Annotated in this window: 121 protein-coding genes, 4 tRNA genes, 1 other RNA gene and 1 pseudogene (2 of these 127 running past the window's edge); 80 read left to right on the forward strand and 47 right to left on the reverse strand. The window is 29.3% G+C overall.

The window, feature by feature from the left end:
• The 3 genes from aspA to ACKGJI_RS04140 form a co-directional block, all read left to right on the forward strand.
• A protein-coding gene (gene aspA / locus ACKGJI_RS04130) for an aspartate ammonia-lyase (RefSeq protein ID WP_458701305.1) crosses the window boundary here: on the forward strand, positions 1 to 6 show its final stretch. The gene continues 1395 nt to the left of window position 1, outside the view; only the last 6 of its 1401 coding nucleotides appear in the window; the start codon falls outside the window, past its left edge; the stop codon is at positions 4 to 6.
• Positions 7 to 91: 85 nt separating this feature from the next.
• A complete protein-coding gene (locus tag ACKGJI_RS04135; RefSeq protein WP_458701306.1) occupies positions 92 to 2302 on the forward strand; it encodes a sensor histidine kinase in 2211 nt (736 codons plus the stop codon).
• Entirely contained in the window at positions 2283 to 2945 is a 663-nt protein-coding gene (locus tag ACKGJI_RS04140) for a response regulator transcription factor (RefSeq protein ID WP_458701307.1), read from the forward strand. The genes ACKGJI_RS04135 and ACKGJI_RS04140 overlap by 20 nt, the downstream gene beginning before the upstream one ends.
• A 36-nt stretch (positions 2946 to 2981) precedes the next feature.
• Here ACKGJI_RS04140 and ACKGJI_RS04145 read toward each other — a convergent pair whose 3' ends face one another.
• The gene (locus ACKGJI_RS04145) at positions 2982 to 4856 is read right to left on the reverse strand and encodes an aldehyde ferredoxin oxidoreductase C-terminal domain-containing protein (RefSeq protein ID WP_458701308.1); all 1875 of its coding nucleotides are present in this window, start codon (positions 4854 to 4856) and stop codon (positions 2982 to 2984) included.
• A 256-nt stretch (positions 4857 to 5112) separates the two neighbouring features.
• Here ACKGJI_RS04145 and ACKGJI_RS04150 point away from each other — a divergent pair, with 256 nt between their 5' ends.
• The 4 genes from ACKGJI_RS04150 to ACKGJI_RS04165 all read left to right on the forward strand — a co-directional run bounded on the left by ACKGJI_RS04150 (position 5113) and on the right by ACKGJI_RS04165 (position 8339).
• On the forward strand, positions 5113 to 5832 hold the full coding sequence (locus ACKGJI_RS04150) for a GntR family transcriptional regulator (protein ID WP_458701309.1): 720 nt from the start codon (positions 5113 to 5115) through the stop codon (positions 5830 to 5832).
• Positions 5833 to 5911: 79 nt separating this feature from the next.
• On the forward strand, positions 5912 to 6745 hold the full coding sequence (gene purU / locus ACKGJI_RS04155) for a formyltetrahydrofolate deformylase (protein WP_458701310.1): 834 nt from the start codon (positions 5912 to 5914) through the stop codon (positions 6743 to 6745).
• Entirely contained in the window at positions 6745 to 7209 is a 465-nt protein-coding gene (locus tag ACKGJI_RS04160; protein ID WP_458701311.1) for a tRNA (cytidine(34)-2'-O)-methyltransferase, read from the forward strand. The genes purU and ACKGJI_RS04160 overlap by 1 nt, the downstream gene beginning before the upstream one ends.
• Positions 7206 to 8339, forward strand: a complete 1134-nt coding sequence (locus ACKGJI_RS04165; RefSeq protein WP_458701312.1) for a BaiN/RdsA family NAD(P)/FAD-dependent oxidoreductase — start codon at positions 7206 to 7208, stop codon at positions 8337 to 8339. The genes ACKGJI_RS04160 and ACKGJI_RS04165 overlap by 4 nt, the downstream gene beginning before the upstream one ends.
• Here ACKGJI_RS04165 and ACKGJI_RS04170 read toward each other — a convergent pair.
• Complete coding sequence (locus tag ACKGJI_RS04170; protein WP_458701314.1) at positions 8326 to 9930, reverse strand: sensor domain-containing diguanylate cyclase; 1605 nt, start codon at positions 9928 to 9930, stop codon at positions 8326 to 8328. The genes ACKGJI_RS04165 and ACKGJI_RS04170 overlap by 14 nt on opposite strands.
• Positions 9931 to 10022: 92 nt before the next feature.
• Here ACKGJI_RS04170 and ACKGJI_RS04175 point away from each other — a divergent pair, with 92 nt between their 5' ends.
• The 7 genes from ACKGJI_RS04175 (at position 10023) to ACKGJI_RS04205 (ending at position 18922) form a co-directional block, all read left to right on the forward strand.
• Entirely contained in the window at positions 10023 to 10655 is a 633-nt protein-coding gene (locus ACKGJI_RS04175) for a carbonic anhydrase (protein ID WP_458701315.1), read from the forward strand.
• Positions 10652 to 11791: an endonuclease/exonuclease/phosphatase family protein gene (locus ACKGJI_RS04180; RefSeq protein ID WP_458701316.1), complete on the forward strand. Its 1140-nt coding sequence runs from the start codon at positions 10652 to 10654 to the stop codon at positions 11789 to 11791. The genes ACKGJI_RS04175 and ACKGJI_RS04180 overlap by 4 nt, the downstream gene beginning before the upstream one ends.
• 47 nt (positions 11792 to 11838) lie before the next feature.
• Positions 11839 to 13887, forward strand: a complete 2049-nt coding sequence (gene glyS / locus ACKGJI_RS04185) for a glycine--tRNA ligase subunit beta (protein ID WP_458701317.1) — start codon at positions 11839 to 11841, stop codon at positions 13885 to 13887.
• Between the two features lie 159 nt (positions 13888 to 14046).
• Complete coding sequence (locus ACKGJI_RS04190) at positions 14047 to 15525, forward strand: HD-GYP domain-containing protein (protein ID WP_458701318.1); 1479 nt, start codon at positions 14047 to 14049, stop codon at positions 15523 to 15525.
• A 210-nt stretch (positions 15526 to 15735) separates the two neighbouring features.
• The gene (locus ACKGJI_RS04195) at positions 15736 to 16536 is read left to right on the forward strand and encodes an efflux RND transporter periplasmic adaptor subunit (protein ID WP_458701319.1); all 801 of its coding nucleotides are present in this window, start codon (positions 15736 to 15738) and stop codon (positions 16534 to 16536) included.
• Positions 16536 to 18260: a molybdopterin-dependent oxidoreductase gene (locus tag ACKGJI_RS04200; RefSeq protein WP_458701320.1), complete on the forward strand. Its 1725-nt coding sequence runs from the start codon at positions 16536 to 16538 to the stop codon at positions 18258 to 18260. The genes ACKGJI_RS04195 and ACKGJI_RS04200 overlap by 1 nt, the downstream gene beginning before the upstream one ends.
• A complete protein-coding gene (locus ACKGJI_RS04205; RefSeq protein WP_458701321.1) occupies positions 18239 to 18922 on the forward strand; it encodes a hypothetical protein in 684 nt (227 codons plus the stop codon). The genes ACKGJI_RS04200 and ACKGJI_RS04205 overlap by 22 nt, the downstream gene beginning before the upstream one ends.
• Here ACKGJI_RS04205 and ACKGJI_RS04210 read toward each other — a convergent pair.
• The gene (locus ACKGJI_RS04210; RefSeq protein WP_458701322.1) at positions 18919 to 19386 is read right to left on the reverse strand and encodes a hypothetical protein; all 468 of its coding nucleotides are present in this window, start codon (positions 19384 to 19386) and stop codon (positions 18919 to 18921) included. The two genes, ACKGJI_RS04205 and ACKGJI_RS04210, sit on opposite strands and share 4 nt — an antisense overlap.
• An 81-nt stretch (positions 19387 to 19467) precedes the next feature.
• Between ACKGJI_RS04210 and ACKGJI_RS04215 the strand changes: the two genes are divergently transcribed.
• Positions 19468 to 19878, forward strand: a complete 411-nt coding sequence (locus ACKGJI_RS04215; RefSeq protein ID WP_458701323.1) for a hypothetical protein — start codon at positions 19468 to 19470, stop codon at positions 19876 to 19878.
• On the opposite strand, the gene ACKGJI_RS04220 is transcribed toward ACKGJI_RS04215, so the two are convergent.
• Positions 19776 to 21071 carry an ammonium transporter gene (locus ACKGJI_RS04220; RefSeq protein WP_458701324.1) on the reverse strand — a complete coding sequence of 432 codons (1296 nt, stop codon included), beginning with the start codon at positions 21069 to 21071 and terminating at the stop codon, positions 19776 to 19778. The genes ACKGJI_RS04215 and ACKGJI_RS04220 overlap by 103 nt on opposite strands.
• Before the next feature lie 153 nt (positions 21072 to 21224).
• Here ACKGJI_RS04220 and ACKGJI_RS04225 point away from each other — a divergent pair, with 153 nt between their 5' ends.
• The 15 genes from ACKGJI_RS04225 to ACKGJI_RS04295 all read left to right on the forward strand — a co-directional run bounded on the left by ACKGJI_RS04225 (position 21225) and on the right by ACKGJI_RS04295 (position 37084).
• Positions 21225 to 21413: a YgaP family membrane protein gene (locus ACKGJI_RS04225; RefSeq protein WP_458701325.1), complete on the forward strand. Its 189-nt coding sequence runs from the start codon at positions 21225 to 21227 to the stop codon at positions 21411 to 21413.
• A gap of 51 nt (positions 21414 to 21464) precedes the next feature.
• Positions 21465 to 22274, forward strand: coding sequence for a DUF4197 domain-containing protein (locus tag ACKGJI_RS04230; protein ID WP_458701326.1), 810 nt, complete (start codon positions 21465 to 21467; stop codon positions 22272 to 22274).
• 90 nt (positions 22275 to 22364) lie between these two features.
• A complete protein-coding gene (gene metH / locus ACKGJI_RS04235; protein ID WP_458701327.1) occupies positions 22365 to 25835 on the forward strand; it encodes a methionine synthase in 3471 nt (1156 codons plus the stop codon).
• A gap of 65 nt (positions 25836 to 25900) precedes the next feature.
• A complete protein-coding gene (locus ACKGJI_RS04240) occupies positions 25901 to 27919 on the forward strand; it encodes a TonB-dependent receptor plug domain-containing protein (RefSeq protein ID WP_458701328.1) in 2019 nt (672 codons plus the stop codon).
• A 1-nt stretch (position 27920) separates the two neighbouring features.
• Positions 27921 to 28484, forward strand: a complete 564-nt coding sequence (locus ACKGJI_RS04245; protein ID WP_458701329.1) for a hypothetical protein — start codon at positions 27921 to 27923, stop codon at positions 28482 to 28484.
• Positions 28474 to 28893 carry a hypothetical protein gene (locus tag ACKGJI_RS04250; protein WP_458701330.1) on the forward strand — a complete coding sequence of 140 codons (420 nt, stop codon included), beginning with the start codon at positions 28474 to 28476 and terminating at the stop codon, positions 28891 to 28893. Before ACKGJI_RS04245 ends, ACKGJI_RS04250 begins: the two co-directional genes overlap by 11 nt.
• Positions 28886 to 29686 carry a peptidoglycan metallopeptidase Pgp3 gene (gene pgp3, locus ACKGJI_RS04255; protein ID WP_458701331.1) on the forward strand — a complete coding sequence of 267 codons (801 nt, stop codon included), beginning with the start codon at positions 28886 to 28888 and terminating at the stop codon, positions 29684 to 29686. The genes ACKGJI_RS04250 and pgp3 overlap by 8 nt, the downstream gene beginning before the upstream one ends.
• A gap of 33 nt (positions 29687 to 29719) precedes the next feature.
• Positions 29720 to 30328, forward strand: coding sequence for a trimeric intracellular cation channel family protein (locus ACKGJI_RS04260; RefSeq protein WP_458701332.1), 609 nt, complete (start codon positions 29720 to 29722; stop codon positions 30326 to 30328).
• Between the two features lie 81 nt (positions 30329 to 30409).
• Entirely contained in the window at positions 30410 to 31594 is a 1185-nt protein-coding gene (locus ACKGJI_RS04265) for an acetylornithine transaminase (RefSeq protein ID WP_458701333.1), read from the forward strand.
• Positions 31572 to 32765 carry a TolC family protein gene (locus ACKGJI_RS04270; protein ID WP_458701334.1) on the forward strand — a complete coding sequence of 398 codons (1194 nt, stop codon included), beginning with the start codon at positions 31572 to 31574 and terminating at the stop codon, positions 32763 to 32765. Before ACKGJI_RS04265 ends, ACKGJI_RS04270 begins: the two co-directional genes overlap by 23 nt.
• Positions 32752 to 33774, forward strand: coding sequence for an SAM-dependent methyltransferase (locus ACKGJI_RS04275; protein WP_458701335.1), 1023 nt, complete (start codon positions 32752 to 32754; stop codon positions 33772 to 33774). Before ACKGJI_RS04270 ends, ACKGJI_RS04275 begins: the two co-directional genes overlap by 14 nt.
• 276 nt (positions 33775 to 34050) lie before the next feature.
• Positions 34051 to 34248 carry a sulfur carrier protein ThiS gene (gene thiS / locus ACKGJI_RS04280; protein ID WP_458701336.1) on the forward strand — a complete coding sequence of 66 codons (198 nt, stop codon included), beginning with the start codon at positions 34051 to 34053 and terminating at the stop codon, positions 34246 to 34248.
• 162 nt (positions 34249 to 34410) lie between these two features.
• The gene (locus tag ACKGJI_RS04285; RefSeq protein ID WP_458701337.1) at positions 34411 to 35370 is read left to right on the forward strand and encodes an ABC transporter substrate-binding protein; all 960 of its coding nucleotides are present in this window, start codon (positions 34411 to 34413) and stop codon (positions 35368 to 35370) included.
• A gap of 11 nt (positions 35371 to 35381) precedes the next feature.
• Positions 35382 to 36284, forward strand: a complete 903-nt coding sequence (locus ACKGJI_RS04290; RefSeq protein WP_458701338.1) for an ABC transporter permease — start codon at positions 35382 to 35384, stop codon at positions 36282 to 36284.
• Entirely contained in the window at positions 36281 to 37084 is an 804-nt protein-coding gene (locus ACKGJI_RS04295; protein WP_458701339.1) for an ABC transporter ATP-binding protein, read from the forward strand. Before ACKGJI_RS04290 ends, ACKGJI_RS04295 begins: the two co-directional genes overlap by 4 nt.
• A gap of 441 nt (positions 37085 to 37525) precedes the next feature.
• On the opposite strand, the gene ACKGJI_RS04300 is transcribed toward ACKGJI_RS04295, so the two are convergent.
• The 3 genes from ACKGJI_RS04300 to ACKGJI_RS04310 all read right to left on the reverse strand — a co-directional run bounded on the left by ACKGJI_RS04300 (position 37526) and on the right by ACKGJI_RS04310 (position 40754).
• Positions 37526 to 38602 (reverse strand): tyrosine-type recombinase/integrase, encoded by a 1077-nt coding sequence (locus ACKGJI_RS04300; protein WP_458701340.1) that lies wholly within the window; start codon positions 38600 to 38602, stop codon positions 37526 to 37528.
• Entirely contained in the window at positions 38592 to 38846 is a 255-nt protein-coding gene (locus tag ACKGJI_RS04305) for a hypothetical protein (RefSeq protein WP_458701341.1), read from the reverse strand. Before ACKGJI_RS04305 ends, ACKGJI_RS04300 begins: the two co-directional genes overlap by 11 nt.
• A 108-nt stretch (positions 38847 to 38954) precedes the next feature.
• A complete protein-coding gene (locus ACKGJI_RS04310; protein ID WP_458701343.1) occupies positions 38955 to 40754 on the reverse strand; it encodes a DUF262 domain-containing protein in 1800 nt (599 codons plus the stop codon).
• An 85-nt stretch (positions 40755 to 40839) separates the two neighbouring features.
• On the opposite strand from ACKGJI_RS04310, the gene ACKGJI_RS04315 reads away from it, so the two are divergent.
• Positions 40840 to 41094 carry a hypothetical protein gene (locus tag ACKGJI_RS04315; protein ID WP_458701344.1) on the forward strand — a complete coding sequence of 85 codons (255 nt, stop codon included), beginning with the start codon at positions 40840 to 40842 and terminating at the stop codon, positions 41092 to 41094.
• An 85-nt stretch (positions 41095 to 41179) separates the two neighbouring features.
• Here the strand turns inward: ACKGJI_RS04315 and ACKGJI_RS04320 are convergent, their stop codons facing one another.
• The gene (locus ACKGJI_RS04320; RefSeq protein WP_458701345.1) at positions 41180 to 41776 is read right to left on the reverse strand and encodes a pilus assembly FimT family protein; all 597 of its coding nucleotides are present in this window, start codon (positions 41774 to 41776) and stop codon (positions 41180 to 41182) included.
• A gap of 55 nt (positions 41777 to 41831) precedes the next feature.
• Here ACKGJI_RS04320 and ACKGJI_RS04325 point away from each other — a divergent pair, with 55 nt between their 5' ends.
• Positions 41832 to 42152: a hypothetical protein gene (locus ACKGJI_RS04325; protein WP_458701346.1), complete on the forward strand. Its 321-nt coding sequence runs from the start codon at positions 41832 to 41834 to the stop codon at positions 42150 to 42152.
• 17 nt (positions 42153 to 42169) lie between these two features.
• On the opposite strand, the pseudogene ACKGJI_RS04330 reads toward ACKGJI_RS04325, so the two are convergent.
• Positions 42170 to 42664: pseudogene (locus ACKGJI_RS04330) on the reverse strand (DNA/RNA non-specific endonuclease); the annotation flags it as partial.
• 88 nt (positions 42665 to 42752) lie between these two features.
• Between ACKGJI_RS04330 and ACKGJI_RS04335 the strand changes: the two are divergent.
• The 3 genes from ACKGJI_RS04335 to ACKGJI_RS04345 all read left to right on the forward strand — a co-directional run bounded on the left by ACKGJI_RS04335 (position 42753) and on the right by ACKGJI_RS04345 (position 48149).
• Complete coding sequence (locus tag ACKGJI_RS04335) at positions 42753 to 43067, forward strand: transposase (RefSeq protein WP_458701347.1); 315 nt, start codon at positions 42753 to 42755, stop codon at positions 43065 to 43067.
• Between the two features lie 11 nt (positions 43068 to 43078).
• Positions 43079 to 43942, forward strand: a complete 864-nt coding sequence (locus ACKGJI_RS04340) for an IS3 family transposase (RefSeq protein WP_458701694.1) — start codon at positions 43079 to 43081, stop codon at positions 43940 to 43942.
• A gap of 169 nt (positions 43943 to 44111) precedes the next feature.
• On the forward strand, positions 44112 to 48149 hold the full coding sequence (locus ACKGJI_RS04345; RefSeq protein ID WP_458701348.1) for a PKD domain-containing protein: 4038 nt from the start codon (positions 44112 to 44114) through the stop codon (positions 48147 to 48149).
• Between the two features lie 303 nt (positions 48150 to 48452).
• Here the strand turns inward: ACKGJI_RS04345 and ACKGJI_RS04350 are convergent.
• Both ACKGJI_RS04350 and ACKGJI_RS04355 read right to left on the reverse strand, forming a co-directional pair.
• Positions 48453 to 48529: transfer RNA gene (locus ACKGJI_RS04350), tRNA-Met, on the reverse strand.
• 48 nt (positions 48530 to 48577) lie between these two features.
• A complete protein-coding gene (locus ACKGJI_RS04355; protein ID WP_458701349.1) occupies positions 48578 to 50563 on the reverse strand; it encodes a hypothetical protein in 1986 nt (661 codons plus the stop codon).
• Positions 50564 to 50716: 153 nt separating this feature from the next.
• Here ACKGJI_RS04355 and groES point away from each other — a divergent pair, with 153 nt between their 5' ends.
• Both groES and groL read left to right on the forward strand, forming a co-directional pair.
• Entirely contained in the window at positions 50717 to 50986 is a 270-nt protein-coding gene (gene groES / locus ACKGJI_RS04360) for a co-chaperone GroES (RefSeq protein ID WP_458701350.1), read from the forward strand.
• Positions 50987 to 50998: 12 nt separating this feature from the next.
• On the forward strand, positions 50999 to 52633 hold the full coding sequence (groL, locus tag ACKGJI_RS04365) for a chaperonin GroEL (protein ID WP_458701351.1): 1635 nt from the start codon (positions 50999 to 51001) through the stop codon (positions 52631 to 52633).
• A 92-nt stretch (positions 52634 to 52725) separates the two neighbouring features.
• Here groL and acpS read toward each other — a convergent pair whose 3' ends face one another.
• From acpS to ACKGJI_RS04390, 5 genes are all read right to left on the reverse strand, one after another.
• The gene (acpS, locus tag ACKGJI_RS04370; protein WP_458701352.1) at positions 52726 to 53103 is read right to left on the reverse strand and encodes a holo-ACP synthase; all 378 of its coding nucleotides are present in this window, start codon (positions 53101 to 53103) and stop codon (positions 52726 to 52728) included.
• Positions 53103 to 53630, reverse strand: coding sequence for a flagellar basal body-associated protein FliL (gene fliL, locus ACKGJI_RS04375; protein WP_458701353.1), 528 nt, complete (start codon positions 53628 to 53630; stop codon positions 53103 to 53105). The genes acpS and fliL overlap by 1 nt, the downstream gene beginning before the upstream one ends.
• 72 nt (positions 53631 to 53702) lie before the next feature.
• A complete protein-coding gene (radA, locus tag ACKGJI_RS04380; protein ID WP_458701354.1) occupies positions 53703 to 55058 on the reverse strand; it encodes a DNA repair protein RadA in 1356 nt (451 codons plus the stop codon).
• Entirely contained in the window at positions 55058 to 55939 is an 882-nt protein-coding gene (gene ftsY, locus ACKGJI_RS04385; protein ID WP_458701355.1) for a signal recognition particle-docking protein FtsY, read from the reverse strand. The genes radA and ftsY overlap by 1 nt, the downstream gene beginning before the upstream one ends.
• Positions 55940 to 55949: 10 nt before the next feature.
• Positions 55950 to 56522, reverse strand: coding sequence for a TlpA family protein disulfide reductase (locus tag ACKGJI_RS04390; protein ID WP_458701356.1), 573 nt, complete (start codon positions 56520 to 56522; stop codon positions 55950 to 55952).
• A gap of 57 nt (positions 56523 to 56579) precedes the next feature.
• Between ACKGJI_RS04390 and ACKGJI_RS04395 the strand changes: the two genes are divergently transcribed.
• The 5 genes from ACKGJI_RS04395 to ACKGJI_RS04415 all read left to right on the forward strand — a co-directional run bounded on the left by ACKGJI_RS04395 (position 56580) and on the right by ACKGJI_RS04415 (position 61779).
• A complete protein-coding gene (locus ACKGJI_RS04395; RefSeq protein ID WP_458701358.1) occupies positions 56580 to 57230 on the forward strand; it encodes a 5-formyltetrahydrofolate cyclo-ligase in 651 nt (216 codons plus the stop codon).
• The gene (gene rny, locus ACKGJI_RS04400; RefSeq protein WP_458701359.1) at positions 57139 to 58692 is read left to right on the forward strand and encodes a ribonuclease Y; all 1554 of its coding nucleotides are present in this window, start codon (positions 57139 to 57141) and stop codon (positions 58690 to 58692) included. Before ACKGJI_RS04395 ends, rny begins: the two co-directional genes overlap by 92 nt.
• 61 nt (positions 58693 to 58753) lie before the next feature.
• Positions 58754 to 60526: an ABC transporter ATP-binding protein gene (locus ACKGJI_RS04405; protein ID WP_458701360.1), complete on the forward strand. Its 1773-nt coding sequence runs from the start codon at positions 58754 to 58756 to the stop codon at positions 60524 to 60526.
• A 15-nt stretch (positions 60527 to 60541) separates the two neighbouring features.
• Positions 60542 to 61207 carry a lipid-binding SYLF domain-containing protein gene (locus tag ACKGJI_RS04410; RefSeq protein WP_458701361.1) on the forward strand — a complete coding sequence of 222 codons (666 nt, stop codon included), beginning with the start codon at positions 60542 to 60544 and terminating at the stop codon, positions 61205 to 61207.
• Between the two features lie 5 nt (positions 61208 to 61212).
• Positions 61213 to 61779 carry a DedA family protein gene (locus tag ACKGJI_RS04415; RefSeq protein WP_458701362.1) on the forward strand — a complete coding sequence of 189 codons (567 nt, stop codon included), beginning with the start codon at positions 61213 to 61215 and terminating at the stop codon, positions 61777 to 61779.
• Here the strand turns inward: ACKGJI_RS04415 and ACKGJI_RS04420 are convergent.
• Complete coding sequence (locus ACKGJI_RS04420) at positions 61776 to 63035, reverse strand: Y-family DNA polymerase (RefSeq protein WP_458701363.1); 1260 nt, start codon at positions 63033 to 63035, stop codon at positions 61776 to 61778. The two genes, ACKGJI_RS04415 and ACKGJI_RS04420, sit on opposite strands and share 4 nt — an antisense overlap.
• A gap of 178 nt (positions 63036 to 63213) precedes the next feature.
• Between ACKGJI_RS04420 and ACKGJI_RS04425 the strand changes: the two genes are divergently transcribed.
• Positions 63214 to 63873: a LexA family transcriptional regulator gene (locus ACKGJI_RS04425; RefSeq protein ID WP_458701364.1), complete on the forward strand. Its 660-nt coding sequence runs from the start codon at positions 63214 to 63216 to the stop codon at positions 63871 to 63873.
• A gap of 26 nt (positions 63874 to 63899) precedes the next feature.
• On the opposite strand, the gene ACKGJI_RS04430 is transcribed toward ACKGJI_RS04425, so the two are convergent.
• Both ACKGJI_RS04430 and ACKGJI_RS04435 read right to left on the reverse strand, forming a co-directional pair.
• The gene (locus tag ACKGJI_RS04430; protein ID WP_458701365.1) at positions 63900 to 64391 is read right to left on the reverse strand and encodes a peptidylprolyl isomerase; all 492 of its coding nucleotides are present in this window, start codon (positions 64389 to 64391) and stop codon (positions 63900 to 63902) included.
• 44 nt (positions 64392 to 64435) lie between these two features.
• Positions 64436 to 65308 (reverse strand): bacteriohemerythrin, encoded by an 873-nt coding sequence (locus ACKGJI_RS04435; protein ID WP_458701695.1) that lies wholly within the window; start codon positions 65306 to 65308, stop codon positions 64436 to 64438.
• A 61-nt stretch (positions 65309 to 65369) separates the two neighbouring features.
• Between ACKGJI_RS04435 and ACKGJI_RS04440 the strand changes: the two genes are divergently transcribed.
• Both ACKGJI_RS04440 and ACKGJI_RS04445 read left to right on the forward strand, forming a co-directional pair.
• Positions 65370 to 66116, forward strand: coding sequence for an SDR family oxidoreductase (locus ACKGJI_RS04440; RefSeq protein ID WP_458701366.1), 747 nt, complete (start codon positions 65370 to 65372; stop codon positions 66114 to 66116).
• Positions 66117 to 66125: 9 nt separating this feature from the next.
• A complete protein-coding gene (locus tag ACKGJI_RS04445; RefSeq protein ID WP_458701367.1) occupies positions 66126 to 66767 on the forward strand; it encodes a DsbA family protein in 642 nt (213 codons plus the stop codon).
• On the opposite strand, the gene ACKGJI_RS04450 is transcribed toward ACKGJI_RS04445, so the two are convergent.
• The gene (locus ACKGJI_RS04450; RefSeq protein ID WP_458701368.1) at positions 66746 to 67573 is read right to left on the reverse strand and encodes a thiamine-phosphate kinase; all 828 of its coding nucleotides are present in this window, start codon (positions 67571 to 67573) and stop codon (positions 66746 to 66748) included. The genes ACKGJI_RS04445 and ACKGJI_RS04450 overlap by 22 nt on opposite strands.
• A gap of 97 nt (positions 67574 to 67670) precedes the next feature.
• On the opposite strand from ACKGJI_RS04450, the gene ACKGJI_RS04455 reads away from it, so the two are divergent.
• The 5 genes from ACKGJI_RS04455 to ACKGJI_RS04475 all read left to right on the forward strand — a co-directional run bounded on the left by ACKGJI_RS04455 (position 67671) and on the right by ACKGJI_RS04475 (position 71551).
• Positions 67671 to 68345, forward strand: a complete 675-nt coding sequence (locus ACKGJI_RS04455; RefSeq protein ID WP_458701369.1) for a DUF5644 domain-containing protein — start codon at positions 67671 to 67673, stop codon at positions 68343 to 68345.
• An 11-nt stretch (positions 68346 to 68356) separates the two neighbouring features.
• On the forward strand, positions 68357 to 69172 hold the full coding sequence (locus ACKGJI_RS04460; RefSeq protein WP_458701370.1) for an HdrB C-terminal domain-containing protein: 816 nt from the start codon (positions 68357 to 68359) through the stop codon (positions 69170 to 69172).
• 62 nt (positions 69173 to 69234) lie between these two features.
• Positions 69235 to 69624 carry a class II SORL domain-containing protein gene (locus ACKGJI_RS04465; protein ID WP_458701371.1) on the forward strand — a complete coding sequence of 130 codons (390 nt, stop codon included), beginning with the start codon at positions 69235 to 69237 and terminating at the stop codon, positions 69622 to 69624.
• A 95-nt stretch (positions 69625 to 69719) separates the two neighbouring features.
• Complete coding sequence (locus ACKGJI_RS04470) at positions 69720 to 70364, forward strand: uracil-DNA glycosylase (RefSeq protein WP_458701372.1); 645 nt, start codon at positions 69720 to 69722, stop codon at positions 70362 to 70364.
• Complete coding sequence (locus tag ACKGJI_RS04475) at positions 70361 to 71551, forward strand: hypothetical protein (protein WP_458701373.1); 1191 nt, start codon at positions 70361 to 70363, stop codon at positions 71549 to 71551. The genes ACKGJI_RS04470 and ACKGJI_RS04475 overlap by 4 nt, the downstream gene beginning before the upstream one ends.
• On the opposite strand, the gene ACKGJI_RS04480 is transcribed toward ACKGJI_RS04475, so the two are convergent.
• Positions 71541 to 71918 (reverse strand): YbgC/FadM family acyl-CoA thioesterase, encoded by a 378-nt coding sequence (locus ACKGJI_RS04480; RefSeq protein ID WP_458701374.1) that lies wholly within the window; start codon positions 71916 to 71918, stop codon positions 71541 to 71543. The genes ACKGJI_RS04475 and ACKGJI_RS04480 overlap by 11 nt on opposite strands.
• Before the next feature lie 96 nt (positions 71919 to 72014).
• Between ACKGJI_RS04480 and ACKGJI_RS04485 the strand changes: the two genes are divergently transcribed.
• From ACKGJI_RS04485 to ACKGJI_RS04540, 12 genes are all read left to right on the forward strand, one after another.
• Positions 72015 to 72959 (forward strand): YbgA family protein, encoded by a 945-nt coding sequence (locus ACKGJI_RS04485; RefSeq protein ID WP_458701375.1) that lies wholly within the window; start codon positions 72015 to 72017, stop codon positions 72957 to 72959.
• Positions 72956 to 74302, forward strand: coding sequence for a cryptochrome/photolyase family protein (locus tag ACKGJI_RS04490; protein ID WP_458701376.1), 1347 nt, complete (start codon positions 72956 to 72958; stop codon positions 74300 to 74302). Before ACKGJI_RS04485 ends, ACKGJI_RS04490 begins: the two co-directional genes overlap by 4 nt.
• Positions 74280 to 74447 (forward strand): hypothetical protein, encoded by a 168-nt coding sequence (locus ACKGJI_RS04495; protein ID WP_458701377.1) that lies wholly within the window; start codon positions 74280 to 74282, stop codon positions 74445 to 74447. Before ACKGJI_RS04490 ends, ACKGJI_RS04495 begins: the two co-directional genes overlap by 23 nt.
• A 59-nt stretch (positions 74448 to 74506) precedes the next feature.
• Positions 74507 to 74980, forward strand: coding sequence for a glutathione peroxidase (locus ACKGJI_RS04500; protein WP_458701696.1), 474 nt, complete (start codon positions 74507 to 74509; stop codon positions 74978 to 74980).
• Between the two features lie 17 nt (positions 74981 to 74997).
• On the forward strand, positions 74998 to 75816 hold the full coding sequence (locus ACKGJI_RS04505) for a TIGR01777 family oxidoreductase (protein ID WP_458701378.1): 819 nt from the start codon (positions 74998 to 75000) through the stop codon (positions 75814 to 75816).
• A gap of 67 nt (positions 75817 to 75883) precedes the next feature.
• Positions 75884 to 76825, forward strand: coding sequence for a ferrochelatase (hemH, locus tag ACKGJI_RS04510; protein WP_458701379.1), 942 nt, complete (start codon positions 75884 to 75886; stop codon positions 76823 to 76825).
• Complete coding sequence (locus tag ACKGJI_RS04515; protein ID WP_458701380.1) at positions 76825 to 78246, forward strand: phytoene desaturase family protein; 1422 nt, start codon at positions 76825 to 76827, stop codon at positions 78244 to 78246. The genes hemH and ACKGJI_RS04515 overlap by 1 nt, the downstream gene beginning before the upstream one ends.
• On the forward strand, positions 78239 to 79249 hold the full coding sequence (locus ACKGJI_RS04520; protein ID WP_458701381.1) for a sensor histidine kinase: 1011 nt from the start codon (positions 78239 to 78241) through the stop codon (positions 79247 to 79249). Before ACKGJI_RS04515 ends, ACKGJI_RS04520 begins: the two co-directional genes overlap by 8 nt.
• On the forward strand, positions 79230 to 79934 hold the full coding sequence (locus ACKGJI_RS04525; RefSeq protein WP_458701382.1) for a LytR/AlgR family response regulator transcription factor: 705 nt from the start codon (positions 79230 to 79232) through the stop codon (positions 79932 to 79934). The genes ACKGJI_RS04520 and ACKGJI_RS04525 overlap by 20 nt, the downstream gene beginning before the upstream one ends.
• Before the next feature lie 143 nt (positions 79935 to 80077).
• Complete coding sequence (locus ACKGJI_RS04530) at positions 80078 to 81787, forward strand: protein adenylyltransferase SelO (protein ID WP_458701383.1); 1710 nt, start codon at positions 80078 to 80080, stop codon at positions 81785 to 81787.
• A gap of 23 nt (positions 81788 to 81810) precedes the next feature.
• On the forward strand, positions 81811 to 82269 hold the full coding sequence (locus ACKGJI_RS04535; RefSeq protein WP_458701384.1) for a methylated-DNA--[protein]-cysteine S-methyltransferase: 459 nt from the start codon (positions 81811 to 81813) through the stop codon (positions 82267 to 82269).
• Positions 82266 to 82697 (forward strand): hypothetical protein, encoded by a 432-nt coding sequence (locus tag ACKGJI_RS04540; RefSeq protein ID WP_458701385.1) that lies wholly within the window; start codon positions 82266 to 82268, stop codon positions 82695 to 82697. The genes ACKGJI_RS04535 and ACKGJI_RS04540 overlap by 4 nt, the downstream gene beginning before the upstream one ends.
• A 20-nt stretch (positions 82698 to 82717) precedes the next feature.
• Here ACKGJI_RS04540 and ACKGJI_RS04545 read toward each other — a convergent pair whose 3' ends face one another.
• Entirely contained in the window at positions 82718 to 83737 is a 1020-nt protein-coding gene (locus tag ACKGJI_RS04545) for a bifunctional 3,4-dihydroxy-2-butanone 4-phosphate synthase/GTP cyclohydrolase II (RefSeq protein ID WP_458701386.1), read from the reverse strand.
• A 110-nt stretch (positions 83738 to 83847) separates the two neighbouring features.
• Here ACKGJI_RS04545 and ACKGJI_RS04550 point away from each other — a divergent pair.
• Together ACKGJI_RS04550 and ACKGJI_RS04555 are read left to right on the forward strand one after the other, a co-directional pair.
• Positions 83848 to 83924 (forward strand) — tRNA-Met (locus tag ACKGJI_RS04550).
• A gap of 26 nt (positions 83925 to 83950) precedes the next feature.
• Positions 83951 to 84025: transfer RNA gene (locus tag ACKGJI_RS04555), tRNA-Gln, on the forward strand.
• A gap of 7 nt (positions 84026 to 84032) precedes the next feature.
• On the opposite strand, the gene ACKGJI_RS04560 is transcribed toward ACKGJI_RS04555, so the two are convergent.
• From ACKGJI_RS04560 to ACKGJI_RS04615, 12 genes are all read right to left on the reverse strand, one after another.
• A complete protein-coding gene (locus ACKGJI_RS04560; RefSeq protein WP_458701387.1) occupies positions 84033 to 84947 on the reverse strand; it encodes a tyrosine-type recombinase/integrase in 915 nt (304 codons plus the stop codon).
• A gap of 9 nt (positions 84948 to 84956) precedes the next feature.
• Positions 84957 to 85736 (reverse strand): hypothetical protein, encoded by a 780-nt coding sequence (locus tag ACKGJI_RS04565; protein WP_458701388.1) that lies wholly within the window; start codon positions 85734 to 85736, stop codon positions 84957 to 84959.
• Between the two features lie 9 nt (positions 85737 to 85745).
• Complete coding sequence (locus tag ACKGJI_RS04570; protein WP_458701389.1) at positions 85746 to 87143, reverse strand: replication endonuclease; 1398 nt, start codon at positions 87141 to 87143, stop codon at positions 85746 to 85748.
• A 291-nt stretch (positions 87144 to 87434) separates the two neighbouring features.
• On the reverse strand, positions 87435 to 88640 hold the full coding sequence (locus ACKGJI_RS04575) for a type II secretion system protein GspD (protein WP_458701390.1): 1206 nt from the start codon (positions 88638 to 88640) through the stop codon (positions 87435 to 87437).
• Positions 88582 to 89727 carry a zonular occludens toxin domain-containing protein gene (locus ACKGJI_RS04580; RefSeq protein WP_458701391.1) on the reverse strand — a complete coding sequence of 382 codons (1146 nt, stop codon included), beginning with the start codon at positions 89725 to 89727 and terminating at the stop codon, positions 88582 to 88584. Before ACKGJI_RS04580 ends, ACKGJI_RS04575 begins: the two co-directional genes overlap by 59 nt.
• A 116-nt stretch (positions 89728 to 89843) precedes the next feature.
• Positions 89844 to 90287, reverse strand: a complete 444-nt coding sequence (locus ACKGJI_RS04585; protein ID WP_458701392.1) for a hypothetical protein — start codon at positions 90285 to 90287, stop codon at positions 89844 to 89846.
• The gene (locus ACKGJI_RS04590) at positions 90284 to 92179 is read right to left on the reverse strand and encodes a hypothetical protein (protein ID WP_458701393.1); all 1896 of its coding nucleotides are present in this window, start codon (positions 92177 to 92179) and stop codon (positions 90284 to 90286) included. The genes ACKGJI_RS04585 and ACKGJI_RS04590 overlap by 4 nt, the downstream gene beginning before the upstream one ends.
• Positions 92180 to 92183: 4 nt before the next feature.
• Entirely contained in the window at positions 92184 to 92393 is a 210-nt protein-coding gene (locus ACKGJI_RS04595; protein ID WP_458701394.1) for a hypothetical protein, read from the reverse strand.
• A complete protein-coding gene (locus ACKGJI_RS04600; RefSeq protein WP_458701395.1) occupies positions 92390 to 92989 on the reverse strand; it encodes a TraX family protein in 600 nt (199 codons plus the stop codon). Before ACKGJI_RS04600 ends, ACKGJI_RS04595 begins: the two co-directional genes overlap by 4 nt.
• A 109-nt stretch (positions 92990 to 93098) precedes the next feature.
• Entirely contained in the window at positions 93099 to 93470 is a 372-nt protein-coding gene (locus tag ACKGJI_RS04605; RefSeq protein ID WP_458701396.1) for a hypothetical protein, read from the reverse strand.
• A gap of 57 nt (positions 93471 to 93527) precedes the next feature.
• Positions 93528 to 93710, reverse strand: coding sequence for a hypothetical protein (locus tag ACKGJI_RS04610; protein ID WP_458701397.1), 183 nt, complete (start codon positions 93708 to 93710; stop codon positions 93528 to 93530).
• A 131-nt stretch (positions 93711 to 93841) separates the two neighbouring features.
• Complete coding sequence (locus tag ACKGJI_RS04615; protein WP_458701398.1) at positions 93842 to 94330, reverse strand: hypothetical protein; 489 nt, start codon at positions 94328 to 94330, stop codon at positions 93842 to 93844.
• Positions 94331 to 94608: 278 nt separating this feature from the next.
• On the opposite strand from ACKGJI_RS04615, the gene ACKGJI_RS04620 reads away from it, so the two are divergent.
• The 4 genes from ACKGJI_RS04620 to ACKGJI_RS04635 all read left to right on the forward strand — a co-directional run bounded on the left by ACKGJI_RS04620 (position 94609) and on the right by ACKGJI_RS04635 (position 96577).
• Positions 94609 to 94848 carry a helix-turn-helix domain-containing protein gene (locus ACKGJI_RS04620; protein ID WP_458701399.1) on the forward strand — a complete coding sequence of 80 codons (240 nt, stop codon included), beginning with the start codon at positions 94609 to 94611 and terminating at the stop codon, positions 94846 to 94848.
• 8 nt (positions 94849 to 94856) lie between these two features.
• The gene (locus ACKGJI_RS04625; RefSeq protein WP_458701400.1) at positions 94857 to 95279 is read left to right on the forward strand and encodes a hypothetical protein; all 423 of its coding nucleotides are present in this window, start codon (positions 94857 to 94859) and stop codon (positions 95277 to 95279) included.
• Positions 95280 to 95623: 344 nt separating this feature from the next.
• Positions 95624 to 95698: transfer RNA gene (locus ACKGJI_RS04630), tRNA-Gln, on the forward strand.
• A 201-nt stretch (positions 95699 to 95899) separates the two neighbouring features.
• The gene (locus tag ACKGJI_RS04635) at positions 95900 to 96577 is read left to right on the forward strand and encodes an alpha/beta fold hydrolase (RefSeq protein WP_458701402.1); all 678 of its coding nucleotides are present in this window, start codon (positions 95900 to 95902) and stop codon (positions 96575 to 96577) included.
• A 7-nt stretch (positions 96578 to 96584) separates the two neighbouring features.
• Here the strand turns inward: ACKGJI_RS04635 and ACKGJI_RS04640 are convergent, their stop codons facing one another.
• Positions 96585 to 96839, reverse strand: coding sequence for a hypothetical protein (locus tag ACKGJI_RS04640; protein WP_458701403.1), 255 nt, complete (start codon positions 96837 to 96839; stop codon positions 96585 to 96587).
• Positions 96840 to 96920: 81 nt separating this feature from the next.
• On the opposite strand from ACKGJI_RS04640, the gene truD reads away from it, so the two are divergent.
• Together truD and rnpB are read left to right on the forward strand one after the other, a co-directional pair.
• Positions 96921 to 98015, forward strand: coding sequence for a tRNA pseudouridine(13) synthase TruD (gene truD, locus ACKGJI_RS04645; protein ID WP_458701404.1), 1095 nt, complete (start codon positions 96921 to 96923; stop codon positions 98013 to 98015).
• Positions 98016 to 98026: 11 nt separating this feature from the next.
• Positions 98027 to 98351: RNase P RNA component class A (rnpB, locus tag ACKGJI_RS04650), an RNA gene on the forward strand.
• On the opposite strand, the gene ACKGJI_RS04655 is transcribed toward rnpB, so the two are convergent.
• Positions 98352 to 99077 (reverse strand): class I SAM-dependent methyltransferase, encoded by a 726-nt coding sequence (locus ACKGJI_RS04655; protein WP_458701405.1) that lies wholly within the window; start codon positions 99075 to 99077, stop codon positions 98352 to 98354. It lies immediately after the preceding RNA gene.
• A gap of 51 nt (positions 99078 to 99128) precedes the next feature.
• Here ACKGJI_RS04655 and ACKGJI_RS04660 point away from each other — a divergent pair, with 51 nt between their 5' ends.
• Positions 99129 to 99473 carry a hypothetical protein gene (locus tag ACKGJI_RS04660; protein ID WP_458701406.1) on the forward strand — a complete coding sequence of 115 codons (345 nt, stop codon included), beginning with the start codon at positions 99129 to 99131 and terminating at the stop codon, positions 99471 to 99473.
• Here ACKGJI_RS04660 and ACKGJI_RS04665 read toward each other — a convergent pair.
• The 7 genes from ACKGJI_RS04665 to ACKGJI_RS04695 are packed head-to-tail and all read right to left on the reverse strand — an operon-like array spanning position 99470 to position 106287.
• Complete coding sequence (locus ACKGJI_RS04665; protein WP_458701407.1) at positions 99470 to 99850, reverse strand: YchJ family protein; 381 nt, start codon at positions 99848 to 99850, stop codon at positions 99470 to 99472. The two genes, ACKGJI_RS04660 and ACKGJI_RS04665, sit on opposite strands and share 4 nt — an antisense overlap.
• A gap of 1 nt (position 99851) precedes the next feature.
• Positions 99852 to 100871: an aldo/keto reductase gene (locus ACKGJI_RS04670; protein WP_458701408.1), complete on the reverse strand. Its 1020-nt coding sequence runs from the start codon at positions 100869 to 100871 to the stop codon at positions 99852 to 99854.
• Positions 100872 to 100897: 26 nt separating this feature from the next.
• A complete protein-coding gene (locus ACKGJI_RS04675; protein WP_458701409.1) occupies positions 100898 to 102193 on the reverse strand; it encodes a phenylacetate--CoA ligase family protein in 1296 nt (431 codons plus the stop codon).
• A gap of 6 nt (positions 102194 to 102199) precedes the next feature.
• A complete protein-coding gene (locus ACKGJI_RS04680; protein ID WP_458701410.1) occupies positions 102200 to 102631 on the reverse strand; it encodes an ACT domain-containing protein in 432 nt (143 codons plus the stop codon).
• A 13-nt stretch (positions 102632 to 102644) separates the two neighbouring features.
• The gene (locus tag ACKGJI_RS04685; RefSeq protein WP_458701411.1) at positions 102645 to 103940 is read right to left on the reverse strand and encodes a phenylacetate--CoA ligase family protein; all 1296 of its coding nucleotides are present in this window, start codon (positions 103938 to 103940) and stop codon (positions 102645 to 102647) included.
• On the reverse strand, positions 103937 to 104476 hold the full coding sequence (locus ACKGJI_RS04690) for a 2-oxoacid:acceptor oxidoreductase family protein (RefSeq protein WP_458701412.1): 540 nt from the start codon (positions 104474 to 104476) through the stop codon (positions 103937 to 103939). The genes ACKGJI_RS04685 and ACKGJI_RS04690 overlap by 4 nt, the downstream gene beginning before the upstream one ends.
• Positions 104473 to 106287: a thiamine pyrophosphate-dependent enzyme gene (locus ACKGJI_RS04695; RefSeq protein WP_458701413.1), complete on the reverse strand. Its 1815-nt coding sequence runs from the start codon at positions 106285 to 106287 to the stop codon at positions 104473 to 104475. Before ACKGJI_RS04695 ends, ACKGJI_RS04690 begins: the two co-directional genes overlap by 4 nt.
• Before the next feature lie 256 nt (positions 106288 to 106543).
• Here ACKGJI_RS04695 and ACKGJI_RS04700 point away from each other — a divergent pair, with 256 nt between their 5' ends.
• Positions 106544 to 106714 carry a symporter small accessory protein gene (locus ACKGJI_RS04700; RefSeq protein ID WP_458701414.1) on the forward strand — a complete coding sequence of 57 codons (171 nt, stop codon included), beginning with the start codon at positions 106544 to 106546 and terminating at the stop codon, positions 106712 to 106714.
• A complete protein-coding gene (locus tag ACKGJI_RS04705; RefSeq protein ID WP_458701415.1) occupies positions 106715 to 108358 on the forward strand; it encodes a sodium:solute symporter family protein in 1644 nt (547 codons plus the stop codon). It abuts the gene before it with no gap.
• On the opposite strand, the gene ACKGJI_RS04710 is transcribed toward ACKGJI_RS04705, so the two are convergent.
• Genes ACKGJI_RS04710 through ACKGJI_RS04725 form a run of 4 tightly spaced genes read right to left on the reverse strand, consistent with a single transcriptional unit; the run spans position 108355 to position 110998 of the window.
• Positions 108355 to 108579 carry a hypothetical protein gene (locus ACKGJI_RS04710; RefSeq protein ID WP_458701417.1) on the reverse strand — a complete coding sequence of 75 codons (225 nt, stop codon included), beginning with the start codon at positions 108577 to 108579 and terminating at the stop codon, positions 108355 to 108357. The genes ACKGJI_RS04705 and ACKGJI_RS04710 overlap by 4 nt on opposite strands.
• Complete coding sequence (gene fliS, locus ACKGJI_RS04715; protein WP_458701418.1) at positions 108563 to 108943, reverse strand: flagellar export chaperone FliS; 381 nt, start codon at positions 108941 to 108943, stop codon at positions 108563 to 108565. The genes ACKGJI_RS04710 and fliS overlap by 17 nt, the downstream gene beginning before the upstream one ends.
• A gap of 15 nt (positions 108944 to 108958) precedes the next feature.
• Entirely contained in the window at positions 108959 to 110623 is a 1665-nt protein-coding gene (gene fliD / locus ACKGJI_RS04720; protein WP_458701419.1) for a flagellar filament capping protein FliD, read from the reverse strand.
• A gap of 3 nt (positions 110624 to 110626) precedes the next feature.
• Complete coding sequence (locus tag ACKGJI_RS04725) at positions 110627 to 110998, reverse strand: FlaG family protein (protein ID WP_458701420.1); 372 nt, start codon at positions 110996 to 110998, stop codon at positions 110627 to 110629.
• A gap of 127 nt (positions 110999 to 111125) precedes the next feature.
• On the opposite strand from ACKGJI_RS04725, the gene ACKGJI_RS04730 reads away from it, so the two are divergent.
• From ACKGJI_RS04730 to flgK, 7 genes are all read left to right on the forward strand, one after another.
• Positions 111126 to 111479 carry a hypothetical protein gene (locus ACKGJI_RS04730; protein WP_458701421.1) on the forward strand — a complete coding sequence of 118 codons (354 nt, stop codon included), beginning with the start codon at positions 111126 to 111128 and terminating at the stop codon, positions 111477 to 111479.
• Positions 111472 to 112041, forward strand: coding sequence for a 16S rRNA (guanine(966)-N(2))-methyltransferase RsmD (gene rsmD, locus ACKGJI_RS04735; protein ID WP_458701422.1), 570 nt, complete (start codon positions 111472 to 111474; stop codon positions 112039 to 112041). Before ACKGJI_RS04730 ends, rsmD begins: the two co-directional genes overlap by 8 nt.
• A gap of 53 nt (positions 112042 to 112094) precedes the next feature.
• The gene (locus ACKGJI_RS04740; RefSeq protein WP_458701423.1) at positions 112095 to 113156 is read left to right on the forward strand and encodes a flagellar basal body P-ring protein FlgI; all 1062 of its coding nucleotides are present in this window, start codon (positions 112095 to 112097) and stop codon (positions 113154 to 113156) included.
• A complete protein-coding gene (locus ACKGJI_RS04745; protein ID WP_458701424.1) occupies positions 113156 to 113440 on the forward strand; it encodes a rod-binding protein in 285 nt (94 codons plus the stop codon). The genes ACKGJI_RS04740 and ACKGJI_RS04745 overlap by 1 nt, the downstream gene beginning before the upstream one ends.
• Positions 113441 to 113504: 64 nt before the next feature.
• Positions 113505 to 113699 carry a flagellar biosynthesis anti-sigma factor FlgM gene (locus tag ACKGJI_RS04750; protein WP_458701425.1) on the forward strand — a complete coding sequence of 65 codons (195 nt, stop codon included), beginning with the start codon at positions 113505 to 113507 and terminating at the stop codon, positions 113697 to 113699.
• Between the two features lie 22 nt (positions 113700 to 113721).
• Positions 113722 to 114150 (forward strand): hypothetical protein, encoded by a 429-nt coding sequence (locus ACKGJI_RS04755; protein ID WP_458701426.1) that lies wholly within the window; start codon positions 113722 to 113724, stop codon positions 114148 to 114150.
• Between the two features lie 2 nt (positions 114151 to 114152).
• Positions 114153 to 115343, forward strand: the 5' portion of a protein-coding gene (gene flgK / locus ACKGJI_RS04760; protein WP_458701427.1) for a flagellar hook-associated protein FlgK. It continues 693 nt past the right edge of the window; 1191 of the gene's 1884 nt are visible here — the first part of the coding sequence; the start codon lies at positions 114153 to 114155; its stop codon lies beyond the right edge, outside the window.

The following is a 115343-nucleotide window of genomic DNA, read 5'->3' on the forward strand; positions in this document are numbered from 1 at the left end:
AAATAATATTAACTATTGTCTTAAATATTCAATTATCTTTTAATTTGCTAGAATTATACGCTTATAAATAATTTTAGCAACGAGGATTAAAATGACAAAAAGAGGTATTGTATCTGCTTTTTTTATGTTTATTGCATTTACAATTCCTCTTTTTGCAAATAAAAATGTATTGATTATAAACTCTTATCATAAAGGCTTTGATTGGAGTGATAGAGTTATAGAAGGAATTGAAAAAGTTTTTTATAATACAAAAATAGATACGAATTTTTTATATATGGATTCAAAACGTATCTCATCAAAAGAGTATTATGATAAATTAAGAGACTTATATAAAATTCAATTGCTAAATAGAAAATACGATTTAGTTTTAGCTATTGATAAATTTTCTTACGAATTTGTACTTCAAAACTATCATGAATTATTTAAAAATGAACCTATATACTTTACTGGAATTGAGCAATTTTCAAAAGAGTTAGTAAAAAAATATAATCTTGAAAATAAAGTATCTGGATTACTTGAAAGAAGGGCAATAGAAGAAAATATCAAACTTATCTTTAAAGTGATGCCCGATGTTAAAAAATTGTATATTATTAATGATAAAAGTGCCAACGGTGATGATTCTGAGCCTTTTATTCAAAAAGCAATAAATAAATACAGTAAAAATGTAAAGATTAAGTATATAAGAAAATCAACACTTTTAGAATTAAAAGAGAAATTTAGTAAAAAGAAAAATAATGAAGCAGTATTTTTTATACGCTTTTACAATGATAAATATGGAAAATTTTATAAAAATAGTGAAATTGCTTCAATGATAGATTCATCAAAATTACCAGTATTTGTAACGGATACTCTTTTTATTGGTAAAGGTGCAATTGGTGGTAAACTGGTTTTGATTAAAAAATTAGGAGAAAAGACAGGACAAAGGGTTTTTAGCATTCTTAAAAATGAAATCAAAACTCCTATTGTAGAGGTTGCAAATGATTATGATTACATCTTTGACTTTAAAAAAATACAAGAATTTTCTTTACATGTAAATATCTTAGATAAGAAAATTAGAATCATAAATAAACCAAAAACATTTTTTGATAAACATAGGAATTTTATCAATTTTGTATTTGTGATTTCTCCTTTTTTACTTATTTTGATTGTTGGTTTAATTTACAATTTGTATTTGAGAATTAAAAATGAAAAATTATTAAAAGAGAGGATGGAATTTGATAAAGTTTTGTTAAATTCTATTCAAAGTCCAATAGTATGGCAAGATAAAAATGGACAGATAGTTGACTCAAATCTTAAATTTTCTAATTTGATGGGAATGTATCATCCCAATAAAAAGGGACAAAAATTAAAAAATTATATTTCTTTGGATAAAGGTAACCCGATATTAAAAATTTTAAACGATTTTGTAGATGAATCAAATAGCAATAAGGAATTGATTTTAAAAGATTATGATAATAAAGAACATATTTATTTGGTAAATCAAACAGAATATACTGAAAATGTATATAAAAGTAGTGGAACTGTAACTATTTTTACTGATATAACAAAGGAAAAGTTAGCTCAAATTGAAAAGAAAAAAAATCAAGAATTTATCATACAACAATCAAAATTAGCGGAGCTTGGAGAAATATTATCTTCTATTGCTCATCAATGGAAAGCACCATTGTTAGAAATTTCAACTATAGCTCAAGAACAATATTATGCAAATGCTAACAGTCAAAATAATTTAAATTTCGCAGAAGAAATAATGGTTCAAGTAAGATATATGACAGAAACTATCAACGACTTTCAACGCTTTATTATGCCCTCTTATGAAAAAACAGTATTTGACATAAACGAAGCAGTTGTTAAAATGATGAACATCATAAATCACAATATAAAATATAACTACATAAATGTTAACATCCATAAAAATGATGAAAAAAAACTTTTTGTTTTTGGTTATAAAAATGAGTTAATGCAAACTTTATTAAATATAGTAAATAATGCAAAAGATACAATTATCAAGAGTAGAAAAATTGATAAAACATTAAAAGGTAACATAGATATATATATAAAAGATAATAAAAACATAGTTACAATAGAAATTGAAGATAATGCAGGTGGGATAGAAGAAAAAAATAAAGAAAAGATTTTTGAGCCATATTTTACAACTAAAGAGGATGGACATGGAATTGGCCTGTATATGGCAAAACTTATTATAGAAGATAAAATGCAAGGAAGCTTGAGTGTAAAAAATGGTAAAAAAGGCGCTATATTTTGTATAAAATTGGAGTTAAGTAGTGAAAATATTAGTTCTTGAAGATAATGAGAGATTATCAAATCTTATTGCTCTTGCTTTAACCAAAGAGGGATATAAAGTTGATTGTTTTATAGATGGTGAAGATGCTTTAGATGCTATATCTAAAGGATATCAATGTTTTGTATTAGATATAAATGTTCCTAGTATTGACGGTATTAGTATTTTGGAGACAATTAGAATGTATCACAAAAAAATACCTGTCATTATTATTAGTGCAAATCATGAATTAGAAAAAATTCAACAATCTTATGAGATAGGTTGTGATGATTATCTTAGGAAACCATTTTTTATGTATGAGCTTATACATAAAATAAAAAGATTGTGCAGTAGTGATTTAAAGATATTAGAATTAAGTGACGGATATAGTTATGATTGTACTAATCATTATTTGAAAAAACAAACTGAAGAGATAAAATTAACAAAAAAAGAAAAGTTATTTTTAGAGCTTTTATCTCAAGATATTTTTCATGTTTTTAGTTTTGAAGAGATTGAAGAGTATGTTTGGGAAGGGGAAGAAACAACACTCATAAATATCAGAGCATTGGTTAAGAGATTGAGAAAAAAGTTGCCTCTTGATACTATTGAGATAGTAAAAGGAGTTGGATATTCTTTAAATTCTAAAAATTGTCAGCTTAAATCTTAGTATGTATCAAGCAATAGATGCTTGATACATACAATATTAGATTTCAATAAGAAATTCTTGGATACCTTTGTGCATATCATACCAAAAGCTAAGTGCAGCTTCTTTTTTGTCTTTTTCAAAAAGTTCAACCCATTTTTTAAGCTCAGGATCATCTACTTTAAAAACTTCTAATTTTCTTTTTAAGAAGTGATAGATTATATCAATGTCTCTTTGAGATTCCCAAAATATTGAAGCATTTTTTGTATTGATTTGACTTGCTGTCATTTTATTGTTATATAAAAATTCATCTTTTAGGCCATATAATGAACCCATTATTTCTGGAACCATCTCTTCTGCCCAATTTCTATGAAAGCGACAAATTGCAAGGTTATCCATAATCAATTCGCCCTTTAATCTTTCAGCCCCAATTCTTCCAAGGCTTCTTGGAGGGTAAAAATCTTGCCCATAATACATGTAGTATTTCCCCATAATAGCCATAGGTGAAAATGCTCCTGGTGTCCAGTATTGGTTTGGAACCATCCAACCTTTTGTTCCATTTGCAGTATAAACAAAAGAATCCAGTACTTTTTTACCTTTTTGCCTTGCTAAGTTATGAGCAAATTTCCTTGTGCCTTTGCTAATATCTAGTATACCTCTTTTTTGTATTATAGAATCTAGTATATCTACTCCAACATTTGCATTGTGTATTGAAGATTCTACTACATCAAAATTTTCTACACTAAAGATTGGTTTATATTTGATGCCAAGTTCTTCAGGAGTTACATACCCTTCATCCAAACACTCCATAAGCCATGCTATTAATCCACCTACGCTAATAGCATCAAATCCGTACATATCTGCATGATGATTTATCTTTTCAGCTGCTCTTTGATCAAAAATACCTGATAATGGACCCATCGTTTGATAAGGTTCGTAATCTTTTTTATATTCGCCATGCATCTTTTTGCAAACTGCAGCACAAGGTTCACCACAATTTTTTTGACTTTTTGTTTCAATAGTTTCTTCATTAAATTGTTTTAGATAATGATTTATGATAAATTTTTCATGAATTTTAAGCCTGTCTTCTTCACTCATATAAATGCTCTTATAATTAAAAGAAAACAAACTACCTGCCATAGTGGCATAATTTGCACCAAGTGTTCCACCAGTTTGTAGTTTTGGATCAAATCTATATTTTGTGGTAACTTCGATGTCCTTTGCTCCTAGTTTCATGTTGTATTTATCTAAGAACCATTGATCAGCTACTTTTCTATCTCTAAAGTCATCATCGATAAAAGTTCCACCAAATATAATAGCAGCAATTCCATGTTCTTGGAACATCTTAGTACCAAAACCACCTCTACCAGCCCATGTATCTACAAATGTAACTTTTCCATTTTTGATTGGGGCAGAACATATCGCTCCAAAGTCAGTTGATTTTGCTGAAGGCCCTGTTGCTAAAACTCTTGGGTCATTTGTATATCTATCTTTATACATTTCATTTACATAATCCATCAAAGAGTAAACTCCACCTCTACCTTCATACCATATTTTTTCTACATCTATTGGGTGGATTTCTACTTGGATCTCTTCATTGTTTTTTCTATTTAGATATAAAACAGAGGGAGTTGCTGCTTTTCCTATGATGGAGAGCATATTTAATCCTAAATTATCAAATGTAAGACCAGCACTTCCCATAGCAGAGACATAAAAACCATCCCAACAAGGAGAATTACCAGTAAACATAAGGCGATTTGAACCTGAAAATATAGAACCAGCAAGAAGCCCAGTTCCCATATTTAAACTATTGTATTTATTAGTTAAGTGCAATCCTAGATCAATTGGTCCAAAATATTTTCCAACTTTATAATTGTCTATTCTTTGAAACGATGTTCCAACATCAACAATAAGCACTTTTTGATTATTTTTCATAATCTCCCCCTAAAAATTATAACATTATAATGTTTAATATACATAATAACATTATAATGTTTGTAGCTTAAATTATACTTACATTTGTGTTTATTAAACATAAACCATATAAAACTTGAAAGAAAGTAACAAGTTTCTATAATAATCAAAACTAAATTAAGTGATTATTTAAGGATTCTATAAATTTAAATTATGTAGTATGTAAGACAAATAAAAATCTATGTAAATGATTACTTAGAACATAAGGATATAGTTTTTGTTTGAGAAAAATGGGATTCCTTTATATATACAACTTAAAAATGAGCTTCTAAAAGATATAAATAAAAACTACAAAGTAAATGATACTATTCCATCAGAAGGGCAAATAGAAAAGCAGTATGGTGTAAGTAGAATTACTGTAAGAAAAGCAATAGAAGAGCTTGAAAGAGAAAACATAGTTGTAAAAAAGCAGGGTAAAGGAACTTTTGTAAAAGAGCCAAAAATTTTATATGAGGCAAATTTTATTGGGTCTCTTACTCAAAGATTGGCAAAGCAAAATCATATGCTTACAACAAAATCTATAGAATTTGAAATTATAAATGATGAGCATTATGTAAATGAGTTACTAAAGTGCAAAAAACTTTTATGTATTAAAAGATTTCGCCTTTTAGATGGAGAACCGTTTGCATTGATGTTAAATTATTTGGATGCTAGTAAAGTGCCAGATTTTATAGAAAATTTCCATACAGAATCACTATATAGCTTTTTAAAAGAGAAGTATGATATAGAATTTTATAATGCTGAAGAAACAGTGAGTGCAAAAGGCGCTAATGAAGAAGAGGCAAAAAAACTTGGTTTAGAAAAAAACTATCCACTTATATCTCTACAAAGACTTTCATTTGATAAATTCAATAATCCCATCGAGTTTTCAGATATAGTTATAAAGTCAGATATCTATAAACACAAAATCAAACTCTCAAGAGAAAGAACTAAATAATAATATATAGTTAATAATATACTTTCAAAATACTTAAGTACTTTTTTGGTATAATCACGCTTTTTTAGGAGAATGGCTTATGAATAAATATATATTAAAAATAGATTGTTCAGATGAAAAAGGTTTGATTTATAAGATTTCAGATGTAATTTTTAAAAATGATTTAAATATAGAAAAAAATGATGAGTATGTTGATAATGAAAATGGCAAATTCTTTTTTAGAGCAATTATAAGTGGTGATATAAAAAATACAGACATAATTACCAAGCTAAAAGAGGTTATGCCAAATGATTCAAATATTGTTTTAAAACCTAGAGAGAGAAAAAAAATAATCATAATGGCAACAAAAGAGTCTCATTGTTTGGGTGATTTACTTTTAAAATACTATAGCGGAGAGCTAAACGCTGAAGTAGTAGCTGTTGTTTCAAACTATGATTACTTAAGAGAATTAGTGGAAAAATTTAAAATACCTTATCACCATGTTCCTTGTGAAAGTTTAAATAGAATTGAACATGAAAAAGAGGTTTTAGAAGTTCTAAAATCTTATAAATTTGATTTTATTGTATTGGCTAAATATATGAGAATTCTCTCAAGTGAATTTGTTAAAAACTTTGAACAATCAATCATAAATATTCACCACTCCTTTTTACCAGCTTTTATTGGAGCAAATCCATACAAACAAGCTTACACAAGAGGGGTTAAAATCATAGGAGCAACTGCACACTTTGTAAATGACAACTTAGATGAAGGTCCAATAATAGCTCAAGATGTTATACATGTAGACCATGAATATAGCTGGAGAGATATGCAAAGGGCTGGAAAAAATGTTGAAAAAGTAGTTTTATCCAATGCTCTTGATTTAGTTTTGGATGAGAGAGTTTTTGTATATAACAATAAGACGGTTATTTTTTAATGTTTAATATAGTTTTAGTCCACCCTCAAATACCTCAAAATACCGGAACAATTGGAAGATTGTGTGTAAATAGTGATGCAACACTACACATAATCAAACCAACCTGTTTTGATATTAGTGATAAGAGTGTAAAAAGAGCAGGGCTTGATTATTGGGATTTGCTTGATTTGAAAGTTTGGGATTGTTTGGATGATTTTTTAAGTTCAAATGCCGATAAAAAAGATAGATTTTTCTTTGCTACAACAAAAAGTGATAAGCCATATTTTGAAGCCAAATTTAAAAAAGGAGATTTTATTTTTTTTGGAGGAGAATCAACAGGGCTTCCAATGGAGCTTATGAAGATAAAATGGGAAAATGCCATTACGATTCCTATGGGGAAAAATGGAAGAAGTTTAAACCAAGCAGTTAGTGTTGGTATAATCTTATATGATGCAATTCGTCAAAACTTTGCAGATTTTAAATGAAAACTCATGAAATACTTATCATTGGAGCTGGAGCTAGTGGTCTTTTTTTAGGTTCAAAGTTACAAGATAGAGATATTGCTTTTGTTGAAGCAAATTCAAAGATTGGGCTTAAAATACTAGCAAGCGGTGGTGGAAAATGTAATGTCACTAACAAAAATGTATCTGCTTCAAACTATCTTGGTGATAAAGATTTCATAAAACCTATTTTAAATGAATTTAGTCAATTTGAAACTTTAGAGTTTTTAAAAAAGTACAATATAGAGTTAGAATTAAGAAAATTTGGTCAATATTTTTGTAAAAACTCAGCTAGAGACTTGGTTGAACTTTTTAAAAACCTCAATAAAAAATCAAAATTTTATCTTGATACAAAAGTCTTACATGTAGAGCATGATGAAGTATTTAAAGTAGATACTTCAAAAGGACTAATTCTTACTAAAAAACTAGTAGTTGCAAGTGGAGGGATAAGTTATAAACAACTAGGAGCTAGTGATATAGGTTACGAAATAGCAAAGAGTTTTTCTCACTCAATAGTACCTTTAAATCCAGCACTTGTTGGTTTGACTGTTCAAAAAGAACAATTTTGGATGAAAGAGCTTAGTGGAATATCTTTTGATGTTATGATAAAAGTCAAAGACAAAACTTTAGAAGGTGATTTGCTTTTTACTCACAAAGGCATAAGTGGTCCAGTGGTTTTAAGTAGCTCATTGTATTGGGATAAAGGGAAAATAATTATAGATTTTCTTCCACATGTAAAACTAGATGAGATATTAAACTCAAAAAGTAAAAAACTTATAAGCTCAAGCTTGCCACTTCCAAAGAGATTTATGAAATCATTTTTAAGCAGTATATTAGTAAGTGATAAGCCGATAATAGATTTAAATATAGATGAAAAAGAAAAGCTGTATAGATTAAAAAATTACGAATTAGCTCCAGCTGGTAATTTTGGATATACAAAAGCTGAAGTAACAAAAGGTGGCGTAAGTACTAAAGAATTAACACTTTTTTTAGAGAGTAAACTACAAAAAAACCTCTATTTTATCGGAGAGGTTTTAAATGTAACTGGTGAGCTTGGTGGCTACAATTTTCAATGGGCATTTGCAAGTGCAAATAGATTGGCTAATCACATATGATTTTATCTCTTCCACTATCTTTAGCTTCATATAAAAGTTCATCAACTCTTTTGATAATAGTGTCTAAATCATCTCCTTCTTTATAACTTGTTATACCAAAACTACAAGTTACTTTTTCTTTTAAACCAAAATCATGATTTATAATTAGTTGACGTAGCTTATTTACTGTTTTTATAGCATCTTCTTTTGATGACTTTGGTAGAATTAGCATAAATTCTTCTCCACCCCATCTTGCAAAAATATCGCATTTTCTTATGTTTTCTTTTACTAGTTTCGATATACCTTTTAATATTTCATCCCCGATTAAATGTCCGTAGGTATCATTGATTTTTTTGAAAAAGTCTATGTCAAAAAGTACTAATGTAGCATCATCATGATATCTTTTGAATATATTTAAACTCTTTTCAAGTTCTTCATTGAATTTTTTTCTATTGTAAATTTGAGTTAATTCATCTTTTTGTGAATTTTCTTGAAGAGTATCAAAGTTTTCTTTTAGAGTTTCTTTTTGTTGTTTGATTTTTTTTAGAGCAATTTGTAGTTCTTTTGTTCTTTCTTTAACTGCTTCTTCTAGTTTATTCTTAGCATAATTAAGTTGTAAATAGTAGTAAGCAAGAAGTAAAATAAGAACCAATGAAGCAAAACTAAAAATCATATTTTTATAAAAATCATGCTTGATTTTTTTTATAAAATCTGCTTTTTTTAATCCCATTATATAGCCACTAAGATTCTTGTTGATATCTTTTATAGGGTAAAAAACTAATAAAAAATCATTTTTTTGTATTTTTATTGGAAATGAAAAAATATCTTCGCTATCAAGTTTTTTACATACTTTATTTTTAATGTCATCGCTAAATTTATATGAGTTATTAAACATATTTTTACTCTCTTTTAAAACAATAAATTCTTTATCAAATACACAATTTTTAAACTCAATGTTATTATTTTTGATGTATTCGTTTGAGATTTTATTTGCTTTGAGTAAAAATCTTTGTTTAGCTACTAATACTTTCTCAGCCATTTTAAGATAGTTTTTGATAGGCAGAGTAATACTAACACTTCCTACAAATTGATTTTTGTAAAAAATAGGATATACATATCTGTATCCATTGAAAAATTCATCACTCTCAAAGCCTTCGATTTTCTTTTTGTTTTTATGTACAAATTTTATTGACTCTTTTTTTTCAAGAACATTGCCTCCAAATTTATTAGGATTGGAAAATCTAAGAAAACTTTCGCCATCTTTTAATACAAAGTGTAATTCTTCAAAACCCTCTTTTTTTAGGCTATCTTTGAAAGTTGTTTTAAATTCTGAGTACAACTCTTCTCTTAATAAGTCCTTGTATTCATCATCTCTTACCTCTTTGGCATTATTTAAAATTGAAGCTATGTAATTGTTGTTTATTCTTCCATTGTAAATTATGTTTGGTACTGACTCAAAAGTTGAAAAAATTGTATTGTATGTATTTACAAAAGTATTTTGTACATTTATAGCACTCTCACTAATGAGTTTATTTTTTGCTTCATAAAAATAATAAGATAAAGACAATTGTATGGCTAAAAAAAGTACCACAATCCCATAAAACTTTTTCATTAATATCCTTGCATTTTAAAACCTTACAATTTATTATAACGTTATTTTTATAAAATCAATAATATAATAGACGAAAAAATATAAGGTTTGAAATGCATATAAGAGAATTAATAGAAGGTTATGAAAATTTCAAAGATAAAAAATTTAAAAAATATGAAAATAAGTTTTTAGATTTAGTTGAGAATGGACAAAAACCAAAAGTGCTTTTCATAGCTTGTAGTGATTCTAGGGTTGATCCAAACCTTATAACAAATGCAGACCCAGGTGCGCTTTTTATATTAAGAAATATAGGAAACTTTGTGCCACCTTTTTCTCCAGATGAAGACTACCATGCCACTGCAGCTGGAATTGAATATGCTGTTAGTGTTTTAAAAGTTACTGATATAATTATTTGTGGACATTCAAATTGTGGAGCAATAGAGAGTTTATATAAAGATATTAATAGCATCAAACTTGTACATGTAAAGAAGTGGTTAGAACTTGGACTTAGTGCAAAGAATTATGTCTTAAATCATCTTCCAAAAAATACTTTAAAAGAAGAAAAATTAGAACTTACTGAGAAAATTTCTATACTTTTTCAAATGCAAAACCTTTTAACTTATCCAGAAGTTAAAAATCTTGTTGATGAAGGATTGCTTAATATTAGAGGGTGGTATTATAGGCTAAAAGATGGCAAATTAGAGTACTATTGCGATAGTCAAGAAGAATTTATTCCAATGATATGAAAAAAATATTTTTATTAATCCTACCTATTTTTGTATTTGCTATAGAGTTTAAAGTAGCAACTTACAATGTTGAAAATCTTTTTGATACTAAAAAAAATGGTCATGAGTATAAAGAGTACATTCCAAATACTAAAAGTCAATGGAACGAAAGAGTACTAAGCATAAAAATAAAAAATATTTCAAAAGTAATTAAAGATATAAATGCAGATATAATTAATCTTTGCGAGGTTGAAAACAAAGATGTTTTAAAAATACTTAATTTAGCATTGGGTTCAAAAAAATATGAGTACATGTACTTTAAAAACAGTTCAAATCCAACTGATTGTGGATTGCTCTCAAGATTTCCTATAAAACATACAAAATCTTATATAGTTGATAAAAAGTTTAGGCCAATTCATAAAGTTTTGGTTGAGATAAAAGGGTATAGTTTAACTCTTTTTTTAAATCATTGGCCATCTTTTAAACATGGAATTAAAAAGAGAATAGAGTTTGCAAAAAAGTTAAAAGAACTCTACGAAAAAGAAAAACAATTTATATTGCTTGGAGATTTCAACTCTCCCTATGAGATAAAAGATGATGGTTGGGGAAAGTCAGTAAATTATTTGTTTGATACAACTCAAAGCCTTTGGTTTGATATACCTAAAAAAGATAGATACTCATATGCTTTTTTTAGTCAAAAAAGCGCAATTGATCATATAATAATTTCAAATGACATTAACTATAAAGAAGGCTCATTTAGGGTTTTCAAAGCAGATTATTTGCTAACAAAGTATAAAACTCCAAAAAGATGGATGATAAGTGATAAGGGGAAAGGCAAACATTTAGGAGTAGGATATAGCGATCATTTTGCTATATATGCTACTTTTTCAACAAAACAATATACAAAAAAATTTCCTAAAATAGTAAGCATAAAAGAACTTTTAAAAGCAAAAGAAGCTAGAGTTGATTTTATACTAAAAGATGTTATGGTAGTAGATAAAAACAGATACGGGGTTTTTATAGAGGACAAAAATAGAGATAAAATTTTTATTTACAAACCAGATATTAATTTAGAAATTGGAAATATTTATACTTTACATGTAAAAGAATTATCTACTTATAAAGGCAATAAAGAAATCGTTTTAATTCGATTTTAACTACTATTTGGATAAAATATCGGATTATTTACATAGAGGATAGATTTATGGTTAAGCCACTGTTAGTAGAAATTGGTGTAGAAGAACTTCCTGCGATTCCATTTTTGAAAGAGTTACCAAATATAGAGAAAAAATGGTTAAATTTGCTTGAGAAGTATGCACTAACTTGTGAATTTGAATTTTATTATACTCCTAGACGATTAGTTTTATGGCATAGGGAGTTCCCTACCTCACAAAATGATAAAGAAGAAGAATTTTTTGGTGCTCCTTTGAGTATTGCCTATAAAGATGGAGAACCAACACCTGCAGCTAATGGTTTTGCTAAAAAATGTGGTGTTAGTTTAGATGAGATAAAAACGGCACAAAAAAATGGTAAAGAGGTTTTATACTATAAAAAAAGTATAAAAGGCAAGAGTTCAGTAAATCTTATAGGAAATATGGTAGAAGAATTTTTAAGCTCTCTTAATTTTGGAAAATCTATGAGATGGGGAAGTTTAGAGAAAAGTTTTATAAGACCTATTAGGTGGATTACAGCAATGCTTGGTGATGAGGTTTTGTCTTTTGAAGCATATGGTGTAAAATCAAGCAACCTTTCATACCCTCATCGTGCAATCTCATATGAGCCAATTTCATATAACTTTGCTGGGGATTATTTTTCAAAAATAAAAGAAAACGGAGTTGTTTTATACCCACAAGAAAGAAAAGAGATTATTTTAAAAGATTTTGAAAATATTGAAAATCAAAATACTGTAACAATTGAAATAGATGAAGATTTACTTGCTGAAGTTATTGCAATCACAGAGTACCCAAAAGCATTAATTGGTAGTTTTGACGAAGAGTTTTTAAGGCTTCCAAGTGAAGTTATCATAACTTCTATGAAAGAGCATCAAAGATATTTTCCTGTTTTTAAAGATGGAAAAATAACAAATAAGTTTGTAGTCGTTTCAAATGCTATTTGTGATGATTATTCACTGATTGTAAAAGGTAATGAAAAAGTACTTCGTGCAAGATTGAGTGATGCACTTTTCTTTTATGATAATGATTTAAAAAATGGACTTAGCATAGAAGGCTTAAAAGATATCGTTTATCTTGATGGTTTAGGCTCAGTTTTTGAAAAAGTTTTAAGAGAAAGAAAAGTTGCTCTATATCTTGAAGAAAAGTATAAACAAGAGTTATTAAATCGCACAAAGAAAAATGAAGAAGATTTAAGTGAAACTTTGCATCGTGCAATTATGTTAAGTAAAGCAGACTTACTTACTGAAATGGTTTATGAGTTTACAGAACTTCAAGGCCTTATGGGGTATTACTATGCAAAGGCTGCTGGTGAAGATGAGTATGTTTGCTTGGCATTAAAAGAGCAGTATCTTCCAAATAGTGAAGATAGTGAACTTCCATCAAATCTATTTAGCTCAGTCATAGCTCTAGCAAATAAGCTAGATTCACTAATAGCACTTTTTAGTATAGGAAAAATTCCAACAGGAACAAAAGATCCATTTGGTCTTAGAAGAGCGGTAAATGGGATCATAAAAATCGTACTTGAGCAAAATATAAAATTTGATATAAAAGATGATTTATTCAAACTAAGTCAAAGTTATGCCCCTTTTGAGTTAAAAGAGCTTGAAAACTTTTTTATAGAAAGAATTTATCAATTTTTTGATGCAAATCCATCTGTCATAAAAGCAGTATTGAGTAGTGGAGAGAGAGATTTAATTCAAATTTCTAAAAAAATAAATGCTTTAAAAACAATCGTAAATAGTAGCGATTTTAAAGAAGTATTTTCTACATTTAAAAGAGTTGCAAACATTATCAAAGATTTAGATGTTGATAGTGAGTTGTTAGTTGATGAAAGTTTATTTGAAACAAGTGAAGAAAAAGAGCTTTTTAAAGAATACAAAAACAAAACCAGCCTTCAGTATAACTCATATGAAGAAAAGTTAGATTCTCTTTTCGGATTGAAATCAAGTATAGATAACTTTTTTGATAATGTTATGGTAAATACAGATAATAAAAAAGTAAAAGAAAATAGACAAAATCTAATAGCATTAATCTATAAAGAGTTTAAATCTATTGCTGATATTAAAGAGATAAGTGTATAAAAGTAAGGAAATTTTCCTTACTTTTATAAAGTTAAATAAAATTACAAAATAGTTTAAGTAATTATACGATACAATCATTTTGTTAAAAAAAATTAACTAAAGTGATTGTGAATGCCTTCGATTAAAAAAATAATATTTTTCAGACGTGTAGCAGTCTTGTTGTCTATCGTTTGGACATTGATGACTTATTCATTTTTTACTTACCAGATGAACAATGAAAAATCGCATATAGAACAAAATATACTTCAAAAAGCAAAAACTACTACAAATGAAGCAAAAGATCTAATAATTTGGGAATTCAATAGAAAAATAGAAGCTAGAAAATCAGATTATAACTTTGATTTTAATACTGGTTTTTCTCTTCGTGATTTGATTTATGAAATAGCAAAAAAACAAAATATTAAAATTAAGATAGAAGGTAACTATTTAGAAGATGATTTTGATGGTTTAGATAAAAAGGTAAAAACTGTAATTCAAAATTCTCAAAAAACTAAAAAAGACATATATACTATATATAGCAAAAACAATGATGAATATATCTTTTATTTTAAGCCTTTAGAAGCTAGTGAAAGTTGTTTAAAATGTCATGTTCATGATGATAGTGAGGTTGGAGATGTATTAGGAAATATCAACATTAGTATGGAAATTCCAACTCCAAAAGAATTTAATCCATCAAATTACTATTTTCTAATAGTTACTTATCTTTCAACCTGGCTTGCTGGATTAGCTGTTATTTGGTTTATAAGATATAAAAGTAGAGAGTTTTTTGATGAAAAAATGAAACATTATGAAGAAAGTATTTATTATTTTGTAGATATGATTGAAAAAAGAGATAGCTATACTGCAGGGCATAGTAAAAGAGTTGCAGTATATGCTAAAGAGATAGCAAAAGAATTAAAATTAAAGCAAAACGATATAGAATTGATTTATAGAGCTGGCATGCTTCATGATATAGGAAAAATTGAAGTTCCTGATGCACTTTTATTAAAACCAGATTATCTTACAAAAAATGAATATGAAATTATAAAAACACATTCTAAAGTTGGCTATGAACTTTTAAGTCGTGAACCTTTTTTGGACTTAGCTTCTATTGTTTTATATCATCATGAAAATTATGATGGAAGTGGCTATCCTTATGGTTTAAGTGGCGATGAAATTCCATTTTTATCTCAAATCATATCAGTTGCAGATGTATATGATGCACTTACAACCAATAGGTCATATAGAGAAGCTTTAAGTAAAGAAGATGCTTTAAAAATAATCAAAGAAGAAAGTGGTAAAAAATTTAATCCATCTATTGTTAAAGCAGCAATTATAATTTTTGAAAAAATGGTACTAGAAGACAGTTTTCCTATAAAAAATTCAGATTTTGTTAAAGATATAAGATTTTCATATTACTATCGAGATCAATTAACTGGGTATTACAATATCAATTATTTAAAATTTTTACTTTCTCATACGCAAAAATATACAATACAAAGTGCATGTCATATCAACTTTATAAACTTTGCTAAGTACAATACAAAATATGGCTGGAAAAAAGGAGATAAAGTATTACAAGATTTTAGTGATGTTTTAAGTAATGAGTGTAAACCTTGTTTACTCATTAGACTATTTTCAGACAATTTTTACTTTTAAATTTAGAGTCAAAGATAAATTTAGATTTAGATGTGATTGATAAATTTACCAAAGAATATGAAGTAAAGATTGAATATAAATTTATCAATATTAGTAGTAAAAACATAGATACATTTGACAAATTAGAAGACTTAATTCTATCTGGTTAATCATCATTTACAAAAACTTCTGTATAATTACAAATAAAAATAAAATATAGGAAGTAATTAAATGAAGTATTTGTTGAGTCTAGTTTTAATGGCAATTAGTTTAAATGCAGAAGTTTATTATGCTAAGGTTGAGCCTTTTGATTTATATACTATAAAATCTAGTGCTAGTGGTAGTGTAGTAAATGTTTACAAAGATGCTGAAGGTAAAATTTCAAAAGGTGGAGTTTTAATACAGATTGATGATTATTTAAATCAAAAAGAGTTAAAAAGTTCACAAAAAAAACTAGAAGCTCTAAAAAAGAGTTATGCTCTAATTGAAAAAAATCTAGAAAATTCAAAAAAAATAGAACAAATTAAAAAAGATAATTACGACAGAGTAAAAAATCTAAAAACGAAGTCAAAAGTTAGTAAAGATGCTGAACTTATAAACTACATAAATGCTTCAAATCAAGTAGTTACTTTAGAAAACTCTCTTCAAAATCTACAAGTTAGTATTAGTGATTTGGAGTATAAAATAGCTTATTTAAAAGACACTATTTCTAAAAAAATGGTTAAGATAAAAAAAGATTTTTTAATTTATAAGATATATGTAAATGAAGGTGATTTTGTAAATATGGGAACACTTTTAGCAGATGTTTATGATGTTACAAAAGCAAAAGCTACAATTTATCTCTCTAGAGATGATGTAAAAGATGTAAATAATTCAATCATATATATCAATGACAAGCCTACTGATTATAAAATAAACAAGATATGGAAAGTAGCTGATAGTCAAAATATCTCATCTTATAGAGCTGAAATTGTGCTTGATAAACCAAAAATATTTTCAGAGCTTTTAAAAATTGAGCTAAAGAAAAAATAATGAAAACAACCTGCCCACTAGATTGTTTTGATGGATGTAGCATTGAAGTTGATGATGGATTAAATTTAAAAGGTGATAAAAACCATCCTATAACAAAAGGATTTTTATGTCATCATATGAATAATTTTCATAAGTTTAAAAGAATTACAAATCCTACATTATATGGTAATGAAATTAGTATTGATGAAGCTGTAAGAATCGTAAAAGAAAAAGTAAAAGAAAAAAGCTTATATTTTAAAGGTAGTGGAAACTTAGGTATTATGCAAAGTCTTCCAAGAGTTTTCTTTGCAAAAGAGGGAGCTGATATTGCTAAAGGTTCACTGTGTGATGGTGCTGGAGATTTTGGCATAGTTGAAGGAAGAGGAGCAAATTTAACTCTTAGTCCTAATGAAGTTGAAAAAAGTGAAGTAGTTGTTCTTTGGGGAAGAGATCCAAGCACTACAAATTCTCATATCTTACCAGCCCTTAAAGGAAAAACTCTCATAGTCATTGATCCATACAAAACAAATCTAGTAAAAAGTGCAGATTTGCATCTACAAGTAACTCCAAGAGGAGATATCTACTTAGCAATGCTTATGGCTAGAATGGCATATATGGAAGAGATGGAAGATAGTGATTTTATAGAAAATAGGTGTGATAATTTTGATTATTATATAGACTTTGTAAACTCCAAACCAGTAGTTACACTTGAAAATAGAAGTGGTATAAGTATGCTTGAAATTGATAAGTTTTTATCTCTTATCAAAGGTAAAAAAGTATCTTTTTTGGTTGGTGTTGGTGTTCAAAAGTACGTTTTTGGACATAGTGTTTTAAGAGCTATTGATTCATTTGCTGCAATGCTTGGATTGTTTGGTAAAGAAGGTTGTGGAGTTGGGTACTTGGGTGATAGTATGCATGGTTTTGAATCTTCTTTTAGAGTCAAATCAAAAAAAGTATCAATGCCATTAGTAGATTTTTCAAAATATGATTTTGTATTTATCCAAGGTGCTAATCCAGTTGTTCAAATGCCATGTAGTCAAAAGATAAGATCAGATTTAAAGAAGGCTGGTTTTGTTGTGTATTTTGGATTGTATGAAAATGAAACTTCAAAATTAGCTGACCTCATAATACCAGCTAAAACTTTTTTGGAAAAAGAGGATTTAAAACTAAGTTATGGTCATGAATATATCGGATTTATGCCAAAGATTGTAGATAGTAACATCGGTATAAGTGAGTATGAACTAACAAAAATGCTAGGTTTAGAAGATTTAAAAAGTGAAAAAGAGTATATTGAGAAAATAGTATCTCAAAATAGTATTGAAAAAGATGGGTATTTGATTTCAAAGAGTTATGAAAAACGACTTTATGAAGATAGCTTTTATACTAGCAATAAAAAATTTGAATTTTTTGATGATTTTTATGATGATTGGGATGAAAGTGATGTAAAAGAAGGCTTTTACCTTATCAATAAAAAATATAACAAATCCTTAAATTCGCAGTTTCAAACGGAACAATTTTTACATGTACCACCAACTTTAGGTTATAATGATGGAGATTCGATAAAATTATCAAGTGGTGAGTATGAATGTGAATATATTGTAAAAAATGATGAGAATTTAAGAGATGATTGTTTTATGATTTATTCAGGACATAAAGATGCAAATGCTCTTACTCCACATATGAAAAGTGAAGAAGGAGAGTGTGCAGTTTATCAGGAATTAAAATGCACGATAGTATCCTCCTAGAAGATGCTTTACTGTTAGTAGAACAAAATTTTTATTTTCTACATGTAGGTGAATTTTTTGGAACTTTATCAAAAACAAATGATTATTCTGAATCACAAATGTATATAAAAAGAGATTTTGATAAAGCTCATACTTACAATTTTAATCCACTTATCATCAAAGAAGTTTTAAAAGACTCTTTTGATAGCGAAGATATTACTCTTTTTGAATACTTTGTTGAGTTTAATTCGTTTAGAGGTATTTGTATGGCTATGGTTGAAGCTTTGAGACTTGATAGCCCATTTAAAGATTTTATGAAAAGTAGACTTCAAGATAGATATGAAGATTTTTTTGATATTACTTCATTTGTAAGAAATGTACTCTCTCATAACATACATGCTCAAATAAAGTTAAATGAAAAAGATTATGCAGGAACCCTTAAAAGAATTAGAAGAATGAAAAGAGATACAGATATTTTCTTTGATTTTAAATATGTAAGAGATTTACCTGAAATTTCATCTCCAGACATAAATTACGGTTTTACATGTAGAATAGATTTTAAAAGCTTAGAAGAGGGTATGCCCTTTTTAGAAATCATCTCTCACTGGGAGCTTATGATGCTTAGTGAGCTATGTTTTAATCTTGTAATGGCATATAAAATTTTTAAAAATCAATCTGTTTAATATCCTCTTAACATTACCCCTAGAAAAATTGCAACAAGTCCTAATATGATATTTAGTGGTAAAAGTCTATTTGGTAGTAATCTTACTAATTCTTTCGCTCTTGGAAGATTTCCTTTTTTTACAGCTCTTGAAGCTCTAAATCTTTGTATATACATGTAAATATAATTTAAAAGCATAACAGTCCAAATTGCTTCTTTTGTATGAACTTTCCAGCCTGTAAAACCACCTCCAATTACAAGCACAATTCCACAAAAAACAATTAATGCAATAAAAGGTAAAACTAAGTGAAAAAGTTTTCTCATTGCTAGCAATGTTTTTTCAAGCCTCAATTTGTCATCTTCAATGCTTCCAATAGTAGGATGAACTGCTAAACGAATAGCTATCATCCCTCCAATCCAAATAACAGCAGAGATGATATGCAAAAATATAATGATTGCAGTGTAGTTTTCGTAAATATCTTTCATAAATATCCTTTTTAGAAAATTATACCAAAAAGGTATATATTTTGCTTAAAATTTAGTGATAAATAAAAAATGGAGTTTTACATGTACACAAATCTTTTTGCAATCGACCCAATGGCAGGAATTAGTTATGGGATATATAACTCCATAAAAGGTGAAAAAGGAAGTTTTTTGGATTTTTTATTTCACTATGATTCTTATAAAGCAAATAATAACGAAAATGATTGGTTAAATGATTTAATGAGTGAAGATGTACTTAGTTATGTTAAAAATCCAAAAGTTTTAAGTAGTTTGAATTATGTGGGATTGAGTACGATTGATTTCTTTTCAACGAAAAGTTATTTTGATACAAAAGTTGAAGTTTTAAAACTTCAACTTTTGCAAAAAATGAGTTATAAATTAAATGAATTTTCTCCATGTAATGACTCATCTAAACCAATTGTTTCACTTTCTTCATCAACTCTAGAACCACCAGTTAAAGCTGAAGAGATATAATACACAATCACAGTTCCTACTAGTGTTATAAGGCCAACAACTACGACAGATTCAAGTTGAACCATAAACTGTCCCATTCTATCACCACTCTCTTTTAAAGGACCATCCCATAACAAATCTTTATCATCAAGAGCAAATAAACCAGTTGCAAGTGCACCCCAAAGTCCTGCTAAAAAGTGAATTCCAAATGCATCTAAACTATCATCATATCCTAGTTTACTTTTAAGTATAGCAACACCAAAGAAACCTATAACTGAACCAACTATACCGATAATCAAAGCACCACTTACATCAACAAATCCTGCTGCTGGAGTGATAGCAACAAGTCCAGCAACAACACCAGAAGCTGCACCTAAAAGAGTTGTCTTTTTATAAACCAAATACTCAATCAAAATCCAAGTTAGACCAGCAGCTGCAGGAGCTAAAGCTGTTGTTAAAAAAGCTAAACCAGCGATTTGGCTTGCACCAAACGCACTACCAGCGTTAAATCCAAACCAACCAAACCATAAAAGAGCTGCTCCAAGTGCAGTTAACATAACACTAACTGGCTTCATTGCTATTTTTAAATAACCTTGTCTTTTACCAACTAAGTATGCAAGAACTAAACCAGCAAGACCACCATTCATATGAACAACTGTACCACCAGCAAAATCAAGCGCACCAGCATCAAACAAGAATCCTCCACCCCATACCATATGAGTTATTGGAGCATAAACAGCAACTATCCAAAGTGCTGCAAAAACTAACCAAGTTGAAAATTTCATTCTCTCTATCACTGAACCACTTGCGATTGCTACAGTGATTGCTGCAAATGTTCCTTGAAACACTACAAATACATAAGTAGGATAAGTTCCACTTAAATCTTTCCAGCTAATACCACTTAAAAATATGTTTGAAAAACCTCCTATGACCTTATTTAGGCTACCATCAGCTGTTCCAAATGCGATAGAATAACCAAATGCTATCCAAACTACCATTCCTATAAGAAATGCACCAAAAACCATGAAGTATGTATTAAGTAAGTTTTTAACTCTACTCATTCCTCCATAAAATAGAGCCAAACCAGCTGGTGTCATAAGAAGCACAAAAGCTGCACTTACCATCATCCAAGCAGTATCTCCAGTATCCAACTTATCTTCAGCAAAAACTATACTTGGTAAAAGTGTTAGTGCTAAAATCAACAATTTCCTCATTTTTTTTCCTTTCTTAATTAATCTGATAAAATTATAGCAATAAAAAGTATTTAAATTATTCAATAAATTGATTAAAAATTAATCAATAAGTTTTAATTTTGCTTTAAAATTAATTTTTATACACTTTTGTCAAATTTTTTAGGAGGTATTTAAATGAAATGTAATGTTGGTAAAAAAGATAAAATAAGAAGATTGATTTTAGGAACAATAGGGCTTGTTTTAAGTGCTGTATATCAAGAGTGGTATTTTTATCTTTTTACATGGACTGCAATGTTGACTTTAGCTTTTAGTTATTGCCCATTGTATCCATTTTTTAATGTTGATACTACTAAGGATGATTAAAATATAGTAATTTTATGCTATGCTTTTAGTATATAATATAAAGGGTCTAAAATGAAATATTTAATAGTTTTATTTTTTATTGTTTCTTCATTGTTTGGAAGTTGGAATAATGTTTTGGATATTTTTTCAAATTCAAAAGAAACAAAATCAATTGCTTCCATTGGCAAGAATGAACAAGTTACAGCATTAAAAGATGCTTTACTTCAAGGAAGTAATTATGCAGTTAAAAATCTTTCAACAAAAGGAGGGTTTTTAAATAACCCAAAAGTGAAAATTCCTCTTCCTTCATCGATTCAAAAGGCAACTTCATTAGTAAAAAAGTATGGCGGTGCAAAATATGTTGATGATTTTGAGGTTTCATTAAACGCAGCTGCAGAAAAGGCAGTACCTCAAACTTATGAAGTATTTAAAAAATCTATTCAAAATATGAGTATAGAAGATGCTAGAAAAATCCTTATGGGAAGTAAAGACAGTGCTACTAAGTTTTTAAAAGAGAAAAATACAAATGAGTTATATGAAAAAATATATCCTATTGTAAAAGATAGTATAAATCAAATAAATGTTATGCAATACTACACAACTCTAAAATCATACTTTAAAAAATATATGCCAAAATCATTGAGTACAACTGATGATAATTCGCTGTTTGGAACAGTTTTAAACATAGCCAAAAACAGTGGAGCAAAACAATATATGATTGATTTGAGTGAAAAAGAGCTTGATGATTATGTTACTAAAAAAACAATTGATGGTATATTTTATATGGTAGCCAAAGAAGAAGCTAAGATTAGAGAAAATCCTCTTGAAGCAACAAGCTCTATAGCAAAAAAAGTTTTTTCTGCATATACTAAGTCTAACTAAAATACTTAGTTGTTGCCATCATATCTACCTTTATCAACATTTTAAACAAATTTTGATAATATAAATCAATTATATATTTAGGAATTAATTTTGAGAGAGTTAAAAGAGCTTATAAAAGAAAGAGTACTTATAATTGATGGTGCTATGGGTACGCAAATACAAAGTGCAAATGTGCCAAAAGATGTATGGGAAGGCTTAGAAGGGTGTAATGAACTTTTAAACTCAACAGCTAAAGAAATCATACAAAATATTCATAAAGGCTACCTAGAAGCTGGTGCAGATATCATTAAAACAAATACATTTGGTGCTCTTCCTTGGGTGCTTGATGATTATGGTATAGGAAGTAGGGCTTATGAATTAGCAAAAAATGGAGCAAAGATTGTAAAAGAACTTTGTTTAGAGTATGAAAGCCAAGATAAACCAAGATTTTGTGCCGGAGCTCTTGGGCCTGGTACTAAGCTTCCTTCATTAGGACATATTAGTTATGATGAAATGTATGAGGGGTATTGTGAAGCTGTAAAAGGCTTGATTGATGGTGGAGTTGATTTGTTTTTAATCGAAACTGCACAAGATCCTTTACAGATAAAAGCTGCACTTCATGCGATGCAAGATATCTCAAAAGAAAAAAACAAAAAAATTCCTATAATGGTTTCAGTGACTATTGAGCTTAGTGGAACAATGCTAATAGGAACTGATGCTGTAACGATTTCAACTATTTTAGAGCCATTTGATATCTTGAGCTTAGGGTTTAACTGTGGAACTGGACCAGAACAAGTTAAAAAGCATGTAAAGACACTTAGTGAAGTTTGTAAATTCCCAATCTCAGTTCATGCAAATGCAGGGCTTCCTCAAAACAGAGGAGGTGTAACTTACTATCCAATGCAAGCAAAAGAGTTTGCAACACTTCAAAAAAGCTTTTTAGAGTTTGATGGAGTTTGTATATTGGGAGGTTGTTGTGGTACCACTCCTGCTCATATAAAAGAGTTATCAAGTAAAGTATCAAACATCAAGCCAAAACCTCCTGTTGGACAATCACCAGTTTCAATTGCATCTTTATTTGAAACAAGAGCTCTAAAGCAAGACCCAGCTCCTTTTTTAGTAGGAGAAAGAAGTAATGCAACTGGCTCTAAAGCTTTTAGAGAGTTGCTTTTAGATAGTAATTATGATGGCACTTTATCAGTAGCACAACAACAAGTAAGAAGTGGTGCACATGGGATTGATGTTAGTGTTGGTTTTGCAGGTCGTGATGAAACAAAAGATACTATTGAAGTGTTTTCAAGATATACTCAAAAGGTCACTCTTCCTTTGATGGTCGATACTACGCAAGTAAAAGCACTTGAGAGGGCACTTAAACTAATAGGTGGAAAACCAATCATAAATTCAGTAAATCTTGAAGATGGTGAAGAAAAATTTGATAAAGTATGCTCTTTAGCTAAAAGATTTGGATGCTCTTTGGTTTGTTTAACCATAGATGAAAAAGGTATGGCTAAAACTAAAGAAGAAAAAATTAAAATTGCCCAAAGGATTTATGAATTAGCTACAAAAAGACATGGAATTAATCCTGAAGATTTAGTTTTTGACTTGCTTACTTTTACAGTTGGAAGCGGCGATGAAGAGTACTACAGAGCAGCAATTGAAGTGATTGAAGCTATACGAGAGTTTAGTAAAATGCACCCAGAAGTTGGGTTTGTTTTGGGAATTTCTAATATATCTTTTGGATTAGCAAAACATGCAAGAGAGTATTTAAACTCAGTATTTTTACATCACTGCGTTGAAGCTGGTCTTAGTATGGCAATAGTAAATGTGAAAAATACTCTTCCAATGCACAAAATTAGTGATGAGCAAAGAAAAGTTTGTGAAGATTTACTTTTTAATAGAAGAGAAGAGGGTGATCCTCTTTTCAAATTTATTGAGTTTTTTAGTGATGTAGAGGCAAACCAAGAAGAAGTTGATGAAGCATTTGAAAAATTAAGCGATGAAGAAAAGATTGCTCAATTGCTAATTGATGGAGATAAAGAAAGAATGATACCTCTTTTAGAAAGGGCTAAAGACAAAATTGCTCCTGAAAAAATAGTAAATGAAATTTTGATTGATGCTATGAAAGTAGTGGGAGATCTTTTTGGAAGTGGACAAATGCAACTTCCTTTTGTACTTCAAAGTGCAGAGGTTATGAAAGCTAGTGTTGATTATCTAAATCCATTTTTGCCAAAGAGTGATAAAACAAGTCAAACAACGCTGGTAATTGGAACAGTAAAAGGTGATGTTCATGATGTTGGTAAGAATTTGGTTGATATTATTTTATCCAATAATGGATTTAAAGTTATAAACATTGGGATAAAAGCTGATTTACAAGATTTTATAAGTGCGCTAAGAGAGCATAATGCTGATGCAATTGGGATGAGTGGGCTTTTAGTTAAATCAACTGGAGTTATGAAAGAAAACTTAGAAACATTAAAATCAATGGGATTAAAGGTGCCAATTTTACTAGGTGGAGCTGCACTAAATGATAAATTTGTAGAAGAGTTTTGTAGGCCGATTTATGATGGACCAATATTTTATTGTAAAGATGCTTTTGAAGGCATAGAAGCTATGAGTAGAATTGAAGCTGGAAACTTTGATACAACATTTGTTCGAGGTAAAGAAGATAGTGATATAGTAGAAATCAAAGAGAAAAAAAGAGAGCCAATTCCTCCTTATGAACAAATCTCAATGCCAAGTAGAGAGATACAAATTCCAACACCACCTTTTTGGGGAAGAAGAGTTTTACAAACTGATGTTAAAGAAATTGCATTTGACTGGATTAATCACAAGCTACTATTCTCAAGAGCGTGGGGATATAGTGGTAAAGGTATGAGCAAAGAGGAAAAGCAAAAACAGCTAGATGAAGTTTTATGGCCTAAATATGAGAAAATAAAAGCCGAGATATTAAAAAAAGGTTTGTTTGAACCAACACTGATATATGGTTATTATCCATGTAGAAGTGAGGAAAATAAACTACATATTTTAGATACAAAAAGAGGCTATTTTAGTGAATCTGAAATAAACAAAGAAGCTTTACATGTAGAAGATATTACTCATACTTTAGATTTTCCAAGACAGCAAAGAAAGCCTCATAGATGTTTGAGTGATTACTTTAGAAGTGATAGAGATGATGTTGTTGCTTTTACCTGTGTGAGTGCTGGAGCAAAATTTAGCGAGTATGAAAAAGAGTTATATGATAAAGGTGAATTTAGTAAATATCACCTAATTCACGGAGTAAGCATAGAATTAGCTGAAGCACTAGCTGAAGTTATTCATAAGCAAATTAGACTAGATTTAGGCATTGCAGACAATGAAAAACACTCACTTAGAGATGTTCAAATGAGAGCATATAAAGGGTGTAGATACTCATTTGGGTATCCAGCTTGTCCAGAGCTTAGTGATAGTAAAGTTATATTTGATTTATTAAAACCAGAAGAATTTGGTATAGAACTTAGTGACACTTTTCAAATACACCCAGAACAAAGTACCACTGCAATCGTAGTTCACCATCCAGAAGCTATGTATTTTAATGTTGATTAAAATTATTTATTTTAGTAAAATAAATCCCCTTTTTTAAAGGGGAAACAAAATCAAGGAGAATGTAAATGAAAAATCCAAGAGGATTTAAAAAGAGGTATTTTTCTCTTGCTGCAATTTTAGCTTTTAGTGCTACAACTACTTTAGCAAATGAGACTAAAAGTTTTGTAGATAAACAAGAATCTACTGTAGCACAAGAAGAATACAGCGAAAGTGAAGAGTTGACTCCTCCTAGTGAAGAGTTAGATGTTGTTGTAATCTCAAAAAAGATTAAAGTTAAAGAAGTTGATGCTCCTTTTGCATCTGAAATATATACAAAAAAACAGATTGAAAAATCTCACTCCAAAGATATTTATGAATTTTTAAATACACAAACTTCAGTCACTACCGTATCAAATAATGGTAATAATTTTACTCAAAAGATAGATTTAAGAGGATATGGCATAGGTGATGGCTACCAAAATGTTGTTGTAAGTGTAAATGGAAAAAGATTAAATAATATAGATATGGTGCCTCAATTATTATCATCAATTCCAATAGATAGTGTAGAAAAAATAGAAATTATAAAGGGTTCAGGTTCTGTTGAATATGGAGATGGAGCAAATGCAGGTGTAATCAATATAGTAACTAAAGGATACGAAGGAGCTTCTTTTAAAACTTATTTTGGAGATAATGGTCTTTTGTATGGTTCAGTTGGATTAGGAATTAAAAGAGATAAATTTTCTATTAGTGGATATATAAATGATTATAGACATGATGGATACAAAGAAATAGGAACAGATGGAACAAAAGACGAAAGTTCAAGTCAAAACAAAGGGGTAAACCTAACTTTTACACCTATTGATAAATTGACTTTTAACTTGAGTAAAGCATATTCTAAAATGAATATCAACTATGCAAATGCTCTAACACTTCAAGAATATAATCAAAATCCAAAAACAATTCCACAGCCATCTTGGGGAGTTCCATATCTTGAACAATTTTTTTCTTCAGATGTATGGGATTATGGATTTAATTATAAAGCTACAGATAAGGTTTTGTTTGATTTTCAAATAAGAGATGAAAAAAAAGTATCTGATTTTATAACTTATAATTCTAAAAATAATTATAGATATAAATCTTATGATGCAAAAATAGATTATTCAGAAGAGAATATTAAAACAGTTATAGGTTTGCAAAAATTTGACGGAGAAAGAAGAAGTTCAACTAATACTACAACAAAAGACAACTTAGGATATTTTGTTAAATTGAATTATGATTTTTTAAATAGTAAATTATCATTCGGTGCAAGAGGTGAAAACATAAAATACACATATAATAAATCTGCTGTTAATTTAAACGACAAAAAATTTTTAAGAGCTTATGACTTAGGATATAATTACAAACTTGACAAAATATCTTCAATATTTATAAACTTTAATCAATCTTTTCAATCACCTGATATTGATAGATTTTTTAATGCCTTTACAGATACTTTTAATGGATTTATAAAACCAATGAAAGTAAAAACTGTAAATTTAGGTTACAATAAGATTGGATATCCAAATAAATTAAAAGTTTCAGCTTTTTATTCTGATATTGAAGATGAGATTTATTATAATGCTTCTACTTGGACAAACACAAACTTAGATAAAACAAGAAAATATGGTTTTGAATTATACGATAAATATAATATTTTATATAACCTTTATACAACTCTAAATTATTCTTATGTTGATACAAAAATAATAAAAGATAGTGTAAATCCAAGTATAGTAGGCAACGAAATTCCTGGAGTTTCAAAGCATAATGTAAAATTGGGAGTAGGGTACAACCCAACTCATAGAATTAATTTGCTTTTAACCCATACTTATAAATCAAAAGCGTACGCTATGAGCGATTTTGACCATAGTTTTGGCAAAATGGAAGCGTATAATTCAACGGATTTTTCAGCAACATATAAATATAAAAAATATAAATTTTTTGCAAAAATAAATAATTTATTTGATAAATCAAATGCACTTTTTGCTGATGATGGGACAAATTTAGGTGTTTACCCAGTAAACTATGAAAGAAATTTTATAGTTGGAATGAGTGCAAAGTTCTAATATGAAATTAAACCTCAGAGCGTATATATGGTACAAGTTTTTAAACTCAATGTTTTTTGGAGTTAGTGTAGGAAGTATTTTTGTGCTTTACACTCCGCTTGAACCCTCTATATACTCTCTTGGGGGTATTTTTTTAGCACTTGGGATGCTTTTTTTGGCTAAGTGGTATGATGTGATGATGAATCTAAAAGTTTTTTTTAAAATCACTTTTTTAGTGGAGTTCATAGTCTTTTGTTTTATTGGTTTTTTTCTCATTTTTAATTACTCTTATATGAGTGCTTTAGTTGTTTATATTGGTTATCAAGTAACTTTTATGTTTGGGAACTATTTGGTTCGTATGGAAACTATTGCTCTTAAAAAAACTTCTGTTTTGTCTATCGCTGATGTTGTTAAACAAAAAGGCTATCTTTTTGGTATGATTATCTCTTATATTTTTTATAAAGTTTTAGAAGTTCTACATGTAGAGGATAAACAAACTCAAGTTTATGATTTACATGTAGGACTTTTGGCTTTGCAAATTTGTATATTGTTTTTAGTATTAAAGGCTTTTAAAAATGACTTATAGCCAGTGGGTTAAGGAGCATGCTAAAAAGCATCAAAAGATTTTGAAAAAACTAAAAGATAAAAGTGATGATGAGGTAGTTGAGTATTTTTTTTATGAAAATATGCAAAAAAATGAAAAAGATTTTTGTTTGTTATACAGTGAACATAAAAAGTGTCATGATATGAAAAATCTAAATTGCTATTTATGTGCTTGTCCTTACTTTAGGTTTAGAGATGGTGGTTTTGATAAAATTGGGGGTAAAACTATTTATAGCTTTTGTTCAATCAACTCAAAACATGGAAAAACTTTTGAAACAGATGATGCAATTCATCAAGATTGCTCAGAGTGTATAATCCCTCATAAAAAAAATTTTATAAAAAAAGTATTTGGTAGAAATTGGAGTGAAATTATGAAGGATAGTGATGCGTAAGATATATTTGATTTTGGTTTTGGTTAGTTCACTTTTTTCTTATGAAGTTATAAATGGAGAAGCTTTTGTTTTAGAAGTTCCAAAAAATGCAAAGATTTTAAAAGATAAAAAAGAGTTACAAAAGATTTGCACTCCCATAAAATGCGTAGTGATAGTACCAGTTGGCTATAGAGATAAAATACAAGATATAAAATTAACTAAAATCATAGATAAAAAAGCGCAAGATATAGTTTTACATGTAAAAAAAGGAAAATACAAAAAAGAGATATTAAAAGTAGCGAAAAACAAGGTAAAACCTCCTAAAAAAGAGCTTGATAGGATATACAAGGAGTATATGGAAGTTAAAAAAATATACGCTAATGGTAGTGATAAAATTTATTTTAATACTCCTTTTGATTTGCCTCTTGATAGCAAAATAACAAGTGATTTTGGAAATGCTAGGATTTTTAATGGTACTTTAAAAAGCTACCATTCAGGAAGTGATTTTAGAGCAAAGGTTGGAACTCCTATAAAAGTTGTAAATGATGGCAGGGTTGTTTTAGCAAAAGATATGTATTATACTGGCAATAGTGTCATAGTAGATCATGGTGGAGGTATCTTTAGCTCATATTCTCATTTAAGTAGGGTTGATGTAAAAGTGGGAGATAAACTTAAAAAAGGAGATGTCATTGGACTTAGTGGTAAAACAGGAAGAGTTACAGGTCCTCATCTTCATTTTACAATCACAATAAATTCAAAAAAGATTAATCCAATAGATTTTATAGAAAAAATCAACAGATATTACAAATATTAAAGTATAATACGAAAAAAAATTAGGTTATGTTGTATGATAGGTTTAGAAATAGCAGATTTTGTTGGTACTATTGCATTTGCTTTAAGTGGTTTTTTGGTTGCTACAAGAGATAGATTAGATTTACTTGGTATTTTTATTTCATCTTTTTTAACTGCTCTAGGAGGAGGAATCTTAAGAGATACGGTAGCAGGTAGAGTTCCATATACTTTTTCGCATCATCTTCCAACTATTTTAGTGATTTTAGTCATAATTTTTTCAATCCTCTTTAAGTTGCACAAAAAAAGCGAACTAGAAAATAAAACTTATTTTGTTATTAGTGACTCAATTGGCTTGATTTCTTTTTCTATAACTGGGGCATTAGTAGGATTGATGGTTGATTTTAATATTTTTGGAGTTGTAATGCTAGCTCTTGCTACTGCTGTTGGTGGTGGTGTCATGAGAGATACGCTTTTAAATAGAGTTCCTGTTATTTTAGTTAGTCAGCTATATGGAACTGTGGCAATTTTAGTAGGAGTTATTGTTTTTTTACTAGATAGGTTTGAGCAAATTAATAATACAAATTTACTTTTAGTATTTGCATTTTTTCTTTGTTTAAGGATAGTTGCTTACTACAAAAAATGGCATCTTCCTACAATAGATTAATAACTGATGTTATGCACTATATATGGTTCATAACATCAGTTAACAATTATAAGATATAATTAGATTTTTAAAGGATGAAAAATGTTAGAAAAATTAGATAAAGATTATGTACTTCAAACATATACAAGAAATTATGTAAATTTTAAACAGGGGCAAAATGCTACTTTATTTGATGAAAATGGAAAAGATTATATAGACTTTACTAGTGGTATAGGAGTTGTAAGTGTTGGTCATGGCAATCATCGTTTAGCAAATGCTATAAGTGAACAAGCACACAACATTATACATATATCAAACCTTTATTTGATAGAACCACAAGCAAAATTAGCTGAAAAAATCAGTAAGCTATATGGAAAAGATGTAGCAACTTTTTTTGCAAATAGTGGTGCTGAAGCAAATGAAGGAGCGATAAAACTAGCAAGAAAATATGGTCAAAAAAAGTTTGAGAATAAAAAATATAAAATTATAACTTTAGAGCATTCATTTCATGGAAGAACTATTACTACTGTTAAAGCGACAGGACAAGAGAGTTTTCATAAACCAGATTTTTCACCATATCCTGATGGTTTTTTACATGTAAAAGATTTAGGAGAAGTTTATAAAAACATTGACGATTCTACAGTAGGCGTTATGATAGAACTCGTCCAGGGTGAGGGTGGAGTTGAGCCATTTGATAAAGAAGAGATTCAAAAGCTAGCTAATTTTTTAAAAGAAAAAGAGATTCTTCTAATAGTAGATGAAGTCCAAACTGGTGTTTTTAGAACAAGTGAATTTTTAGCGAGTAATCTTTATGAGATAGAACCAGATATCATTACTCTTGCAAAAGGATTAGCAGGAGGTGTTCCAATAGGAGCTATTGTTACAAAACATAAAGATATATTTGAAGCTGGAGATCATGGTAGTACTTTTGGTGGTAATTTTTTATCAACAAGAGCTGGGCTTGAAGTTTTAGATATACTTGAGAGTTATAAAGACAGTGGAATTTTAGATGAAAATTTTATATATTTTGAAGAGAGTTTAAAAGAGTTAAAAAATCAATTTGAAAACCTCTTTGAAAAGGTAGTTGGGCTTGGCTTGATGCGAGGTTTGAGATGTAAAGATGGTGTTGATTTGTCAATGCTTATAAAAGTAGCTTTTGAAAATGGAATATTAGTTTTAAAAGCTGGAAGAAATACAATGAGATTTTTACCACCTCTAACTATAACAAAAGAAGAGATAAAAGAGGGATTTGAAAGGTTAAAAAATGCGTTTGAAAATATTGCTTAGTGTATGTTTGCTTGCAAGTTCAGTAATTGCAAGTGATAGTGCTAGTTCGTATTTGTCATCTTTGAAAAAAGATAAATTAGAAATTGACAAAAAGAAGGTAGAATTAGAAAGTGATAATCTAAAATTTGATTGGATAAACCAAATAAAAGCTTCTTACTCATATAGCAATTCTGATATTACAGGACAAAGTGTTGATACTGGTTTATTGTCTGTAACATTTAATCAACCGATATTTAAAAGTGGTGGAATTTACTACGCTATTAAGTACTCTGGTGCTAATAGAGAGTTTATGAGATTAAGTACAAAGCTTAATGAACAAAGCCTTGTAAAAACTGTGTTTTCTTCTTTGCTTTTGATGAAAAAATATGATTTTCAAATACAAAAACAAAAATTGATGATTGAAAACGCAAAAATTGATGTGATGAGAAAAAAAGAGCAGTATGAGAGTGGATTGCTAGATAGTAGCTTTTTAGATAGTGCTATTTTAGATAAAAATAAATTAGAAATCGCACTTTTAGATTTAGAATCTCTTAGATACTCACAACTCATGAAATTTAAATCATACAGCGATTTAGATTATAAAAGTATAACTCCTCCAAAATTTAGTATGATTGAAAAAACAAAATACTTGGATGAATCACTTTTGATTCAAACAAAAGCTTTTGAAGGCAAAAAGTATGATTATTTAGAAAAAATGACGATGGCAAACTATTTACCTACTGTATCACTATATGGTGGCTTATATGATAAAAAAATAAAATATCCAAATTCTACTTTAAGTGATAGCTACAATCAAATAGGCATAAGTATATCAATGCCATTGTTAGATATAAACAGAGGAAGAACGATAGAGTTAAGAAGATTGGATTTTTTAAAATCAAAGTTAGATTTAGCTGATACAAAAGTTGAAGAAGAAAATAATTACAATGATTCAGTTAAAAAGATTGAGCTTTTACAAAAGAAAATAGCTTTAGTTAAGAAAAGTGAAAAATTGTACGCTTCACTACTGAATTCAACAAAAGAGTCATATGAAGCCGGAGAAAAAACAATTTATGATGTTGATACTTTAAAAAACTCTATGCAAACAACAATGCTAGACCAAAAAATCTACGAACTTGATATTCAGCAAGTTTTACTAGATATGTATGCAAAGATGCATGGTGAAATTTAGCTCATATATGAATGAGTGGCTTTATGCCCAAGATGGATATTATGCTACTCATAAGACAATAGGAAAAGATGGGGATTTTTATACAGCTGTTAGTAGTAGTCAATTTTTTGGTGGAAGCATTGCAAATAGGTTACTAAAAACTATAAATGAGGGTTTTTTAAGTAAAAATAGCTATGTTGTTGAGATTGGAGCGCACAAGGGTTATTTGCTTGCAGATATGGTGCAATTTATCTATACACTAGAGCCTAAGCTTTTAGAAACTTTGACGTTTGTGATAGTTGAGCCTTTTGTTAGTAATCAAAAAGAGCAATTAAAATATTTTGAAGATAGTTTTGGTGATGCCATAAATTTGCTACATGTAAAGAGTTTAAAAGAGCTTACATGTAAAGAAGCTTTTTTTGTAGCAAATGAGATATTTGATGCTTTTTCTTGTGAATTAATCAAAGATAATAAAATGGTATATATGAAAGAGCACACTCCGTATTTTGAAAAAATACCTTTACATGTAGAAAAAGTTTTAAACAAATATAACATAACAAAAGGTGAAGTGGCACTTGGATATGAAGAGTTCGCAAAAGATATGGCTAAGTCATCACAAAAGTTTGAATTTGTAACTTTTGATTATGGTGAAAGAAGTGCTAGAAATGATTTTTCAATAAGAATTTACCACAAACATAAAGTTTATCCATTTTTTGCTTTAACTGATTTTGTAAAAGATGAAGAGTTAAAAGAAGATGTAAAGCTTGAAGAACTTTATAAAAAAAGTGATATTACCTATGATGTAAATTTTGAGCACTTAATAGGAGCTTACAGTGAAGCTGGAGTTACATGTAAAGAGTACTCATCACAAATGAAAGCTTTAGTAGAATTTGGCTTAATTGAGCTTTTAGATATTTTAAAAAACAATGCAGATCAAAAAACATATAAAGCAGAATTAAATAGAGTTAAAACTCTTATTGATCCAGCTTTTATGGGTGAAAGATTTAAAATGGCTCGTTTTAGAAACTGACCTTACGCACTATATATAGTTCTTGATAAAACAAGAAGGCGTTATATGCAAGGCAGATTTTTAAAAGCCTAGCCTTAGCTAAGGTGAGAAAATCTAACGCAGCCAGATAATGCCTTATTGTTTTACCATTTGGTGCTTTTTGCAACACTCCCTTGGGACGTTAAAAAGTTTCAAGTTACAATAAGTAGCTTTTCAACTTTTTGCCTACCAATGAAGTATTGCAAAAAACATCAAGTACTACATATAGTGCGTAAGGTCAGTTAGAAAGGGTGAGAAATGAAGATTATCGTAAATGGTAAAGAAAAAGAAACTAATGCACAAACTGTTAAAGAATTACTAAATGAGCTTTCCATAAAAGACAAAGTAATGGCAAGTGCAGTTAATATGGAAGTGATTAAAAAAGAACAATGGGATACCTGGAAATTAAAGGATGGAGATAAAGTGGAGTTTTTAGAGTTTGTTGGTGGAGGATGATTTTATAATTATTTGAGTAAAATCATAACCAATAAAATCTCGTAATGCTAGGTATATAGTCTAAATAGATTTAAGTAGCCATTTAGCAATAAATATATACAATAATTCCGAAACTAAAATACAGCTTCTTTTAAAATATAAAAAATTAATACAAGGATTAACATGAAAATAAGTTCTATTGTTAAAAGTGCAGTTATGGCAACTGCATTATTAGGTGGTATGCTTCAAGCTAAACCAGTTTACATTGCAACAACAGCAATAGTTGAGCATCCTGCACTTGATGCTGTAAGAGATGGTATAAAAGAAAGATTAAATGAAAGTGGTTATAAAGGTGACAAACTTAAATTCACTTATGAAAGTGCTCAAGGAAAGCCTGATATCGCAGCACAAATTGCTCGTAAGATAGTAGGAGATGCTCCAGATATCATAGTTGCTATTTCAACACCTTCAGCACAAGCAGCTGTAACTGCTAGCAAATCAATCCCTGTTGTTTTTTCAGCTGTAACAGACCCATTAGCAGCTAAACTAATTACTAGTCTAAAAAAGCCAGGTGGCAATGTGACAGGTTTATCAGATATGGCAAATGTTAAAGAGCATTTAGAGTTAATAAAAGCATTTATTCCAAATCTAAAAACAGTTGGTATCCCATATAATCCAGGTGAAACTAACTCAGTTTCAATGCTTGCATCTATCAAGGTTGAAGCTGCTAAAATGGGAATCAAAGTAATAGAATCAGCTGCACCAAAATCTTCAGATGTAATGATTGCTGCTAAACAATTGGTAGGTAAAGTAGATGCTATATACTGCCCAATTGACAACACAATCATTAGTGCTTTTGAATCTGTTGTAAAAGTTGGTATTGATGCACAAGTTCCAGTATTTGCTGGCGATACAGATACAGTTTCTCGTGGTGCTATCGCTGCTATAGGTTATGATTATTTTGATTTAGGTCGCCAAACTGGAGATATTGTTGTTCGTATATTAAAAGGTGAAAAGCCAGGTTCAATTGATGTGAAAATGGCAAAAGGTACTAACTTGTATGTAAATCCAAAGATGGCAAAAATGATGGGTATCAAAGTGCCAGAAGAGATACTAAATCGTGCAACTAAAGTAATCAAGTAAGAGTTAGTAAATTGTCACTTTATGCTTTTTTAGGAACATTAGAAATAGGCTTCATTTATGGCTTGGTTGCCATTGGAGTCTATCTTACATTTCGTATTTTGGATTTTCCAGATTTAACTGTCGATGGAAGTTTTACACTAGGTGCTGCTACTACTGCTACTTTAATTGTCTCTGGATTTAATCCATACTTAGCAACACTTATAGGAACACTTGCTGCAGCTTTTGCTGGTTTGGTAACAGCATGGTTAAATCTTCGTTTTAATATACTTCATCTTTTAGCTAGTATTTTGACTATGACAGCATTATATACTGTTAATCTAAGAGTAATGGGTAAACCAAATGTTGCTTTGATTATGGAGCCTACTATGTTAACTCCATTTTTAAATTTAGGAATCCCAGCTATGTACATGAAAGTTATATTTGTTGCTATATGTGCTATCATTGGTGGATTACTTGTATCTTGGTTTTTATATACTCAATATGGCTTAGCAATGAGAGCAGTTGGCTCAAACAAGCGAATGGCTCAGGCAAATGGTATTGTAATTAATGAAAAAGTATATGTTGGACTAGCACTTTCAAATGGACTAGTAGGACTAGCAGGCGCTTTGTTTGCTCAAACAAATGGTTTTGCTGACTCTACTATGGGAATTGGTACGATTGTTGTTGGTTTAGCTGCTGTAATTGTTGGAGAATCCCTATTTTCTACTCGCTCCATTTTAGTTATTGTGATGAGCTGTATACTTGGTTCTATTTTGTATCGTATTGCTGTTTCTATGGCTCTTAATACTGATTTTTTAGGTTTTCAAGCTTCAGATGTAAATCTTCTAACAGCAGTACTTGTTGCTTTAGCATTGGTCTTTCCAAAATTGCGTAGTGAATCTAAAGCAAAAAAAGCAAAAAGGCAAAAAATATGATTCGTTGCGAAAATTTACATGTAACATTTAATCATGGATTACCAGCTGAAAAAAAAGCCTTGCAAGGGATTGATTTAGTTATTCCAACTGGAGAATTTGTCACCGTAATAGGCTCAAATGGAGCCGGTAAATCAACTTTGTTAAATACTATAGCTGGTGATATTGAAACAACTCACGGCCATATATTTTTTAATGATAAAGAGGTTACAAAACTACCAGCAACTGCTCGTACTAAAGATATAGCTAGGGTATTTCAAGATCCACTTGCTGGTACTTGTGGTGATTTGACAGTAGAAGAAAACATGGCCTTAGCTTATGGTAGAGGACAAAGAGGAACTCTATCTTTTGCGCTAAATAGTAAACTTCGTAAATTATTTAAGGAGCAATTGAGTCGTTTAAATCTTGGTCTTGAAGATAGATTAGATGCCCAGATGGGACTTCTTTCAGGAGGGCAAAGACAATCTGTTAGTTTATTGATGTCTGCACTGCAACCAAGCAGTATTTTATTGTTAGATGAACATACAGCTGCACTTGATCCAAAAACAGCTGCACTTATTATGGATATTTCTTCTCAAATTATTGAAGAAAAAAAATTGACGGTATTGATGGTAACACACTCAATGCGTCAAGCACTAGATCATGGTACTCGTACAGTAATGCTACATGAAGGAAAAATTGTTTTTGACATAAAAGGAAAAGAACGCTCTGGCTACGAAGTTAAAGATTTATTGAATTTATTTGCACTTGCACGAAATGACAATGAAGAATTAGATGATGATAAACTATTGTTAGATAGATGAAAAAATTCTGATATTATGCTAAGATGTAAAAACATTATCTAAACTAGCTAAATAGCACAATGATATTTAAAATAGAACAAACAGTAAATATAGAAAACTCTTCTTCTTAAGTTTTCTATATTATAATTATCAAAAAATTAACTCAATAATTTATGAGATTGAATTGTAATTATCTTTCAACGGGCAAAATTTACAAAATAAGCTACTTTTTTAAGTAAATCTTTCTAAAACATTGGACACTTTTGGGTACAATTTGGGCACAATATAAAAATTAAACTTTTGAAATACCGTATTTTGGGGGTTTAAAGGGATATGGTGTCAAGAGGGAGACTTGAACTCCCGACCTCCGGCTTATGAGGTTGACGTACATTTTTTTGGAATCCCTAAACATAGGTGTCTTTTCAAAACTATTTAGAAAATGTGTCTAAAATGTGCCATATTTTATTTTAATTCGTCTAAAGCTTGATTAATAATTTTAACTTTTTCCTCATTGATAGTAGGTGTATAATAATGCTTATCTGAAATATTTTTTGAATGACCTACTATTTCAGTTAGTAGATCTATACTTACTCCCTGATTTCTCATGAAGGTAACATAGCTATGTCTTGTAACCTTTAATTTTTTATATTTAACCCCAATTTTTTTAAGAAGTGGTTTAAAATGTCTCTCTAGTATAGCTTTACCATCTGAGAAAGGCTTACCTAACCTTGATACAAAAATCCATTCGTAATTATTGTTTAATTTTAAATTATATAATAATTTTATAACAAAATCTGGAACAATGATTATACGATTATGATTTTTAGTGTATGTGTTGTATTTAATGGTACCTTTTGAAATAGATCTTTTTAAATAGATTAGATTTCTATTAAAGTCTATATCCTCCCATTTTAAACCTATTAATTCTCCAACACGTAATCCACTTGTAAAAGCTAAAGATAAGAAAACTTTTAACCATCCTTGAGAGTTATTTAATATTTTTTTTATTTCTTCAATATTATAAGGTTCCTCTTTTTTGTATTTAACTGAAATCTTTTCTGCAAAATTAATTGGATTTTTATTTATTAACTCATATGATTCAGCTTTATTTAGTATTATTTTAAATATATTTCGAACTCGATTTACTGTAATTGTAGAATATCTTTCTAATAAAATAGATTGCCATCTTTCTATATCATAGACCTTTATATCTCTTATGTCATATTGTGCAAAGTATGGTAAAATTAATCTCTTAAATTTAGATATATAATCTTTCTGTGTGTTTTTATCTCTTTTTTTTGAAGTAAGATTTAATACTTTATAAGAAAATTCTTCTAAATTAAAATATATTTTATTTTCATTTTTTTCATTATCAATTATTTCTAATAGTACTTCTCTATGATTTTGCTTAATCCATCTCAAATTTAATTTAGTAGCTTTTTTTTTAGTACTTCTTCTATATCTTTTACCATCTATTGTACCATGTACGTGTATATAATTATTTCTAATAAAATAACCTGTTGTTTTTTTATTTTGCATTATATCTCCTAATTAGTTCTATTGCTGTTTTTTTCGAAACTTCAATTTTTCCTCTTTTTTTCCAATAATCTAAGCCAGGCGTAAAGTTTCTCTCTAGGTAAGAATTTACCGTTTGTCTTTTTTTCCCCGTAATGTTACAGATGTAAGATAAAGTGGTTTTATTAGGAACTAATAATTCAATCATGTTTTTTATTTCAATTATCATAATTTTTAAATCCATATCATAGTTATTTTCATATGACATTAAGTATCTCCTTTTTGCTTTAATTATAATTTATACTTAAAAAACAAAAAGGAGAAATTTTTAAAAATATATAAAATGTATAAAAATTATTCAAAGTGCCATCAATGTTTAAGATTGTTTAAAATAATTTGTAATTATTTCTGCAAATATTTTTGCTCTGTCTTCCAAAATTTCTAATTCTGAAACTTCTTCATTTATTAGATTAACATTTAAATAATTTTGTCTAAGTATGTTTTCAAATTGTTCTTTAGAATAGATTTTTTTTAATTCGTTTAAATAACTATAGAAGCCAACTTCTTTAATTTCATATCTATTTGTATTTATATTTAGCAAAGAAATATTTGCTATAGAATTTACTATAGAATTTGTATTTTTTTTGGATTTTGGCACTAAATGATGTTCATCTAAAGTGTTATTTTTAAATCCTATTATTTTATTATTAGTTAAGTCTATATATCCCATACCAGTTGGTCTTTCATTATATAATATATAAAGAGAAGAATAGTATGTAGCACTTTTACCACACATTATACTTTTTATATAATCAGCATCTAGAGTTAAATCCATATTTAAAGATAAACTTACATTGTGTTTTTGTAATAAATTATTTAAATTATGAATCTTTTCAGAAAAATTATGAAATTTCATTATAATGTCGAGGTTTGTCTTTGAAAATCCAATTTTTTTAATATTTGTATAAAGTATATATTTTTTCAAATTTTCAATAAATATTGCTTGATTCTTAATTGCTGGAAATTTTATAATTAAAGGAATAATATATTCTATAAATGTACTATTCCCCAATTCAATTAAGTGATATTGATTTAACCATTCTATAGTTTTCAGTATTTCTATGCCATAAGATTTCCACATGCTAAACCAAAATGATCCATCTTTATTAAACATAATTGATTTTGTTATGTGAGGATGGTTATTTTTTAAAAAAAGCTCAAGAATAGATATAATACGAATAACTCTTGCTAAATTTTTATATTGCATTAAATTACTAGAATATTCAAAATATTGTTCTATTGCTTTAGAACTTTTAGATTGTTCACAAAATTTTCTAATTTCATTTGTTAAAAATTCTGCTAAACCTTCATTATCAGTAGAATTTGAGTTCTTTTTAAAAGTTTTTGCATTTATTAAATCAAAAAGAGATAAATTTTTGCCAGTTGAATTAACCTTTTCAAAGACTCTAATAACCAAAGAAAGATCAGAATCACCACTTATTAATGTAATGGGTATTCCATAACCACCAACTGATCCTAATAAAGCATTTAAATAATCAGTGTATTTATCAATTTCTTCCTCTTTTTTGTCTTCAAATTTACGTAGAAATCTATTTATTACAGCAGCATATCTATTTTCAATTATAGCACGTCCAGAGATAAATCTATTGTATTGTCTTGTATTTTTTTCATCTCCATTTATAGTCGTTGAAAAAGATTTACAAAAAGTTGAGCTTATTTTAGAGTAATTATAATTACTTTGGGAAACTATTCTACTTTTAATCCAAGAATCTTCTAAAATATTATCTTCAGGAAATCTATCAACTAATATGGATAATAGATCAAAATAATACTCTTTATTGGGATCAAATCCTAAAAAGATTCGTGCAATAGAAGTTATACGTTGTTGGCCATCTAAGACATACTCTCCTTTATTGTATTGAACCTGAACTTCGTTGTTTTTAAGAACGCTTGAACCTATTTGCAATGTTCCATTTATAGGCATGACTAGCATTGATGAAATTGGATATCCTCTAATAATAGAATCTCCTAAACTTTCAATATCGCCAGATTTCCATACAAAATCTCTTTGAAACTTTGGTATATGAAACTCACCTTTGAATATTTTAGAAACCAAATCTTGTAAAGTTACATCTAAATTTTGAATTGCACTCATATTTTTTCCTTAGTATCAATATTGATATTTTTATTAATAAAAGTATCATATAAAATACATTAATAGCTGCTTAAATAGTATCATTATGGATACGATTAGTTTATTTTTATGTTATATAAGAAAAAATATGTATAATTTTAATATGAAAACAAAAATAACTAACAAAGAAATTGCGCAGTTACTAGATAAAAGTGAACAAACTATAAAAGGGTGGAAAAGTAAATCTCCAAAGCTACTTGAACTAGTAAAATTAGGCGCAATTTGTAAATTAAACAATTTAGATCAAGAAAAAATTATTAAATTATCTGAACTACAAGAAGTTATTAAAAATCAGAATTAAAAAGTAAAGAATAAGTTTTATAAACATTTTAAAAAGAAATATTTAAGACTCTGTATTATGCTAATGAAAATATTGTATAAAAAATTTAAGGCTTCAACCTAACATATCCAGTCTCTGGCATGAGTTCAATCGTTTTATCATTAGCAGCATTCCCATCACTAATAACAATAGTACAGATATTCGTTATTAGATTTTGATAAGATGATGTAGATGGATTAGTTGTATCGTCATAAGGTCTTCCCATATTATCAAAAAATATTTTATTGTTAGAACAGTTATTAGTAATGCTCACACCATATTCTTCTGAAACATCTAATTCTTTTGTCTCGGTGGGATTTAATTTTTTAGTTGTATCTAAAGTATTTGTGGCGTATGTAGTACCACTATTAGAGCCATCATTTTTATAGTTGTAATGCGTTATTGCATATGAAGTAGAATTTATATCAATATTCCATCTATTCCTATAATAGTATTGATTTGATGGCTCAAACTTATTATCCATCATTGCTAGATGTTGAGTATATCTTATATTACTTAACAATTGTTCAGCGGCTCTTATTGTATTATTTGTTTCAAAACTAGGAGCAATCATAACTGAAATGATTCCAATAAGAACAATGACCATAACTAGTTCTAACATTGTGAATGCAGAAGTGATTTTCTTTTTAATAAATTTACTCATAAAAGGATTATATCATATTTTAGATATTATTACTAAAATAAAAAAAGGAATGACCATGTACACATCATTAAAAAATATAAGTGCTTTAGTTTTTATAGTTGCAGGGACTATATTTATCGCTAATCAAATAAATTTATTTTTAAAAAACAGCCAAGACGATAAAGCTAAAACTGTTATTATTGGTGTAATTGCTAAAGAGTGCCAAATTATTAAAAGACAAGGCAATAATGAATCATCTTTTGCTTCTGCATCAAAAGCACTTGATAAAGTTATAGGTAAGGGAGTCAATGCTTTAGATGAAACAACATATTTGAGAATTTTATCTATGTGTTATGGAGAAGTACCATATGGTGAAAAGAAATTAATAAATAAATAATATAAGTTAAAAATCATTCATAGTTTATCACAATCAACCAAGTGATTTTTTAACTTATCAGCTTTAACATCAATATCATTTTTATTTTCATAGTAAAAGCATTTTTTATAATTTTTTTCATCATTATAAATCATTTTCCAAAAAGCACTAGGTACTGCTATTTGATTTTTACCAATTCTTTTTGGATTAGATGGATAAATAACTCCATTTAAAACATTTACAGAGCCAAGAGATACAGCAATTTTTCTTTCAAGCTTCTCTGCTTTTATCCAGATCTTTCTATTAATCTTAGGAACTTGAGGAATTATGTTAGCCATAGTGTAAGTTTTTCTAATAACTTTTTTATCATAATCAAAACTTGCATCATTTGCTAAATGACCTCTATCATAACCTGAATTTGTATAATCTCTTGTATGACTTCTATATTTTTTTGGTAAATTTTTCTCTGTATAAAAGCTTGGACGCTTTTTAATATTGCCTTTGTTTACTAATGTACCATCAAGTTTATAAGCTACATACTTAGCACCTTGATCTGGCTACACTAAATAGGACACAGAAATTAAGTAATTCTGAGTTAAAATTAGTAATAGAAGGAAGATTATGTCAAGAAGTCAATATAGTGAAGAGTTTAGAGCTTCAACAGTGCAGTTAATTTTAAATAATTCAAGATCCATTCGAGAAGTTTCTGATGATTTGGGTATTCATGAAAAAACCTTGTATAGCTGGATAAGAGCTTATAAAATAAAAAACAATATTCCGATTGAAGGAAGAGGTGCACATTTTAAGAAGACTAATTCTGTGAAAGAGTCCCATGAAGAAGAACTCAAGCGTTTAAGGGCTGAGAATAAGATACTTAAACAGGAGAGAGAAATTTTAAAAAAGGCAGCCGCATACTTCGCCAAAGAAACTCTCTAAAGTATGCATGGATTAAAGAGCACAGGAAAAGTTTCTCAATAAAACTAATGTGTAGATTGTTTCAAGTTACAAGAAGCAGTTATTATATATGGATAAAAAATGGTTCTATAGTAAATAAGGTAGATAAACCTTTAAATGACCTTTTGCAAAAGATTTTTGAAGAGGCAAGAGCTACATATGGCACAAGAAGACTAAAAGTAGTGCTAGAGAAGAGATATGGGATTATTGTATCTCGTAGAAAAATACAAAAGTCCTTGAGCCAGCTTGGTTTAAAAGTGAAGATGAAAAGAAGATATAAAGTTATAACTACTACTTCCAATCATAAATTACCTATATCACCAAACCATCTTGAGAGAGACTTTTATACGAACAACTCTAATAAAGTATATGTTGGAGATATTACATATGTGCCAACTTATGAGGGATGGCTTTATTTAGCAGTAGTGCTTGATATTTATTCCAGGAAGGTTGTAGGATGGTCTATGAGTCACTCTTTACACACTTCTCTTGTAAATGATGCATTGATTATGGCAATAAAGAGACGAACGCCTAAGAAAGGACTTGTTTATCATACTGATAGAGGTAGCCAATATGCTTCATACGAACATAAGGCTATTTTAGAAAAATATGGTATTACTCAAAGTATGAGTAAGAAAGGTGATTGTTGGGATAATGCTGTTGCAGAGAGTTTCTTTCACTCTCTTAAAACAGAACTTATCCATCATGAAAAGTTTATTTCAAGAGCTCAAGCCAATGAAAAAATATTTGAGTATATAGAAATTTTTTATAATAGAAAGCGTTTACATTCTTCTAATAATTACATGTCACCTTATGAATTTGAAGAAGTAATGTTACAAAAAGAAATAGCTATGTAGAATATAAAATTTTATGTCCTAAATACTGTTGACAGATCATTATTAGCCAACTTTAAATCCGCAGAAGATATAATTCTATTGTCAAATGTAGAAAAATATTTTTATTTTAACAGTTACAGTTAATGATAAAATTGAGTGTGAAATTAAAACTGTCTGAGGAGATTAAGCAATGGTTTTAAAAAAGATTTTTGTTATGGGATTGATAACTATAAGTACATTGTATGCAAAATTACCTGACTCGAACCAAATTGATACGACAGGCACAGCAGGTGCCATTGTGTTTAAGGGGTTGACATATGGAACCATAACATCCCCAACAACTGGTAAAGCATGGTTAGACAGAAACTTAGGAGCCAGCAGAGTTTGTCAAAGCTTTGATGATGAACAGTGCTATGGAGACTATTACCAATGGGGGCGAAACGCAGATGGGCATGAAAAATCTAATAGTGCTACAACTGCAACACTAGCAACATCAACTACAGGTGTAAATAATGGTGGTAAATTTATAACTACTTCACAAGAGCCTTATGATTGGACGGCTGCAGATAGCAACGGAGCAATTAGAAGTCAAAACTGGAATCCTTGTCCATCTGGATATAGGGTGCCTACAATAGATGAGTTATCAAGTGAATTAATAGGTGGTGATAAAGATAGTGCTTATAATACATTGAAATTGCCAATTGCTAGTTTTCGCATCGATTCAGGCTTGAAATATAAAGACTCATATGGTCATGATGTTGGTCGCTTATGGTCAAGTGAACCTTACAATGATTCAGTCTCTTCATATGCTCTCGGCTTTGAGATTGGATACAATGGTAATTACAGACATATAGACAGCCGAGGTCAAGGCTTTTCAGTTCGTTGCATCCAAGATGAATCATCTATCATATCAAACCAAGCTCCAATCGCGAATCCCGGTGAAGATCAAACAGCTTACGAAGGGAATGTTGTAACACTCAGTGCTGCTAATTCAACTGACAGTGATGGAAATATCACAAGCTATGAGTGGAGCGAGAACGGTGTTGTGCTCTCTAACGATATGAATTTTACAAAAGATGATTTTAGTGTAGGTACACATACTATTACACTCAAAGTTACTGACAATAATAGTGCGTCAAGTTATGCGACCGCAACGGTTACCGTCAATGAATTTCCTAAAGAAGAGCCCATTATCTCATCCATATACATACCTTTCCACAAAGAAATTACACCAAAAAATTTAAATGTTTACTTTAAAGCTGGAGACAATATCAACACAAATGACCTTAGTATAAGCATAGATGACACTATCATCACAGATGGCGTTTCTCTAAATAAAGCAGATGGCATACTAAAAGTAACAATCCCTATGCAAACTGAAGGAACACATATTGTAACACTCACAAACTCTAAAACAAACCAAGAAGCAAGTGTAACACTTATACTAAACTCTGTACCTTTTAGAGTTGCAAGAGAACAGGGAAGTTTGGACTTTAATGGAGGTGCAAGTGCGGGATGGGAAGCTAAAGGAGAAATTAAAATACTCGGAGTTGGAGGTGAAATATCTGCTGGAGTAAAAGCCCGACTAGGTTTAGGTGAAAGTTTAAATGGGTATGACAACTTTATAATTGCAGACGAAAAAAATCAAGGAGATTTACACATTGGTTTTCCATATAAAGCATCCGCTTCATTAGGAACTGAAGCTTCTACTAAAATGGATTTTAGGATTCATAATGTTGCCAAGGTTGGAGTAGATTTGGCAAATATTGGTATAAAAGCTACTCATAAGACATATGTTGTGAAATATCCTTCTTCTCTAAGCTATCCTGAGGACATACATGCAATAGGTGCATTATATATACCCTATATTGTAACATCAATGTTACCTCATGCTAATACTATTGCGGATACTGTCGTATCAAATCCTCAAAAAGAACTTACGGTAAGTTCAAACTCGTTTAGTGTAAATAATGATTTTTTAAAAACCTACGCTAAAACATCATATAAAGAAAATAATATTTCCGTATCTTTCCCTTATTTATCTGCAAGTTTGTCGTTTGCGGAACTTAATTATCTAAAAAATGTAATTTATACAACTGGTCATGATGGAAATTTTGATATAAATTTAATAAAAAGAAACTACAATGGATTTAAGTTTGATGTTGGAAAATTAAAAGTTCCTGGATACTCCGGAAGTATTTTAGAAAATGAAACCGCAAATCTGTCTTATGTAGAAAGAGGAGAAGAGTATGGAGATGATATCGTAAGACTTGGCTTTAATCTTAACTCCCCTGTATCATATCCTGCACTTCAAAGCAGTATTGTCTTTGATAAAAATGAAGTTACATATCATCTTTCAAGTGAAGACTTTAGTGCTTTGAAAGATAATTTTAATTTAGATGAATTTAAAACTTACAGCTTTAAAAAGCCAACATTGGTAGAGTCTTGGCTAAGAAGCAAAGATGACAATATAAATCTACCTATAATTAAACTATCTCTTGAAGCTGGGATTGGCTTAGATGGCGAACTATCTCTTCAAGCAAATAGAAGTGAAAAGATATTAGCTGGTGTTGCTTACAGTGTTGGAAATAAAATGTATGTCATATATCACAATACCTTTGATGATGGAAGATTTCTATATCGAACTATTGATTTTAGGAAAGATTACCCTGATAATGTTATGGTAGAGTCTCTAAAAGATAGTGCAAGTGATTTAAAAGCTGAGATAAAAAACAGATTATTGGGAGCTGTAAAAGTAGTTTCAGATGTAGCGACCGCAACAGGCAAAAAGATAGTAGATGGTAGCAAGAAAATAGCACAAGTTGTAACAAGTGGCACGATTGAAGCGATACAAAAAGCAAATGGGTTAGTATTTAAAGTGTATCAAGTAACTCAAAGAGTATTACCAAGAAAACTATATTCTCCTGCTCAAGATAATGAACAACTTATAAACAATGCAAATTTAAACTTTGTATCTGACCTTATACATATAGATGTAAATGAAACAAGCAGTGGTGAAGATGTTATCTTCTATCCTCAATATGGAGATTTAAATGATACTATACTGGTACAGTTTAAAAATGGATACTGGAGTAAACTTGAAAATACTACTTTAGAAAATGGTGGTATAAAATACTTTGTATCTCAAAGCGGACTATATGCTTTAGCAAAAGACTTTGCAGGTGCACAAGATATATTTGCTCAAGATATGGTGAATGTACAAACAGATGGAACAGCCGATGTGGTTTCTAAAGTTATAAAAATGCAATCAGGCAAAAGTGCAAAAGATTTAGATTTTACAATTGATATGGAAAATTACTTTACTTTGGTTGATGGTAATGCAAGTTATGGCTCAAACCCGATAAGCATAGAAAAAACTTTTGATGCCAATGGAACTCTATCTCTTTTAATAACTGCAGGAAGCAATGAGGGAGAGGCTACAGTAAATGTAAAATCAAATACTGGATATATAAAAGACAACTTCAGAGTCTTTGTAACCAAACCTGAAACTCTAAAACCTACTGAAAACTTTGACATAAATATCACTACTGATAAAAAAAGTTATAAAATAGGTGATAAGTTAAAAGTAGCATTTTCTATAAATAAAGATTACAATAGTAGTTTGATAAGTGTTATAACTCCAAATGGCAATAAAATAAACTCAAATGAGTTTAATCTCACACAAGATGGCTTGTATCGTATAAAAGTACAGGCAAATGATTTAAATGGTTATCTACACTCAAGTACACATACTATCAATGTAAACGGTATAACTTTACATAAAGGCTGGAATCTAATCAGTGCAAATATACTGCCTCATAGTTTAAAAGCACCTGTTGGTATAGTATGGAAGTTTGCTGATGCAAATTGGAGTGCATATTCACCTGATATAAATATAACTGACAAACTAAACAATTCAGGACTTGGACAAATAAAAGAGTTAAAGAATTCAGAAGGTTTTTGGATAAAAGCTGACTCAAATATTACACTGGTTGGATTAACAAATGATAGTGACTCCAATCTATCTATAGGTTCGGGATGGGAGCTCCATGGTGTATCAAGATACACTAACATTACTGATTTAAGTTGTAAGGATGGGGATATACAATATGCTTGGAAATATGTAAGTGGAGCTTGGAAATTATATGCACCATCACTAAGTAACCAACCATATGATTCATTTAAAACTATTTATCCAAATGAGGGATTCTGGACTTATTGTAAATAATGAAAATCAAGTAGTGAGAGATTAGTGTTATGCTTTTCTCTCACTATTTATCTAAATAAAACGCATTTTTCTGCTCAATAGACTCACGCCTCTTTTTTTTAATCTAATTGGACTTTGGGTCTTACGCTACAATTTAAAATAAACACTTTATTTCATAAACTATTGAAAGCAGGTAATTTGTATATATTTTTACCGGGTCTTAGATTGGGTCTTTTTTATATATAATTAGTGATATTTTTAACAGAAATGGCTCTTTGGGCTGTCGGTCTAAATGTGTGTAAAGTACCTAGTTTAGGGGGTTTATGGTGTCAAGAGGGAGACTTGAACTCCCGACCTCCGGCTTATGAGACCAGCGCTCTAACCAGCTGAGCTACCTTGACACATTTAAACAAGGTCGAAATTATACCTCGTTTAAACTTAGATTTTTGTTAAAAAAGTTTCAGTAGTTCTTTTGCTGTATCTTGCCATTCTTTTGGAATATTTTTTTCTATAGCTTTATCTATCTTATTTTTTAAATAATCAGAACTGCTTAAAGAGACTTCTGGTTTTTTGATTGAGCCATTGATACTTCCTTTAAAATCTTTATTTTTTATTTGTACTTCAAAATCGCTGTCTATAACATCGTTTTTCAAATCTACAAAACCACTAGGTATCTTTAGATAACTCTCAAGTCCATTCATTAAGAGTGTGAAATTTACTTGTTGTTTGTCAATCTTTGCAGTAAGAAGGGTGTCTTTATAGATTTCTTGAGTTATATCAAATTTACTAGCTAAAAAGAGAACATCACTTAATTCATTTCTTATTATTTTACCATTAAGAGCATCGATTGCAAGGTCTCCTTTTTTGGTTGAAATGTTATAGTTAAATGATAAAGATGCCAAAGAATCAAAAATTTTTGGATACATGAGCATTTCGCTTAGTTTTAAAGTTGAAAGCTCTTCGCTTTTTAAATAAAAAACATTATTTTCAAAAGTATATGTACTATTTGCATCTAAAAACCCACTGTTTCCATCGATATATAAACTATTTTGATATCTTAAATTTCCTGTAGAATTAAATTCTCCATTTAGTTCTTGATTTGTTAAAAATTCTATTTTTTGCAAATTTGGTAAATGTAATGAATATTTACCTTCTAACTCATTGTTTTCTAGTTTAACTGTAGTATCAAAAAGAGATATATTTGCTATTTTACTTAATATATCAGCTTTGATATTGGCTATATTTTCTTGTATAGTTGCGTCAGCTTTTAGTTTATATGGAATAACTTTTTTTATTTCTTTATCAAATTTTTCTACATGTAAAGCTCCATCATCTACATGTAAAGATATATTTCCATTTTTATTTTTGTTTGTTATGTCATTTATTTTTAGATTTAAATTGATTTTGCCATCACTGTACATTGGTTTTTTAAGCGTATACATTAAATTTTTGATTGAGATATTATTTGCATTTGCTATCAATGTTTCATTATCTAAACTAGCTTTTAATTTACCACTTAATAAGTTAGAATGCAAATTTACTTTTAAATTGTTTTGTGTTTTTTCTAGGTCTCCACTTAGTAAAATTTTTCCTTGAAGTGGAAGGTTGATATTAGGCTCAAAAATACTAATATCTGGCAGTAAAACTTCATAATCACTTTTAAGTACATTTTTTTCAATATTAAAAGAAGTTTTCTTCAATAAAACTTTTGCAATATTTGATACTATATTTGAATCAGTAAGCAAAATATTTCCATCAATCTTACCACTGATATTTCCCCTATATGTAATATTTTCTAAAAGTTTAATACCAAAGTTTTTGTAGAGTATATTGCTATTAATTACACCATAGTGGATTAGAATATTTCCTTGTCCTTTGTATTTATCTTTGCTTAACTCCTTGGTATCAATATTTATATCAAACATCCCTTTTGTATATATTGGTTTTTTTAAGATAGCTAAGACATCTTCTATTTTTACATTTTTTGCATCTATTTTTATATTTTTAACATTTTTATCTTGCATATCTAGAAAAAATCTTATGTTGGATCTAAAAGCTTTTCCCGCTCCGTTAATTTGATATCTTTTTAATGTTCCAATTAGTTTACCTTCTACATGTAAAGGTTGTTTTATAATCACATAAGGTGTTTTGATATTTTTTCCATCTACGATATATGATAAGTTAAATCCTCTTTTTAGTAGATCAAATTCACCATTTACAATTACTTTAGAGCTATTATCAACCAATATCTCCAAATCTAAAAAATTTGTTTTTAAGGTAAAAGCCTCAATTTTAGTATCTCTTTGTAATTCTTTTGCGATATATTTTTCTAAATAAGGTTTTATTGTATTGTTACCTGATTGTGTAAATAGTAAGAAAAAAGATGCTAGTAAAAAAATTAAAATAATTGATAATAAAGCCAAAAAATATCTCATAATATCTCCTTTAACTCATAAAACTTTAGTGTAATTAACTAAAGTTTTATAAAAAAATTATCGGTAAGTGTTGACAAATTCATTGTTTTTTTGTAAAATTTCAGCACTCAAAGATTTAGAGTGCTAAAATTAATAAAAAAACAAGGAGTCATTATGGATTTTACACCATTAGGACAAAGAGTTCTTATCGAACGCGTAGAAGAGCCAACAACAACCGCTTCGGGCATTATTATACCTGATAATGCAAAAGAGAAACCTTTAAATGGTAAAGTTGTTGCGATAAGCAAGGAAATTGCTGAGCAAGGACAAATTGCCGTAAATGACACAGTAGTGTTTGGAAAATATGCTGGAACAGAATTAAGTCTAGATGGAAAAGAGTATCTAGTAATGGAAGAAAAAGAAATTTTAGGAATTTTAAAATAAAAGGATATAAACATGGCAAAAGAGATCGAATTTTCAGATAGCGCAAGAAATGCACTTTATGAAGGTGTAAAAAAATTAAGTGATGCAGTAAAAGTAACAATGGGACCTCGTGGACGCAATGTTCTTATCCAAAAGAGCTTTGGAGCTCCATCAATAACAAAAGATGGTGTTTCAGTTGCAAAAGAAGTAGAACTTCCTAATACAATTGAAAATATGGGAGCTCAACTAGTAAAAGAAGTTGCATCAAAAACTGCTGATGAAGCAGGAGATGGTACAACAACTGCTACAGTTTTAGCTCATGCTATTTTTAAAGAAGGCCTTAGAAATATTACAGCTGGAGCTAATCCAATCGAAGTTAAAAGAGGTATGGATAAAGCTGCTGAAGCTATTATGGCTGAGCTTAAAACAATTGCTAAAGAAGTAAAAGACAAAAAAGAAATTGCTCAAGTTGCTACAATCTCAGCTAATTCAGATACAAAGATTGGTGAACTTATTGCTGAGGCTATGGAAAAAGTTGGAAAAGATGGTGTCATCACTGTTGAAGAAGCAAAAGGTATCCAAGATGAGTTAGAAGTTGTTGAGGGTATGCAATTTGATAGAGGTTATCTAAGCCCATATTTTGTAACAAATGCAGAAAAAATGGAAGCTGTATTAGATAATCCATACATCTTATTATATGACAAGAAAATCTCTAACTTAAAAGATTTATTGCCAGTTCTTGAGCAAATTCAAAAAACAGGAAAACCTCTTTTAATCATCGCTGAAGATATTGAAGGTGAAGCACTTTCAACATTGGTTATTAACAAACTAAGAGGTGTGTTAAATATCTCTGCAGTGAAAGCTCCAGGATTTGGAGATAGAAGAAAAGCAATGCTTGAAGATATTGCAATCTTAACAGGTGGACAAGTTATAACTGAAGAACTTGGAAGAACTTTAGAGAGTGCTACACTAGATGACCTAGGACAAGCAAGCTCAATTGTAATAGATAAAGATAATACAACTATCGTAAATGGTGCTGGTCAAAAAGATGCAATTGAAGCAAGAGTTGCACAAATCAGATCTCAGATTGCAGAAACTTCTAGTGATTATGATAAAGAAAAACTTCAGGAAAGACTTGCAAAACTAAGTGGTGGTGTTGCTGTTATCAAAGTTGGAGCTGCAACTGAAACTGAAATGAAAGAGAAAAAAGATAGAGTTGATGATGCACTAAGTGCAACAAAAGCTGCTGTTGAAGAAGGTATCGTAATCGGAGGTGGTGCTGCACTACTTCTAGCTAATTCAAAAGTAAACTTAGAATTAGACGGTGATGAAAAAATTGGTGCTGAAATTGTAAGTAGAGCACTAATGGCTCCAATGAAGCAAATAGCTGAAAATGCAGGTTTTGATGCAGGTGTTGTAGTTAATAATGTAACAAAAGAAAGCAATGAAAACTTTGGATTTAATGCTGCAACTGGTGAATATGTAGATATGTTTGAAGCTGGAATCATTGATCCAGTAAAAGTTGAAAGAGTTGCACTACAAAATGCTGTATCAGTAGCAAGTCTACTTCTTACTACTGAAGCAACAATAAGTGATATTAAAGAAGATAAACCAGCTCCTGCAATGCCTGACATGAGTGGCATGGGCGGTATGGGAGGAATGATGTAATTTAGACTTTTGTTAAAGTCTTTACTCATTTCTTATATTAAAAGGGGGATTCAAGATTTATCTTGAATCCCCCTTTTTTATTTTATAATAACTTAGTGAAAAAGCTTTTTATTTAATTCTTGTTTTGTTTGTATAAAAGCAACTGCTATGGCATAGCCATCATCATGAGTTATACTAAGAGAAGTATCAGTTATATCAAACATATCTATTAAATGTTTTGAAAGTGTAAAATAGGGAGAGTTGTTTGAATTTTTGTGTATTTTTATATCAAAAAAACTACAATTTTTGCTAATTCCCAAACCTAAAGCTTTAGAAATAGCTTCTTTAGCAGCCCAAAAACCTGCTTTTGTATCGTCTGATTTTGCTAATTTTATCTCATCTTCGTCCAAAAATTTTTCGAGCGCTTTGAAGCCAAAACGCTCTTCAAATTTTTTTATTCTTGAAATTTTTACTAAATCAATTCCAATCATTATTGAACAACAAAATCAGTAAAAAAGATATTATTTATTTGACCATCAGCTAAAACATCATTTATTTTGCCGACAATCTCATCTTTTAGTCTATCCTTTCCTTTCATTGTACTTACTTCTTCAAAGGTTTTAGAAGATAGAACTCTGATAATGATATCTCTAATAAGAGCTTTTTTTGTATCCATCTCAGCTGATAATTCTGGTTTATCAAGCTCTATATCTAATTTTACCTTTAGATACCTGCTTCCACCTTCACTTAAAAGATTTACCACAAATTGATCCATAGGATACATAGGCCCTACTGTAAGATAATCTTTTGAGCGTCCTTTAGAAACCTTTTTAGCTGGCATAGATTGAGCTTGTTGCATAGCAGCAGTATCTTCATCGCTACTACCAAGTAAAAAATAAGCAGCAATTCCTCCTCCAACTAAGAGAAGCACAAGTAAAACAATAATCAAGATTAAGACCATATTCCCGCCAGATTTTTTTTCAACTACTTCTTCTTGTTCTTTTGCTTCTTCTGCCATTTTAATCCTTTTTATTTTCTTCTATGTAAATCGTTCGAATTATAAAAAAATTTACCCAAAATTTTTATAAATCTACATCCATTCTATAAGTTTTGAAACTTCATCAACTTTAAAACATTTAATACCTTCTATTTTTTCTGAAGGAAGTGATGGAATTATTGCTTTTGTAAAGTGTTGAGATTTTGCTTCATTTAGCCTGATATCCAAGTTATACACATCTCTAATATCACCAATTAAGCTTACTTCTCCAATAAAAATGGAATCACTACTAATAGGTCTATTCCTAAAACTACTAATGATTGCTGCAATTATTGCTAAATCTGCTGAAGTTTCAGTTATCTTGATACCACCTGTTATGTTTACAAATACATCATATTGGTTAAAAGGAAGGTCTAGTTTCCTCTCTAATAGTGCTAAAAGCATATTTAAGCGATTTAATTCATATCCAGTTGCACTTCTTTTTGGATTTGAATAGCTACTTTCACTTACTAATGCTTGAACTTCTATAACGATAGGACGACTTCCCTCCATGATAACAGTTATGGCTGAGCCTGCTTGAGAAATTCCTCTTGTGAAAAATTTTTTAGATACATCTTTGGCACTAACAAGTCCTTCTTTAGTCATTTCAAATATACCAACTTCACTAGTTGAACCAAAGCGGTTTTTAAATCCTCTAAGAAGTCTTAACTCTTTTGAGCTATCTCCTTCAAAGTATAAAACTGTATCAACCATATGCTCTAGTACTCTAGGACCAGCGATACTTCCTTCTTTTGTTATATGCCCAATGATAAAAATTGCGATTGAATTATCTTTTCCCCATCTCATAAGCTCAAAAGTTATCTCTCTTACTTGAGAAACACTACCAGGAGCAGATGATATTTTTTCACTATATATTGTTTGTATCGAATCAATTACAAGGGCTTCATATTTTCCATTTGATAATTCAGCTAAGATATTATCCAATCTAATTTCACTCATTAGGTACAGATTATCAAAGCTACTTTTTAATCTATCGCTTCTTAGTTTTATTTGTCCTGCTGATTCTTCTCCACTAACATAAAGTACTTTTTTATTTTCTTTTGCTAAGTTTCCAGCAATTTTTAATAAAAGAGTTGATTTTCCAACACCAGGACTTCCTCCAATTAATGTCAAGCTACCACTTACTATGCCTCCACCTAAAACCAAATCAAGCTCGCTGCTACCAGAACTAAATCTAGAAATTTTATCTTCTTCTACTTTAGTTATAGAGATTGCTTTATTTGATGGATTGGAGTTTGAGTTTGAATTAATCTCTTTTAAAACTTCAATTTGTTTTGAACTAAGCTCTAAAAACTCATCCCATGCTCCACAATTTGGACATTTTCCTAGCCATTTAGAGCTTTGATGTCCACATGCTTGACATTCAAATAGAGTTTTCTTTTTTGCCATTATGACTCTTCGTTTATGAAAATAGTATCTAAAATTGCATCTATAAATTCATCCGGATTAAATTCTATCAAATCATCTTGACTTTCTCCAACTCCTACATAATCAATTGGAAGTTTTAACTCTCTTGCAACTCCAAATAAAGATCCACCTTTAGCAGTTCCATCAAGCTTTGTGATGATGATAGAATCAATGCCAACTATTTCATTAAAAGATTTTGCTTGATTAATGGCTGAGCTTCCTTGAGTTCCATCTAGTACTAAGATTTTTCTGTGCGGAGCTCCACTTTGTGCTTTATCGCAAATTCTTACTATTTTTTTTAGTTCATTTGATAGGTTTGTATGGTTGTGCAGTCTTCCTGCTGTATCTATGATGACGTTATCAAAATTTTTTGCAACAGCTGAAGATATTGTATCATATGCTACGGCTGATGGATCATGGTTTTGTTGTGTGTAAACAATAGGAACTTCAAGCTTATCTGCCCATCTTTTTAATTGCTCAATCGCCGCAGCTCTAAAAGTATCACTAGCTCCAAGTATAACTTTTTTACCACTATTTTTGTAAATATTTGCAAGTTTTGCTATGGTAGTAGTTTTTCCTGCTCCATTTACTCCGATTACTAAATCAACATGAGGCTTTGTAGATACTATATCCTTTTTATCATAGATGAAATATGTTTTCATAACTCTTTTTACATCTTCTTTTTTTACGCTCTCTTGTGGAGGAAGATAATATATTATTTCTTCTACGATTTCATAAGGAACATCAGATTCTAAAAGAACATCTTCAAGTGTATCTTTATCAATTTTAATTACTTTTTGAGGTAAAACTTCTTTTATAGCTTCAGCAGTTTTTGCTAAACCTTTTTTTATAAAACCTAACATTATAATACCCTTATAATACTCTTTGAATATCTATATCAATCATTTCTTCAGGTACTGCCCCAACATAGTGTTGCGAATAATTACCATTTTTATCATAAATAATCATAAAAGGAATACTTTGTACTCCACCAACTTTGTTTGCTAAGTCAAAATTACTTCTAGAATTTGATATGGTATAGTTTATTGCATTTTTTTGTATAAAATCATTGATTTCATCATTTGTTTTGTTTTCCTCTAGAAGGATACCTATTATTTTAACATCATTTTTATATTTCTCTTGTAAATTATTTAGATGTGGAATCTCAGCTCGACAAGGCGGACACCATGTAGCAAAAAAGCTTACAATTACTACTTTGTTTTCATATCCATTAAATTTAAAGCCATCTTGAGTAGGTGTAACTTTGATTATATTTCCATTGGTATCTTTTAAGGCAATGGAATTGTCTTTTTTAGTTTCAACTTTATTTACAACTCTGACTTCTTTGGTTTGATTATTGGTTGTTTTTGTTTCATTTTTAGATGAATCAGAAGAACAACCCCCTAAGATAAGTACGCTTAATATAATAAAAAATATTGTTTTCATATCTCCCCTTTTAAATTTAAGCTATAATTGTACCAAAAATGACTTAAAGAGATGATGATGATTGAAAATAAAAAAATAGAATTTAGAAAAGAAGCCAAAAAAAGAGTTCTATATTTTACAAAACAAAATAAAATAAAAAGAGATAAGTATGTCGTAAATCATTTGGAAGAGTTGATTAAAAAAGGTAATTTTAAAAATATTTTACTCTATATTCCACTAGCTAGTGAAGTAGATACAATGCCTTTGATAAATAAAATAAGACAAAAAGTTAATGTTTATGTTCCATTTATGGAAGGTAAAAGTTTTAAAATGGTAAAATTTAGACTGCCTTTATTTAAGAAAAAATTCAGTATAAGAGAACCAAAAAACTCTTTTGCAAGAATTTCTAAAATAGATTTGGCAATTGTACCAGTTCTTGGAGTGGATGGTGCATTTAGACGTATTGGTTTTGGAAAAGGGATGTATGATAGATTTTTTGAATCCCTAAAGTCTTCTCCTTTGGTTGCATTTGTACAGCTTGGAGAATGCATAGTAAAAGAAAAAATATGCCAAAGCCATGATATACGAGCAAATTTTTATATAACTCCATATAAAATTATTAATACAAAGGGTAGAAATGTTTGTAGGCATAAGTGTAGTAGCAGCCGCAGTTATAGCAGGTGTGGCAGGGTTTTTAATAGCAAAAAAATTAGATTCAGCAAATCATGATGTTTATGTAGCTCAGGCAAAAGCAAAAGCAAAAGCGATTGAGCATGAAGCAGAGCTTGTTTTAAAAAATGCAGAGCTAAAAGTAAAAGAAGCAGAATTACAAGCAAAAGAAAAATATGAAGATAAAATCATTGAGTTAAAAAAAGAGTACTCTGAAAAATTTATTGATCTTGAAAATAGAGAAAAAAACTACAAAGAAGATCTTAAAAAACTAAATAAAGAAAAAAGTGAATTAGGGAATCTTAAAAAAGAAGCAACTGATCTTTTTGAAGAAGGAAATGCACTAAAAGAAGAATACAGTAAAAAAGTGCAAGAAGCTCTAGAAGTTTTAGAGCGTTCAGCTGGTTTAACCCAAAGCGAAGCAAGAGAAATTGTACTTAAGAAAGTTGAAGAAAAATCTCGTGCTGACATTGCACATATAGTAAGAAAAGCTGAAGAAGAAGCTAAACAAGATGCAAAAAGAAGAGTAAATTATATCTTGGCTCAAGCAACCTCGAGGTTTGCTGGTGATTTTGCAGCTGAGAGACTTATCAATGTTGTTAATATTAAAGATGATGAGTTAAAGGGAAGAATTATTGGTAAAGAAGGTAGAAATATAAAAACTCTAGAGATGCTTTTAGGGGTTGATATTATAATCGATGATACTCCAAATGCAATCATTTTAAGTAGCTTTAACCTTTACAGACGTGCAATTGCAACAAAAGTTATAGAATTATTAGTAGAAGATGGAAGAATTCAGCCTGCAAGGATTGAAGGAATTTATGAAAAAGTAAAAGAAGAGTTTGACCAAAGCTTAATAGAAGAGGGTGAAAATATTTTAGTTGATTTAGGTGTAACTAAGGTTCATCCTGAAATTGTAAAACTTATAGGTAGATTGAAGTTCCGTGCTAGTTATGGACAAAATGCTCTAGGTCACTCACTTGAAGTTGCACATCTTGCAGGTATAATTGCTGCTGAGTGTGGTGGAGATGAAACACTAGCAAAAAGAGCTGGTATTTTACATGATATTGGAAAAGCCTTAACTCATGAGTATGCAGGAAGTCATGTTGATTTAGGTGCTGATGTTTGTAGAAGATATAAAGAGCATGAAGTTGTTTTAAATGCTATTTATGCTCACCATGGACATGAAGAAGCTAAAAGTGTAGAAGCTGCTGCAGTTTGTGCTGCTGATACTCTAAGTGCAGCAAGACCAGGAGCTAGAAGAGAAGTACTAGAGAGCTTCTTAAAAAGAGTTCAAGATATAGAAGAGATTGCAAAATCAAAAGAGGGCATTAAACAAGCATATGCTATAAATGCAGGTCGTGAGATAAGAGTTATAGCAAATGCAAAATTAGTCAATGATGATGAAGCAGTTTTATTATCTAAAGAAATTGCAGAAGAAATTGAAGATAAAGTTCAATATCCAGGTGAAATTAAAGTAAACGTTATTAGAGAATTAAGAGCAGTAGGATACGCAAGATAACAAGCATTAAACTCCTATATTGGGCACCATAAGGTGCCCTTTCTAACACTGAAAGATTAAAATGAATCAATATACTTTTAAAGAAATTTTTACTGAGATTAAAAAGTATAAAAAAGAGTTGATTTTAGCAAATATAATAGCAGTGCTAGCTGTAATCATAAGTACGCCAGCACCTCTTTTAATGCCACTATTAGTTGATGAAGTACTTTTACATAAACCAGGAATTATAGTAAAAAGCATAGATGGATTATTTAGCGGTCAAAATGAGGCTTATGTTTATGTAGTTAGTGTTTTGTTTGTTGTTATATTGTTAAGGTTTATATTTTTTGTTTTAAATTTCTATCAAACTAAACTTTTTACTATTATCTCTAAAAATATAACATTCAAGATAAGAAAAGGTTTGATTGATCATCTATCAAAAGTATCTCTTAAAGAGTTCGAGTTTTTAGGATCTGGAAAAATTTCTTCTCTTCTTCTAATAGATGTTGATACTATTGATAACTTTTTGGGAAGTGTTATTAGCAGGCTAATCATATCATTACTGACTATTTTAGCTGTTGGAATTGTTCTTTTAATGATTCATTGGCAATTGGCTCTTTTTATACTTTTAATTAATCCATTTGTAATTGTATTGACAACTAAGATTGCTAGAAGAGTTTCTAAGTTTAAAAAAGAAGAAAATAAAACATATGCTATTTTTGCAGAAAGTTTAAGCGAAACACTAGATTTGTTTGTTCAAATCAAATCTCTTAATAAAGAGGACAAGTTTTTTTCAACAATTATTCAAAAAGCTACAAATTTAAGAGACAATGCCATAAATTTTTCATATAAAAGTGAAGGAGCTAGTAAATTCTCATTTTTGGTTTTTTTATCTGGTTTTGAGATATTTAGAGGAGCTAGTATCCTAGTAGTGGCTTATAGTGATTTGAGTATCGGTTTGATGCTTGGTATTTTTGGTTATCTTTGGGTTATGATGAGTCCTATTCAAGAAGTTTTAAATATACAATATGCTTATCACAATGCAAAAGCTGCTTTAAGTAGAATTAATCAAATATTTGCATTAGAAGTTGAAAAAACGCCAAAACACAGATATAATCCATTTTATGATACTGATACAAACTCAATAGAAATTAAAAACTTATATTTTGGCTATGAAAAAGATAAAGAAGTTTTAAAAGACATAAATTTAAAAATACCAAAAGGTAAAAAAATAGCTATAATTGGATCTAGTGGGAGTGGAAAAACTACATTAGCAGAACTTTTAGTAGGACTTTATCCGTTGGATAAAGGCGATATTCTTTTTGATAATTATTCAGTTAAAGATATAGGTTTAGATATAGTTAGAGAAAATGTTTTCTTAGTTTTACAAAATCCTCAACTTTTCAATGATACAATTGCGAAAAATTTAACATTTGGTGAAAATGTAAAAGAAGAAGATTTAAGATATGCTTTGAGAGTTGCACAGTTAGAAGAGTATATAGATTCACTAGAAGATGGTTTAGATACAAAAATAGGAAAAGATGGTATAAAACTTTCAGGTGGTCAAAGGCAGCGTCTAAGTATCGCAAGAATGGTTTTACAAAATCCAAATATTGTAATTTTAGATGAATCAACATCAGCTTTAGATGTGCATACTGAATCAAGATTATTTAGTGAGCTTGAAGAGTATTTAAAAAATAAAACTACAATTATAATAGCACATAGATTAAGTACTATTAGAAAAGCAGATTTTATATATGTGCTTGAAGGTGGAATGGTTGTTGAAAAAGGAAACCCTAGTGAACTTATGCAAAAAGAGGGTCTGTTTTTTAATTATGTAAATAATAATACTTAATAAGGAGTTGTAAAAATGAAAAAAATATTTTTAGCTTTAGTTTTATTGATTTGCGTTTTTTCAAGTGTTCAAGCAAATTCATCAGAAGAAATGTTGCTTGATTCAGTAAATACTATGAAAAAATTAGTCAATACAAAAAATGGTGTACCAAAATCGGTTTTAAAACAAGCAAAAGCAATTTTAATAATTCCATCTTTAGATAAAGTAGGCTTTTTTATAGGTGGTAAGTATGGAAAAGGTGTTGTTTGCATTAAAAAAAGTGATGGCTCTTGGAGTTATCCATTTTTTGTAGAAGTTGTTGGTGGTAGTTTAGGTCTTCAATTTGGATATGAACACATTAGTGCCATGATGATTTTTAGAACTCAAAATAGTGTAAATGAGCTTATGAACAAAAAATTCACTCTAGGTGCAGGAGCAAGTGTAAGTGCTGGTCCTCTTGGTTCAAACTATGAAAGAAATACAGAAGTAAATATGAGTGCTGAAATTTTTGTTTATTCTAAAGCAAATGGATTATTTGCAGGAGTTTCACTTGAAGGTGCAGTAATTTCAATCTTGGAAGAGAAAAATAGAGCACTTTATGGACAGAATTTAAATGTAAATCAAATAGTAAGTGGTAGTAATTTAAGTTCAGTGTATAGTGTAAAAGAGTTTTTACGCACTGTTAATAGTTTAACAAAGTAGTCAATTTGGAAGATATAATTAATTCTTTATCCACTTATGGATATATAATACTTTTTCTATACTCACTCGGTGGCGGAATGGTTGCAATAATTGCTGCTGGAATTCTATCATATGCAGGTAAGATGGATTTAGCAACTTCTATAGCTGTTGCATTTGTAGCAAATGCTTTTGGTGATTCTTTATTATTTTATATGAGTAGATACAATAAAAGTGCAATGATGCCATATCTAAAAAAACATAGAAGAAAACTAGCACTTAGCCATTTGCTAATGAAAAGGCATGGAGATAAAATCATATTTTTTCAAAAGTTTGTTTATGGTATTAAAACTCTTATTCCAATTGGAATAGGAATGACAAAATATTCTGCTTTTAAATTTAACATTTTAAATATAATATCAGCTTTTATCTGGGCTTTAGGTTTAGGATATATGAGTTATACTGCTGGTGAGAGTATTTCTAATTTTTTAACAAATTTTCAAAGCCATCCTTGGTTAGCACCAATGATTATAGCGATTATACTTTTTGGAATTTGGTATTATTTTTCAACAGCAACAAAGAAAAAGAACTCTTAGATGAGTTCTTTTGCACTTCTTATTATATCAATTCCATATTTTGATTTTAACTTATAACTTTCTTTTGTTAAATTATATTGCTTTAAATCTTCATCTATATCTAGTATAGATGGTACAAAGTTTTTTTTATTTATAAAATTACTAAGAGAAATTGAGAGCCTTATTATTGGGCTTAAAGAGTTACCATCAAGTTCTATAAATATATTTATGACAATTTCAGTCAAAAATTTTTCATTAAAGAGTCTGTTAAAAGTAGCTTGTTTTCTTTTTTTTGTATATTTGTATCTAATAGAAAGATATATTGTAGTAGGTACTAAATCAAGTTTTGTAACCATGTAAGATAAATGTCTACAAAGTATATATAGTCTTCTTTTGATTTCTTCTCTATCTGCTATTTCATCAAATGTCCTAGAAATTCCTACAGATTTTCTTTTTTCTTTTTCTTTTACAATTTCGTTATCTAGGCCACAAACTCTATCGTAGATTATTTTTGATTGATTTGATAGTGAATAAAGTAGAGTTTTTGAGTTTTTAATATCTCCTAATGTATATTTTTTGTACTTATATAGAGTCTTTTGCATTGATTTGCCAATAAAGGGAAAATCTTCTATTGGTATGTCTTTGATAAATTCATCAATATTGCTTACCAATTTGATACCAAATGGCTTTGCATATTGTGTAGCTAACTTTGCAATCCATTTAGATTTAGCGATTCCAATAGAACAAGGAAGTTTAAAATTTAAAAAAATTTCATTTTGCAAATTTTTTAAAAAATCATATATATTTTTATCTTCAATCCATCCATGTAAGTCTCCAAAAAATTCATCTATGCTAAATTGTTCTATTATAGGAACTTTTTCTTGCATATAATGTCTTAAATCTTTTGATAATCTATGATATAGTGAATAATTAGGTTTTATGACTATAAGGTGCGGGCATCTGCTTTTTGCTTCAGCTATACTCATACCAGTTTTTATGCCAAATGCTCTAGCTTCATAACTAGAAGTAGTTACGATACCCCTAATACGACCATTTTCACAGAAGTAATCAGGTAGATTTTTTCTGTTTTTGTCTATAAAAACAGCTGATACAAAGGCTCCGCTATTTTGAAAAATTACATCTCTATTTAATCTTTTTTTTGAAAATATGTATGGATCACTTCTTCCACCAATAGCTACTGGTTTGTTTAGTAGCTTTGGATTTATGCTTCTCTCAGCCGATACAAAAAAAGCATCTAAATCGAGGTGAAAATACAATTCATATAATCCTAAAACATTAAAACAATAAATTACTTACTTTTAACATCGCTTGTTCAAATTTTTCTAAATAAATTTCAATTTGTTGCATTTTATACCCTTTAAAATTTTCCATATTGTAATAAAAAAGAAAAATATGCTATAATTTTATTTCAAAATGAAATAAAAAGGATTTGTTATGCCAGATATAGTAGAAATCTTAAATCGTATAAAAGATATATTATCAAGCGAAATAGGAAATAAAAAAGTTTTTGATAAAGATGTAGCAAATGCTTTGGGTATAAATCAAGTAACACTTGCAACTATGAAAAAAAGAGGTAAAATTCCTTATAAAGAAGTTTTAGAATTTTGCGCAAAAAGAAAAATATCAATAAATTGGCTATTGTTTGACCAAGTTGTAAATAGTATAGCAAAAGAGAGTGAAAAATTTGAAAGAATCCACTATTTTAAAGATATATATGCAAGTGCTGGTGGAGGGGCATTAAATTATGATGAAAAAAGTGAATTTCTTGAATTAGATGAAGAAATTGTAAATCACTTAGGTGGAAAACAATCTGTTAAATATATAAAAGCTTTAAATGTACTTGGTGATTCTATGGAGCCTACACTAAATGATGGAGATATAGTGTTTATTGATACTTCAAGTAAAAACATCAATAGAAATGGAGTTTACATAGTAACTACTCCTATGGGGCTTTTTATCAAAAGACTTCAACTAAGAGCAGACGGAAAAGTGGCTTTGGTTTCTGATAATAGTATATATACTGATGAAATTGTAAATTCTGAAGATATTGAAGTTTTAGGTAAAGTAGTTGGAGTTTTATCTAATGAGGTTTAACCCTCTACATGTAGAGGGTTAAAATATTAAGATTCTACTATCTTAATAGATTCAATTTTGTCATTTTGGTTAATTGAATCAAGAACTTTCATGCTTTCTTCATCACTTGGGTCAATTGCTCCAAATACTGTATGAACACCATCTAGATGTGGTAAATTATCATAACAGATAAAAAATTGGCTTCCGCCAGTGTTAGGTCCAGCATGTGCCATAGATAAAGCACCTTTTACATGTTTTGATGTATTTTTATCTGTTTCACAAGCTATTTGCCAACCTGGACCTCCTGTTCCTGTTCCATATGGGCATCCACCTTGTGCAACAAAACCAGGTATTACTCTATGAAATGTTAGATTGTCGTAAAATCCATCATTTGCAAGAGTTGCAAAGTTTGCTACTGTATTTGGAGTTTCATCTACAAAGAGTTTTACTCTCATTTCTCCATCTTTGGTTTTAATAATTGCATATTGAAATTTTGATAATTCTTCTGGAGAATAATCATAAACTTTTAAATTTGACATTTTCTATCCTAATCTTTAAATTTTGGTTTGTGATTATATCACAATTAGACTTTTAAATCTTTTGCCTCTTTTAGGTCTTTTAAATACTGAATCCAAGAGATGATTTTTTTATCTTCATTTATTATATGTTCAACCAAAGAGACTTGAATAAAATCTTTTAACTTATCTTCTATTTCAAAAATTTCCATACTATGAAGGTTTTTTACAAAACTGCTTAAGTCATGTATAATTTGTTCGTGAGATTTTTTGTGAGCATCTAGTTTATCAAATTTAATTTCAAGCATATATTTTTCTTCATCTTCAAAATGTGTTTTAAAATATTCAAAAAGTTGATTTAGAGTTTTTTTGATTTTATTTAGCTTTTCTTCTTTAGGTACTTTTTTAAAAGCTTCACTTGCAATTTTAAATAATTCTTGATGTTCAGCATCTAATAAAGAGTTATTCAATGCATATTCATCTTTCCAAGAAAATGAAAATTCAGGTATTTCATGTAGTTTTAGCCAAGCAGCAATTTTTTTATCATTATATACTATGTGATTTACAAACCAAATTTCAATTAGATGGGCTAATTCTTTTTCAATCTCATTTATTTTCATATTTGGAAGTTTTCTAGTAAAATCATACATTGAATCAACTATTTGTTGGTGTTGCTTTTTGTGCTCTTCTAAATCTGGATACCCAATAGAGCTCATATATTTTTCTTCATTACTAAAGTGAGTTTTTGTATAGTTTATTAACTCTTTTAAAACATCTTTTATTTTTTGCATTTTTTTATCAGGTGAAACTACACTAAAAGCACTTTGTGCAATTCTAAAAAGTTTTTTATGTTCGTTGTCTATTTGAGTGTTTTCTAAACTTAATAGTTCATTCCAAGTTAAATCGATTATATTAGACTCCTTTTTTTTAATAAATAAAATTTTATCCTATTTTTCATTAAATTTGATTATAATAATCCAAAACAGATAAAGGATGGTAATTATGTCAAAAGTAGTTTTTATTACAGGAGTAACTTCAGGTTTTGGTAAAGAGATTGCAAGGATTTTTGCAAAAGATGGTTTTAAAGTAGTTGGAACTGGAAGAAGAGAGGAAAGGCTAAATGAGCTAAAAAATGAGCTAAAAGACTCTTTACATGTAATAAAACTTGATGTAAGAGATAAAGAAGCAGTTTTTAATGCAATTAAAAATCTTCCTAAAGAGTTTAAAGATATTGATGTACTTGTTAATAATGCAGGACTTGCTTTGGGACTAGATAAGGCAAATGAAGCAGATTTGGAAGATTGGGAAGTAATGATTGATACAAATATAAAAGGACTCTTATATGTTACAAAAGCTGTTTTGCCAAGTATGGTTGAGAGAAAAACAGGTTATATTTTCAACATTGGCTCAACTGCTGGTACTTGGCCATATGAAGGTGGAAATGTTTATGGAGCAACAAAAGCTTTTGTCAGACAATTTTCACTAAATTTAAGAACAGATTTAAAAGGTACAAATATAAGGGTTTCAAACATAGAACCAGGTATGGCAAAAACTGAATTTTCAAATGTTAGATTCAAAGGTGATGAGAAAAAAGCTGAAGGTGTATATAGCGGATATCAACCTTTAGTTGCTGATGATATTGCAAATATTATTCATACTTTGGCAAAACTTCCAGCACATGTAAATATAAATACACTAGAAGTAATGCCAACATGTCAATCTTATGGTGGACTAGTAGTAGAAAAGTAAAGAAATATAATGTCGGATCAAATTAAAATCATATGGTTTAGCATAGCAAGTTTGATTTTTGTTTTTTTTATAGGTGGGTATGCATATACAAACTATAAAGCTACTAATGAACTTAAAATTATAAGAAGTGATAAAAGTTTGTATGAAAGAGAATACTCTTTTAGTATCGGCCCTAAAAATGCGAAAGTTCATATAGTTGATTTTTTTGATCCGGCATGTGCAACTTGTGCAGTATTTGAAGAGTTCATTCAAGATATTATTGCAAAAAATAAAGGTAAAATTAGATTAACTTATAGATATGCTCCATTTCATAGAGGTTCAAAGTATTCCATAAAGGTATTAGAAGCAGCTAAAAAACAAGGAAAGTTTTTAGAAGTTTTGAAACTTTTGTATGATGAACAAGATGCTTGGGTAAACAATCAAAATAAGCAAATTTTTTTGAAATTATTAAAAGGTTTAAATCTTGATATAAACAAATTTAAATCTGATATAAAAGATTCAAAAATGGATAAGATTATAGCCCAAGACTTAAATGATGCAAAAAAGTTGGGAGCAAATAAAACACCTTTTTATTTTATCAACTATAAACCACTTGGTACTTTTGGATTTGAACCTTTAAAAGAAATGATTTATTCAGAATTACGAAAATGATTTTCTTTACACTTGCAAGAGTATCTTCCTTTTGATACCTTTGCAAAGATTGTAATTGGTGTTCTTGTTTGTTTTGCAATTGATTTTACCTTAGCTAAATTTTTTTTAGGAAAAGAAAAAAGCATTTCATACTCTTCTCCGCTACAAAGTATCTCTTTTGGTATTTTTCTTAGAAATCTTAAACCAAATTTTTTACTTGTAAGCCTTGATAAATCTTTTGATAGTCCATCAGATATATCTAATCCAGAATTGATGTATTTAGAAGCTTTATATATGAAATTTGATTTTAAACTTGGTAAAATAAATCTATGTTTGGAAGAAAGTTTTCCACCTCTAAGCAATGTTATAAGACCTTTTTTTGATTGACCAAGCTTGCCAGTGTATGCTAAAAAATCGTCATTTTTCAACCCATCTCTTCTCAATGGTTTTTTTGTTACAGATATGATAGTAACACTAATCATAAGTTTTTCACCACTAGTAGTATCTCCTCCAATTATTTGTATATCAAAATCTTTTGCAATTTCAATAAAACCATTTGATAATTCTTTTAATTCTTTTGGAGAAAAATGTGATGGTATAACTATCCCAATAAGTGCATATTTGGGCTTTGCGTTCATTGCTATTGCATCTGAAATATTAACAAGCATACTTTTTTTTGCAATTTGATTTAAGCTCATCCAAGAAAGTTTAAAATGTATATCTTCACAAAAAAGATCTTTTGAATATACTAAATTTTCAACAATCGCACCATCATCACCTATTAAACTACTTTTAAAATTTGATATAAAAAAGCCCTCTTTATCCATAAAAAACCTGTCATTTAAATATTATATAATTTTTGTATTATACCTTAAGTTTAGAAAGAGTAGACTTTTGTATATATTTATTTGAGGAGAATTAACTATGGAGTGTAAACTCACATTACAAGTTTTTAGATTTAATCATAAGACTGATTATCTTCCATACTACAGAAAACATGTTGTTAAGATTGATGAACAAAAAAGTGTTGCTGATTTATTGGCGATGGTTAGTGAGAATGAACTAGACTTTGGTTATGAAGATAAAGAGTTTAGTGCTATTAAAATCAACAATAAATCTTTGTTTGTTAGTACAAAAATCAAAGAAGTTGTAGATTTTTTTGGAAATGAGTTAACACTAGAGCCATTAAGTCCTAAAAGAGTTGAAAAAGATTTTATTATTAATACAGATGATTTTAATAAAAAATTTGATTTACTTGATGCATATGTTGAAGGTAGTGATAGAAAAATCTACAAATCATATATAAGAGAATATTACAGCTCGCCAGTAGTTAATCTTTCAGATGAATATTTAGGAGATGCCCTATTTGCTTTTGCTTATGATATGATTGAAAAATATCCTAATATGAAAGATAAAATTTTAAATGCAATAGCTTTACAAGATGGTATTTGGTTACATGTAAATATATCAAATAAACTATATCCAATCAATTTTGATTTGGAAAGAAAAGTTGAGTTTTTGAAAAATAAAATTATTAAGCAAGAGACTCCAGCAAATAAATATGTAGCTAAGCTACAAGAAATAAGTAAAAGTTTTTAGGAGAGATATACATGTATAAAATATTTGATAATATAGTTCATAAAGATAGCGCGGCTTCATATATTATATCTGCTACAGAGCTTTTAAAAGAGCTTGGTTTGCAAAGTGAAGTTTTAGCTGGAGCTAAAGCTGATATTGCTACAGAAGGAAAATCACTAAATGAAGAGGCGTTTTTATATAATTGTGCATATAATCTTTCTCTAGCTAAAGGAGATGAAATTATATGTGTAGAAGATAGCTCATATACTTCTTTAAATCTCGCAAAGTTGATTTTATTGGAAGATAAAGACTTAAACTCTAAAATATCTTCAAAACTAGCTAAAGAGGGTAAAGAGCTTTGTATAGATGTAAAAGTTCTACATGTAAATGATATTTTAAGAGATGTCATTGGCTTTGATAAGCTAGCTTCTTTAGTAAAAAATAGCTTTGAAAAATTTAATGTCGCTGTTTTTAATGGTAATAAAACATTAAATAGCAATACAGTAGATTCTATACTTTTAAGTATAGGAGCGAATATAGTAGATTTTGAATCAAATGAAGATAGTGATGGTTATGAGATTTTGGATGCTTCTAGCCAAATAGCTTATAAACTAGCAGGAAAAGTGATGTTAGATGCATTTGATAATGCTGCTGATTTTGTAGTTGCAAATGATGCAAGAAGTTTTTATATGTTTGATAATATGCAAAAACAATTGGAAAAAACAGTAGGAAGAGATATAAATCTACCTGTATATTCAATTTCTCAAATAGTTTTGATGGCACTTGGATGTACTGATAGAAGCAGATTGGGTGTAGATAGTCACAAAATAAAAACAACTTTAATATAAATAAGACTATTTTAATCCTTTTTAGAGTATAATTTCAAAATAAAAAATTAAAAGGAGAGATTATGCCAAAGATTAATCGTTATGTAGACATAGATACAGTAGAAAGAGAAGCTAAAAAAGACTATATTGATAGACACTCACCATTTATTCATTGTGAAGATGAAGCAAAAAGTGGTGAAAAATTTAGCGTTACAGTAAAAGTTGGAAATGAGTATACTCATCCAGATGATTTTGATCATTTTATAGCAAATGTTGCACTGTACAATGGAGATACTCTTTTAGGAAGAGCTGATTTTGTTCCAGGAACTCTAGGTGGACAAGGGGCAAAAGGACAAGTTGAAGTAACATTCAATATCGTTCCAACTACTAAAAAATTAAAACTTGTAGCACATGCTTATTGTACAAAGCATGGAATTTGGGAAAGTGATCCAAAAGAAGTTACAGTACAATAAATAATAAGCCCCATTTATTGGGGCTATTTCACTATCTTTTATCTTTTTTTAACACCCATTTAGATATCATCCTACTCATGACAAACATCGAAAAATTGAAATTATTAAAAACTTTATATCATTATAAATCTATGGGTTATCAATACTATGATGACAAAAGAGAATTAACAACCAAAAGCGATATGTCATTGCCTAATGATTTTGATGAATTGAGAAAAATTGTACATAATTGTCATGTTTGTAATCTTAGTAAAACAAGAAAAAATGTTGTTTTCGGTGATGGTAATGAGAATGCGGACTTGATGTTTGTTGGTGAAGGTCCAGGTGCAAATGAAGATGAAACAGGACATGTTTTCGTAGGAAGAGCAGGTGAGCTTTTAACAAAAATCATAGAAAATGTTTTGTACCTAAAAAGAGATGATGTGTATATTGCAAATATTGTCAAATGTAGACCTCCAGGAAATAGAGTCCCATCTTTAGATGAGGTTGAAGCTTGTAGAGACTATTTGATGCAGCAAATAAAGCTAGTAAATCCTCGTATAATTGTAGCTTTAGGATCAACTGCATTTCATCATTTAACAGGTGAGTATGAAACTAAAATTTCTAAAGTAAGAGGTGAAATCTTAAAACTTGGTAATATTATGCTTATTCCTACATTTCATCCGAGTTTTTTACTAAGGAATCCATCTTCAAAAAAAGAAGTATTTCAAGATATGTTAAAGGTTAAGAGTTTATTATGAGATTGTTTATAAGTTTTCTTTTGTGTTTTTCTTTTGTATTTGCAAAAAGTGATAAAATATCTACTGTTCCTCCTGTAAAGAACATTGTTATTAATTTAAGTGCTCAAACTTGTGATTTAGATTGTATGGAAAAACTTTTGGATGAGGGCAAAATATTTTCATTTTTAGGTTATTATAACTTATCTATGGATGAACTCAACTTAATGTCTAGTGAGTATGAATATTATAAAAAAATATTTAGGCTCTTTGATGGAGAAAAAAGTTCAATCAAAATAGCTTTACTAGTACCTCAAAAAAGTATAAGAAGATATGCTGTAACAACAGTAAATAGTGTTTTGGCATATTTAATGAGTAAGCAAAATTATTTTGAACTAGAAGTCTTTAATAGTATGTATGAAGATGAAAATTCAATAATAAAGCAAATTGAGAAAATAAAAGAAAAAGGTTTTACGTATGTGATAGCTCCTTTTACTGAAAGAGGTGCAGAGATACTTGTAAAAAATACTGATGGTTTGATTGTTTATATACCTACGGTTAATAAAAATAAAGTAGATAATAGTCCTTCAAATATATTTTTTGGTGGGATTGATTATAAAAAACAAATCAGCGAATTACTAAAGTATTCAAATGAAAAAATTGCATACTTTAGTGATGACAGTTTCTTGTCAAATTCTCTTAATGATATGTTAAAAGAAAATACTCAGCAAATAATATATTCAAAAAACATCAACAGTTCAAAAATAAATTTTAAAAGGCTATTTAAAAATAATAAATTGTTGAAAAATAGCTCAATTTTTATGAATATACCATTGGTAAAAACTAGTTTGATTGCTTCACAGCTAAGATATTATGAGATTCAGCCATATGCAGTTTTATCAACTCAAATAAATTACAATCCAATGCTTTTAACACTAACTCAGTATGATGATAGAAAAAACTTTTTTATAGCTAATTCTATTGGTAAAACAACTGTAAGTATGGAAGAGTTAAATTCTATATTTGGAAATGACATAGTTTATGATTGGGTTAACTACTCTACTTCTTTGGGTATAGATTATTTTTATAATACCTATTTTATGGAAAAATCAGAATCATTTTTTCAAGAGTCAATGAATGATGGACAAGTTGAGTATAGTATATCAATAGTTCAGCCAAAAAGATATAGTTTTGAAAAAATCATTTTTTAAAAATTTGATTAAAAAACTCTTTTAATTCAGTGTTAACTCTACTAGGTTTGCCATCTTTTACATAAACTAATATTGAGTTCATTGAAAATATTTTTGTATCTTCAATCCAAATGCTCTGTTCTAAACTCATAGATGCATTTTTCATTTCTATTATTTTGTTTTTAACCTCTAATAAATCTCCAAGTTTAGCTGGTTTTATAAAATCAGCTTCAATATGTTTTACTACAAAGTGACCACCATCTACTGCTGGAGATTTTCCGCTTTGAAAAAAAATTTCACTTCTAGCTCTTTCACAAAACTTTAAATAATTAGAGTGATATACAATACCTCCTGCATCAGTATCTTCGTAATAAACTCTTATTTTCACTTGCAGTTCCTTACTTTACAATTTTAAATGACAAATTTGATATACGAATAGTACAGTTTTTTTCATATAATAAAGTTAAACAAAAAAGGAGTCATTTTGAAAATAGCAGTTTCTGGATGTTTATTGGGAGAAAAAATTCGTTTTGATAAAGGTCATAAGTTAAATCATTTTATAGTAAATGAGCTTGGTAAATATGCAGAATTTGTATCTTTTTGTCCTGAAAATTTAGCATTTGGTTCTCCAAGACCTTCTATTAGAATGCTAAAAGAAAATGATGATTTTAAAATCATATCAAACAAAGATAAAAGTGATTTAACAAATCAATTACTTGAAAAATCATATATAGAGTTAGACAAAATCAAATCAAAAGAAATCACAGGGATTATTTTTAAATCAAAATCTCCAACATGCGGTTTGAATAGTTCAAAAGTATATTTAGAAAATGGTTTTGCTGAAGGCAAGGATGATGGTGTTTTTGCATCATTATGTAAAAAAGAATTTGATTACTTACCTATGGAAGAAGAGGGAAGACTAGCAGATGCATGGTTAAGAGAAAATTTTGTAATGCAACTTTTTGCATATGATGATTTTGAAAATTTTAAACAGAATGCTGATATGAAAGGTTTGGTGAACTTTCACCAATCATACAAATTTTTGCTTCATTCAAAAGATGAAAGATTATATAGAGAACTTGGGAATATTGTTGCAAATCACCAAAAAAAAAGTTTTCTAGAAATTTTAAAAGAATATGAAAGCTCATTTAAAATGGCAATTTCTAAAAAAAGTAGTATCGGAAAAACAAGAAATGTTTTAGAACATATGGCTGGATTTTTAAAAACATTTTTAGATTCAGATGAAAAAAAGATGCTACATGTACAAATTGAAGATTTTATGCATAAGATAGTTCCAGTCATAGTTCCTCTAAGTACACTTAAAATTTATGTATCTAAGTATAATGTAGAGTATCTTTTAGGACAAAAATTTTTAGAACCATATCCAAAAGAGCTAGCACTCAGATCAGATATAAAAAGCGTAAGATGAAACGAATACTTTGGTTTAGAAGAGACTTAAGAGTAGAAGACAATCCTCTTTTATCTTTAGAAGGTGAAGTTTTACCAATCTTTATATTTGACACAAGTATATTAGAAAATTTAGAAAAAAATGATAAGCGAGTTAGTTTTATATTTTTTTATGTTCAAAAACTAAAAAGTCAACTAAAAAAATTAGGCTTAGATTTAAAAGTTTTTTATGGAAATCCTTTGGATGTATTTGACTTTATTTTAAAAGATGGCTTTGATGAAGTAGTGGCAAGTGGTGACTATGATGCGTATGCTAAAGAGAGAGACTTAAAAATCTCGCATAAAATTCATTTTCGTTATATCCAAGATACTTATATCTTTAGACATGATGAAATCTTAAAATCTGATGGTACACCTTATTATGTATTTACTCCTTTTTATAAAAAAGCAAGAGTTGTTTTAGATAGTAAGAAATTAGACAAACTTTGTTTTGCAAAACATAATTTAATACAAGATGATTATGATGAAATCATACATGTAAATGAAAATATAGAGATGACTAAACTTCCATTTGTTATAGAAAGTATAGGTTTTAAAAAAACAAACTTTGAAATCGTATCACCACAAGAAAAACTTGAAAACTTTAAACAATACATAACCGACTATAAAGAAAAAAGAGATTTCCTTACTAGTGATGTTACTTCGAGACTAAGTGTTGATTTAAGGTTTGGAACTATTGGAGTGAGAGAAGTTTTACGATTTATGTTTGAAAATAGACATTTAGATATAGAACCTTTTATAAGACAACTTATTTTTAGAGATTTTTATGCTTATTTGCTTTTTCATTTACCTTATATAGAGTTTGAAAACTATAAATACTCTTTTAATGGCATAAAAAACCAAACAAAATTAGAACTATTTTGCGAAGCAAAAACAGGAGTGCCTATAGTGGATGCTGGAGTAAGAGAGCTTTTACAAACAGGAAATATGCACAATCGTGTTCGAATGATAGTAGCTTCTTTTTTTACTAAAGATTTGCTTTTACCTTGGCAGTGGGGAGAGGAGTTTTTTGCAAAATATTTACTCGATTTTGACAAAGCTAGCAATGTTCTCTCATGGCAATGGAGTGCAGGAACAGGAGTAGATCCACAACCTTACTTTAGAGTTTTTAATCCTTACCTTCAAAGTAAAAAGTTTGATAAAGATGCACTGTATATAAAAAAATATGTGCCGGAATTAAAAGATATAGAAGCAAAATATATACATGATGAAAAGTATCTTTTAGAACATAGTATAAAAAACTATCCAAAACCAATTGTCCTTCATAAAGAAGCTGCTAAAATTGCTATTGAAGTATTTAGGTGATGGTTTTTGTAAACTTAAAGATGTTGTAGAGTATGAGATGACTTTAGGAGTTATAGGTAAATTGTTTGATTTTATAGTTAAGCATGAATTAGATAAAATGTTCAAATATAGACATAAAGTGACTAAAAAAATAATAGAAGGATGAAAATGAAAAAATTACTAATAGGCTTACTTTTTTTTACACAACTTTTTGGAGGAACAGCGATGAGCATATACGATATACAAGCTAAAGATATAGATGGCAATGTGGTTAAACTAGACAAATACAAAGGCAAAGTCATGCTCATAGTTAATGTTGCTAGTAAGTGTGGTTTTACAGGCCAATACAAAGGATTGCAAGAGCTCTATGATAAGTACGAGTCTAAAGGCTTAAGAATACTAGGTTTTCCATGTAATCAGTTTTTATCACAAGAGCCTGGAACTGAAGAAGAAATCAAGAGTTTTTGTACTCTTAACTATGGAGTAAAGTTTGATATGTTTTCAAAAATAGATGTAAATGGAGAAAACACTCATCCTTTGTATGTTTATTTAAAAAAGAACTCAGGTGGCTTTTTAACTGATACAATCAAATGGAATTTTACAAAGTTTTTAGTGGATAAAGATGGAAAAGTTATACATCGTTATGCACCATCAACTACACCAGCTGAAATAGAAAAAGATATAGAAAAATTACTATAGAGTTATGGAGGTGTAGCATGAAAGTAGCAATTACTGGAGCAAATGGATTTGTAGCGAGTTATTTGAAGAAAAAGTTTAGTGATTATGTTGTCATAGATAGAAATGACAGTGAAGATAAGATAGTAGAAAAACTTAAAAATATTGATGCTGTTTTTAATCTAGCTGGTGCACCAATCATAAAAAGATGGAGTGAGTCTTACAAGAAAGTTTTAGTACAAAGTAGGGTTGAAAGTACAAGAAAATTAGTCAAGGCTATCAATCAAAGTGATGTAAAGCATTTTGTATCAACTTCAGCGATTGGGGCTTATCCAGATGGAAATCCTTATAATGAAAGCTATGAAGGTTTTGCGGATGATTTTTTAGGAACATTGGCCAAACAATGGGAAGATGAAGCAAATAAGTGTAACAAACCAACTGCTATACTTCGCTTTGGGGTTATACTAGGAAAAGATGGTGGAGCTTTAAAGCAAATGTTATTGCCGTTTAAAATGTGGCTTGGTGGAATTATAGGTGATGGAAAGATGATGACATCTTGGATAGATATTGAAGATTTGGTTAGGATTTATGAGTATGTGCTTGAGCATGAACTAACAGGAGTTTTTAATGCAACTGCACCAAACCCAGTAACAAATTATGACTTTACTAAAGCACTTGGCACACAACTTCATAGACCAACGCTTTTACCTGTTCCAGAGTTTGCACTAAAGATACTTTTTTCAGAAGGAGCCTCAGTGCTAACAGGTTCTAAAGAAGTTTATCCAAAAAGATTAATTGATAGTGGATTTGAGTTTAAGTATAAGTATATAAAAGACTCTTTAGCTCATTTATTGGATTAATAGACAAATATATACTACTAAAATTTCTTTTGTTTTTATAAAATAAAATAAAAATAGAGGATAAGAGATGAAAAGAGCAGTACTTCTTATGAATATGGGTGGACCAAATAACCTAGATGAAGTAAAAGTGTTTTTAACAAATATGTTTAATGACAAACGAATCATAGCAGCTCCAAAACCAATACGAGCTATGATTGCTAAACTTATAACTTTTAAGAGAACAAAAGAATCACAAAGTAACTATGCTCTTATAGGTGGAAAATCTCCTTTGGTCGGATATACAAAAGATCTTATAGATAAGCTTGAAAAAGAAGTCAAAGATGCAAGTATACATATGGTCATGCGTTATACCCCTCCATTTGCTAAAGATGTTTTAGAAAAGCTTCGTGATATAGATGAGTTTTATGCCATACCTCTTTATCCTCACTATTCATCTACTACAACACTATCAAGTTATGATGATTTGTATGAGACATTTACTAAGTTTGGTATAAAAGCAAATGTAAAAACAATAGATAAATATTATCAAAACAAGTATTACAACAATGCTATTGTTGAGCGAATAAAAGAGACTTTAGGCGACGATGACCCTCAAAATTTTGAATTGATATTTTCAGCTCATGGACTTCCTAAAAAGATCATTGATAAGGGTGATGTTTATCAAAAGCACATAAAAAACAATGTTTACCATGCTAGAAAAGCTTTGATGTTAGCAGGCGTAAATTTTGCTAACACACATTTAGCTTATCAGTCGCGCTTAGGACCGATGGAGTGGATACAACCTTATCTTAGTGATAAACTAAAGTCTTTAAAAAGTAAAAAAGTGATTATTTTTCCTATAGCTTTTACTATAGATAATTCTGAAACAGAGTTTGAACTTGATATTGAGTATAGGGAGATAGCTGGAGATATTGGATTTGAGGATTATAGAGTAGCAAAAGCTCCTAACGATCACCCTGAATTTGTAAAATGTTTAGCTAATATTTATGAAGAGATGAAGGCAGGTTGATGTTTGAGTATGCAGTAGTTGGCTCAGGTGTTGGTGGAAGCTCAATAGCTGCACTTTTAAATGCAAAAGGTCACAATGTAGCACTTTTTGAGAAAGAGCCATATCTTGGAGGTTGTAGCTCTACTTTTTCTCATAAAGGTCACTCTTACAATACAGGAGCAACAACACTTGCAGGTTATGAAGATGGATTTATTGTCAAAGAGATTTTTGATGAGGTTGGTTTTAAACCAAACTTGATAGAGACTGACCCATCTATAGTAGTCATACAAGGAGATAAAATAACTCCTAGGTATAGAAATTTTGAAAAGTTTTTAAAAAGAGTAGATGAAAATTATCCATATGATAAAAATAGAGATTTTTGGAAACTAGTTTATGAGATAAATACAGATTTTTATAAGATGAGTGGGCATTATTACTCCAACTCAAATATATTTTTAAAAGCCAAATCTTTGTTTAGTTTTTTGCCACTTTTTATGAAGTTTGGAAGGTATCTGAGCGTAAATGCACACAGTTTTATACATAACTTTTTTGATGGTATAGATGATGAATATCTGCAATTTTTAGAGTCTCAGATACTTATAGTTGCACAAGCTAGTTCTAAAGAGATAAACTTTTTTACAGCAGCACTTTCATTGGGATATACTTTTAATAAAAATCATTACTCAATAGGTGGACTTGGTACTATTTTTGATGGTCTAACAAAAGATATAAAACACATCTATAAAAAGAGTGAGATAAAAGAAATAAAAAGATTTCAAACTCATTTTGAGCTTCATACAAAAGATAAAATATATAAAACAAAAAAATTGATTTTAAACTCTACAGTTTATGATAGTGCTAAACTGTTTGAAGACAATAAAATAAAAAAGCATTATAAACACTATGAAAAACTAAATAACTACCAAAGCTCTTTTATGCTTTATATGACTATAAAAAGCAAAAAAAAGTTTGAACATCACTATCAAATCATAAAAGAAAAAATATTTGCTCACTCTATCTCAAAGGCTATATTTGTATCTTTTTCAGATAAAAATGATGATATCTTAGCACCAAAAGGACACTATAGCATTACAGTTTCTTTGCATACTGATTTGCGTTTTTGGGAAGATAAAATGACCTATAAAGAACAAAAAAAGGAGCTTCAAGATATACTTATAAAAACGATTATGACAAGTTTAAATATACAAGAGGATGAAATAGTTGATTATTTTAGTGCAACACCTAAAACATTTAAACACTATATCAACAGAGCTCAACTTGGAGGTAATGCAATAACTATGAAAAACTTTCTTCCATTTTTACCATCAAATAACTCTTCTATAAAAAACTTGTACAATGTTGGAGATAGCGTATATGCTGCACAGGGATGGCCAGGAGTTATGCTAGGTGTCAAAAATTTGCAAAGGCTTTTAGGTGTATAACATTGCTTTACATGTAAAGACTAGAGATTGGGTATATATACTTATAATTGGTGTTTTATTTGGTATGTTTATGTCAGCTTTGGGTTATATACTTTTAGAGTACCCTTGGCTTGATGGTGCTGTTTTTGGAGTGATTTTAGGTTTTAGTATTACACTGTTTTCTTTAGTCTTTATCTCTTATATGAACAAAAATATTCTTCCAAAACTAAAAGAGAATTACTGGTTACCACTTTCTATATTATTTTCCTTTTTGTCTGGGTTTTTAGGAACTTTAGTTGGTGTATATATCGCAGAATTGTTTTCTTTGGAGCTAATACCAGCATTTTATAACAAGATAATCATGGTTTCTATTTTGATTGGTATATTAACTTATATAGTTGGTGCTTTGCTTTATAGATTTGTCAAAATGAGAAATCAAAAAGACGTAGTTGACAACGAGTATGTTCAAAGTCGTCTTCGCTCACTTGAGACTCAATTAAATCCACACTTTTTATTTAATGCACTAAACTCCATTGCAGAGCTTATCCATCATGATAAAGACAAAGCAGAAATGGCTCTTTTAAAAGTCTCCACATTTTTAAGAAATACCATGAATGAACAAGCTTTAATCCCACTACAGAGTGAGATAAAAAATGTAAAAGATTATATAGAACTCGAAAATATCCGTTTTTCTGGAAAAATTTGTTTGAATATAGACAAAGATATCCCAATATGGAGTGTTCCTAAGTTTTCGATACAACTTATTGTTGAAAATGCTATCAAGCATGGGTTTGTAAATGCTCAAGAATTACTACACATAGAACTGAGCTTTGATAAAGAAAAAAAGGTCATAAAAATCAAAAATGATGGTAAAGTTATGAAAAACAAAAAGTTTGGAGTAGGACTTAGCAACTTAAAACAAAGGCTAGAGCTTTTGTGTAAAGGCTCTTTACATGTAAGCAATTTAAAAACTCCAACTTTTGATATATACCTAGGAGAGTGCTGTGAAAATACTAATAGTTGATGATGAAGATTTAGCAAGATCAAGACTAAAAAGAATGCTAAATACATTAGATATGAAACAAATAGATGAAGCTTCACATGCGAATGAAGCTATAAAATTAGTAAAAGAATCAAAGTACGATTTAGTATTTTTAGATATCAATATGCCTGAAGTTAGTGGTTTAGAGCTTGGATATGAGCTAAAGTATTTAGATGAAAACATCTCTATCATCTTCCAAACTGCCTATGAAGAGCATGCTCTAAAAGCTTTTGATATTGGCGCAGTAGGATACCTTGTAAAGCCTTATAGTTTAGATCAAGTTAAAGAATCAGTTGAGCGTGTAAAAAAGAAGTTTGAAGAGAGTTTAAAAAGTGAAGATTTACGCATCTTGAGTAAGACTGGAGAGAGTTATCTTTTGCTTAAGCCTGAAGAAATTTTTTATGTAAAGGCTGATCTTTCAGAAGTCATGATACGAAGTGCAAAAGGTTTTTCATACTATGCGCAAAAAATCTCTGATTTGGAAGAAAAACTCAAAGCATACAATTTTGTGCGTGTTCATCGCTCATATCTTGTAAATATAAATGAGATAAAAGAGATTCAAACTATAGAGCAAAGTAAACTAAGATTTTCATTTAAAAACTGCTCTGATCATGTAGAATCTAGTAAAGATGGTGCAAAGTTATTTAGAGATAAATTTAGTGGATAAAAATAACTTTCATTAAAAAATATTTAGATACCCCAAAAAAGAAAAATAACTGATATAATGTATACTGTGCTTTATTACCACACCAATAAACTAGCTCAAAATTTGAGTTAGTTTATTGGTGTGGTAATTAAATAAGGAAAAATATGCAAAAAATAAAACAAGAAAATAAAACAATTAAAACACTTAAAGATTTATCTGAGTTTGCAAATTATTCGTTTGTAGATACGCTAAATGCTGATCCAGATGCTTCGTCAAATGGCATAGATCATGACCCAAGAGAAGTATTTAGTGGACATTATGTACCAGTTGTTCCTACTCCTATTGAATCGCCTGTTTATATTTCACATAGTAAAAGATTTTTCGAAGAATTAGGTTTTAGTGATACTTTGGCTACATCAGAAGATTTTATGAAAATGTTTTCAGCCGATACATCTGATTTACCAAAACCATTACGAAAGATAGGTTGGGCAACAGGATATGCACTTTCTATCTATGGTAATGAGTATTATGACCAATGTCCTTTTGGAACAGGAAATGGATATGGAGATGGAAGAGCGATATCAATCTTAGAAGCAGTCATAAATGGTAAGCGTTGGGAGATGCAGCTCAAAGGTGGTGGTAGAACTCCGTATTGTCGTGGGGCTGATGGAAGAGCTGTACTTCGCTCAAGCATCAGAGAATTTTTAGCACAAGAGCATATGCATGCACTTGGAATTCCTACTTCTAGGTCTTTGAGTTTATATGTATCTAAAACAGAAAAAGTAAACAGACCATGGTTTTTAGATGGCTCGTACTCTAAAGATCCTGAAGTGATGATAGAAGAGGCTGTTGCTATAAGTACAAGAGTTGCACCTTCGTTTTTGAGAGTAGGACAACTTGAACTTTTTGGTCGTCGCGCTAGAAAAAATGAGCATCCAAAAGCTATGGAAGAGTTAGAGATGATTGTTTTGCATTTAATAGAGCGTGAATATAGTGATGTTATAGATAAAAATTTAACTTTAGAAGAAAAAGTACTATTATTAGCAAAAGAGTTTAGAAATCGTCTCACTTCTCTTGTAGCAAATTGGATTCGAGTTGGTTACTGCCAAGGAAATTTCAATGCTGACAACTGTGCAGCAGGTGGTTTTACACTAGATTATGGTCCATTTGGGTTTATTGATATGTTTGATCCTAAATATCAGCCTTGGACAGGTGGTGGAATTCATTTTTCTTTTCTTAACCAACCAGCAGCGGCTGAGCGTAACTTTCATATGTTTTGCAAGTCACTGCAACCTTTGCTTGCATCAAAAGAAAAAGATTTAGAAAGACTTGAAGAGATAGACAATGGTTTTGCACAGCTAATGCAAGCAAAAATGATAAAAATGTGGTCTTCAAAACTAGGTTTACAAACTTTCAATCCATCTTTGTTTAATGAACTCATGCAGCTTATGATAGAAACTTCTGTTGATTATACTATCTTTTTTCGTGAACTCTCTAATATACCAAAAGATATATCACCTTTGAAAAAGAGCTTTTATAAAGAAACTATGCTAGATGAAAATCTTTTACTAAGGTGGTCAAATTGGCTAGAAAATTGGAAATCAATTGTCAATGTTACTACGCTAGGATTTGCTAAAGAACTATCAGAAAAGATGAAGCAAGTTAATCCAAAATATATTTTAAGAGAGTGGTTTTTAGTTCCAGTTTACAGTGAAGCAGAAAAAGAAAATTATGAAATTACCAAAGAGTTACAAGAAGTTATGAATCATCCATATGATGAACAATCTTTAAAGATAGAAGAAAAGTTTTATAGAAAAAAGCCTTATGAACTCTTTTCCATAGCTGGTATATCTCATGTTAGTTGTTCATCGTGATAAATTATATGATATAATAGAATATGAAAACAATTTACTATTATGATTCGCCTATTGGGGCTTTAAAATTAGTTTGTAAAAAAGATGCTTTACAAGAGTTGCATTTTTGCGAAAAATTAGGTAAAAATCCACAAATATATCCTAAAATAATCTCTACATGTAAAGAGCAATTAGACAAATATTTTGCTGGAAAATTGAAGAAGTTTACTATACCTTTGGATTTTAAATCAGGAACAGAATTTCAAAAGAAAGTTTGGAATGCTCTTTTGAAGATTCCTTACGGTAAAACTATAAGTTATAAGCAATTGGCCGGTATGATAGAAAATCCAAAAGCTATAAGAGCTGTTGGAGGAGCAAATAATAAAAACCCTATTCCTATAATTGTACCATGTCACCGTGTTATTGGAAGCAATGGTAAGTTGGTTGGATATGCAAGTGGACTAAAAATTAAAAAGTATTTACTAGATTTGGAGTGTAAATGAGTAAACCAGATGGTTCTTTGATAGAGAAAATTTATAAAACGAAAGATGTTATTGTCGGACTTAAATATTATGGAAATAGTTTTGATAAGCTTAAAACAAAGCATCCTGGCAGGGCAAAAGCTATAATTTTAGGCTATAAAGTATATAAATCTGGTCTTTGTGAAGAGCAATTAAAAGCTATCTTGAAAAAAGATATAAAAGATAAAGATATTATAAAAGTTTTAGATTATAAAGATTTAAAATATATCCGTTCTTGGAGTGTAAGTGCTGATTTAAAAGAAGAAGATAAAGAGCTAGAACTTCTTAGAATTTGGTGTAAAAAGATAGGAGCAATGTGCCTTTTATCTGATGTTTCTCAAAAAGACATCATTACTTTAGCTAAGACTTTAAAAGACAATTTAGAATGTGAATTCCCAAAAGAATTTTAATTAGCCTCTACATGTAGAGGCTATAATTCTTCTGCTATATCTAGACCAAAGCCTTTTAATCCAACAAATTCTTTACCTTTTGAGCTAGTTAAGTGATGTATCTTTTTTATACCAAGTCTTTTTAAAATTTGAGCTCCAATACCATATTGTTTAACTTCTTTTGTTGTTGAATACTCATCATCTAAAAATATAAGAACTCCACTATTTTTTTTAAGATAATCAATCGCATGCATCATAGCATTGAATTTATTTTCATCGCTAAAAAGTTCGATATCAGGCATTATATGATGAAATTTTACAGCGGATTCTTCTTGTATTTTGCCAAATGCATAAACGATATGATGGTTTCCTTCATGATCAACCATATCTATTTTTTGAGCTTGTTTCCCCAAAAATGAAGAGTTGCCTCTCATGACTTCTCTTACAAGTGATTCGTGTTGCATTCTATACTCTACAATATCTGAAATATATATGATATTTAGGTCATGCTTTTTACAAAAGAGATCCAAATCATCTCGTCTAGCCATAGTTCCATCTTCTTTCATAATTTCACAAATTACTGCAGCTTCTCTAAGTCCTGCTAATCTACAAAGATCAACAGAGCCTTCTGTGTGGCCAGTTCTAACCAAACTACCTCCACTTTTTGCTATAAGTGGAAAAATATGTCCAGGTCTTACAAGTTCATTTGGAGTACTAGTAGTATCTGCAAGAATTCTAATGGTCATATCCCTTTCATATGCAGAGATCCCAGTAGTACATAGCTTCGCATCAACTGAAACTGTAAAAGCTGTTTCATGTTGAGAGTCATTGTTTGTAACCATTGGAGCTAAATTTAATTTTTTAGCTATTTCATTTGAAACAGATACGCAAATGAGTCCTTTTGCTTCACTTGCCATAAAATTTACTTTTTGTGGTGTTGAAAAAGTTGCTGGATATACTAAATCACCTTCATTTTCTCTATCTTCATCATCTACCATAACAACCATTTTCCCTTGTTTCATATCTTCAATGGCTCTTTTTACTCTATCAATTGCTGTCATTTTTTTCCTAACATTAAAAAATTTTAGTTATTTTACTAAAAAGGTCTTGACAAACAGATAAAAATCGACTATAATTTCACCCTCACTTAAACAAGTGAATGCATTTGTGTCGCGGGATAGAGCAGTTTGGTAGCTCGTCGGGCTCATAACCCGAAGGTCGATGGTTCAAATCCGTCTCCCGCAACCATTTTTTTGATAACAACTTCCAACTGTTGGGGTATAGCCAAGCGGTAAGGCAACTGGTTTTGGTCCAGTCATTCGGGGGTTCGAATCCCTCTACCCCATCCACCCACTTTCAACTAACACTTTCAAAAATTGAATCAATAATTTCTTTACTACTATTTGGTTTTTTAGTTATATATCTTTGAGTAATTTTTATATCAGTATGCCCTAAAGTATGAGATATTTTTTCAATTGGTTGATTAAGTACATTTATTGAATAAGTACCTATTAAATGCCTAATATCATGTAATCTAATTTTAGGCAAATCAAACTTATCTAAAAATCTAGCCCAAGGGCGTTTTAAATCTGCAAATTTTTCTTTTGTTAAAGGATTGATAAAAACATAACCTTTTGGGAATTTTGTATTTTGGTCTATAACTGCATGTAGATAGTATTTATACAATCTATCAAATAATAAATCAGTCATAGTATGTGTATCATTTTTTCTAGCTTTATTAATTTGTGCTGGTACTTGATATGTTCTAGTTTCAAAGTCTATATATTCCCATTTCATACTAAGAACTTCATTTAATCTTCTACCATGAAACAAAAAGAGCAACATGTCACTATAAATTGGTTCATCATGTATAAGAATAGATTTTAAAAACTCTTTTTGTATTTCTACACCATAAGTAAAATACCTTTTGTTATCAAATTTTGGTATCTCAACAAACAAACAAGGGTTTCTATCAATTATTTCATCTCTTATAGCTATTTGAAATATTTTTGATATAACAGTTAAAATATTTTTAGCTGTTTTTGGGGATAAACCTTTTACATGCAAGATATTATTGATTAAAGATTGAAGATGAGAATATTTTATATCTTGTATATTCATTTCTCCTAATGGTTTATCCATTTTTAAATCTTTAGATATAAAAGATTCAATATGATTGAAATAATTACCTTTATTTGTACGATAAGTCTTATCAGCTTGAATAATACGAGCTGATAAGAAATATTGTTTAGCTATATTTTGGAGTTTCATTAAAAAATCTCAAAACTTATTTTTTGGATTATATTTAATCGTAAGTTCAATTTTTTCAGTATAAACAACATCATCATCAGTATCATCAAAAGAAGTTTTAAAATTATATTCATAAACATTATCCTTGAAATTTCGTTCAAAATTACTACAAGATGGACGCAAACTATAATCTAATTTTCTATCATGTAATTTTTTCTTATCTTCATCACTCATATATTTATAAAACAAATATTCTTTTACAGAAATCAAAAATTCATTTAAATAAGTATAATTATCAGACAAATCTAAAACATGAGAAAAAATATCTTTTACAAAATCTTCATCATCATTATCATCACAAATATTTTTATATTCTTTATCAATAAGAGCTAAAATAGTATCAGATGAAGACCAATTAGTATTTGGAGTGCAAACATTATCTATTGGTATAGATATATAACAATCATCAATGCCAAATTTTAAATAATCCATAAAAAAATCTTTATCAACTAAAGCATAAATATCATTTTGAAATTTATCATAATCAAATTCTAAAAATTCACAAATAGCAATATGAGGCTCTTTAGCTTCAACATTTTCTGCTAATAACATAGTACTATCACTAAATAAATCACAATCATGAATAATATTAAATTTATTATCTTTAGAAAAAATACTATAACCATATTCTGATAAATCAAAAACTTTAAATTTATAAATAGTATCCTCTGTAAAAGCACTATATTTATATGATTTATTAGATTTATCATAACCAGTAAACATAATTCTTTTTAAACCTTGTAACTTCATTTTATACTCCTATATTTGAAAATCAGTAGTGTAAAGATTTAGAGAAACTAATTCCTCATCAATCAAACCGCGTTTTATACATTCATTTTTTGTAATACCGAAATGATGAAGATTTAAGTTTTCATCATTTTCAGGGTCAAGAGATAAGTAGTAACGATATAATTCATAATCTTTCATTTGGGCTGGAACTTTAACAAGCTTTTTTAAAACATCATTGTATAAAATAAATTTTTCTCCGTTAATATCAACTGGAATACATTTTTGTTTATTCTTTTGTTCAGTAAATTTTTCTTTTGATTTATTAATATCAATTTTAAAAGGTTTTGAAGATTTAGAATCAGGTTTAACAAAATATAAAGATACATTATCAGATTTTTCATAAACAATATTAAAATGAGTTTCAAAACCAGTATCATTTGATATAACAGTAATCTTAGCAATTTGAAAATCAGTAGAATTAATCTCGGAATGATTTTTTGAATATAATTTCCAAGAATTGTAAATAACTTCAACTTGAATATAATTATTTTTATATAAATTTGTAACTTCTAATAAATTTTTATATTCATCATGTTGTTTCATTTTTCGATAAATTGACATAGGTATTAAAGTTCTTGAAGTAGTAAAACGTCTTATTTTATTATAAGCATACCAATAACCAACATCATCTAATTTATTATCTTGAGAATTAGTAAAAGATTTTAAAATATATTTGAGAATATAAGCAACAACACCACCAACACCATTATCAAATTCAGATTTAACATCTGTTCGAGTATCAGAAAAATAATTTTTTACTAAATTTATAAATCTTTGTTTATATTCATTTGGAATAAAAGCAACAATATGAACGTGCGGAGTACCATCTAAAAAAGGCTCATAAGTTCTCATATAAATTAATCTTTCATTATATTTATTTTTCATCTCTGTAAATAATCTTTGTCTTAAAAATTTAGTCCATTTATTAGAAATATATTCTCTTGCTAAATCAACATAATCTAAAGAACCACAAAATTTAGGATTATCAACTAATTTATATTTATTTGAATTACCTAATCTGATTTGCTTTAAAGGCTTTAAATGACTAGGTGGAGTAAGAGTAATAAAAATTGGAGTATCAAATTTATTAGCTTTAGCATACTTTTGAAGTGTACTAACTCTATTAAACATTTCTCCATAATATTGTTTAGGTTTAATATTTGCAGAAAAATTTATATCAAACAAATTGATAAAACTCTCATCGTTAAAATTTACAAAAGCATTTTTTAGATAATTTCTTTGTGATTCTAAATTATTATCAACTATTTGCTTTTTTTTTGGAGTAATACCATACAAATAATTGAAATCATCAAAAACTTTAGATTCAAAAAAATAAGTTTTACCGTCTTTTTTAAAATATTTATACATTTTAAAAACTCCTTTTTTTGTTTCGCCTTTGGCGAAGTATGTTATATATAGACACAAGAGCGATAATCTATCCACCACGAACAAGTTCGTGGTGGATAGATTTCGCAAACTCTACACTATCCCCTGCAATATGGGGAAATATGCGTTCGTTTGCTTATGTGTTGCACCCTAAATTTACTCGTTCCTCGCAAATTCAGGGAACCCGAGCAACACCGCACTACCGCCCCCTCCCCCCATATAGCTTTGCAGGGGAGAGTTCCGAGTAAATTAATAAAAAAATAAAATTTAACATTACATAACCTCGATAGTAATAGTAAGAACAGAGTTCTCTTTTGAATTAGATTTATATTTAAATAAATTACCTAAAATATAAACATCTTTTAAGATTGGAACACCATATATACTGGTAAATTCAGTTTCTCGATTAATACCACTTAAAACTAATAACTCGCCTTTTTTTAAAGAATAATTACCTACTAATTTTCTTTTTGTAGTTTCAGGAGTTAATGAATTAGTACTAATAATATCTTCAATAGATAAATTTAATGAGAATGAAATATAATCTTTTAAAACTACCGGTTGAATATCTATTTTTAAACCAACATCTCTATATTCATAAGAGCTTGAAACACTTGATTTGTTATCAACAATTTCTTTTTGTTCTACTAAATAAGGTATATTTCTAACACTAGAAAAGGAAACTTTTTTATTAGATTTAGCAGTAAGAATTGGAGAATTTTTAATGGTAGTAAAATTATGAGAATTTAAATAATGTAAAACAGTGTAAAAACCTTTTTTAGAATTACTTAAAACATTAGTAGTAGCAGAGTAGGGCATGGTTATTAAATTTAAAAAATAATTATACGGTAATGTTTGTGTAGAATCTTGACTTACATAATTATTACTTTGCATATAAGCAGATAATTCAGTACCTCGTTCTTTTAAATCTCCTAATTTAGTTTCAAGTACAGTAATTTTAAATTGTATCTGTTCTAATTTATAATCAATCTTTTTAAGTGCATTTTGTATTTTTTCATTTTGTTTTTCAGTTGCACGATAAACGATTGAATTAGTAGTTTTAATGTATTTAGGCTGAATTTCATACAAGCTTATAAGAGATGAAACATCTTCATAAACCAAGTTATCCAAAGCAATATAATATAAATTTTTAGGCTCATCAGGTTTAGGAACATCTTCAACAACTTCTTTTTTACTGAAAATTAAAATGACATTACCAACATTTTTATAATCTAAAGAGTTTAATTCTAAAATATTTTTTAAAAGATTTATTGATTGTTTAGAATCTTGAAAATTATAATCAGGCAAGTATATTTGAAAATCTTTGTTAATATTATCAGATATAACAATGTTTTTTTTGGTTGTGTTTGATACCAACTGAACAAAATTCGAAAAGGATATACTTTTAAAATCTTTTGCATTAGTTGTTATCACTGCTATTGAAAGGATTAATAACAGGACGATTAACAGCTTTTTCATCTTTAACTCCATTTTTTTTATTATCAAATAGACTTAACAAGTCATTGAATTTTTTATCACACTCTAAAATATACTCTGAATAGTTATTTGAAATTATTTCATTAACTAAAATTTTGCATTTAAACTTATTTATAAAAACCAACATTGTATCTCTTGAAAAAGTTACATCATATTTTAAAAATTTGCATTGCTGGGTAAAACAATCAGCTACAAAAAAATCTTTTGTAAAATCAGATACATCATCATTAACAATTCTACGAGTATTAATAGTTTTATTAGTTGAATTAGTAGAATTTAAATCTCTTGATATTTGATTAGTAGGTTTTTTTGGTGGACTAAAACGAGCTGATACATACTTATAAGCAACAAATGTTATAAGTGAAACAATGATAACTGGCATTAAAAATTTTAAAGAAGCAGATTTTTTTATTTCAGTTCCACCACTATTATATAACTCATAAACTTCTTTTACAAAAGGTAATGATTCAGTTCCTACAATATTTGAGTGATATTCTTGATAACTAGCATATTTTCTATATCTAAATTTAACAATATTCAAACCGAAAAATGAAAAAGAAAATAATCTTTTAGAGCTAGGAAGGGCAGAATACATAGTTTCAATAAAAGATAAGTATTTTTTATCAACTAAATTTTTATTTTGAGTAAGTAAAAGAAGATCAATATCAAAATGCCTATGATAAGAAAGAAATCTTATAAGTGTATCTTCTGCTTTTGTTTCAAAAAATAAATGACACTCATCAATTACAATTAATGAATTTATATACTTTTTAAATACACCCTCACTTTTTATAAAATCATCATAATCATCTATTTGAATCTCACCTAATTTATATTGTTCATGATAACTATATTCTAATATTATATCTTGTTTTAAATCTCTAAATTCAAAAGCTTTGACATAATCAGGCTCTTTTGCTATTTCATTACATTTATCATAATTTAATCCATTTATATTTGTAAATATATGTTTATATTTTTTTGGGTTTTTTTCGCATAGGTTTTTTATAAGATATACAGCTTTATATGTTTTTCCACTTCCAGGAACGCCAGTAACTAAATCAATCATTTTTAAAAACTCCCGCCTTATCAGTTGGGAAAATTATGCAAAATAAAATATTATTATAGTAACTAATAAACTTGGTACAAGTTGCATAATTTAAAGATAAAACAATTAAAAACATATTAAGCACTCATCATTTTAATAAGATCTGATATAACAGTATGAATGTTTTTAATTGCATAAGAATAAATTTTATATGCTTGAATAACAAAATAAACACTCAATAAACCAATTAAAAGATTTCCAGAAGTTTCAAGAGCAGTAGCTAAACCACTCTCATTTAGCAAACCGAAAAAAGAAGTTATTAAAGATTGATTATCAACTCCAAAAGATGATCCACCAACATTAGGAACAGTTGAATAAAATTGAGAAACATCTTTGACCATATCCCACAAACTAAACAAAAAAGACATTAAATAAGTTACAGCAGTAAGAATAAATGCAATTATAATTCCTGCAATAGTTATATAAAAAGTAGTAATTACAGTCTTAATACCAAATTTTTTAACCAACCAAGATATAAAACTTACAATCGTTGATGTAATAAAACCTATAAACCAAGTCATTTATTACCCCCTAAAGATACATTAAACAAATATTTTAAAGCAAAACCTAAAACACCAATAGTAAAAAACAAAGTAAAAAATAGTGACAAAATAGGCTTATACGGACTTATAAACTCACAAGGATTAACACTAATTGTTTGACCTTGTATCCATTGTGCTTGAAAAGGACAAGAACCAGTTGCAACAGTCATTGTAGGTTTATTTTCAAAAATAGATTTTGCATCATTAAAATCATTAATTAAAGTATTAATATTATCTTGCAAACCATTTAAAAAATTATTTGCATTATCTAAAACATTAGAATAATTAGTAATCGCTAAAGTGAAATCAGATAACTTTGATTCAGCAGTAGTATAATTTTGAGGTTTATAATCTTTTAAATCTTTTAATGTATTAGTAAGTTCATCAAGCCTTGAATTAACTGGACTTAAATCAACAGCACTAGCAGATTCATTTATTGGAGTAGGATTAGTAACAGTATTTGTTGATGTAACAGTTCCACCACTTGAAGAAGTAGAAGTTAAAGAAGAATTAGTTTTATAAGTAGTATTAGTAACAGCACCAGTTGGATCTTTTGTAACAACATAACTTTTTTGATAATTTTTTACACCCTCAGTTGTTTTAATTGGAGTAGTAATTTCAACATCATAAATCTTAGAGCCATCAGTTAAAGCTTGTTCTTTAGTACTTATAATCACTTGACTATCATCAGAAGTATTAATAACAGACCTATATTCAGTTTCAACCCTATCAGCTAGATTAATCTCATTTGTTTTAACAGAAGTCAAAGGAACATCTACAGTTTGAGTACCACTTAGATTAGATTTAACAGTAATAGTAGATTCTACAACAGAATTTATTGCACCATTAGGTTTTGGGGGAATAAAATAATCATCTAAAACAGATTTTGAAATAACAGAATTACTTTCAAAAGTTGTCATATCATCAGGTAAATATAAATTATCAACCGGTGGAACACCTGGACTAGGCTTAGGAAGATTAGAAACAGGAGTATCACCATTAAAAGTAATTGGTTTTGGAGTATAATTAATTACAGGTTGAGTAAAACCATTAACAATTTCTACATCAATAATTTCAGGCTCATAAGTTATCAATCCCGCAATTTCATCATCAGGTTTTGATTTAAAAAAATCAGATATATAATTAAATAAACTTTTACCACTAGAAAAAATAGTTTCTCCAAATCTAGCAAGATATGAAGTAGGCAAATCAGGAAGTAATCCGCCAACTAAAAAAGATAAATTTTCATGATAAGCTTTATCTTGCATATATTGTTTATTATAACAACCTTTACCATAAGTTAGAGCTAAAACAGAAGACTGAGATTCTAAGTCTTCACCTAATTCAGCCCAAATATAGTCTGAATTTTGCAAACATTGTTCTTTTGAAACATTTGTATCAGGAAAGCAAGAATCAGTATCAAAAAAAACTCCCTCAACTGTTTTTCTTGTCATCATTGGAGGACACACATCAATACAAGTATTAGTATCAGGATCGAGTTTTTGTCTATCAGTACAAGTAACAGGAGGAGTAGTTTCAGAAATAGAATAATAAATACAAGCAACATTACAATATCTAGCATCATAGCCAGAAGAATCATCGTAAGTAAAAACATATATATCAGATTTATTAGGATAACCTATTATCTTATCAGAAGATAAATATAAATTATCAGCAGAATATTTATCGGGCAAATCTTCTAAAGTATGTGAACTAGTATAAACACAAGAATTAGTACGTCTAGGAGAAGTACCACTAGCAGTATAATATTTTCCATTCACAGAAACAACAGTAGGACAAGTCCCAGTATAACTTTCATAAGAAAAAGCAAAAGAAAAAAGAGAAACTAAAAACATTAATATTCTAATCATAATATTAACTCCTTTGTAAATATACTTTTATAATTAAAAAAGTATTTTTAACTATACATACATCTTCATCTATAAATATAGAAATTAGATAAGATTTTCTATCCATATCAGAAAAAAAATCATAATTATAAATTGATTTTTTATTTTGTTTAATTTTTATTTTTGTTTGAATAGCTTTTTTTATTTGTTCATCACTTAAATTTGTATATATCATTTTAACAAACCTAAAAAAACTAAATGAAAAGGATAAAACCAATAAAAAAAATATTTATTTAAATTAGTTTTAAAATCTATTTTTAAATATAAATCAAACAAAATAAAAGATAAAGAAAATAAAAGCATAATTGATTCGCTAGGAGAATTTAAAAGAAAAAATGCTAAAAATAAAAAAATAAAAGTTTTTAAATTTTTCTCTAATAAAAAATAATACATTGCAACAAAAGATAAAACACCAAAAAAAGAATATTCACAATATAAAGAAAAAATAAATGGAATAGTTATATAAAAATATTTTTCATTCTCTAAAATATAAATAGTAACCAAACCTAAAAAAATAGAAAATAAAATATTTAAAGGAAGAAAATCTTTATAAAAAGGATATAAACAAAAAGTCAAACAAGCAAAAAATAATACCCTAAAAATATAATTTTCTTTTGAACGAGTATAAAACATATAAGATTTAACAGATAAATATATAAATAAAGGAAAAGCAATTCTACCAATTAAAGTTAAAATTTCATATTGTCTATCAAAAACATATAAATTAATGTGATCAATAAGCATTGTAAGGACAGCTATATATTTAAGCACAACTAATCCTTTAAAATTGAAATTCCTGCAAGTGCAAGACCTATAATCAAAGAAGAAACTAAACAAATAGAAAAAAAATAATAAAAAGCTGGTTCAGTTAAAATATTCATTATTTACCCCGTGACATAATATAAGTAAAACCAAATAACCAAGAAAAACCAAGTAACAAACCACAAAGAGAAAGTAAAAACATATAATCACTATAATTTAAACCTAATTCATTAGATGTAGGATTAGGAACACAAGAATAATTACCATTTTCATCAGTTAGAGAAATATAACCAGGAACAATCGCACCAACATTTGAAGTAGTAGAATTCCATCTATTAGTGTAAGAATTTAAATAATATAACTTATATTTTGAAACAGAAGAATCATAGGAATAATAATAATCTTTAGCACATCTCTCTAAATTAAGTAAAAGATAATCAGCTTTTAAAAGATTTAGAGATAAAAAAAGAAGAATGATAATTTTTTTCATGTATAAACCTTTTAAATATATTTTAAAAGGAGTAGAAAAAACTACTCCTAAATTGTCTTACTTAAGGAAAGACTTACCTTTTCTAGCAAGAGAAACAATTAATGTAACACCAAGAGCGACACCAACAATACTATAAAAATCAGTGTAATCTGGAGTAGGAACAGTTACATTAGCTGCACTAGCGAAAGAAGAAATCGCACCTAAAGTTAAAACGCCAAGAGCTGAAATAATTTTTTTCATCTCAAAGTACCTCCGTAAAAAATTAGTAGAGTATTAACTACTCGTAAAAACTTTAAAAAAAAGCTTTTATGAATAGTTTAGTGGGTTTGTTGCCCCATAAAGCCCCCTATATAAGATAAGGGGCAACGCTTTTAAGACTTATTAGTCCCCACTTTTTTATCAATTTTCATAAACTCATTTAAATCAAAATCAGACGATACAACGCATTCAGATTGATTTTTAATTGGAGTTCTAGGTTTTGTGTTAGTCCAAGATTGTTTTTCTTCGCTAACTGGTAAAAATAAGAATTTTTTACCTACATAATTATCATCAAAAAACTTTTTCAAATCAGAAGATTTAACATTGTATTTTTTTAAATGATCCATAGAAAACTTTATAATTAAAGTTTTCAAACTAGCATTATCATCATGCTGTTCTCCATGTTCATCAGTCCTAGAATAAGTTGATTTATAATTACAAACCAACTGAAACCAATAAGACTCAATACCATTCTCATCTTTAGAAAAGTTAGTATTGGCTTGAACAGGTAAAACACCTATAATTGAAGTTCTTTTGTGCATATTCTCAAAAGAGAAAACCAAATTCTCGTAATTCTCAATGTGTTTAGTTATAACAGACATTAAGCACTCCTTATTTTTAAATTTAACTCACGAAAACGCGGAGTAAGAATGGAGTTATTCAAACTTACCCCGAAACAGTTTTAAGTCTTGTTTAGGACAAGCTATATATGGGTTTTTAACAAATTAAAAAATTTATTAAAAATGGTATAATATAAAAAAGAAAAATTCTAATAAATAGAATGTTTCTAAAATTTAGAATAACATTTTAATTATTAAAAAATTATTAAAAATTGAACAATAATTAAAAAAATTCTAATAATTATAAAAAAGGTAGAAAAATGAATAAGAAAAATTTAGCAAATAGAATAAATGTATCACTAGCTACCTTATATAATTGGGAAAAAACTAAACCAGAATTAATAAAATTAATAGAAAAAGGACTAAAATTTGAAAAAGGTATAAACATAGAAAATAATTCTATAAATGAATATTTTTATAAATTAGATGAAAAAGAACAAGAGATGTATATATCAGAAATAAAAGCAAGAGTGTTAAGAAAAGAAATTGATAAAAAATAGAGGTAAAAATGATAAAAAAAATAATTTTTATTTTAATATTAATAAACTCATTATTTGCAACTGGTAATTGTCCAGAAAATCAAAAAGTATGTGCTTACTTTTACAAAGGTGGATTATCAAGAGAGATAAAAGTACAAAACATGACATCAAAACCAATAGTAATTAATCTTTTTGCATATATTGGATTATTTTATAAAGATGTAACAATATCAAATATGAAAATAGGAGCATATAGCAATATAACCGCAATATCAAAATTTTATCAAAATTTAAATGACGCAAAGAGAGATAATTATGATTTTTATTATGCTAATCTAAGTTACAAAAAATATAAAAAAAATATGAATTGCAACAAATATAAAATTGAACACAAAATAATTGGAAATGGCCAACATAAAATAAGAATATCAAAACAAATTTTAAAATATTAAAAAGGAAAAAAATGTACGGTTTTATGTCACCAGGTGCAATAGGATATTTTGCAAATAATCATGTTAATTTAATAGATTTATTAATTTTAATAGGAATATTTACAATAAATACAATAATTTTAATAACAATATACAAAATAGCAAAAATAATTAAAAATAAAATTTGAAAATATCATTTTTCAATAATTAGAAAAGCGGGATAAAAAACCAAAAAAACAATTAATGTAAGTAAATATATAAAAACGACAATAAAAAACATTAAGTGTTTTAAAACTCATAACCCGAAGGTCGATGGTTCAAATCCGTCTCCCGCAACCATTTTTAAGATAACAACTTCCAACTGTTGGGGTATAGCCAAGCGGTAAGGCAACTGGTTTTGGTCCAGTCATTCGGGGGTTCGAATCCCTCTACCCCATCCACCCCCCCCAATATTTTTAATACTTCTATATTTTATGCTAATAAATTGTATAATTACCCAAAATTAGTTTAATAGGCAAAATTATGAAAATAAAAATAGATGGTTTAAATGTTGAGACTTTTGGAGATGCAAAAAAGCAGGCAATAAGCAGGCAATAGTTTTTATACATGGCTTTCCTTTTGATAAAACTCTTTGAGATGATATGGTTTTTGAGTTTAAAAATGAGTATTATTGTATTACTTATGATGTAAGAGGGCTTGGTAATTCTCAATTTGGTTCATTACAGTTTACAATGGAAAGTTATGTTGAAGATTTAGAAATGATTATATCTGAACTTAATCTCAATGAACCTATTTTATGTGGTTTTTCTATGGGAGGTTATATTGCTCTTAGAGCTAACGAAAGAGCTAATTATAGAGCTTTGATTTTAGCTAATACTACCACAAATAGTGATGATAATGAAGGAAAATTAAAAAGAGCTGCTGCAATTTCTACGATAGATAAAAAAGGTCTTAGCTTTTTTTTAGATAACTTTTTATCTGTAGCTTTTAGTGAAGATTTTATAAAAAATCAATCAACTACAATAGAAAAAATTAAAAATAATATTTTAAAATTTAATTCAGATGGAATAAAATCTGCATTAATAGCTATGGTAAGTAGAACTGATACTACAAAAGGCTTAGAAAATACAGATATTCCAGTTTTATTTATTGATGCTGAAGATGATAAAATAATTAAAAATATGAAAGAATTAGCAAGTAAAACAAAAAAGTCTACTTATGTGAAAATCCCAAATAGTGGACATATGAGCATGATTGAAAATCCAATGGAATTTAAAAGTGCAATTAGAAATTTTTTAGAATCAAATCTTTACATGTAAAGATATTTTATTTGTTTAAACTTTTGCAATAAACAATGGTTTTAATAATTTTTCCATTTGAAAAGAATCTGTTATTTTTTATTTTCCAGCCTCTACTTTTTTGGATTATTGTATTTTCACATAAAATTTGTTTATTTACTCTAAAATCTTTATAAAGTTGTATTCTTCGATTTTTTTCATAAAAACCGTACAATCCTAGTAAAAAGAAAAACAATACCAATAAAAAAAGCCAAAATAAAAATGATTTGTTATTTTTTTTCATCAAGTATTTTATCCTTGTTTTATTATATCACATAGTTGTGTTTTATGTTACAATTGCGTTAATCAAAATATAGGAGCATTAGTGAATAGACAGTTTTTTTTAAATCATTCGCCAATTGATGTTTTATTTACAAAAAATTCAAATGATTTTGTTGTAAATGAATTGCCACTTTATGAGTTTAGTGGAGAAGGTGAGCATTTGATTTTACATGTAAGAAAAAAAGATATGACAACATGGCAGATGATTCAAGCTCTAAGTGAAGTTTGTGGGGCAAAAACTCGTGATTTTGGGTATGCTGGCTTAAAAGATAAAGATGGAATGACAACCCAGTATATATCGCTTCATAAAAATTTTGAAGAAAAATTAGAAAATTTTAAACATGATAAAATCAAGATAATTTCTAAAACTTATCACAGCAATAAAATTAGAGTAGGGCATCTTAAAGGAAATCGTTTTTTTATTAGGCTAAAGCGTGTAAACAAAGTAGATGGACAAAAACTATCAAATGCTCTTAAAACTTTAAAACAAGAGGGATTTCCTAATTTTTTTGGATATCAAAGATTTGGAAGAGATGGAGATAACTATATACTAGGAAAAGAGATTCTTGAGGGAAAAAGAAAAGAGAGAAAAAGAAAAATGAAGCTCTTTTTTATAAGCGCATATCAAAGTTATCTTTTTAATGAATGGCTTTCAAAAAGACTTGAAATTTGCAAAATTTTAGATGGTTTTGATGTAAAAGACTCATCTAAAGCTCTAGGATATGATATAGATTTAGTCAAAGATTTAAAATCCCAAAAAAGATTTTTTAAAATGTTTAAAGGTGATGTGCTTCATCACTATCCTCATGGTAAACCCTTTGTATGTGAAGATTTAGGTAGTGAATTAGCTAGATTTGATAAAGAAGAGATTACAATCACAGGTTGGCTTGCAGGTCACAGAAGTATGAGAAGTGAAGATAAAGCAAAAGAGATAGAAGATGAAGTATTTGTTGAAGCTGAGCCATTTTTAAAACAAATGGATGGTGCTAGAAGATTTGCATGGGCATTTTTGAGTGATGTTGAGTATAAATATATAGAAGAAGAAAATTGGTTTGAAATGCATTTTTCTCTACCAAAAGGTTCATACGCAACTGTTGTACTAGAAGAACTCACTCATAATTTAAAAAGTATGTTATAATTCGAAATCAAAAGGTACAGTAGGTGATTGCTTGAGAGTAATTTCAAGAGGAAAGTCTGGGCTGCAATGAGGCATGGTTCCGTCTAACGGACGGCTGGGGTAACCCAAGGGAAAGTGCAACAGAGAGTAGACTTCCACATTAGTGGTAAAGGTGAAACGGTGGAGTAAGAGCCCACCAGAGTTTTGAGTAATCAAAACTGCTATGTAAACCCAACCTGCAGCAAGAATGGATTGGTTTGCCTCATATTTGTACCATTCGCTAGAGTGTTATCGTAAGATAGCAAGTAGATAAATAATCACCCTAGACATGACCCAGCTTATAGCTGTACCTTTTGATTATTCCCAAATGATTAGATACATATGATTGATAGTTCGTTCTGTTACATTACCATCACTATCAACAAACTCATTTAAAACATTTTTTATTATTCTTAAATCAGGTTTTACACCTCTAACATCAAGATGCCATGTGAAATTCTCAATAGATTCTTCTAGTGTTCTTACTCTTATTTTTTCTTCTTCAAAAGGAAAAAGCTCATGAAATTTTTTATGTTTGTTTAACCAATCTACAACTCTAGCAGCACCATTTGGTGCAATATATTTTTCCCCATGATGCAAAAAGAGTTGATCTATTATGAGAGTATCTCGCTTACCTGCCCAGCCTAGATAAATTTTTAAATCAGCACTGTTATTCATCTTTTCTATATCACTTTCATTCCTAACAGCAGGTGACATTGTGCTAAGTGCGATATCATATTTACCTTTTATATCAAAATTTTGCCATGAAGTAACGTATGTAGAAATATTTGCTAAATTTAAGGTTTTTGCATCTTTTTTTAGGAATTCTAGCATTTTTTTTGAAGAGTCAATGGCGTCTACATGTAAACATTTTTTTGCAAGATGAAGTGTATATACACCGGTTCCTGCACCAATATCTAACATTGTTTTATCTTCAAATTCTACATGTATATCTTCTAGAGTTTGAAAAATTCTTTGTTCAAAGCTATCTTCTTTTTCATTATATCTATTATAATTTTTTGCTTTTCTATCCCATTTATTCATTTTATCACTCTTTTTGGTATAATTTTGTTGATTATAGCAAAAAGAGAGTGTATGATACAAAAAAATAGAACTATTTTAAAAACTTCGGATATTTTTGGTGATTTTAGTTATGCCGAGCAAAGTTGGTCTCTTCCTTCTTGGGTAGCTAAGAGTGAAAATTTTTTAGAAGTTTTAAAAGATGTAATTTCATATGATATGGATGAAAAATATCAGTACCCAAGTAGTTTTGATGAACTTTTTTCTTATCTTAGAGGAAAAAATTATGCTATATTTGATGAAAGGTTTGTTGTTTGCTTATCTCAAGGAAGATTAGTTTATCTAACCAATTCTGGATTTTCTAAAGTTAGTGCAACTCCTGATTTATTTGATTTGCAAAACTGGAAAATTTTAGCTTAGCTACTTAACTCTCCACTTTCATACATCCGTTTTTCATCAATTTTTATAAATTTACTTTTTTCAGTAAATGAAATATCATTGCTTCCTTGAAAAATAGTAGCTCTAAATGTGACATACGCTTCATTTTCACCATCAATAAAATCGATTATTTCTAACTTCTTAAAACTTGAGTTTTTGCAAAATTCTTTTATAGAATTTATATCATCATCTCTAAGGGCTGTTTTTATGATGTATCTTACTTCGCCCATAGCATAAGCGCTATATCTACTTTTCATAAGGGCAAGTGCATTTTCTGGCACTTTTCCCTTATGATATGCTTGGCAGCATTTTTTGTATTTTAGCCCACTTCCACAAGGGCATTTAGAATTTACGCTCATATTAACCCATAGGGTAAAGTATCTCTTGATGAACCATATCTAATTTTCTCATCAATTCATCACTTATCTTATAATCAAATGCATCTAATATAACATCTAATTGATTTGCATTTGTAACTCCAATGATAGTTGAAGCTATAAAATCAAAATTCATACTCCAAGCTGTCGCTAGTGTTGTTAGGTTTATGCCATACTCTTTTGCAATTTGAAGATATTTTTCTGTTGAAGTCAGAGTTTTTTCATTTAAAAACCTACTAGCTTGTGCTTGCATTCTTGGGTTTGGATGATTGAGGTATCTTGTAAACCTTGCATTTTGAGGATAAACTTTTTGATTATATTTACCTGTTAAAACTCCTCCTGCAAGTGGAGAGTAAGGAAGTAATGAAATTTGCTCTTTTTGGCAAACTGTTGCTAATTCATCTAAAAATCTTCTATTTAGCATAGAAAAATTATTTTGAATTGATTCAAACCTTGCAAATCCTTTAAATTTTGCAACCTCATTTGCTTTTGTTAAGCCATATGCACTATCATTTGATGTTCCAATATATCTTATCTTACCTGCTTTTACAAACTCATCAAGTACATATAAACTCTCTTCAATAGGCACAGTCATATCTGGCCAATGTACTTGGTATAAATCAAGATAATCAGTTTTTAATCTTTTAAGAGAGTTATCTAGAGCCTTTGTGATATGAAATCTGTCAATTGCAGTTAATCCATGGCGGATTGGAGGTACAAACCAACCATTAGCAGCGCCAGCTACTTTACTTGCGATTATGATAGAATCTCTAGGCTTGCTTTGTAACCACTCACCTACTATTTCTTCTGTTAATCCAGCATAATCACTAGAAGGAGGCACAGGATAAAGCTCAGCGGTATCAAAGAAGTTGATTCCTCTTTCATAAGCTTTATCCATGATTTTAAAAGCTTCTTTTTTATCTGCTTGAGAACCAAAGGTCATAGTTCCTAAACAAATTGGTGTTACTCTAAGTCCACTTTTTCCTATGTATCTGTATTGCATAAATATCCTTTTTTTATGCAATTATACTATTTTCTCTTATCAATTACCCTTATGGCTTTTCCCTCACTTCTAACGATAGATTTTGGTGCTACTAGCCTGACATCAACATTTATATATAAAGCATTTAAAAGTTCATGCTGGATTTTGTTTTTTAATCTTGTTAAATCTCCTACATCATCGCTCATAAAATTTTCACTTAATTCTATATCAATTTCTAGTTTATCTAGATAGCCTTTTTTATCTGCTATAATTTGGTAGTTGATTGTTATATCTTCTATTTTTGACAGTACATGTTCAATTTGAGAAGGAAATACATTTACTCCATTTATAACAAGCATATCGTCGCTTCTTCCAACTATACTTTCAATCCTACAAAGTGTTCTTCCACATTTACACGGTACTCTTGTTATAGAAGTAATATCTCCAGTTCTATATCTTATGATTGGAAGGGCTTGTTTTGTTAGAGTTGTTATGACTAATTCTCCTCTTTGCCCATCTTCTAAAACTTCACCAGTTTTAGGATCAATTATCTCAGGATAAAAATGATCTTCATTTACATGTAATAAGCTTGAATGTTTACAACTAGAAGCAACACCAGGACCTATGATTTCAGATAAACCATAAACTTCATGAAAATCAATTCCCCAAACATTAGAAATTTCATTTTTAAGTCCTTCACTAGCTGGTTCAGCTCCAAAAAAACCGACTTTCAAACAAAAATCTTTTTTTATGTCATATCCTTCTTCTTGTGCTTTTTCAGCTAAATGAAGAGCGAAAGAGGGAGTCCCTGTGATCGCAGTTGCTTTAAAGTCTTTTAAAAGTAATAATTGGCGTGAAGTAAAACCAGTAGAACTAGGAATCACAGCTATTTTCATCCTCTCTGCAGCACTGTGAAATCCAAGTCCTCCAGTAAAAAGACCATACCCTGTTGCATTGTGAAGTATATCTTTACATGTAAGACCACCAGCTGTTAAAACTCTTCCCATCACTTCAGCCCAAACATCCATATCATGCTCAGTGTAGCCAACAACTGTTGGTTTTCCAGTAGTCCCACTTGAGCTATGAACTCTTACTATTTGATCCATCTCAACTGAAAATAGACCAAAAGGGTAATTGTCTCTTAAATCTTGTTTTTTTGTAAATGGAAGCTTTGATATATCTTTTAGGGTTTTTATATCTTCTGGCCTTATGCCTAATTCTTCAAATTTTTGTTTATAAAAAGGCACAAGATGAAAAACACGAATTAGTGTTTCTTTTAGATGAGATAATTGCCAAGCCTCTAGTTCGTCCTTGCTTAAACTTTCATTTTTACTAAAAGTCATCTTTGCCTACTTGTAAAAATGACTAGCACTAATTACTTCAATATTTGATTGAAGCATTGCCTCAATTGCATCTTTGAATTTCCCTTTTTCTACACTAAAGATAAAAATTCCAGTGTTTGATTCATAAAAACTATAAGTGTATTGTATGTTTATTTTAGCTTGGCTAAGTGCTTTTACAACTCTGTCAAAACTTCCAACAACATCATCAATTTTAACTCCAAATACATCAGTAAATCTTACGCTAAAACCAGCATCTTCTAAAACTGCTTTTGCTTTTTCTGGATTATCAACTATGACTCTAACTAATCCAAAATCAATAGAATCAGCTAGTAAGATTGATTTAATTGAGATTGAATTTTTGCTTAGTACATCTGTAAAGTCGCTTAATTCTCCTGCTTTATTTTCTATAAAAACTGATAGCTGTTTGATTGTATACATGTAATTCTCCTAATTATTTTCTTTTATCTATAACTCTAACTGCTTTTCCCATACTTCGCTCAATACTTCTAGGCTCAACTAGTTTTATCTTTGCATTTATGTATAGGTTATTTAAAAGTTCACTTTGAATAGTTTTTTGAAGTTTTTCAAGTTCTCCAATGCTATCAAGTGGCATTTCATCATTTACTTCCACCATGATTTCTAAGCTATCAAGATAACCTTTTTTATCTGCAATAATTTGATAATTTAAAGTGATTCCAGATACTTTGGAGAGAACATGCTCAACTTGAGATGGGAATACATTAACACCATTTACGATTAGCATATCATCAGCTCTTCCCATGACACTTTTCATCCTTACATGTGTTCTTCCACATTTACAAGGAGTTTGATCTAGGCTTGTTATATCTCCAGTTCTGTATCTTATGATTGGAAGCGCTTGTTTTGTTAAAGATGTGATTACTAGCTCACCTTTTTGACCATAAGGTAAAACTTCTCCAGTTTTAGGATCAATTATCTCAGGATAAAAATGATCTTCAAAGATATGTAAATCTTTGCTCTCTTTACAGCTATTAGAAACGCCAGGGCCTATTATCTCAGAGAGCCCATATATCTCAAAATAATCAATTCCCCAAACTTTTGAAACTTCTTCTTTAAGACCTTTACTAGTTGGCTCGGCTCCAAAAATTCCACATTTTAATTTAAAATCTTTTTTTAAATCATATCCTTCTTCTTTTGCAGTTTCAGCCATATGAAGAGCAAAAGATGGAGTAGATGTCAAGACAGTTGCCCCAAAATCTTTCATCAAAAGTAGTTGTCTTGAAGTAAACCCTCCACTACTAGGTACAATTGTAGCTCCAACAGTTTCAGCACCATTGTGAACACCTAGTCCTCCTGTAAAAAGCCCATATCCATAAGCATTATGAACGGTATCTTCAGAGTTTACTCCACACATGGTAAAAACTCTTGCCATTACTTCATTCCAAACATCCATGTCATTTTTAGTATAACCTACAACTGTTGGTTTTCCAGTAGTTCCGCTTGAGCTGTGGATCCTAACAACTGCATCTTGATTTACTGCAAAAAGTCCAAAAGGATAATTGTCTCTTAAATCTTGTTTTTTAGTAAAAGGAAGTTTGTTAATATCATGAATTGATTTAATATCTTCTGGTAGAATTCCTAGTTCATCAAATTTTTGTTTATAAAAAGGAACATTTTTATAAACTCTACTAATTGTTTCTTTTAACCTCTTGGTTTGTAGCTCTTCTAACTTTTCTCTTGGAAGTGTTTCTTCTTTTGACCATATCATTTTTTAAGTCCCCTTGAATCTTCTATTGCTTTGTGTAGTACTTCTATGTTTTTATCAGCCATTTTTGCATTCATTTGTTTAATAGCATCTTCTATATCTTTTAGTGTAAATGGAAAGTGAGGATCACACGCAAAAGTAACTCCTAGCATGTAAACATTTAGTGCTTGAATAGGAAATTCTTTATCTCTTGCTTTTTTAAAAGCATCTATTTTTATGGTTTCATAATCAATTTTAGGAAATTTTTCATCAGCATTTACTATGATAGTTCCACCATCTTTTTTAAGATATTGTAGGTTTCTAAGTCCTTCATTGCCTTCAAGTGCGATTAAAAGGTCAGCTTGTCCTTCATCTATTGCTGGAGAGTAAAAATCCCCCACTTTTACATAGCATGAAACACTTCCACCTCTTTGGCTCATACCGTGGTTTTCAGTGCCTAAACATTTTTGTTCATTCAAACTAGCTGCTATACTTAAAACTTTTACTAAAAACACTGCACCTTGTCCGCCAATTCCTGCAATTACAACTTGATATTTCATTTTGACTCTCCTACTTTTTGAAAGGCATCAGTTGGACAAATATCATCAATACACGCTGCACAACCAATACATAAAAATGGATCTATTTCAATTTTATGGTCATCATTATAATGCATAGGAGGACATTTATATTGAGTTGTACAAATGTCACATGCTACACATTTGTCTTGGTCAACTTCTGCAAAAACTTGAGGAAGTTTCTCTGGCGCTCTTTCTTTATCAAGCACACAAAATTCTCTTATAACTGCAACAACTGGTCCATTAGCTTCAGCGTATTTTGCTTTAAGGGATTTCATAAACTCTATTGTTTTTTCTACATCAGGAGTATACTCATACTCATGACACTCTATGCCACATCCTTCAACTATCTTTTTAATATCTATTTTATTTGGATTAGCACGCTCAGGTGTTTTTTGGCGACCTGTCATAGCTGTTGTTGAATTATCCATAATAAGTAGGATAAATTTATGATTTTGATATACCGCATTGATAAGTGGACTAACTCCAGAGTGCATAAAAGTACTATCACCTAGTGTTGCTACAACAGTTTTATCAGGATCTGCTATACTAAATCCACTAGCCATAGAAACTGCACCACCCATACAAAGTACTGTATCAATTGCTCCTTGATTAAGTCCTAAAGTATAACATCCAATATCTGATGGATAAATTGCTTTTTTCTTTTTAAATACTTTCATAACTGAGTAGTAAACATCTCTGTGAGGACATCCAGGACAAAGATTAGGAGGGCGAACAGGAAGTTCATCCGCGTATTTTTCGCTCTTATAAAATGATTTTTTCTCAATCAGTCCAACATTACTAAAGGCAGCCAATACTTTGTCTTTACTAAATTCATCAATTTTATGAACATCATTTGTTAGTTTACCATGGAGTTTTGGAGAGCTTAGTTGCTCTTCTATACAAGGATATGGTTCTTCAAAAACGATTACATGCTCATAGTTTTCAAAAAGTTTTTCTATTTGTTCTTTTGGAAGAGGATAAGGCATATCAAATTTTAATACATCTGCTTTAAGTTGCATCTCTTCTAAAGCTTCTTTTACATAACCATCTCCAGTTCCACTAGTAAGGCATAAAACTTTCTCACCCTTTAACTCTTTGACTTTTGGTAAAATTAACTCTTCCCAATTAAATTTTTTGATTTCTTCTATTCTTTCAAATTGTTCTAAGCCTTGTTTGAATCTTCCAGCAGGTGGAACAGCAGCCCATCTTTTTATATCTCTTACAAACTCGCCTTTTCTTGGAGAAAAATTTAACTCATCATCTACTTCACAAATCTCTCTAGCATGGCAAACTCTCATGACAGGTCTTAGCATAGTTACAGTTTCAAATCTATGAGAAATCTCTAACCCAAGTTTAACCATATCGTATGCTTCTTGTGGAGTAGCAGGATCAAGTACAGGGATTTTTGCAAATTTTGCAAAACTACGGCTGTCTTGCTCTGTTTGAGATGAATGAAAACCAGGATCATCAGCACTTATTAATAGCATAGCACCTTTTAAACCAATGTATGAAGCACTCATAAGCGCGTCACTAGCAACATTAAGTCCTACTTGTTTCATAGTAGCACAAGTTGTTTTTCCTGCTATTGCTCCGGCATATGCAACTTCAAAACCAACCTTTTCATTAGTTGCCCACTCAGAATATGCATTTAAATCAAATTTCTCTTTGTACTTTTGAAAATTTACAATTATCTCACTAGAAGGAGTCCCAGGATATCCAGAAATCATGTCAACTCCGGAATGAATTAAAGCTAATGCAATAGCATCATTTCCCATTAATATATTTTTCATATTACCCCACTTTTATATTAGAATATCTTTGAGCGTATATTAATTTTGTTTATAATTCCCTTATTTAGGTCACTTTAATATATTAAAATTTTATTTGTGTAACAAATTGATATTTTTAATTAAGATAATTTTTATCTTAATTTATTGTGAAAATTTGAACTATTTTTTTATTTACATGTAGATATTTTTTCTTAAAAAGCAAAATTAAAGTAAAAAATTATTATAAGTATAAGAAATTTAATAAAGGAGAGCGGTTATGGGGCCATTTGATTTTGGTGTTAGTTTAGCTTTTTGGCTAACTATATTTAGTACACTTTTGTGTGTGTATTACGGGGCAGTAAATTGGAATAAGGGCGCGGTAAGTGAACTTGATAAGACGGTTGAGCACTGGGCACAAGAAGAAGATAAGATAGAAGAGGAATTGTAAATGGGTATTTTAGAAAATATTATAATAATTGCATATTTAGCTTTAGTTGGATATCTGGGATTTTTAGGCTATAAACAAACAAAAAGTACAGAAGATTATCTTATAGCAGGTAGGGATACTCACCCATTTATTATGGCTTTATCTTATGGTGCAACATTTATCTCAACTGCAGCAATTGTAGGTTTTGGTGGAGTTGCTGCCTGGCTTGGTAACTCACTTTTATGGTTAGCTTTTTTTAATATATTTGTTGGAATCTTCGTAGCTTTTGTATTTTTAGGAAATCCAACTAGAAAAATGGGATATAGATTAAATGCTCATACATTTCCTGAATTTTTAGGCAAAAGATATGAATCAAAATTTATACAAATATTTGGTGCAATTATTATACTATTGTTCATGCCTTTGTATGCAACTGCAGTTTTAATTGGTGGAACTCAGTTTTTATCGCTTTACTTTCATGTAGACTATCATATGGCTCTTCTTGTTTTTTCTATCATAATAACTGCATATGTAATAGCTGGTGGACTAAAAGGAGTTATGTTTACAGATGCTTTACAAGGAAGTGTAATGTTTATAACCATGATTATTCTTATCGTAGTAACTTTTAGTTCACTTGGTGGCGTATCAGAAGCTTTTAGTAAGCTTGATCATGTTTGGAATGTAACTGTGGTTGATCACTTAAGCAATGTTGGGTTAAAAGAGCTAAAACCAGGAAGTCCTGATTTTATGATGAAACTTTCAACTCTTTGGGGATTTGAAGGATGGAATAAAATGCCAGAATTTTTATCTAATGGCTGGTTGTTTGTAATTACTAGCATTACTTTAGGAGTTGGTATCGGGGTATTGGCTCAACCTCAGTTGATTGTCAGATTTATGACAGTTAAATCAAAAAGAGAATTAAATAGAGCAGTTTTAATTGGTGGAGTTTTTATACTTAGCATGATAGGTGTTATTTTCATTGTAGGAGCACTTAGTAATGCTTGGTATTTTGAATATTATGGAGGTAAAAATGCGCTTCAAGCTGCTGGAAGTATAGGAAAAATTATACCTCATTTTATAAACACAGCAATGCCAAAATGGTTTGCTTTTATATTTTTATTTGCTCTTATTTCAGCTGCTATGAGTACACTCTCTAGTCAGTTTCATACTATGGGAACAGCAGTTGGAAGAGATTTTTTTGAACAAATTAGTAGTAAAAAAGATATAAATTCTACTTTAGTTACAAGATTTGGTATTGTAATTATGATTATGTTTTCAGTTAGCCTAGCTTACTTTTTTGATAAACAACCTGCAATTATTGCTAGAAGTACAGCTATATTTTTTGCTCTTTGTGCTTCAATTTTCTTGCCATCATTTATAGGTGGATTATTTTGGAAAAGAGTAACTAGAGTTGGTGCAATATCTTCTATGTTAACTGGTTTACTTGTATCTTCTTTTTGGCTTTTATTTGTTCATTTTAAAGAGGCAAAGTCATTAGGAATTTGTAAAGCAATTTTTGGTACAAACTCACTTTTAAGTGGAAAAATCATATTTGTAGATGCGCTAATTATCGCACTTCCTCTTTCAACAATAGTACTTGTCATTGTATCATTAATGAGCAAACCAAGTAGTAAAGAGCATTTGAAAGCTTGCTTTGGAAGTTAGTGAGAGTTTAAAAAAGCTTTAGTTTTACGGATTTTATTCATATCTTCTAAAACTTTAGCTTTAGAAGCTTCTACTAAATTTATAGCTTCATTTACCAGTGCTAAAGCTTCTTTTGCACTGGTAATATCATCGGAAAAACTAGGAGGTGTTTTCATCAACTCTCCTATGGTTTCAATGTCTTCTTCTATTACTGCAATTTTAAGTTTATTCAGCCAAGTCATTAGCAGTTTCCTCGTTCCAAGTTTGAAGCAAGACTCTTGTTACATTTAAAACTTCATCAATTTTACTTGTATCATTTTTCATATTGGCTTCAGTTAATAGTTTAATTTGATGTGTATATAAACCACTTAAGTAGTGAGCAATATCTCCTCCATCATAATTTAGTGAGTTTAGTAACTCAGAAAATATTGCTGTTGTCCTATTTATCCAGTAAACCTTTTTTTCTATATCATTTAACTCTATCGCTCTTTTTGCTTGTGCTGCAAATCTTAAAATTCCCTCATATAGCATTTTTATTAATTTCTCAGATGATTCTATAGATACATTGTTTTGTGAATATGCTGAATATGCTAAATTTGTTCTCATTTGTTTTTCCTTTTGTTAGTTGCTACTATTGTATGATTTCTGTATCATCATTGATAGTGATTGAAACTGTGAATTTAACTTACTTATGATTGCATCATAAGCCATAAAATTTTCAGCCATTATTTGATACTTAGTATCTAATGCATCAACAGTTTTTTGACGCTCTTCACTCAGTGATTTTGACTCATTGGTTAAGCTTTGTTCGTAAATTGTTAAAATAGAATTATCACCAATGACTAAATCTCTTAACATTGAATTAAATGATGAAAAAATACCTTCAGTTGTCGTACTAGTGCCTCTTGTTGTACTTTCTTGTAAACCTATGGAAGATAATTTTGTGCTATCACCTGTTATTTTAATGTCTTTACCAGATGTACTTTTCAATATAACTCCATCACTTGAGCTATTTAAAACTGCTTCAATCCCAGTTATGCCAGCAGTATTTATTGCCGTTTTTAATGCTAAAGCATTATCATTTGATGTAGCGCCATTAAGGCTAACTATAATATCAACTCCATTAATACTAAAATCTCCTGCAGTTAAATCAATTGCTCCAGCACTTATTGTACTACCAGCTTTTATAGTTGTATTATATGTTGTACTTCCAGAAAAGAAATCTTTTACTCCATCAGCATCACTGGCCATCTTTTTATCAAATGTTGTTTGATTAAACTCTAGTATACCGCTTTCATTTAAACTTAATCCAAACTCTTCAAGTGTTCTTCCTTGGCTATCGACTGATAGTAATATCCTGTTTATATTTGATTTCATAGATGTTATTTGAGACACACCTTGAAATGTACCAGCTGTTTTAGTTTTTGTATCATATTTTGTTGCTTCATTTAAATTGCTTATTAATTCATTGTATTTTGATACAAAATCATTTAAGTTATTTATTATATTTTCAGTATCTTGTGTAATATTTACAGTATTTGTTGTAGCTTCTTGTTTAAGAGTGATTTCTACTCCAACGATTAAATCATCAAATGTATTAGAATCACGAGTTATGCTAACACCATTGAAAGTAAAATTAGCATCTTTTGCATTTTGAATATTTGTTAATCCCAAATCAGTTATAGAACTATTGGTTGAAGTCATTGTTATTGCTTGGCTTGATCCGGTATTTGTTGATTTTACTACTAATTTGTAAGGTGTTGTTCCACCAACATTTAATATTGAAGCTTGAACTTTTCCATCAGTTGCGTCATTTATCTTATCTTTTAATTCACTAAGTGTTGTAGAAGAAGTGATGTCTATCTTATAGTCTTTTCCATCGATATTTATATTTATTGTATCTGTTGCTGCATTTGTAAAAGTACTTGTCATGTCTGAAAAAGATGCACTTTGATATATATCTCTTTTTGCTAAATTTGTAACATCAATAGAAAAATCCTGAATAGCAGTTCCAGCACTTACATTAACACTTACTCCATCCCCAGTTACACTACTTTTTCTTTGAAGATAAGTAGTTTCTTCAGCAAGAGAACTTGTAGCTCCTTTAAGTGATGCTGTTAGTGTTGAGATAACAGATAAATCTTTTATTTTTGTACTATTTTCTGATATTTTATTATCTATTGGAGTTACTTGGTTTGAAGTGTCTACTTTTTTTAGTTTATCTATAACATCATAACTAAGAGCTCCATTACTACCAAGCCCAATATTACTTAATGACCCAGCCATTATTTATCCTTTTTTATCAAAGATAGTTCCTATTATCTCTCTCATTTTTTCAGAAAGTGCCATAGCTTCTTCTGTTGGAATTTTTCTTATCATTTTTCCGGTACTTCTTTCCATAACATTTACATACATCATGCTGATTTTATCATTAAAACCAAATTTGATGTTTGTATCTAATGCTTCCATATCCCTATTGAGTTTTTTAACTGTATCGTTTAATTTTTCTACTATTTCTGCTTTATTTTGTTGTTCATTTTCTTTAGCAGACTTTGTAGTTTTATGAGAAGTTTCAACCTCTCTAACTTTTACAGAAGTGTCAACCTTAGGTGCAGTTGCAGCAGTTTCAGCTTGCTTTCCTGTTACACTAAAAATGTCCATTTTGTCCTCCTTGACAATTTTATGCTATTCTGAAAGGTACATCGACTATCTGAAATTTTTTTTTAGTTTTATATAGTTATTATTTGAATTATTATAATATTTCATAAATCATTATTTAGGAATAGCTTTGAAAATTGCTTTAGCATGTCAATCAATATTACTTGAAAAATCACTTGAAATTTTTTTAAAAAATTATATATATCCATATAAGCAGTGTGATTTTGTTATAAGTGATAGGGAAATTGAGATAGATAAACCACTTTTTTATATTGCTAGTGATGGTGGAAATTTAAATATCCCATTTTCTAAAAGTGCACTTCTTTTAGCTTTGGATAAATTTTTTGAAAGTTTACATGTAGAAGATAAAGAAGTTAGAAAAATACAAAAAATAGATATAAAAGAGTTAGAAGAAAAAATAGAAAATTTAACAGATAATTTTAGAAAAGATTTAATTAAAACTATAAAAGAATATTATGAATGAATTAAGTGTAAAAATTCTTGCTGGAAAATATAAAAATAAGACCATAAAACTACCATCTAAAAGTACAACTAGAAGTACAAAATCTATCATGAAAGAATCGCTTTTTAATACTTTACAATTTGATATAGTAAATCAAAATTTTGTTGAAGTATTTGGTGGAAGTGGCTCAATGGGATTAGAGGCTCTTAGTCGAGGTGCTAAGAGGGCTTATTTTTTCGAAAAAGACAAGCAAGCCTATGAAACTTTGAAACAAAATTGTAAATTAATTGCTCCAAATGATACTTCATGTTTATATGGTGATAGTTTTGTCGAATTTCCTAAATTTTTAAAGGACTTTAAAAGTAGTGCATATTTTTATTTTGATCCACCTTTTGACATAAGAGATGGTATGAGTAAAATCTACGAGAAAACACTAAGTCTAATATCTATGATTCCAAAAGAACAAGCTTTGCTGATTGTAGTAGAGCATATGAGCTCTAAAAAATTGCCGAGCAGTATTGGAGCTTATAATATTAAAAAAACTAAAAAGTTTGGAAAGAGTTCACTAACATACTACATTTGATATAATCTGGAACAAATCTTGCTTTAGTTTGCCAAATAACTAAAGGATTTGTTTTGAGAGTATATTTGAAAATTATTTTATTTTTACTACTTATAACTAACATTCAAGCTGAAAAAGTAAGAGAGATAGCCAATATCATAGGTGTTAGAGATAACCAAATAATAGGTTATGGATTGGTCGTTGGTTTAAATGGTACAGGTGATGGCTCATCTTCACGATTTACTCTTCAATCACTATCAAATCTTTTACAAACTGTAAATGTAAAAATTAATTCAGCTGATATAAAATCAAAAAATGTAGCTGCTGTTATGGTAACGGCTACTCTTCCTCCATTTGCAAGACAAGGTGATAAACTTGATGTTACTATATCTTCTATTGGTGATGCAAAATCACTTGAAGGTGGAACTCTTTTGATGACTGCATTAAAAGGTGTTGATGGTAATATCTATGCACTTTCTCAAGGAGCAGTAACCATTGGTGGAAAAAATGGTAAAGGTGGTGGCACAAAAAACCATGCTACTGCTGGTTCAGTTTTTGGTGGTGCCATTGTTGAAAGAGAAGTTAGCTATGACATATATAATCAAAACTTTGCAAATCTTAGTTTGAAAAACTCCAATTTTTCAACTGCTATGTCAGTTCAAAATGAATTAAACAAATATTTCAAAGAAGATATAGCTGTGGCAGTTGACTCAAGAACTATTAGATTAATGAAACCAAGAAGTGAATCAATGGTTGAGTTTTTAGCAAAAGTTTTAGAAGTTAGTGTTGATTATCAAAAAGAAGAAAAAATCATCATTGATGAGAGAACTGGAACTATAGTTTCTGGAATTGATATAAAGGTTGATCCAGTAGTTATAACTCATGGTGATATTACTATAAAGATTGCTCCTAGAAAAAACCTTGAAGATTTAGATTTGAAAAATGATGTAAATATGAAAGATGGTGTAAGTATAGGAACTGAAGAAAATACTTTAAATGTTGAAGAAGACAAAATTACAGTTGCTAATATTACTAGAGCTCTTCACAAGTTAGGAGCAAAACCAAAAGATATAATTTCTATTATTCAAAATATAAAAAGAGCTGGTGCGATAAGAGCTAAATTGGAGGTTATCTAATGCAAAAAGTTGATACATCTCTAGCATTAATGCAATCATCATATAACAAAATTGGAAATTTAAGTAGTGATGATGTTAGATTAAAAGAACAAACAGATAAATTTGAAGCTTTTTTTATCAAAAAAGTTTTGGATATATCGATGAAAAATGAAAGTAAACTTTTTGGAAAAGATGCTGGAGATAAGATATATAACTCTATGTACAATGATGCTATGAGTAACTCCCTAAGTGGAGGTTTTGGTTTTTCTCAGCTTTTGTTTGGTTTTTTAAAAGAAAATAGATAAAGGGTGTAAAAGTTTTATCATTTTAACCGATATATGAGTACAAGTATATTTAAGGAAGGTTAAAATGATTTCAAAAGTGACAGCTGGTAGTTCAGCTTATTTGCAACAAGTAAGTACAAACTCTAAAAAAGAGTCAGCTCCTGTTGCAAAAACTAAAGAGATGGACAAAGTCGAATCTTTAAAAGAGCAGATTCAAAATGGCTCATACAAGTTTGATGCTAAAAAAACAGCAGAGGCGGTAGCAAGAGATTTGATGTAGTCCTTATATAAAGGACAGGTATATGTTATCACACTATTTAAAAACTTCTATTGAAGATATTGATAATTTAATTGAACTTACACAAAAAGATATCATAGACATAAAAGAAGCAAAACACGAAGAAATTTTTAAAAGAACTGCAATTAAAAATGATTTAATCAAATCATTTGAAAATAAAAAATATATGCTAGATAACGAGCTTATTAAGTTAGTCAAATCAAGTGGCAATAGAGCACTTGAAGAGATATTGAACAAATCACAAAAAGATATGTTAGAAGACTTAAAAGAAAAGCTCTCAATTTTAAAGAAAAAAAACAAAGAGTATGCTAGATTTGTTGTAACTGTAAGCGAGTTTTACAACTCTCTTTTAGATAGTATTTTTCCAAGAGAGAGTGATGGATATAAAAATTTGACACATAAACCTGCATCATTGTTGAAAGTGAGGGCATAGTTATGAGTCTTTTTAGCACATTAGGTACTGGTGTATCTGGATTAAGTGTTTCAGAACTTGCAATATCAACAACTGGCCATAATATCTCAAATGCAAATAATGATTATTATACAAGACAAAGAGTAGTAACTGAAGCAAAAGTTCCTTTTCATTCAATTCCAGGTGATGTTGGAACAGGTGTTAGAGTAACTACGATAGCAAGAATTCATGATGAATTTGTTTTTGGAAGATTAAAAGATAGCTCAAACGCACTATCATATGATACATTTAGTAAACAATCACTTGAAGAAGTAGCAAAATATTTTCCTGATTTACAAAATGTAGGATTGGGTGTTGATATACAAAACTATTTTGCATCATGGAATGATTTGGCTTTAAATCCAGATGATGCAGCACAAAAGATAGCTTTAGTTCAAAATGCTACAACTTTAGCAACAAACCTAAAACAATCAAGAGATAATGTAAGAGCTTTACAAGACTCAATCAATGATCAATTAAAAACAAATTTTGATGAAATAAATAGAATTGGCGAACAAATAGCTGATATTAATAAATCAATAAGTAGAACAGAAGTAATTGAGCCAAATAGGGCAAATGATTTAAGAGATCAAAGAGATAAGTTAGAATTAACACTATCTGAAATTCTTAATGTATCAGTTTTTAAAGGTGATATGAGAACTGAAAATGTGATAGATGCAAACTTGACAGATCAAGGAAGTGGTTACCATATGAACATAGCAGGTCATTCATTTGTAGATGGTTTTACATTTCATCCACTTGAAATTTCAAATAGTGGCAATGCTAGTAATTACTACTCAATTTACTCAGTTTCTCAAGATGGCTCTAAGATTGAAATTACAGATAAGATAAATGGTGGTAAAGTGGGCTCTATGCTTGATTTAAGAGGAAGAAATATAGATAAGCAAACAGGTTTGCCATACCCAACTGATGGAATTTTACAAGGTTATGTAGATGATTTAGACGCTTTTGCAAGAACTTTTGTAGAACAAACAAATAATTTATATGCAAGAAGTGCTCAAACTAGCATGCAATCTTTTTCTAATGAAGGTTTAAAAGAAGACATTTCATTGCTAAACTATTCAAATAGCATAAAAACTGGTTCTTTTGATGTTGTAATGTATGATAAACAAGGAAATGAAGTAGGAAGAAAAACTATCAATATAAATTCACTA

The sequence above is a fragment of the Sulfurospirillum sp. 1307 genome, assembly GCF_054408545.1.

Bases quoted from the DNA above. Each gene is read 5' to 3' on its own strand.
- ACKGJI_RS04135 (WP_458701306.1), top strand. From the start codon at position 92: ATGACAAAAAGAGGTATTGTATCTGCTTTTTTTATGTTTATTGCATTT.
- ACKGJI_RS04145 (WP_458701308.1), bottom strand. From the start codon at position 4,856: ATGAAAAATAATCAAAAAGTGCTTATTGTTGATGTTGGAACATCGTTT.
- purU (WP_458701310.1), top strand. From the start codon at position 5,912: ATGAATAAATATATATTAAAAATAGATTGTTCAGATGAAAAAGGTTTG.
- ACKGJI_RS04160 (WP_458701311.1), top strand. From the start codon at position 6,745: ATGTTTAATATAGTTTTAGTCCACCCTCAAATACCTCAAAATACCGGA.
- ACKGJI_RS04165 (WP_458701312.1), top strand. From the start codon at position 7,206: ATGAAAACTCATGAAATACTTATCATTGGAGCTGGAGCTAGTGGTCTT.
- ACKGJI_RS04170 (WP_458701314.1), bottom strand. From the start codon at position 9,930: ATGAAAAAGTTTTATGGGATTGTGGTACTTTTTTTAGCCATACAATTG.
- ACKGJI_RS04175 (WP_458701315.1), top strand. From the start codon at position 10,023: ATGCATATAAGAGAATTAATAGAAGGTTATGAAAATTTCAAAGATAAA.
- ACKGJI_RS04180 (WP_458701316.1), top strand. From the start codon at position 10,652: ATGAAAAAAATATTTTTATTAATCCTACCTATTTTTGTATTTGCTATA.
- glyS (WP_458701317.1), top strand. From the start codon at position 11,839: ATGGTTAAGCCACTGTTAGTAGAAATTGGTGTAGAAGAACTTCCTGCG.
- ACKGJI_RS04195 (WP_458701319.1), top strand. From the start codon at position 15,736: ATGAAGTATTTGTTGAGTCTAGTTTTAATGGCAATTAGTTTAAATGCA.
- ACKGJI_RS04200 (WP_458701320.1), top strand. From the start codon at position 16,536: ATGAAAACAACCTGCCCACTAGATTGTTTTGATGGATGTAGCATTGAA.
- ACKGJI_RS04205 (WP_458701321.1), top strand. From the start codon at position 18,239: ATGCACGATAGTATCCTCCTAGAAGATGCTTTACTGTTAGTAGAACAA.
- ACKGJI_RS04210 (WP_458701322.1), bottom strand. From the start codon at position 19,386: ATGAAAGATATTTACGAAAACTACACTGCAATCATTATATTTTTGCAT.
- ACKGJI_RS04215 (WP_458701323.1), top strand. From the start codon at position 19,468: ATGTACACAAATCTTTTTGCAATCGACCCAATGGCAGGAATTAGTTAT.
- ACKGJI_RS04220 (WP_458701324.1), bottom strand. From the start codon at position 21,071: ATGAGGAAATTGTTGATTTTAGCACTAACACTTTTACCAAGTATAGTT.
- ACKGJI_RS04225 (WP_458701325.1), top strand. From the start codon at position 21,225: ATGAAATGTAATGTTGGTAAAAAAGATAAAATAAGAAGATTGATTTTA.
- ACKGJI_RS04230 (WP_458701326.1), top strand. From the start codon at position 21,465: ATGAAATATTTAATAGTTTTATTTTTTATTGTTTCTTCATTGTTTGGA.
- ACKGJI_RS04240 (WP_458701328.1), top strand. From the start codon at position 25,901: ATGAAAAATCCAAGAGGATTTAAAAAGAGGTATTTTTCTCTTGCTGCA.
- ACKGJI_RS04245 (WP_458701329.1), top strand. From the start codon at position 27,921: ATGAAATTAAACCTCAGAGCGTATATATGGTACAAGTTTTTAAACTCA.
- ACKGJI_RS04250 (WP_458701330.1), top strand. From the start codon at position 28,474: ATGACTTATAGCCAGTGGGTTAAGGAGCATGCTAAAAAGCATCAAAAG.
- pgp3 (WP_458701331.1), top strand. From the start codon at position 28,886: ATGCGTAAGATATATTTGATTTTGGTTTTGGTTAGTTCACTTTTTTCT.
- ACKGJI_RS04260 (WP_458701332.1), top strand. From the start codon at position 29,720: ATGATAGGTTTAGAAATAGCAGATTTTGTTGGTACTATTGCATTTGCT.
- ACKGJI_RS04265 (WP_458701333.1), top strand. From the start codon at position 30,410: ATGTTAGAAAAATTAGATAAAGATTATGTACTTCAAACATATACAAGA.
- ACKGJI_RS04270 (WP_458701334.1), top strand. From the start codon at position 31,572: ATGCGTTTGAAAATATTGCTTAGTGTATGTTTGCTTGCAAGTTCAGTA.
- ACKGJI_RS04275 (WP_458701335.1), top strand. From the start codon at position 32,752: ATGGTGAAATTTAGCTCATATATGAATGAGTGGCTTTATGCCCAAGAT.
- thiS (WP_458701336.1), top strand. From the start codon at position 34,051: ATGAAGATTATCGTAAATGGTAAAGAAAAAGAAACTAATGCACAAACT.
- ACKGJI_RS04285 (WP_458701337.1), top strand. From the start codon at position 34,411: ATGAAAATAAGTTCTATTGTTAAAAGTGCAGTTATGGCAACTGCATTA.
- ACKGJI_RS04295 (WP_458701339.1), top strand. From the start codon at position 36,281: ATGATTCGTTGCGAAAATTTACATGTAACATTTAATCATGGATTACCA.
- ACKGJI_RS04300 (WP_458701340.1), bottom strand. From the start codon at position 38,602: ATGCAAAATAAAAAAACAACAGGTTATTTTATTAGAAATAATTATATA.
- ACKGJI_RS04305 (WP_458701341.1), bottom strand. From the start codon at position 38,846: ATGTCATATGAAAATAACTATGATATGGATTTAAAAATTATGATAATT.
- ACKGJI_RS04310 (WP_458701343.1), bottom strand. From the start codon at position 40,754: ATGAGTGCAATTCAAAATTTAGATGTAACTTTACAAGATTTGGTTTCT.
- ACKGJI_RS04315 (WP_458701344.1), top strand. From the start codon at position 40,840: ATGGATACGATTAGTTTATTTTTATGTTATATAAGAAAAAATATGTAT.
- ACKGJI_RS04320 (WP_458701345.1), bottom strand. From the start codon at position 41,776: ATGAGTAAATTTATTAAAAAGAAAATCACTTCTGCATTCACAATGTTA.
- ACKGJI_RS04325 (WP_458701346.1), top strand. From the start codon at position 41,832: ATGTACACATCATTAAAAAATATAAGTGCTTTAGTTTTTATAGTTGCA.
- ACKGJI_RS04335 (WP_458701347.1), top strand. From the start codon at position 42,753: ATGTCAAGAAGTCAATATAGTGAAGAGTTTAGAGCTTCAACAGTGCAG.
- ACKGJI_RS04345 (WP_458701348.1), top strand. From the start codon at position 44,112: ATGGTTTTAAAAAAGATTTTTGTTATGGGATTGATAACTATAAGTACA.
- ACKGJI_RS04355 (WP_458701349.1), bottom strand. From the start codon at position 50,563: ATGAGATATTTTTTGGCTTTATTATCAATTATTTTAATTTTTTTACTA.
- groES (WP_458701350.1), top strand. From the start codon at position 50,717: ATGGATTTTACACCATTAGGACAAAGAGTTCTTATCGAACGCGTAGAA.
- groL (WP_458701351.1), top strand. From the start codon at position 50,999: ATGGCAAAAGAGATCGAATTTTCAGATAGCGCAAGAAATGCACTTTAT.
- acpS (WP_458701352.1), bottom strand. From the start codon at position 53,103: ATGATTGGAATTGATTTAGTAAAAATTTCAAGAATAAAAAAATTTGAA.
- fliL (WP_458701353.1), bottom strand. From the start codon at position 53,630: ATGGCAGAAGAAGCAAAAGAACAAGAAGAAGTAGTTGAAAAAAAATCT.
- radA (WP_458701354.1), bottom strand. From the start codon at position 55,058: ATGGCAAAAAAGAAAACTCTATTTGAATGTCAAGCATGTGGACATCAA.
- ftsY (WP_458701355.1), bottom strand. From the start codon at position 55,939: ATGTTAGGTTTTATAAAAAAAGGTTTAGCAAAAACTGCTGAAGCTATA.
- ACKGJI_RS04390 (WP_458701356.1), bottom strand. From the start codon at position 56,522: ATGAAAACAATATTTTTTATTATATTAAGCGTACTTATCTTAGGGGGT.
- ACKGJI_RS04395 (WP_458701358.1), top strand. From the start codon at position 56,580: ATGATTGAAAATAAAAAAATAGAATTTAGAAAAGAAGCCAAAAAAAGA.
- rny (WP_458701359.1), top strand. From the start codon at position 57,139: ATGTTTGTAGGCATAAGTGTAGTAGCAGCCGCAGTTATAGCAGGTGTG.
- ACKGJI_RS04405 (WP_458701360.1), top strand. From the start codon at position 58,754: ATGAATCAATATACTTTTAAAGAAATTTTTACTGAGATTAAAAAGTAT.
- ACKGJI_RS04410 (WP_458701361.1), top strand. From the start codon at position 60,542: ATGAAAAAAATATTTTTAGCTTTAGTTTTATTGATTTGCGTTTTTTCA.
- ACKGJI_RS04425 (WP_458701364.1), top strand. From the start codon at position 63,214: ATGCCAGATATAGTAGAAATCTTAAATCGTATAAAAGATATATTATCA.
- ACKGJI_RS04430 (WP_458701365.1), bottom strand. From the start codon at position 64,391: ATGTCAAATTTAAAAGTTTATGATTATTCTCCAGAAGAATTATCAAAA.
- ACKGJI_RS04440 (WP_458701366.1), top strand. From the start codon at position 65,370: ATGTCAAAAGTAGTTTTTATTACAGGAGTAACTTCAGGTTTTGGTAAA.
- ACKGJI_RS04445 (WP_458701367.1), top strand. From the start codon at position 66,126: ATGTCGGATCAAATTAAAATCATATGGTTTAGCATAGCAAGTTTGATT.
- ACKGJI_RS04450 (WP_458701368.1), bottom strand. From the start codon at position 67,573: ATGGATAAAGAGGGCTTTTTTATATCAAATTTTAAAAGTAGTTTAATA.
- ACKGJI_RS04455 (WP_458701369.1), top strand. From the start codon at position 67,671: ATGGAGTGTAAACTCACATTACAAGTTTTTAGATTTAATCATAAGACT.
- ACKGJI_RS04460 (WP_458701370.1), top strand. From the start codon at position 68,357: ATGTATAAAATATTTGATAATATAGTTCATAAAGATAGCGCGGCTTCA.
- ACKGJI_RS04465 (WP_458701371.1), top strand. From the start codon at position 69,235: ATGCCAAAGATTAATCGTTATGTAGACATAGATACAGTAGAAAGAGAA.
- ACKGJI_RS04475 (WP_458701373.1), top strand. From the start codon at position 70,361: ATGAGATTGTTTATAAGTTTTCTTTTGTGTTTTTCTTTTGTATTTGCA.
- ACKGJI_RS04490 (WP_458701376.1), top strand. From the start codon at position 72,956: ATGAAACGAATACTTTGGTTTAGAAGAGACTTAAGAGTAGAAGACAAT.
- ACKGJI_RS04500 (WP_458701696.1), top strand. From the start codon at position 74,507: ATGAGCATATACGATATACAAGCTAAAGATATAGATGGCAATGTGGTT.
- ACKGJI_RS04505 (WP_458701378.1), top strand. From the start codon at position 74,998: ATGAAAGTAGCAATTACTGGAGCAAATGGATTTGTAGCGAGTTATTTG.
- hemH (WP_458701379.1), top strand. From the start codon at position 75,884: ATGAAAAGAGCAGTACTTCTTATGAATATGGGTGGACCAAATAACCTA.
- ACKGJI_RS04515 (WP_458701380.1), top strand. From the start codon at position 76,825: ATGTTTGAGTATGCAGTAGTTGGCTCAGGTGTTGGTGGAAGCTCAATA.
- ACKGJI_RS04530 (WP_458701383.1), top strand. From the start codon at position 80,078: ATGCAAAAAATAAAACAAGAAAATAAAACAATTAAAACACTTAAAGAT.
- ACKGJI_RS04535 (WP_458701384.1), top strand. From the start codon at position 81,811: ATGAAAACAATTTACTATTATGATTCGCCTATTGGGGCTTTAAAATTA.
- ACKGJI_RS04540 (WP_458701385.1), top strand. From the start codon at position 82,266: ATGAGTAAACCAGATGGTTCTTTGATAGAGAAAATTTATAAAACGAAA.
- ACKGJI_RS04545 (WP_458701386.1), bottom strand. From the start codon at position 83,737: ATGACAGCAATTGATAGAGTAAAAAGAGCCATTGAAGATATGAAACAA.
- ACKGJI_RS04560 (WP_458701387.1), bottom strand. From the start codon at position 84,947: ATGAAACTCCAAAATATAGCTAAACAATATTTCTTATCAGCTCGTATT.
- ACKGJI_RS04565 (WP_458701388.1), bottom strand. From the start codon at position 85,736: ATGAAGTTACAAGGTTTAAAAAGAATTATGTTTACTGGTTATGATAAA.
- ACKGJI_RS04570 (WP_458701389.1), bottom strand. From the start codon at position 87,143: ATGTATAAATATTTTAAAAAAGACGGTAAAACTTATTTTTTTGAATCT.
- ACKGJI_RS04575 (WP_458701390.1), bottom strand. From the start codon at position 88,640: ATGAAAAAGCTGTTAATCGTCCTGTTATTAATCCTTTCAATAGCAGTG.
- ACKGJI_RS04580 (WP_458701391.1), bottom strand. From the start codon at position 89,727: ATGATTGATTTAGTTACTGGCGTTCCTGGAAGTGGAAAAACATATAAA.
- ACKGJI_RS04585 (WP_458701392.1), bottom strand. From the start codon at position 90,287: ATGACTTGGTTTATAGGTTTTATTACATCAACGATTGTAAGTTTTATA.
- ACKGJI_RS04590 (WP_458701393.1), bottom strand. From the start codon at position 92,179: ATGATTAGAATATTAATGTTTTTAGTTTCTCTTTTTTCTTTTGCTTTT.
- ACKGJI_RS04595 (WP_458701394.1), bottom strand. From the start codon at position 92,393: ATGATATATACAAATTTAAGTGATGAACAAATAAAAAAAGCTATTCAA.
- ACKGJI_RS04605 (WP_458701396.1), bottom strand. From the start codon at position 93,470: ATGAAAAAAATTATCATTCTTCTTTTTTTATCTCTAAATCTTTTAAAA.
- ACKGJI_RS04610 (WP_458701397.1), bottom strand. From the start codon at position 93,710: ATGAAAAAAATTATTTCAGCTCTTGGCGTTTTAACTTTAGGTGCGATT.
- ACKGJI_RS04615 (WP_458701398.1), bottom strand. From the start codon at position 94,330: ATGTCTGTTATAACTAAACACATTGAGAATTACGAGAATTTGGTTTTC.
- ACKGJI_RS04620 (WP_458701399.1), top strand. From the start codon at position 94,609: ATGAATAAGAAAAATTTAGCAAATAGAATAAATGTATCACTAGCTACC.
- ACKGJI_RS04625 (WP_458701400.1), top strand. From the start codon at position 94,857: ATGATAAAAAAAATAATTTTTATTTTAATATTAATAAACTCATTATTT.
- ACKGJI_RS04635 (WP_458701402.1), top strand. From the start codon at position 95,900: ATGGTTTTTGAGTTTAAAAATGAGTATTATTGTATTACTTATGATGTA.
- ACKGJI_RS04640 (WP_458701403.1), bottom strand. From the start codon at position 96,839: ATGAAAAAAAATAACAAATCATTTTTATTTTGGCTTTTTTTATTGGTA.
- ACKGJI_RS04655 (WP_458701405.1), bottom strand. From the start codon at position 99,077: ATGAATAAATGGGATAGAAAAGCAAAAAATTATAATAGATATAATGAA.
- ACKGJI_RS04660 (WP_458701406.1), top strand. From the start codon at position 99,129: ATGATACAAAAAAATAGAACTATTTTAAAAACTTCGGATATTTTTGGT.
- ACKGJI_RS04665 (WP_458701407.1), bottom strand. From the start codon at position 99,850: ATGAGCGTAAATTCTAAATGCCCTTGTGGAAGTGGGCTAAAATACAAA.
- ACKGJI_RS04670 (WP_458701408.1), bottom strand. From the start codon at position 100,871: ATGCAATACAGATACATAGGAAAAAGTGGACTTAGAGTAACACCAATT.
- ACKGJI_RS04675 (WP_458701409.1), bottom strand. From the start codon at position 102,193: ATGACTTTTAGTAAAAATGAAAGTTTAAGCAAGGACGAACTAGAGGCT.
- ACKGJI_RS04680 (WP_458701410.1), bottom strand. From the start codon at position 102,631: ATGTATACAATCAAACAGCTATCAGTTTTTATAGAAAATAAAGCAGGA.
- ACKGJI_RS04685 (WP_458701411.1), bottom strand. From the start codon at position 103,940: ATGATATGGTCAAAAGAAGAAACACTTCCAAGAGAAAAGTTAGAAGAG.
- ACKGJI_RS04690 (WP_458701412.1), bottom strand. From the start codon at position 104,476: ATGAAATATCAAGTTGTAATTGCAGGAATTGGCGGACAAGGTGCAGTG.
- ACKGJI_RS04695 (WP_458701413.1), bottom strand. From the start codon at position 106,287: ATGAAAAATATATTAATGGGAAATGATGCTATTGCATTAGCTTTAATT.
- ACKGJI_RS04700 (WP_458701414.1), top strand. From the start codon at position 106,544: ATGGGGCCATTTGATTTTGGTGTTAGTTTAGCTTTTTGGCTAACTATA.
- ACKGJI_RS04705 (WP_458701415.1), top strand. From the start codon at position 106,715: ATGGGTATTTTAGAAAATATTATAATAATTGCATATTTAGCTTTAGTT.
- ACKGJI_RS04710 (WP_458701417.1), bottom strand. From the start codon at position 108,579: ATGACTTGGCTGAATAAACTTAAAATTGCAGTAATAGAAGAAGACATT.
- fliS (WP_458701418.1), bottom strand. From the start codon at position 108,943: ATGAGAACAAATTTAGCATATTCAGCATATTCACAAAACAATGTATCT.
- fliD (WP_458701419.1), bottom strand. From the start codon at position 110,623: ATGGCTGGGTCATTAAGTAATATTGGGCTTGGTAGTAATGGAGCTCTT.
- ACKGJI_RS04725 (WP_458701420.1), bottom strand. From the start codon at position 110,998: ATGGACATTTTTAGTGTAACAGGAAAGCAAGCTGAAACTGCTGCAACT.
- rsmD (WP_458701422.1), top strand. From the start codon at position 111,472: ATGAATGAATTAAGTGTAAAAATTCTTGCTGGAAAATATAAAAATAAG.
- ACKGJI_RS04745 (WP_458701424.1), top strand. From the start codon at position 113,156: ATGCAAAAAGTTGATACATCTCTAGCATTAATGCAATCATCATATAAC.
- ACKGJI_RS04750 (WP_458701425.1), top strand. From the start codon at position 113,505: ATGATTTCAAAAGTGACAGCTGGTAGTTCAGCTTATTTGCAACAAGTA.
- ACKGJI_RS04755 (WP_458701426.1), top strand. From the start codon at position 113,722: ATGTTATCACACTATTTAAAAACTTCTATTGAAGATATTGATAATTTA.